This window comes from Nocardia flavorosea, assembly GCF_015477805.1.
Taxonomy (GTDB): Bacteria; Actinomycetota; Actinomycetes; order Mycobacteriales; family Mycobacteriaceae; genus Nocardia; species Nocardia flavorosea_A.
Genome location: NZ_JADLQL010000004.1, coordinates 1 through 113,861, shown reverse-complemented (window position 1 = coordinate 113,861; position 113,861 = coordinate 1). Strand labels below are relative to the sequence as shown.

Genomic DNA, 113,861 nt, shown 5'->3' with positions numbered 1-113,861 from the left:
ACCACCGATCTCGCGGCCGCTGTCGCAGACGCCGACCTGGTGATCGAGGCCGTCCCGGAGGTCCTGGAGATCAAACGGCAGACCTATCAGAAGCTCGCCGCCGTAGCGCCCGACCACACGATCTTCGCGACGAATTCCTCCACCCTGCTGCCCAGCGATATGCGCGACTTCACCGGCCGCCCCGGCCGGTTCCTGGCCCTGCACTTCGCCAACCAGGTGTGGAAATTCAACACCGCCGAGGTGATGGGCACCGACCGGACCGAGAAACAGGTCTTCCGGGCGGTCGTCGATTTCGCGTCCTCGATCGGCATGGTGCCGATCGAGGTGCACAAAGAGAAGTCCGGCTACGTCCTGAACTCGTTGCTGGTGCCGTTCCTGAATTCCGCGATCGAACTCGCCGCCGGCGACTACGCCGAACCGGAAGCCGTCGACAAGACCTGGCGAATCGCCACGGGCGCGCCGATGGGCCCGTTCCAGATCCTCGACGTGATCGGGTTGAACACCCCGTACAACATCCTCGTCGCGAGCGAGGACACCCGCGAACTCGCCGCCTGGCTGAAGGACAACTACATCGACAAGGGCAAGCTCGGCGTCGCGACGGGGGAGGGGTTCTACAAGTACTCGTGAACCCGCCGCCGGACGGGCCGGTCATCCCGTGCGCACCCGTGGGCCGTGCCGAGGATGATGGCGCCCACACCCGCGCCTGCCGTACCCGTGCGTCGGAACTCGTCGACGGCGGCGTCGAATACTCGCCGGCGTGTTTCAGCCGTTGGGGTTCCCTCCTCGGGGCCGCTTGTCAACACGTCGATTACGGCGCTATCCGTGCCGGGTCGCGAGGAACTCACGTGCTGACTGCTCGTGATCGACGATCCGGGCCGGATAGCCGGCGACTCCGTTCGGGTGCCCGCGCCACGGCCGGTGGATATCGGAGCCACGCAGGTGGGCGAGTTCCGGGACCCAGCGGCGCACGTATGCCCCGTCGGGGTCGTACCGCTCGGCCTGGCGGAGCGGGTTGAGCACACGGTTCGGCCTCGTATCGGCTCCGGTACCGGCCACCCATTGCCAGTTGAGCTGGTTGTTGGCCATATCGCCGTCGGCGAGCAACGCCAGGAAATGCCGCGCGCCGCGGCGCCAATCCAGATACAGGGTTTTGGTCAGGAAGCTTGCGGTGATCATCCGGGCCCGGTTGTGCATCCAGCCCTGGGCGGCGAGCTGCCGCATCCCGGCGTCCACGATCGGATAACCGGTCTGCCCGGCCCGCCATGCCGTCAGCAGCACCGGGTCGTCGTGCCAGCGGTCGTTGCGTGGCCGGTAGTCGCGGTGGGTGAGCTCTGGCCGTGCCCGGAGCATTTGATGGTGGAAGTCGCGCCAAGCCAGTTGTCGTACGAAGGCGGCGGTACCGGGCGCCGACGGATCGCTGCGATACACCAGTTCGGTTGCGGACAGGCAGCCGAAATGCAGATACGGCGAAAGCCGCGAGGTCGCGTCGGCGGCGAGATCGTCGTGGCGATCTGCGTAGGAGCCGATATCGGTGCGCAACCATTTCCGCGCGATACGCCGTCCGGTGGATTCGCCTCCCGGCGCCGCCTCCGGCGAGCGGGTGCCCGGTGTGAGGTCCGTCGCGGCGGGGACCGGCTCGGTTCCGGCGTTGTCCGGTAACCGGATGTGTTGCGGTACGGGCAGCGGAGCGCGCACCGGGAGCTGGGTCCAGCGACGGTGGTAGGGCGTGAAGACCGCGAAATGGTCGCGGCCCCCGCTGGGGGTGAGCCGGCCGGGCGCGGCGACGGTGATGCTGCCGGCGTGCACATGCAACCGGCAATCCGACCCTGCCAGCTCCGTGCGCAACCGGTCTTCGCGGCGGCGACTGTAGGCGCTGACATCCTCGGCGATATGTACTTCGCCGACCGAGTACTGCCGGACCAACCGGCATACTTCCCGCACCGTATCGCCGTGGCGAATCATCAGCTGCCCACCCAACCGACGCAGCTCCTGGTCCAGATCGGCCAGTGCAGCCACCAGGAAAGCCGCCTTGTTCGCACTCATATAGACTGTGCCGCAGATCGTTTCGTCTACAACGAACACCGGCAGCACTTGCGATACTCGTGCGGCGGCCGACAGCACCGGATTGTCGTGGACGCGCAGGTCCCGCGTGAACAATGCCATCGTCACTGTCATGAGCCACCGTCCCTGTCCTCCGCCACGCCGAGGCGGAAGGTCGACCGATGCGCGGCCGCGGCATCGTGGGCGATTGTGCACGACGTGCCGTTACTCAACGGGTATCCCCGGTAGTTTCCGCGGGTGCCCGGCGCTCGGCGGTGCCGATGATATTGCGGACCATCCCGCCGAAGACGATGTCGTGAAAGGGCGTGATTGCCTTCCAGTAGAGGTGCCCGGCCAGCCCACGCGGCTGGAAGACCGCCCGCTGGTGGTATCGAGAGCCGCCGCCGGGCTCCAGTTCGACGCCCAGTTCCAGCCAGGCAAGTCCGGGAACCTGCATTTCCGCACGCAGACGTAGCAGGCGTGGACGGTCGATCAGTTCGACACGCCACCAGTCGAGGGCTTCGCCGGTGTGCAGGCGATGGGGATTCTTCCGGCCACGGCGCAGGCCCACGCCACCGCTGAGCCGATCGATCCAGCCCCGCAGCGACCAGGCCAGCGGGAACGAATACCAGCCGTTCTCCCCGCCGATCGATTCGATAACCGCCCACAGCGTGTCCGGGTCTGTGTCGGTGCGCTGTTCCCGGACATCCTCGTAGAGCGAGCCGCCGGACCACTCCGGATCGCTGGGCAGTGGGTCCGACGGGGCGCCCGCGATATCGGCATCCGACCATCGGGTCGGCACCTGTGCGTTGCGGATCCGCGCCAGCGCCAGCTCGACGGCTTGCTCGTAATCGGTCGGACCGCCTTCGGGCTCGGGAAGGTAGTCGGCGATAGCGCTGTCATGGCATACCGTTTCGTGCACGAGGGATTCGATCAGCGGAATCGCCAGGGCACGCGGTACCGGCGTGACCACGTTGACCCACTGGGCCGACAGCCATGGCGTGAGCATCGGAACCGGCAGGACGAGTCGGTGCGGCAATCCGGCCAATGTTGCGTATTTCCGCATCATCGACAGATAAGTGAGCACATCCGGCCCGCCGATATCGAAGGCACGATTGACGCCCGGGGGTAGTTCGGCAGATCGCACGAGGTAGTAGAGAACATCGCGGACGGCGATGGGCTGGGTTCGATTGTGCACCCAGCGCGGGGCGACCATCGCCGGCAGCCGTTCGGAGAGGTAGCGCAGCATCTCGAAACTGGCCGAACCGGAACCGATGATGACCGCCGCGCGCAGTTCCGCGGTGGGAACCCCCGACTCTCGGAAAATGCTCCCCACCTCGGCGCGTGAGGCGAGATGCCGCGACAGCGGGACCCGGTCCGGGACGATGCCGCCGAGATACACGATTCGCTGGACCTCGGCCGCGCGCGCCGCAGCCGCGACAATCCGCGCGGCGCGCTGGTCGATACCGGTGAAATCGCGTTGCGTCAGCGAGTGCACGAGGTAGTAGACGACCTGCTGACCGTCGACCGCCGCCGATACATCCTCGGCGGCGGTGACATCGCCGCGGACGACCTCGACCCGGTCCCGCCACGGCACCTCCGCCAGCTTCGCCGGTGTGCGCGCCACGACCCGGACCCGATGCCCGGCCCGCACAAGTTCGGGCACCAGTCGCCCGCCGATATAGCCGGTGGCTCCGAAGACCACACACCGCATATCCGACCACCCCATTCTCCTGTTGCGACGCGATTTCCGGAGGCGCAGACGTACGTGCCGCCACGTCGTTTACGCGACCGGGTACCCAGCGGACGCCGCTCGATACCTGAGCAGCCGCGGAATTCGTGAGCGCGGCCGGTCCGGCAGTGAGCCCGGTGACCGGTGTGGCCCATGCTGTTTTCGGGCGATGCGGTTGAAGAGCGGCAGGATGGGCACCCGGGCACCGTGACTACTCCGGCCACCGATATCAGCAGGCAGATTTTCGTGGCAGCGAGCGCCGTGGCGGCTGTGGTTGCCGCGGTCTTCGGCTCCGGGGCGCTGGGCGGTACGCCTATCTCGGAGGCCGCGGGTGGAGCGTTGGCCGCCGACGCCACTTTCGTCGCTCCCGGAGGGGCGGCGTTCTCGATCTGGTCGTTGCTGTACGCCGGCTTTCTCGCGCTTGCTGTCTGGCAGCTACTGCCGAAGCAACGTGATAGCCCGCGGCTGCGGGAGGTCGGCCGGCTGGTCGGTGCGTCGCTGCTGCTGAACGCAGCATGGATCGTGGCGATACAGCTCGGATGGCTCAATATCAGCGTCGCAGTGATCGCCGCGTTGCTGGCGACCCTGGCGGTCATCTTCTGGCGCTGTCTGCGGACGCGGCCCGCGAACCTGGTCGAAGCCATCCTGCTGGACGGTGTGCTCGGCCTGTATCTGGGCTGGATCGTGGTCGCCACGGTCGCCAACGTCGCCGCGGCTCTGCAGGCGGCCGCCGTCGGCGAACTCGGCCTCGGCGCCGAGCCGTGGGCTCTGGTGGTCCTGGTCGTTGCCGCTGTCATCGGTGTAGCGCTGGCGAGCCCGGGGCGGGCCGGTATCGCGGTGGCCGCCGGCATCGTCTGGGGCCTCGCCTGGATCGCGGTGGCCCGGGTCGAGGGGGGCCCGGAATCGTCCACGGTGGCGGTCACCGCCGGGGTAGCCGCACTAGTGGTGGCGCTGGCCGCCATCGGCGGGAAACCAACAGCGCCCACGTTTCGGCGATCAATTCGTCCACCTTCAACGGCTCGAATCGCTGCGCGAGCTGATAGGTGGAAAGCCTGCGGGCGGCGGATTCCGGGTCGCGCGCGTTGATGACCCCGAGTCTCAGTTCACCGAGGGTGATCACCGATACGCCCCACTCGTATTCATCGAATCGGGAGCGATCGAATCGCTGCTCTTCCATACCGATGAAGACGGATGTGTCCGCGATCGCTCGCGCAGCATCTACCACGGCAGGTCGTCCGTGGTGTCGGGCAGGGCTGCGCGTAGCTCTTCGGCAAGACCTGTCGTGTCCGGTCCCAGCCGGATCAGCTCCTGGACGACTTCCGTGGCCGGCACCCATTGGCGGCGTCGTGGGAGCGGGATGATCTTTGCTACCGGACGGTTGTCTTTCAGGATTTCGAACTCTTTCCCGGCTTCGACACGGCGCAGGACTTCTGCGGTGTGATTGCGCAGGTTGTCAAGGCATGGTCTGTGCGCGGCGGGCCAGGATGGAGGCGATACCTGCGGCGGCTGCCTGGACCGACGACGCATGAGCTTCGGGGCGGAAGCGGGTGACCGGGCCGGTGACCGAGATCGCGGCCGGGGGCTCGTCGCTGCCGTCGAGGATGGCGGCGGCGACGCAGGCGATGCCGATGGTCGATTCCTCGTGTTCGTAGGTGACTCCGGTTTCCACGGCCTGCGCCAGTTGGGCGCGCAGCAATCCCGGGGCCACGACGGTGCGGGGGGTGCGGCGGATCAGCGGACCGGTGAGGATGCGGTCGATGGTTTCGGAACCGGAATGGGCGAGTAGTGATTTGCCGATTGCGGTGCAGTACAGCGGCATTCGCCCGCCGATACGGGAGGGGGAGCGGGCCTGGCGGTGGCCGCCGATCTTGCTGATGTAGACAACTTCGTCGCCGTCGCGGACCCCGAGGTGCACGGTTTCGCTGGTCCGCGTGAACAGATCCTGCAGGAAAGGGATCGCCACCTCGAGCAGGGTGCGTTCGGTGGCCGCGCGCATACCGAGTTCGAACAGGCCGCGGCCGAGGCGGTAGCCGTCGGGGGAGGAGGTGAGCAGCCGGGCCGCGACCAGATCGCGGCTCATCCGGTGCACGGTGGCCTTCGGCAGGCCGGTGCGGCGGGTGAGTTCGGACAGGCCGACGGCCTGATCCTCGACGCCGAATGCCTCCAGGATCAGCAGTGCCCGGCCCAGCACGGATCGATCGTCGAGTTGTCGTTGCGGCATGGTTGCTCTTCCTCGCACGGGCGGTCCGGTCAGTGGACCATTTTACTGTTCAGCTGCGACGCGGCGGTGTGCACTGGTAGCACCCAACGATGAGGAGAACGGAGGTAGTGGTGGCAACCACTGTCGAGAGCGCCGGCGCCTCGGAAGTCGACGAGTCCATCGTCGCCCGCGCCGCGCAACGTCTGATCACTGCAGCCGAGACACGTGAGACCTGTGCGCCGCTGCGCGAGGGCCTGATCAGTCCCGACGATGTCGCCACGGCCTACCGGATCCAGGAGCGATTCAACGCTGCCCGGGTCACCGCGGGCGTCACGGTGGTCGGCCGCAAGATCGGCGCCACCTCGCAGGCCGTCCAGCAGCAGCTGGGCGTGGACCAGCCCGATTTCGGGGTGCTGTTCTCCGATATGGCCTACACCGACGGTGACGTGATCCCGATCGACCGGCTGCTGCAGCCCAAGGCCGAGGCCGAGGTCGCCTTCGTCCTGGGCGCGGATCTCGCCCAGGGGCCGCTCGATATCGCCCAGTGCCGGGCAGCGGTCGCCGAGGCGATGGCCGCGCTGGAGATCGTGGACAGCCGGATCACCGACTGGAACATCTCCTTCGCCGACACCGTCGCCGACAACGCCTCGAGCGGGCTGTACGTGCTCGGCACCGAGCGCCGCACCCTCGACGACTTCGATCCCATCGACGTCACCATGAGCATGAGCATCGACGGCGAAGAAGTGTCCACCGGCAACGGCGCCGCCTGCCTCGGGGACCCGCTCAACGCCCTGTCCTGGCTCGCGCAGCAGGCTCGCACCTTCGGTGAACCGCTGCGCGCCGGCCAGGTCATCCTCTCCGGCGCGCTCGGCCCGATGCGGCCGCTGCACCCCGGCGCCACCGTCACCGCCGCCATTTCCGGCCTCGGGACGGTTTCGGCTTCCTTCACCACCGCTTCGGAGGTCTCCCAGTGAGTGACAACAACAAACGCACGAAGGTCGCGATCATCGGGTCGGGCAATATCGGCACCGATCTGATGATCAAGGTCATGCGGCATTCCCGGTTCCTGGAAATGGGCGCGATGGTCGGTATCGATCCCGCATCCGACGGTCTGGCCCGCGCCGCCCGGATGAAGGTCCCGACCACCCACGAGGGTGTCGAAGGTCTGATCGCGCTGCCGAATTTCGACGAGATCGAGATCGTCTTCGACGCCACCTCGGCGAAGGCGCACGAGCAGAACCACGCCCGGCTCGCGCCGCTGGGTAAACGCCTGATCGACCTGACGCCCGCCGCGATCGGCCCGTTCGTGGTGCCGCCGGTGAACCTCGAGGAGCATCTCGGGGCGCAGAACGTGAACATGGTGACCTGCGGTGGCCAGGCGACCATCCCGATCGTGGCCGCGGTCTCGCGGGTCGTGCCGGTGCCCTACGCCGAGATCGTGGCGTCCATCGCGTCGAAGTCCGCCGGGCCGGGCACCCGCGCCAATATCGACGAATTCACCGAGACCACCTCGCACGCCATCGAAACCGTGGGCGGCGCGGAACGCGGTAAAGCGGTGATCATCCTGAATCCGGCCGAACCGCCGCTGATCATGCGCGATACGGTCTTCTGCCTGGTCAACGCCCCGGACGAGGAGTCCCACGAGCAGATCAAGGCGTCGGTGGTGAAGATGGTCGACGATGTGGCGGCCTACGTGCCGGGCTACCGGCTCAAGCAGGAAGTGCAGATCGACCCGATCCCGCAGGATCAGCCGGTGCACACCCTGCTCGCCAAGGACAACGCCCTGTTCCCGACCCACCGGGTGTCGGTGTTCCTCGAGGTCGAGGGCGCGGCCCACTACCTGCCCGCCTACGCCGGCAACCTCGACATCATGACCTCGGCCGGTCTGCAGGTCGCCGAGCGGATCGCGCAGAACAGCCAGCAGCAGAAAGAGAGTGCACGATGAGCTCGACGGACACGCCCACGGTTTTCGTTCAGGATGTGACCCTGCGCGACGGTATGCACGCCATCCGGCACCGCATCACCCCGGAGAACGTGGGCAAGATCGTGGCTGCGCTCGACGCCGCGGGTGTCGACGCGATCGAGGTCGCGCACGGTGACGGGCTCGCCGGCGGTTCGGTGAACTACGGGCCTGGTTCGCACAGCGACTGGACCTGGCTCGAGGCCGCCGCCGCGAATATCAAGAACGCCCGCCTGACCAGCCTGCTGCTGCCCGGTGTCGGCACCGCCGAGGATCTGCGGCGCGCCTGGGGCCTGGGGGTGCGGTCGGTGCGGGTCGCGACTCACTGCACCGAGGCCGACGTCGCCGCCCAGCACATCGCGACCGCTCGAGAAATCGGCATGGATGTCTCGGGCTTCCTCATGATGAGCCATATGGCCGAACCCGCCGAACTCGCCCAGCAGGCGAAACTCATGGAGAGCTACGGCGCGCACTGCGTCTACGTCACCGATTCCGGTGGCCGGCTCACCATGAACGGTGTGCGGGACCGGCTGCACGCCTACCGCGATGTGCTCGACCCGAAAACCGAGCTCGGTATCCACGCGCACGAGAATCTTTCGCTGTCGGTGGCGAATTCGGTGGTGGCGGTCGAGAACGGCGTCACCCGGGTCGACGCCTCGCTGGCCGGTCACGGCGCGGGCGCGGGTAACACCCCGATCGAGGCATTCGTGGCGGTCGCCGATGTACTCGGCTGGAAGCACGGCTGCGATGTCTTCGCCCTCCAGGACGCCGCCGACGATCTGGTCCGTCCGCTGCAGGACCGGCCGGTGCGGGTGGACCGCGAAACCCTCACCCTCGGCTATGCCGGTGTCTACTCCAGCTTCCTGCGGCATGCGGAAGCGGCGAGCGAGCGCTACGGAATCGATGTGCGCACCCTGCTCATGGAAGCCGGTCGCCGGCGGCTCGTCGGCGGTCAGGAGGACATGATCGTCGATATCGCGTTGACGATGGTGGCCGATCGCGACGGCGAGAAGCAGGCGGTCTGAGACGCCGGGCCGCCGGGGTATGCGGTGCGTGCCCCGGCGGCCGTTACCGGCGTTCCCAGGCATCGGCCGCGCGCGGAGGGAGGCCGGGTTCGACAGCTCCACGATGCAGCCGGTGCCCGGGAGCGACCGTCGGTGCCGCCCGCGGTGCTCGGGCCTGTGACAGACGCGTAGTCGATACCGGAGCCCGACCGCGGGACTCTCGGACCCCGGAAACACTTCGTCGAGGTAGTCGGCAACGGCCGTCAAGGCTGCGTCAGGAACCGGAAGCGCCGGCTCGAAAGCGAAAAAGCTTGCCGATGGGTTTTTTCCGACTTCGAGTTCTCCGGAGCAGACGCGGGAAGCCTTATCGGCGGCGCGCTGGCCGGCGGGTTTCTCGGACCGCCGGGCGCGTTCGTCGGGGCAATGGCCGGTTCCTTCATCGGCGGAGTCCTGGTCGACGACAAAGGGGTGGGTGAATACGCGTCGTCCTGCGGGGTGGGGTCAGCGGGGTCCGAGGAAGAGGGTTTGGGTGCTGCGGCCCAGCGGGCCCTTCTCGTCGAAGAGCGCCGATTCGGCCAGGCCGATTCCGTGTGGCTGCGGATGGGTGACCGCGTCGAGACACACCCATTCGCCGGCCGGTTGGCGGTGCAGGGTGACCGTCAGGTCGGTGTTGATGAACAGGTAGCTGTTCCAATCCAGTACGGAACTGACCCCGTTGCCGGAGTCGGCGGCGGCGAGCGTGCGTTCCAGCGGGCTGGGCGTGGTGCCGGCGACGATCGGATACTTCAGCCGGATCCAGCACACGGCCGGTCCGGGTTCGGCGAACGAGCCGGCGGCGAAACGGTATTCGATACCGGTGTGGAAACCCACCGGCTGAGTGGACGGGAACCGCTCCGGTTCCGGTGTCTGTTCGGGGCCGGGCCGCGAGCCGCTGGGCAGGTACCGGGCGGGCAGGTCCAGGTCCGGGGCGGCGAGTTTGAACCGCCAGGCGTTGGCCCGCATCACCGGCCCGCGATCGGTGGACAGGGTGGCCTCGATCAGTTCGACACTGCGCCCCGGCCGCACTACCCGGGCCTCCGCGGTGAGCGGGGACAGCGGGACCGGACCGAGGATTTCCACCGCGACCCGGCCCACCTGGAAACCGGCCCGCGGCTCGCAGCGTTCGATCACATGTCCGAGCAGGGCGGACGGCGGGCCGGCGTGCTGGGCATCGGGAGACCACGGGCCGCGGGTGAGCTCGGTGGAGACGAACCGCCGCGGGTCCGCCGAGTCGGGCAGGTAGAAGGCCTCGTGCATGTGGTCGTCCGTTCTTGCCGCTGGGTGGTACGGCCACGACATTACCGAGAGCCCGCACTGCCTGCCCCCACGTGCCGGTCGTCGAGAACTCGACCGGCCACGTGGGCTGGAACGGCCGAGGTGAATTGGGGTACATGCTTGCATGCAAGCTTGTATCTATCCGCTATGGTTGCAGGGTGCCGACGAATTCCGACCCAGCCCAGCCCGCGGCGAGCGCCGCCGATCGGGCCTACCGGCTCACCAAAGAACTGGTGCTCTCCGGCGAACTCCCGGGCGGGCATCTGTTCAGCGAAACCGAGATCGCCGGCCGGCTCGGCCTGAGCCGGACCCCGGTGCGTGAGGCATTCGTCCGGTTGCAGGCCGAGGAACTGCTGACCCTGGTACCGAAGCGCGGCGCCATCGTGGCGCCCGTCCCACCCGGCGAGGCCGAAGATGTGCTGGACGCCCGGGAAGCGGTGGAGAGCGCCGCGGTGCGCCGGTTGCTGCGCACACCGGAGCGGATACCGGTGGCCGTGGAACAGTTGCGAACCGCGCTCGAGGTACAGCGCGAACGGGCGCAGCACGCGGATCTGCATACCTTCGCGGAGGCCGACGAACGTTTTCACCGCACTTTGGTCGAAGCAGGCGGAAACGCGCTGCTGATCCGCTTCTATACCGGGCTGGCCGACCGGCAGCGGCGAATGAACGTAGCCGCACTGGGGCCGATGCCCGATCACATCCAGGTCGTCCTGCGCCAGCACGCCGAACTGATCGACATCATCGAATCCGGCGATGCCGCCGGATTCACCACCGCTCTGCGGGCTCACTTGGACGGGACCCACCGGCGATGACGCCCAGGTCCATACCAGCGGCGCTGGCCGCGATTTTCGTCTGTGCGTGGGGCGGTAACCAGTTCACTCCACTGCTGGTGATGTACCGGGACGCCGGGTACTCGGCGCTCACCGTCAACCTTCTGCTCGGCGCCTATGTCGTCGGCCTGGTTCCCGGCCTGCTGCTGACGGGCACGTTATCGGGACGTTTCGGCCGCCGCCCGGTGGCGCTCGCCGGGGTGCTGGCGTCCCTGGTCGCGAGTCTGCTGCTGGCGGCCGGGACGTTCGGGGTCGGCTGGATAGCCGCCGGCCGGTTGGTCTCCGGATTCGGGGTTGCGGTGGCGATGGCGGTCGGGACGACCTGGGTCACCGAGCTGTGCTTCCGCGCCGGCGCCGCCGCGGGTACCGGCGCCCGGTGGGCCGCGCTCTGTCTCACCGCGGGTTTCGCGCTGGGCGCCGCGGTCGCCGGCGCGCTCGCGCAGTGGGGCCCGCTACCCATGGTCACCCCCTATCTCGTGCATGCATTGCTCGCACTCCTGATACTGCCGTTCGTGTTCCGGGTGCCGGAGACGGGCACCGCGGGCGGTTATGCTGCCGGGCAGTTCGGTGGCCTGCGCCATCCGCGTTTCCGCCGGGTGATCATGCCGATGGCGCCGTGGATCTTCGGGTCGGCGGCGGTGGCGTACGCGATCATGCCGCAGCTCGTCGCCGATCGGGTCGGTCAGTGGAGCCTGCTGTATTCGACCGCCCTGACCGTCGGCGCGCTGGTCGCCGGAACCCTGGTGCAACCGCTGGCGAAACGGCTCGACGACGCCGGCAGCGCCCGCGCGGTGATCGCCTCGATGACGCTGATGCCGCTGGGTCTGCTGGTCAGCATGTTCGCCGCGATCGCCGGTTCACCGGCGCTGGCGTTCGCCGCCGCGATCGCGCTGGGGTGTGCGTACGGGGTCGCTCTGGTGTCGGGACTGCTGGAATTGCAGCGGCTGGCGGCTCCGCACGAACTCGCGGCTCTCACCGGGGTCTACTACGCCCTGGCCTACCTCGGCTTCCTGCTGCCGTCGCTGCTGAGCCTGCTGAACTCCGCCGCCGGCTATCCCGTGCTGCTCGGCGCCCTGGTTGTCGTGGCGTTGTCGGGTACCGCGATGGTCCTGCGCTGTTCCCGGGCGCATCTGCCTGCACATACGACGGCTGATGAGAACGAGAAGGAACTGGCCGCCGCCGGATGATCGCCGCGACCACGCCTGCCGCGGAGAACGTCACCGCCCGTCTGCCGTCGGCCGACATCCGGGTAGCCGTCCGTGGTGCTGTTCCCGGCCAGGATTCCGGCAGCCGAGTATGCCGCCGCGGATCGGGTGCCAGAAAGCGGAGTTCTGTGTCCCGGCCGGGCGGCGGGTTTGCGCTGTTGTGTCGGCGCCAGCAGTTCGATCGCCGTTTCGGCACCGGAGAGAAACACCGGTGCCGGCGGATCGAGGGGCCCGCCGCAGCAGGGGACGATCCCCGGCATCGGCACGTGCACATCGGACAGCGCGAAATCGGAACGGGTACGCGCCCGAGGCACCTCGCTCAGCTCGTGCGGGGTTCGGTGATCTGCCGGACCGAGAACCGGTAGTCGGCCTGTCGTAGGAGCTCGTCCGGATCGTCGGTCGGCGGGTAGATCCACAGTTCGTTCACCTTGCGCTTGCGGTCCTTGGCGACCGAACCGGTCGCCACGACGCGCCGATCCCATCCGTTGGTGAACACCGCGCCGTGCGAGCCCAGGTCGAGGCAGGTGACGTACGGGGTCGCGGTGAACGGCACCGGGGGTAGTCCCAGCAGGTCGGCGGCGGCATTGTGGCCCGCGAATTTACCGAGTTGCAGGGCATGCTGGCAGCACTGCATGACCTGGTGTCCCGGTTCGGCCGCCGCGGCCGCGGTATCGCCGGCCGCGTACACCGCCGGCACACCGGTAACCGCCAGGTCCGCGTCCACGGCCAGACGGCCGAGCCGATCCCGGGTGCCGGGGATTGCGGCGGTGAGTCCGCCGGCGCGCACACCCGCTGTCCAGATCGCAGTGCGGGTTCGCAGCCGGGTCCCGTCGGACAAGACGACCAGGTCTGGTTGCACGGCTGTGACGCTCGTGCCGAGCCGGTGTTCCACCCCGAGGGCGGTCAGGGCGTCGGCGATCTCTTGCTGCGGGCCGGGGCCGAGTTCCGGTCCGATGCTGTCTGCCCGCTCCACCAGAACCACCCGGGCCTCCTCGCCGTGAGCGGCGGCGATCGTGCCGAGCCGGTCCGCCAGTTCGGTGGCGATCTCCAGGCCGGTGAAACCCGCGCCGACGACGACGGCGGTGAACCGGCCCTCGGGCGGTAGATCCGGTAACCGGTTCAGATGCGTGTCCAGTTCGGTGGCCGCGGGCAACGTGTCCACATCGAACAGCAATTCGGCGCCGGGGAGTTCCGGCCGGACGAGTTCGCTTCCGGTGGCGAGGATCAAGCGGTCGTAGCGGATTTCGGCACTGTTGCCCTGCCTGTCGGCTGCGGTCACTGTCTGTCCGGTGGTGTCGATCCCGGTCACCGTGGCCGCGACCCGGCGCACTCCGACGGGGCCGAGGATACGGTCCAGTGAGACCCGCATCCGTTCGGGCTCGGACTGATACAGGCGGGGGCGGATCACCAGATCGTCACCGGGGGAGATCAGGGTGACGGTCAGTTCGCGGCCGGTCTCGCGGGCCAGACGCACCGCGCCCGCCGCGCTCCATACACCGGCGAAACCGCCACCCACCACAACAACTCCGGACACGGTCGACTCCTCTTCGGCTGGTTCGAAAGTGAAAAATCTGCGGGCCGGCCGCGGTATGCGCGGGCCCGGGTGCTCAGGTTGCCGCCGCAGCGATCTCGCGCCGCGTGCGTTCGGCGGAACCCACCGGTGCCGCGGCGGCGAGATCGGCAATGGTCTGCGCCGCCAGTTCCCGCCGCCAGGCCAGCTCCGCGCGGCGCATCGCGACGGCGATACCGCACCGATGGGTGAAATCGGTGGTGGCTGTGCGACCGCTGTGGCCGCGTTGCCGGATCTCGGTGCAGCGGAACGGGTCGGTTCCGCCTTCGATCGCGGTCACCACATCGAGCAGTGTGATCTGTTCCGGTGGCCGGGCCAGGCCGAACCCGCCCCGGATACCGGGGGTCGAGGTGAGGATTCCGGCGCGGACGAGGGCTTGCAGGCGTTTCTTCAGGTATTCGACGGGCAGGTCGAACCACGCGGCCAGCCGCGCGATCGGGATCGGCCAGTGCTCCTCGGCCCAGGCCAGGGTTACACAGCAGTGCAGGCTCCACTCGACGCCTTCGCCCATTTTCATAACCGGGATGTTAGATATCCCTATTAGGCTTGGCAAGCGCGCAAGCGCTCCGTCCCAGGCGGTGGCGGAGTGTGTGGACTCGTGAATTCCTCGATACGAGGAAGTAGAACGTGTTATAGTTTTCCCCGGTTTGCGAGCCTCGGTGCACGGTTCTGGGTCGCGGCGCCCCGCGAGGAGCCGGCGGTCCGGGATCGTGCCGGAGCGCCGGTCAACTTCGCGGGGCCGCTCGTGCGAGCAGGCCCGAAAGGCAGACGAATGAACACTGAACCGCACGTCGACGACACCGACCTGCTGCACCGCGAGCCGCTCGCGGTGGACCTGCTGGGCAAGGCTCTCGAACGCTATGCCGACCGCACCGCGGTCCATATCGACGACGCCACGCTCACCTACCGCGACGTGCGGGATCAGATCAGCCGGTTCGCGCAGGCGCTGGCCTCCGCCGGGCTCGGTGTGGGTTCACCGGTGGCGGTCCTCTCGGCCAACCGGCCGGAGGTGCTGTTCGCCCAGGGCGCGAACAACGTGAACGGGTCGCGGGCCATGGCCCTGCACCCGATGGGGTCGCTCGACGACCACGCCTACGTGCTCGAGGATGCGGGCGTGGAGACCCTCATCTTCGACCCCAGTGGTTTCGACGAACGTGCCGCACAGTTGCACGAGAAGGTTCCCGGTCTGCGGAACTTGTTCTCGTTCGGCCCCTCGGAGGCCGGTACCGACCTCATCGAACTGGCCGCGGGTTTCACTCCCGACCGGCTGAATCCGCCGAAGGTCGATCCCAACGCGACCATGAGCCTGGCCTACACCGGCGGCACCACGGGTAAGCCCAAGGGTGTCGAGATGAGTTTCCGTGGCAGCGCCACCATGCTGCGCATCCAGATGACCGAATGGGAATGGCCGGACGAGGTCCGCTTCCTGGTGTGCACCCCGCTCAGCCATGCCGGTGCCGCCTTCTGGAATCCCACGGCACAGCAGGGCGGCTCCATCGTGGTGCTGCCCTATTTCCATCCCACCAAGGTCCTCGAGGCGATCGAGAAGTACAAGATCACCGCGACCATGCTGGTGCCGACCATGCTCTATGCCCTGCTCGACAGCCCCGACCTGGACAAATACGATCTGTCCAGCCTCCAGACCGTGTTCTACGGCGCCTCTGCGATCTCGCCGACCCGGCTGGCCGAGGCCGTCGAGAAGTTCGGCCCCATCTTCTTCCAGTTCTACGGCCAGGCCGAGAGCCCGATGACCATTTCGGTGCTGCGCCGTGCCGACCACGACCTGACCAAACCGGAACGCCTCGCCAGCTGCGGCCGGCCGGTCCCGTGGCTCAATGTCGCGTTGCTCGACGAGAAGGGCAACGAGGTACCCCAGGGCGAACCCGGTGAGGTGTGCGTCCGCGGCCCGCTGGTGATGAACGGCTACCTCAACAAGCCTGAACAGACCGCCGAGGCAATCGAATTCGGCTGGCTGCACACCGGCGATATCGCCCGTCAGGACGAGGAGGGTTTCCTCTACATCGTCGACCGCAAGAAGGACATGATCGTCTCCGGCGGTTTCAATGTCTATCCCCGCGAGGTGGAGGATGTCCTGTCGGCGCATCCCGCGGTGAGCGCGGCCGCGGTGATCGGTGTGCCCGACGAGAAATGGGGCGAAGCGGTCAAGGCGGTGGTGGTGCTCCGCGACGGGCAGTCGGTCGAAGTGGAGGAACTGCAGGCGTTGGTGAAGGACCGCAAGGGTGCGGTTTATACGCCCAAGACGGTCGATTTCGCCGACAGTATCCCGCTCAGTCCGCTCGGCAAACCGGACAAGAAGGCGCTGCGCGCCCAATACTGGGGCGAAGGCCGGCAGGTCAACTGAAACCCGCGGCAACGACCACTCGTGACCACGGGGGCCTGGCCCGAGGGCCCGCGTGGGTGAGCGGTTGTTGCCGCCGGCTTCGGCCGGGAAGGTGGCGACGTCCCCGTATGGCGCGCCGACATCCGTTACAGCCCAACGAAAACGGGCGCCGAGTAGTTTCGACAAAGAGGAGCACCATGGGCAAGCTCACCGGCCGGGTCGCGTTCATCACCGGCGCGGCGCGGGGACAGGGCCGCGCGCATGCCGTGAAGTTGGCGTCCGAGGGCGCCGATATCATCGCCGTCGACCGCTGCGCGCCGGTCGCGACCGCGGCGTACGAGATGGCAACCGAGGCCGATCTCGCGGAGACCGCGAAACTGGTCGAAGCCGAGGGCCGCAGCATCGTCACGGCGGTCGCCGACACCCGCGACCTCGAGCCGCTGCAGCAGGCCGTGGACGCCGGTGTCGAGCGTTTCGGCCGGCTGGATATCGTCGTCGCCAACGCGGGTATCGCCGCATCGCCGAAAGCGTCCTGGGAGCTCACTGCGGACGAGTTCCGCGAGATGATGGACATCAATGCCACCGGAGTCTGGCAGACCACCAAAGTTGCCGTACCGCATATCATTTCCGGTGACCGCGGTGGATCGATCGTGTTGATCAGTTCGATGGCGGGACTGCGCGGGGTTCCGGGGATCGCGCACTACGTCGCCGCCAAACATGCCGTGCGCGGATTGGCCAAATCACTGGCCAATGAACTGGCGTGGGCGAATATTCGCGTGAACTCGGTGCATCCCGGCAACATCCGGACCACCATGATCGACAACGAGCCGATGGTGCGCGGTTTCCGCCCGGACCTCGAGAATCCGGTGCTCGAGGACACCGCGGAGATCATGCAGAAACTGAATCTGCTGCCACAGCCCTGGCTCGAGGCCGAGGCGATCGCCGACGCCGTCCTGTACCTGGTCGGCGATACCGGCCGGGGCATCACCGGAGCCGCCCTGCCGGTCGATCTCGGCACCGCCGAGAAATTCCCCGGTATGTAAGCCACGGGCGGCCCGGGGGCAGCGGCGAATTCCCCGGAACGTCCCGGCTGAACGCACCCCCACCCGATCGCGGTGGGGGTGCGTTCCGGCTTCGGCCGAAGGTATTCGAGGCGGTGAATCCGCCCGGTCACCAGTCGGGCGGCCCCGATCGCAGATCCGGGTCGTTATCACACCGATGCAGTCCAACCCTTGGACCCGGCCGGTGTATCGGGGGATAAACTGGGTACCGCCGTTGAGCGCCGTCGACAACGACCATCGCAAGCACTGCAACGCTGGACACAGTTCCACGAAAACAGCTCGCGAGCGGGCCATCCGGGCCCGCACGATGGAACCAGTTGGGATGTGATCAACGATGACTACGACCCACTCCGACAGCAGCTCCCGTACCAGCCATCGAACCGGCCGGTCCACGGCCGCCGTCACCGGACTCGGCGCCGTCGCCACTGCGCTCGTCCTTGCGGCCCCCGGAGCCGGTGCGGTACCGCAGAACGTCGGCGCCGACCCGGGCCGGAGCATGGGCATCACCACGCCCTTCGGCACCACCTGCACCTATCAGGTGCGGGCCGCGGTCAACAACACCACGCAGCCGGTGACCTTCCGCGACAACAACGTCATGGTCGGATTCAACCCGCCGGTCGTCACACCGAACGGCATCGTCGCGACCACGACATGGACCCCTCCCAACCCGGGCACGCATTTCATCAGCGCCGAGCAAGGCGGCGTCGTCGTGACCAGCGCGCCCATCGAGGTCCGCACCGGGATCAACGCGGGCACCGGCTGCGCAGTGCCCTGACCGAAGCACCTGCGAGAAATTCCGGAACTCGGCGGCTTTTCAGACGGCGGGGCGGGTGAAACGGCTCGTCCCGCCGCTTCTGCACGCGGTCCTTCGAATACCACTCGCTACAAGCGAATTCCGCCGCGGGTTTACCGATCGTAGATATCTCGGCGATGCCCGGCGGAGACAACCAGGATGATCACTTTGCCATCGTCGACTTCGTATACGAGCCGGTAGTTGCCCACGCGTAACCGACACGCGGGTGTGTACCACGCCTCGGTGGCCAGTTCAGCGGTCGGGTGGGCCGGTGAGGATGGCGGTGACCGTATCGACGAGTTCGGCGAGCAGTTCGCCGGGGGAGAGGCGGGTGCCGCTGAGGGCGAGCATGCCCTGCAGGCCCTCCGGATCGCCGAGCGTCTGGAAGGTCAGGTTCATGGCCTGGGTGAGGCGGAACCGGATCGTGCGCGGGGCGGTGTCCGGGTCGATCTGCTGGAGCAGGGCGTTGAAGCGGCGGGCCTGGGGGGCGAAACCTTCGGTCAGCCTGGTCAGCGCGGGGTGGTTACCGCTCATGATCCCGGCGACCAGGCGGATCCACGGTGTGCCGCCGGCGGCCGCCAGTTCGCCGACCGGGCGGACGAAGGCGTCGGCGAGGGCGCGGGCGTCCGGTGCCCCGGATTTCTCGACCGTATCGAGCAATTCGGCACGGCGGGCGTGCAATTGCTCGCTGCGCCGGCTGATCAGCGCCTCCACCAGGGCGTCCTTGGAACCGAAATGGTAGTGGACCGAGGCGACGTTCGCGCCGGCCTCCGCCATCACCGAACGGAGCGAGACCGCGTCGATCCCGCGTTCGGCGAACAGGCGTTCCGCGGCGAGGATGAGGCGTTGATCGGTCGGAAGGTCCGGATCCGGGGCGGTGCGCTCCGCCCCGCCGGGATCCGGGTGCGCACGCGAGGGTGCCACGGCCGGGTGTGCCTCCCGGCCGGTCCGCACCCGGCTTCGCGTCATGATCGAAACTCTAGGAGACCGCGCCGGGCGCGCCGTAGAGGGTCACCACGCAGGCGCCGCCGAGCCCGAGGTTGTGCGCCAAACCCAGCCGCGCGCCGTCCACCTGGCGCTCGCCCGCGCCGCCCCGCACCTGCGTGACCAGTTCGGTGCACTGCGCCAACCCGGTGGCGCCGAGCGGATGCCCCTTGGAGATGAGCCCGCCCGACGGGTTGACCACCCAGCGCCCGCCGTAGGTGGTGGCGCCCGATGCGACCAGCTCACCCGATTCGCCTTCGCCGCACAGACCGAGCGCCTCGTAGGTGAGCAGTTCGTTGATCGAGAAGCAGTCGTGCAACTCCAGAACATCGATATCGTCGATCCCCACCCCGGCGGTCTCGAGCACCCGCTGCCCGGCGATCCGGGCCATGGGCGAACCCACCACGTCGATCATCGAATTCGAGTCGAAGCAGGCGCCGGTATCGGTCACCAGTTCCTGGGCGAGAATCGGTACCGCCCGGTCGAGGCCGTGTTCGCGGACGTAGCGTTCGCTGACCAGCACTGCCGCGCCCGCGCCGTCGGACATGGGGGAGCACTGCGAGCGCGTGAGCGGATCGGAGACCATTTTGTCGCCGAGCACCTGATCGAGGGTGTAGGCGTCCTGGAATTGGGCTTTCGGGTTGCGGGTGGAGTGTTCGTGGTTTTTCACCGCGACCTGCGCGAGCTGCTCGCGCGTCGTCCCGTACCGCAACATATGCTCGCCTGCGGCGGCGCTGAAGAATTGGGCGGTCATCGGCGCGGCGCTGAAACCCGCGGCTGCTTTCAGCGCGCCCATATGCCGGTCGACGGTGGTGACCTCGGGCATCGAACCGTCCCCGGCCATCGCCTGTTTGGTCATCTGCTCGAACCCGACCGCGAGGACAATATCGGCCAGTCCGGCCTGCACCCATTCCCGGGCGAGAACCAGCGCCGTGGACCCGGTGGCGCAGTTGTTGTTGACGTTCACCATCGGGATACCGGTGAGCCCGATATCGTAGAGCGCCCGCTGACCCGCCGTGGACGGCTGGAAGACGTAGCCGACGGCGGCGCGCTGCACCTGGTCGTAGGTCACCCCCGCATCGGTGAGCGCCTGGCCCACGGCCTCGGCGACCATTTCCGGGTAGGTCCAGTCGCGGGTCTGGATCTTCTCGAATTTCGTCATCCCGACCCCGGCGACATATACCCGCTCGGTCATGCTCTCTCTCCTTGTTCGTGCGGTGCCGCGCACCGCGGAAGCGTTGCTGTCCCGTTCCGGAACGTTTCGTCTGCTGTGCCGGTCCTCACTGGTCAGGCGGCCGGTCCAGTGTTGCTATCGGCCCCATGCGTGCGTGTGACCGGACGGGAACGTTCGAGCTCGCCGGGGTCCCGCGGGCGCGGGACCCCGGCCGGTGGCGTTCGGCCGGGGCTTGCGGAGCTGTCCGGTCGGGGGCGTAAGTGGCGACACCCATATGCCCAGGTGGTCAGGATTGCGGTGGTTCGGACCCGACCACCCACAGTGCATGGAACTGCGCCGCCCCACCCATCGCATGCCCGACGGCGCGCCGCGCGTCCGGTACCTGGTGTTCACCCGCGGTCCCGCGCACCTGCATGGCCGCCTCGGCGAACCGCAGCAGACCTGTTGCGCCGGTGGGGTTTCCGGAGAGCACCCCGCCGGACGGGTTGATCGGCAGCGATCCGTCGAACGCGGTGTGCCCGGCGTCGACCATCTTCCAGCCCTCGCCGACCTCGGCGAGGCCCACGTTCTCCAGCCAGATCGGTTCGAACCAGCTGTAGGGGATATAGAGCTCGGCGGTATCGATATCGTGTGCCGGGTCGGTGATGCCGGCCTGCCGGTAGGCGTCGGCGGCGCACTGCCGTCCGGCTTCGGGATTCACTTCGTCGCGTCCGGCGAAATGCCCGGTTTCGGTGCGCCACGACATTCCGTGGATCCAGGCCGGCGGGCGGCCTGTGTGGTGGGCGTCGTCCTCGCCGGTGATCACCACCGCGCACGACCCGTCCGAGGACGGGCACGATTCGAGGAACCGGATCGGATCCCACAGCATCCGTGATTCCCGCACCTGGTCGACGGTGATATCCGGTAACTGGATGTGGGCGTAGGGATTGCGGGTCGCGTTCAACCGATGGTTCACCGCGATCTGCCAGCCGATATGCTCGGGCGCTTCCGAGCGGCGTATGTACTCCCGGATCACGGGCGCGAAATGCGCGCCCGCCCCCGCACCCAGTTGCGCGCTGAACGGCAGTCCACGCGAGAGCGCCCAGGTGAAATCACCCTCGGACTCTTTCGAATACGCGACCACCAGCACCCGCCGCGCCAGCCCCGCCTGCACCAGGTGCGCGCCGTAGATGGCGGCGTGCCCGCCGACGCTGCCGCCGGTGAACACCCGGGTCACCGGCAGGCCGCGCGCACCCATGGCATCGGCCAGATACAGTTCCGGGTTCATCACCCCGTCGAACAGGTCGGGTGTTTTCGACAGCACGACGGCATCGATATCGCCGAATTCCAGTTCGGCGTCGGCCATTGCCTCGTCGACGGCTTCGCGCACCATCGCGCCGATGGTGACCTTGCGTTTCTTGGCCTGTTTGCTCTGTCCGATTCCGACGACCGCGAGTTTCACCGGTCTCCCTCCAATAGGCAGATCATGTTCTGCTGGAGCGCGGGCCCGTTGGTGGCGTGCGCCAGGGTGCGGTCCGCGCCGCCGGTCAGGATGTGCCGGGCGGCGTCGCCGATCCGGATCAGTCCGGTCGCCGTGGCCGGGCGGGCGACCAGCGGTCCGCCGCGGGGATTGACGACGCCGGACAGTTCGAGAGCTCCGGCGAGCAGTGGTTCCTGATAGCTGTATTCGGTGTGCAGTTCGGCGATATCGACATCGCGGGCGGCGAAGCCGGCCTGCCGTGCCGCCTTGTCCGCGGCGATCCGGACGGTATCGGTGCGGGTGAGATCGCGGGTGCCCGGATAGTGCGAATCCATCCGATGGTCGGCGCCGCGCACCCAGGCCGGGCGCTGCGCCAGCCGGCGTGCGGTGTCACCGGCGGCCAGCACCAGCACGGCCGCGGCATCCCCGATGGGACCGCGATCGTGTTCCCGCAGCGGCGACGCGAGGTACGGGGCAGCCAGCAGTTCGTCCACCGTGACCTCGCCCGACACCTGCGCGGCCGGATTACCCACCGCGCCCACGCGGGCCCGGGCGACCACTTCGGCCATCTGCTTCTCGTCCAGCGCGCCGGCCGCGATCAGCGCCTGCGCCTGGATGGCGGCGAGCGCGTCCTGATGCGGCCGCAGCGGGGCCAGGAAGTAGGGGTCGAGCTGGGTGCTGGTGACCCGGTCCAGGTCCTGCGCCAGCGAACCGCGCCCGACCCCGTAGACCACGGCGATCTCACCCTCGCCTAGTTGCAGCCACGACCACGCCTCGTACGCCGCCCAGGCCGCGTCCATCTCGACATGCGATTCCGAGATCGGCGGCCAAGCGCCCACCGCGTCGAGGGATTCGATATAGGCGAAGGTCCGGCCCTCGTGGAAATCGTGGCTGCCCGAAGCCCAGAAATCGACCTCGGTGCGGTCGATCCCCGCCGACGCGAGAGCCTCCCGCATCACCGGCAGCAGGATCTCGGCCATATCGTCCTGGCGATCGGCTGCCATACCCGGTGACTGGGCGAATGCCACCACCGCGACATCACGCATCGGAACCTCCCGTGATCGGCCGGTAGTAGCGAATGCTGTTCATGGATGTGTCCAGGTCCTCCTCGGCGCACCACACCGGCTCCACCCGCATACCGATATGGACCTCGCTCAGTTCGACCTCACGGATCAGGTGCATGAGGGTGGTGTCCGCACCGTCCACCTGGATGTAGGCGACCAGATACGGCGGGTCGATCGTCTGGCCGGGGAACGGGAAGTTCACCACGCAGAAAGTTTTGACGACACCGCTGCCGCCCAGTTCGAACGGTTCGGACAGTTCGACGAGGCAGCGGGAGCAGAATTCCGGCGCGGGCAGGTACACGCGCTCGCAGGTGCCGCAGCGGCGGGCCAGCAGGGTGCGGTGCTTCAGGCCGCGCAGGAAGGTCGAGCGGCCGGTGCCGGCGACGAAGGTGTAGTCCACCTTGTGCGGGCTGGTGAACGATTCCACCGGGTTGGGCAGAGTACTCATCACGCCTCCACCGGCTCGAAGCAGACGATATCGCGGATACTGCCCACTCGTTCCGCGCGCCAGCGGGGTTTCACTCGCAGGCCGGCGGTGAGGCGGGCGGGGTCGCCGCCGGTGTCCACGGCGTGGAAGAGGGCACCCTCGGTGCCGTCGATGGCGATCAGGGCCCAGGCGAAATGGCCGGCCGCGATCTCGTCGCCGGGCCGGGTGGGCACCCAGGTCCAGTGCCGCACCGTGCCGACGGGATCGAGCCGCACCAGTTCACCGGTGGGCGCGGCGGTGGCCGGATCGAATTCGAGGGCCGGGCAGATGACTGCCCCGGATTCGGTGCGTACCCCGTACAGTTCACCGTCGCGGAGACCGCCGAGGAACGTGCCGATCTTCTCGCCGACCGTGCGGTTGTACGGGAATTCGATCGTGTAGGGCGCGGTGAGACTCGCGCCCGCGGGTTCGGCTGTCATCGTTCTCCTGCCGCTCGGGTGCGCGGCCGGGCACAGTGCGACCGCGCCTCGATCGTGACCCGGCCGACGACCATTGTCAATCACTTGATTCAATCGCTTGATAGGTCGCCCTGCCCGGGTGGCCCTAACGTGTGCAGCAACCTTGCTGCGCGGCTCGCGGCCATGCCGTAAGCTCCGAATCAAAGTAGAACCTGTTCCAATTCCTCGGGTGAGGAGAGATCACCATGGCCATCGTTGAACAGCTGGAGCCGACCGCCGACGGACGCCGTCGGCTCGAGCTGCGCAGCCCCGCTACCCGCGAACGCGTCGGCGAGATCGAGGTGAGCACGGCCGACGATGTAGCCGCGGCGCTGGCCACGGCCCGCGCCGCCCAACCCGGCTGGGCCGCCCGGCCGATCAAGGAACGCGCCGCGATCATCCGCAACGCGGTTTCGGTACTGCTGAAGCGCCGCGACGAGATCGTCGAAACGGTGATGCAGGAAACCGGTAAACCGCGGGTCGAGGCGCTGGCCGTGGAAATGGTGCCGGCCTGTGATTTCCTGAACTACTGGAGCGGGCGCGCCGTCAAGGACCTGTCCGACGAGAACCGCCGCCTGCACGGCTACATGCTGCCGCTGAAGAAGCTGGTCATCAATTACCAGCCGCTCGGCGTCGTCGGCGTGATCACTCCGTGGAACGGCCCCTTCATCCTGTCGCTGAACCCGATCGCCCAGGCGCTGATCGCCGGGAACTCGGTAATCCTGAAACCGTCCGAGGTCACCCCGCACTCCGGGGAATGGGCGGTCAAGGTCCTGCACGAAGCCGGCGTCCCCAAGGATGTCCTGCAGGTCGTGCACGGCGACGGCGAAACCGGCGCCGCCCTGGTCAACGGCGATATCGACAAGATCTCCTTCACCGGCAGCGTCGGCACCGGTAAGAAGATCGCCGCGGCCTGCGCGCAGCGGCTCATCCCGTGCACCCTCGAACTGGGCGGAAAGGACGCGATGATCGTCTGCGCCGACGCCGACCTGGATCGCGCGTCGCTGGGCGCGGTGTACCTGTCGATGTTCAACACCGGGCAGGTATGCGTCGGTGTCGAACGCATCTACGTGGTGGAAAGCATCGCCGACGAGTTCATCGAACAGGTCCGCAAACGCGCCGCCGAGGTCACCTACGGCCCCTCCGGCAAGGACGTCGGCCCGCTGTTCTGGGACCGCCAGCTCGAGATCGTCGAGAAGCATGTCGAGGACGCCAAGTCCAAGGGCGCCACCGTCCTGCTCGGCGGCGAATCCGATACCGCCGAGGGGGTGTTCTTCAAGCCCACCGTGGTCGTGGACGTCACCCACGATATGGACCTCATGCAGCAGGAAACCTTCGGCCCCATCGTCGCCATCATGCGCGTCCGGGACGAAGAAGAGGCCGTGCGGATGGCCAACGACTGCCAGTACGGGCTCAGCGGCAGCGTGTTCACCAAGGACAAGAACAAGGTCGTCCGGCTGGCCAAACAGCTCAAGACCGGGTCGGTGGTGCAGAACGACGCCTCGGTGATCTACGGCGTCGCCGAAGCACCGTTCGGTGGCCGCAAGGACAGCGGGATGGGCCAGGTGAACGGGCGTGACGCGCTGCGCAGTTTCGTCCACCCGCAGCCCGTTCTGCTGGACCGCTGGGGCCTGAAGAAGGAGAACATCTGGTACCCCTACAGCGAGGCCACCGCCGCCACGCTGGAGAAGACCATCGGCACCCTGTTCGGCAACAAGTTCATCCGCCGCCTGGTGCGCTGATCATCCGGTCCGGCCGCGGAGATTCCGGCAGCCGGGTCCTTGCCGGATGCTGTCACAAATGACACGGCCGACCGGCTGACCGGTCGGCCGTGGTCTTTGTGGCCGAGCCGTGGACCGCTGCCGAGAACGAAGCCGGACGCTTACCCGAATAAGGTTTGATCGCGGCCAACGGCCGGCGGGAGGGCGGCGGAACGGCGCGGGATTCCGGATCGGATGTACGCGGCCGCAGCCGGCGACGTGGGAGAAGGTGCGGGCCGGGCGTCGCGGGGGAGGGGCTGTTGCCGGGTGGTACGGGGGAGGGGGTTGCCGGGGGCGCGGGAGGGTGTGTAGCCGGGTCGGGCGGGAGAAGGTGCACAGTCGGGTGGCGGGTATGTGCCCGGAGCGTCGAGGTCTCCTGCCAGGGGGTAGGGACGGGAACCAGGGATGCAGTGGTTGTGTGCCGGGACTGCGGTGGTTGTGTGCCGCATACGACAACGGGCCGCCTGCGAGGCGCTGTGCACAACCTCGGAGACGGCCCGGATGACGTACGGCACACCCCGGCCGCAGTTCGCCCGGCCGGGAACCCGGTGTCAGACGGCGGGGTGGTCGACCGGTTCGTCGTTGTTCTTCGGCGCTTTACCGTTCGCTCGCCCCGACCGGTACCGCTTGAACACCTCCCACACGATGGGCAGCACCGAAACGGCCACGATCAGCAGGAAGATGAGGTCGATATTGTCGCGTACGAACTCGATCTGCCCCAGCAGGTAACCCAGCATCGTCACCCCGGCGCCCCACAGCACACCGCCGAGCACGTTGTAGGTGAGGAATATCGAGTACTTCATCTTCGCCGCGCCCGCGACCAGCGGCGCGTAGGTGCGCACGATGGGCACGAAGCGGGCCAGCACGATGGTGATCGGCCCGTGTTTCTCGAAGAACGCGTGCGATTCGTCGATATAGGACTTCTTGAAAATTTTCGCGTCATTGCTCTTGAACAACGCCGTACCGCCCCGGGAGCCGATCAGATACCCGACCTGATCGCCGGCGATCGCCGCGATCGGGATCAATATGAGCAGCACTCCGATCGGGGCGAAGGGTTCGATTTCGGTCGATTTGGACGCGGCGATGAGCCCCGCGGTGAACAGCAGCGAATCACCGGGCAGCAGCGGGAACAGCAAACCCGATTCGACGAACACCACGACGAGTAGGCCCAGCAACACCCAGGTGCCGAACGAATTGAGCAGATTCACCGGGTCGAGGAAACCCGGCATCAGGGCAAGTTCGGTGGTGACCGCTGCGGCGGCTGAGTAACTCACCCCGCCGAAGATACCGCAGAAGAATACGCCGCCCCTTTCCGGATTGCCCGTTTCGGGCGGTTATCGCGGAAGGGTAGCCGGATTCGGTCCTCACCTGCGCGCTCACGCAATGCCGCGGTTACCGCGGCGACTCGCTGTTCGGGGATTCCCCAGGGATCCGCCAGCCCCAGCCGGGAGTCCAGATCCCACAGTACGCACTCCTCGCCGGGCCGGGCGACCAGCGCCCATGCCACCACCGTCCGGCCCAACCGACCGGCCGTATCGACCGCCGCAGATTCTGCCGGTTCCGCGCCCGCCGGGTGGTGGTGCAGGAACTGCCCATAGGCGCGTTCACAGAATTCGGCATACCGCCGCGTACACAGAATCAAACCGTGCCAGGCTTCGTCGACCGCGCGCGACGGCATTCCGATGGTCTGGTCGTCGGCCAGCGCCGGGCCGCAGCAACGCAGCCATTGCCGTAGCCCGGTGGCGACGAGTTCTCGCGGTTCCCACGGACAGGTTTTGTAGACGGCCTCCGGAAGTTCGAGTTCGCGGACCGCGCGCTCCACGGCGGCCGGCTCGATACCGTGGCGGTGCTGCCGAGGGCGGGCGAAAGTGAACACACCGCCATTATCCGCGTTGCCCCGGGCGGTGGGATCCTTCGCGTCCGTTCGCGGCTGTCGGCTTCGTGGCGGCGTCGCCTGCCGGCCCGGCGGCCGGATTCGCCGATGCGGCAGTGGTATTCGTCGGTACCGTGGACTGATGGACCTGGTGCTGGGATTCTTCTTCCTGCTGATGGTGGGCTTGCTCTGCGTGGGGGCAGTCGTGGGTATCGTCCTCGCGATCGGCAAGGCCGGTTCCGGCCGGCGTGGGAGTCGAGCGCGGCGGGGCGGGTATTACGCGGGCGGAAGCTACTTCGCGGGCGACAGCGGTTCGGGCGGTTGGAGTTCGGGCGACGGCGGGTCGAGCGATGGGGGCGGCGGCGGCTGTGGGGGTGGCGGAGGTGGTTGCGGGGGCGGTGGCGGCGGGGGCTGATCGAACGGTTCCGCGGGCATCCAATGGATGTAACCAAAAGTTGCGTGTAATATTCGAAGGTGGCTTTGTGGCATGTGATCGGGCGTTCTGTAACGCCTGCGTGAATCCCGTTGTGGGCCTTGGGGGTTCGATTCGGATGCGGCGCGCCACGCCAGGAATTATATCAATTTGATATAGGATGGAAACCTGCATTTTCACAGATTGTCCGCCTTGTGCCGGTTGTGTCTCAAATTATCCGGTAATCATCGGATGTTTCTGAAGAATTTTGGGTTACTTTCGAAACCGCTTCCGAATCAAAAGGATTCACGAACGGGCATAGACCGCTCTCGGGTGCAGCGTTCACCGGCCACCGTTACTGTGCGTGCCGTGGTTACCGCATTGGTAGTACTCGCAATCCTGATTCTCGTTGCCTCCGTAGTTCATCTCGCCAGCCGGCCACCGGAGGAACTCGTTTCGCGCAGAACGCGGGTGCGGGCCGGATCGGACACCTACTCCGACTGATTCGCCACCGCGGGCGAAAGCACCACCACCGCAATCGGACGCCGGGTCTTCTGCTGATATTCGCTGTACCGGCCCTTGTTCACCGCGTCCACCAGCCCCCAGCGGCGCGCGTACCCCGGATCGCCGGGCAGAGTAGCCCGAGCCACCACCGGAAACGCGCGCCGCCCCACTCGCACCTCACATTCCGGCCGCGCCTTCACATTCGCCAGCCACCCCGGCGGCCGCGGCGATCCGCCGTTCGACGCGGTCACCAGAAAATCCTCCCCATCCTTTGCGTAGGTCAGCGCCGACGTCCGCGGTAAGCCGGTCTTACGCCCCACGGTCCGCAGCAGCAGCGTCGGATTCCCGAACAGCAATCGATGCCCCACCAGCCCGCCGCTCTTCTCGTAGATCCACTGGTGCGCCCGCAACACCCGTACGAACAACCCGGCCACACGCCCTCCTCCGCTCGGCAACACCCCACCCTAACCACCCCGCGCAGCTCCCCACCGAGACCACGCCCCGCTCGATTGGCCCCCGTCCGCCCAACCGGGTACCATCCCACACCTGCGGCCACTGGCCGCGACGAGGGGCGGTAGCTCAGTCGGTTAGAGCCGTGGACTCATAATCCATTGGTCGCGGGTTCGAGCCCCGCCCGCCCCACAAGTGGTTCTCTCCGAGGCAAACGTGATTTCGGCAGCCGAGTCGATCCAGAAAGCGGAATACTCCGCCACGGAACTCCGTCGCAATAGCCGGAGCAGCAAAACGACCGATGGCTACCTCTCCCATCGTCGGTGAACGTGTGGAGGGTCGCGGTCATCTCGCCGAATACAGACGGTCGAACCCTACGTCCGTTCGGATACGTTCGATCCATCCGAACAGGCACAGTCGCGTCGATTCTGCCCAGGACTGTTCTGGCGTGGTGAAATGGCAGTTCATCAGCGGCGGGAGGCAGGTATGAGTTCGGCAAAGGGAGCCATATCCGTACGCCCGATGATTCGAGCGGATCTGGACGGCGCCGACGAAATCTGCCGGCTCGCCTTCGGCACCGCCCTCGGTGTACCCGATCCGAGCACGACTTTCGGATCGGCCGAACTCGTCCGCACCCGCTGGGCGGCAAACCCGGATCCGGATGAGGAAGAAGTCAACGTAGAAACCCTTGAACAGGGCTCCGGGAAGGTGCCGGCCACCGCACACGGAGATGCGCCGAAGTGCGGAACTGCCGGATCGGTCCAGGAGCCGGGATTGAAGTGATCCTTGCGAGCAGGCCGAGCGGTTTCGGAAACCAGGGCAGGACTGCGGACGGCTTCAGCCTTGTCGACGCTGTATGCCGTTACAGGCAGACGGATGCCACGGGAACCGCAGACGTCGGTACGTGTCGTCTCGTAGAAGCCGTGAGGTCACGGCGAGGGGGACGACTACGCGATGCAGTCGGGCGCGCTCGGCGCGGGCCGGGTCACAAAACACCTCTTCCCAAGGGATAGACAGTCCGATCTGGACATTGCCCACCCGGAAATAAAACACAAGTGCGGAGCCGAGTCCAATTGTTTATCGCAGTCGGCCTCCGCGCCGGACGGCGGGACCTCCCGGCGTCGGGACACGCGTGCGGCGCAAGTACAACGCAATGGCGGTGCAAGAGGCCGGTATGAACATCGATGGCATGAGTTGGCAGAGCCCGGGCAGGGCCGCGGGGAAGACCTTTCTGATCACCGGTGCCAGTGCGGGCATCGGGTATTTCGCTGCCGAGCAGCTCGCGGCCAGTGGCGCCACCATCGTGATGGGCTGCCGCGACAGCGCAAAGGCCGGCGTCGCGATGCAGGCGATCCGGTCGCGTGTCCCGAACGCCCGGCTACGATCGGTGCCGCTGAATCTGGCCGATCTGTCGTCGCTGCCCGCCTCCGTAGGTGCACTCGATGCCGACAGATTGGATGCGGTGGTCCTCAATGCCGGAATCCTGCTGCCCGGCCCCGATCGGCGCGTGAGCCCGCAGGGGTACGAGCTGATGCTCGCCACGAATTATCTCGGGCATTTCGCGCTGATCGCTCATCTGGCGCCGGTGCTGGCGGCCACCGCCGACAGCCGGGTGATCACGGTGGGCAGCTACGCGGCACGGACGGAGCGGCTGGATCTCACCGATCTGCAATCCGAACGCGACTATCGGTCCAAGCGCACTTACGGCCGTTCGAAGCTGGCTCAGATGTCGTTCGGATTCGAACTCGATCGCCGCCTGCGTGCCCGCGGCGTCGATACCGCCAGCGTGGTAGTTCATCCCGGCGGTGCCCTGGACTCGCTGACTCCAGCACGCCCGCCCTTGTTCGTACGCACCACCGCCCAACGGCTGCGCGGCATGCCGGCGGGTGTGGCACTGCACGGCAAAGACTCGGGCGCGAAGCCGATAACCCGAGCCGTCCTGGACACTGCGATCACCGGCGGGCAACTGTGGGGACCGAGGGTGTTCGGTCTACGTGGAAAACCGCATCGGGAGACACCACATCCGCACATGACCGACTTCGCCGTCGCGACCGCTCTGTGGGCCGCGACTACGGCTCTCACCGGCCTCGACCCGTTCGGCAGCTGATGGGTGCGGTCGCCGGCGAAGATTGTCCGGCCGAGGTATCAGTACGCGCAGGGGATCGGTGCGGACAGTCGATGAACTCGCCGGTGGCTACCGCTGCTGCCGAATGGAGTGGGTGAGGAGCGCGACGGCGCTGAAGGGCCAGTGGCCGGGTGCCCGGGGATCTGGTTGCGGCCCCGTGGCCGCGGCCGACATTTCCGGTGCGGACAGCCGATCGAGCCGCGCGGCCGCGGTCAGCAGCGACTCCACGTATTCGGTGATCCAGCCGAGGTTTTCGAAGAAGGCGAGACCGGTTTCGGGTAGGAAGGTCCACGGTGCGTGGCGCAGCAGTCCCCGGTTGCGGTCGGCCATCAACGCCGCGACGCCCGCGGTGCTGAAATCCAGGCACCAATGTGTGACGGCGGGATGTTGCAGGGCGCGAGTCAGCTCGACGGCATCGGTTTCCGTCAGGTACATGACCAGACCTTCGGTCACCACCAGGGCTCGGGAGGCGTTGTCGAGTGCCGCGTCGAGGAAGGTGGTGAGGGCGTCGGTGTCGGTGACATCCAAGCCGATGCGCTGCAACCGGCACCTGGGCTCGGCGTCGGCGAGCAGTGCGTTCTTCTCGGCAATCATGCCCGGCAGGTCGGCTTCGATCCATCGCAGATCAGCCGGTAGCGACATTCGGTAGGGGCGGGTGTCGAGTCCGGCACCGAGGTTGAGCACCACATCGGATCCTGTGGCGACGGCCGCGGTCACCTGATCGTCGACGAGTTTGGTGCGGGTGACCAGAAACCAGTCATCGGCTATGGATTCCGCGGCATGGGCCGCGATCTCTCGTCCTCGCGGGCCGGCCAGGCGCGCCGCGTACGGGTCGGCGAACAGGGCGTCCGGGCGCTCGGTTTCGGTGGCGCGGTGGACGGCGACCCATCGTGCGGTGTCGGAGACGTGGTCCACCAGATGCTGTTCGGTCATTTTCGCTCTGCCTTCCTTCCGTATCCCCATCCGGGGAAGCGTCCTCTATATTGTTAGAGGAATGCGGCGGTGAGGTGATACAGAAGTGGCCGAGCCCACTATCCGAGCGTCGCGTCGGTGACGACCTATCGAGGAGGACAGCGGTGAGCGAACTCGGCGACGCCGGGCCGCCCGCAGCTCCGGTCCGGCGCGGGGTGGCCAGGCGGACCGCGATCTGCGAGACGGTCCTGGACCTCGCAGCGGCCGGCGGAAGCCGGGCGGTGAGCCACCCCGCGATCGACCGCCACCTCGGGCTCGCCCGAGGGTCGACGTCGTATTACTACCGCACCCGCCGCGAACTCCTCGACGCCGCGATCACCCACCTGACCAGCGTTTCGCGCGACACCTTCCAGACAGCAATGGAGCCGGAGCAATCGTTCACCACCGAAGCCGCTGCCGATTTCATCGCCACCCAACTCGACCTGCTGCTGGGACTCCGTCGCCGCGACGTGCTCGCCCGCTACGCCCTCACCGTCGACAGTGCCCTCAGCGACGAACTCCGGGCCGCGCTGGCCGGATGCCTGTTCTCCGTCCCCGCGGCGGAATCACTGATGACCGCGCTCGGTGCCCCACACCCGCAGCGGGCGGCATACGACCTGATCAGCCTGCTCGAAGGATTGCTCTTCGACCGCCTCCACGGTGCCCGGTCCCGGAGAGGGCTCGAACCGGGCACCCCAGCCGGCCGGGAGGACCTACGAACCACCATCCGGCAATGGCTGACGGCACTCGCCGAAAACATCTGAAAGGTGATGTTCCGCCGACTCTTTCGTCGACGCCACCGGCCAGGAGCGGCGCATGACGGGTTGTGTCTGCGTGACGAGCGCGACCAGCTCGTTTCCGTTGCCACGCACTTCGTTTGCACAGCGATGTCCGGCCGCAACGTCGGCTTCGACGCCGAAACGCCCCGTATGCGAGGATGTTCGCGACAGAACTGGACGGCACCCGATAGCGGCGCAGTTCGCCAGGGGGCAAGGGGAGAACGAGTGTGAACAGCAGCGACCGCGCAGCGGAGATCGCCCGGATCAACGCGGAGCTGGCCGAGATCCGCGGCGCCATTCGATCCAGGGACGGCAGCGTCCGTATCGAAACCGATGTGACGGGCCGGATCACCAATATCTGGCTGGCCGACTACGCCATGGACGACGGGCCGGACCACTTGGCAACGGTCATAGCGGATACCCATCGGCTGGCCTTGGCGGAAGCCACGGCAGCCGCCGAGCGGGCGTTCGGCGACGCCGACCGGCACGCCGCCGACAGAAGCCGGCTGCGCTGATGACGAATATCGATCCCGCCAAGATGCGTGCACTGGCTGTCGAACTACGCGCCCATGCCGCAACCCTCAACGGTGTCGCGCCGATCGCGAAGCCGAGCCGCGATGCCGCGCGAAGCCAGATGACGAACTCCGACCTCGCAGTCAAGATCGAGGAATCGCTCAAGGCCATGGACAGGGTGGTGCAGTACCACGCGAGCCGGCAGACATGGTTCGCCGACGAACTCGATCGGCAGGCGGTCGCCTTCGAAGGCGCCGACCAAGGTTTCGCCGCGGACGTAGGCGACGCCGGCAAGGATATAGAGCAGACGGGACCCCGATGACCAGGGAACCATTGACCATCGATCAAGTCCTCGGATGGCAGGTCCATCACATCGCCGACACCGCCTTCAAGCTGGGTGGAAGTTCGCAAACGGTGGATCGCGAGGCCGATTCGGCGGCGAAGAAGATCGACACGTCACAAGAATTCTTCGACAGTGAGGCCGGAACGGCGGCTCGCGACCGGGCGCTCATCGACCGCAACGAGGCATTCGATACCGCCGACGTACTCGACGCGATGGGTAAGCTCGCCCGCAGTCTGGCCGATACGATCGCCACCGAGATCCAGACCATCCGGGATACCAAGGAGGAGGTCGAATCCTCCCGCTGGGATTTGTTCGTCAACGGCGACGGTACGGTCGACTCGTACCGGTCGAACTGGGAGATCGCGACAGAGTTCTTTCCCTTCGGACCCGCCGCCGTGACCGCCAAGGAATCGGCCGAACTATCCTTCCAGATAACGTTGCAAAGCGCGCTCACCAATATCCTCGAAGCAGATCTGGAAGGCGGCGCAAAGTTCGCAACTCTCCTCGAGAACCTGACCGACTCCGTGAAAACTGCGCTAGCCGCGAAACCGAGTGACCCTGAACTCGCGAAGATACTCGAGGACTATCAGACCGACTCGTCGGTCGGTGATCTGCAACTATGGCCGACCGGGTGGCAGCTGGAGGCGCTCCAGCGAGTAAAGCCCGGACTGCAGCCCCAGATGCTCAGTACCGAGGAGATCGCCGTGATGTCGATGCTGCTCGCAGAGAAGGACTACGCGGGCATCGTCGACCAGTTCGAGATGACGGAGCAAGCCAAGGCGGCTGCCTTGGCTGCCTATCCGGACTCTGCCGACGACGGACAGGGCGATGCATTTCGGCACGCATACTGGAACGCGCTCATGGCGCAACGGTTCGGTCCCGAGTGGACCGAAATGTATGGTACCGCCCATGAAAAACTTGGTGGCAACCCGCCGAATAGGGAAGCTATGGACCTGTTCAACAACCAGCTCGGACGTGAGATAGGCGCTGCCTACCCCGATGCGTCGCCCGAGGAATTGCAGCAGCTCATCAAGAATGAAATAGACAGTGGAAATGCCCTCGTCCTCGCGATACCTCCTGAAAACCCGGCTGGAGCGCCTGTTATAGCCTGGAGTAACCAGTTCACCGAGGAGGACATAGACCAGGCGCCGGGTATCGATATCCCGCTACCCACAAGCAATTAGGGCGAATATATGAAAGCAAAATGCTCACTCATCGTGGTGTTGGCTGGTATTTTGTTGTTGATCACCGGGTGTTCGCTGATTCGTAGCGGCTCCGGGCCGAGTCAGACGGAAGAACCGAAATGTGTCGGACCCACCTTCGACCTGTGGGGTACTCGGAATGTTCTCGGCCCTGCGGAGCCTTTCAATGCCGAGGCGCGTCGAGCGGCCTTGGGGACGGAATCCACAACACTCGACGCCATAGCACAAGTAGCGGGTTGGCAGGGAGGCTGGGACCGGATAATCGACGTTCCTGACAATACCACTGCCGAAGAACTCAATAGGTGGGCGGGGGCGGCCGGAGTCTGCTGGGAGGGTCTCATCGTTCGCGATGTATGGGCAGATGAATCGTCGGAGGGAGTGCTTCTCTTCATGGAGGGCAGAAAACCTGTGCAGGTTCTGTGGTATGCGGGTTCCGAAAAAGACTTCCGCATCAAGAGGAGCTCGCCAGTTGTGAACCGATATGACATTCTAATTCCTGATCGCGGAAAACTCGAACCGGCGGAATAGGTGCAATCGAGCTCGGGTGGTATTACTTCCTTCGGAAGAAACAGGACCGGGGTATGAAGGAAAAGTGCGCGTTGGTTGCGTGCATAATCTACCTTTCGATTTTGTCGAGTGGTTGTTCGATGGTCCGCGAGGGGCCGGGAATAAATCCGAAGGGCGAACCACCGTGCGTCGGGGCTACCTTCGACCTCTGGAGAACTCGTGAAGTGGTGGGCCCCGCGGAACCCTTCGATAGAGAGGCGCGGCGGGCAGCGCTGGGGGCGGAGCCCACGACATTGGATGCGATCGCAGCAGTTGCGGGCTGGCGAGGGAACTGGGACCGGATGATCGATGTCCCCGAGAACACCACCGCAGAAGAACTCAACTCCTGGGCCGGAACCACTGCTATTTGCTGGGAAGGTTTCATCACTCGCGACATATGGGCAGATGGGACATCGGAAGGAGTTTATCTTTTCATGGATGGCGGAATCCCTGTGCAAGTTCTGTGGTACACCGGTCCGGAAAAAGACTTCTTCATCACTGAGGAAAACCCAGTTGTGCACCGACACACGGTGCTTATCCCAGAATACAACGAACTGACACCGGTGCCGACGGAGTAGGTCGTCTGCTGTGCTCGTGAGAACAGGTGCGATAACGAGATGAATTTCAAGGCGGGAATCGTTCTGGTTTGCTGCATTTCCATGTTCACGAGCGGTTGCTCCTTGGTGCGCGAAGCGCTTGGAACGGAGCCGAAAAAGGAACCGCTGTGCGTCGGTCGTACCTTCGATTTGTGGGGGACCAGGGAGGTGCTCGGACCTGCGGAACCGTTCAATACGGAGGTGTACCGAGCTGCTATGGGGGCCGAGCCCGTCACACTGGATGCGATGGCAGTTGTGGCGGGATGGCAGGGGGCCTGGGACCGTATAATCGATGTTCCCGACAACACCGACTCCGAGTACCTCAATAAGTGGGCGGGGACGACTTCCGTGTGCTGGGAGGGGTTCATGAGTCGGGATGTGTGGACGGACGAATCCTCCGAAGGGGTTTTTCTGTTCATGGACGGGAAAGATCCCGTGCAGGTTCTCTGGTACAAAGGCTCCGAGAAATATATCAACACCAATGTCACGGCACCTATCGTGTACCGCCATGATGTTCTCGTTCCGAGGCAGGGGCGACTGGAGCGGGCGAAATAGGTGCCTGGTGCGGCGGCCTATCCGGCCGCCGCACAGGACTGCTGGGCAGTGCCTCCCGACTACCCTGCTGGTCGACGGGTCAACGCTGGAATCGGTTGGCGGCAAGAGCGACGACGAATCCGTCCCACTGGGCAGGTCCGAAGGTGAGTGCCGGGCCGGTCGGATTCTTCGAGTCGCGCACTCCGACTGTTCCGCTGCCGAGGAATGCGACCTCCACGCAGTCCTGCTGTCCGGAACTGCGGCGGCTCTTGAACCAGCGAGCGGCGGCTAGGTCAGTCATCGTTCCCACTCCTTCAACGCGGCGAGCACCAATTGCCGGGACTCGGCCTCCGAGTGTGCCAGTCGCCGCGGTCTTTCCATGGCTCGTAAATACACTGCCACCTCGGATCCTCGTTCGAGATACACCCTCCCGAATACCGGGTCGGTCGACGGGTTACCGCTGGAATCGGTTGGCGGCAAGGGCGACTACGAATCCGTCCCACTCGGCAGGTCCGAAGGTGAGCGCTGGGCCGGTCGGATTCTTCGAATCGCGGACGCCTACTCGGCCGCCGCCGAGAAACGCCACCTCCACGCAGTTGTGCTGTCCAGAACTGCGGCTGCTTTTGAACCAGCAAGCGGTGGATAGGTCGGTCATCGGTCCAACTCCTTCAGTGCACCGAGTACCAGATCTCTGGACTCGTCCTCCGAATGCGCCACTCGCCGCAGTCGTTCCACGACCGCGGAATGCGCGGCGATCTCGGCCTCGCGCTCGAGATAGACCTTGCCGAAGTAGCCCTCTGCATAGACTACCGGCGATTGGCGCATCCGAGAGGTCGGCAAGTGTGGCAGGTCGAATTTGACGAATGATCCGGCGATCAGGCCGAGTGGGTCCCGCGCCTGCCTGCCCACGACTCGTAATGTGACGTTTGCCTGTCTCGAGACTGTCAGGAGGTGCGATAATTGGTCGGCAACGGTGGCCGGGCCGCCCACCACTGTGTGCAGCACGCATTCGGCGATCATCGCCTCGAAGTGAAAGTTGTTCTTGGTCAAAGCCTTCTGGCGTTGCTGTACGACATCGAGAGTCAGCTCGACCTCGCGTGTCGGCATTGTCGGAAATTCTGCCCACAGAAGTGCACGGCGATACTCCCGGGTTTGTAGCAGACCGGGTACGAGCGCTATCTCCCATGAGAAAATCCGCGTAGCGGTTTCTTCCAAGTCTATAAAATAGTCAAAAGTGCTCGGCACTGCTTCCTGGTGGGTCTGCCACCATCCGCCGTCCGAGCCCATCGTTTGCCGGATCTCCCGTGCCAGATCGAGAATCATCGTTCGTTCCTCGTCCGTGCCGGAGAACGCGTTGCAGAGCGCATTCATGGCCATATCGGTGACCTTGGTTTTCAGGCCGTCCTCCAAGCGGCCGTACGTCTGCGGCGATGACTCCGCGGCCCGCGCCGCGGCTGCCTGCGTCATTCCCTGGCGCAATCGCATTTTGCGGAGCTGGCGCCCCAGCGCCCGGCGGGGAAGCATGGACCCACTACCCACGATAGTTACCCTCGCTAACTGGATTGTTTCGATATGGAAGGCGCCGTGGTGGAAAGTCCGCTGTGCCACGGCGTTTCCCCGGTGACGGAGCGGCGAGATCCGGCGCCGGTCCGGTCTACTGGAGAGGCGCCCGCGCAGGCGGTTCCTCGGCTCACCTTCGAGGAATATCGCCGCCGCAGCATCGAAAACTGTTGCGGCAGAGACCGGCACCGTCCATATGCCCCCGCCGGTCCCTGCGCTGGGCGTAGCACAAGACTAACCCGAGGAGCGGAAGATGGTGCACGATTACGGTTCTGCGGCCCAGGGCTCGTATGGGAACGGTCACCGAGACGTGTGCCGTCCCCGGGGCCCGCTCCACAGCAGACCGGTACGATGCCGGTGCCGCTCAGGCAGGCGCGGTCAACCGCGCGAGCAGCCCTTTGATCTCGGTGTTCGACATCGGGTCGATCCGGAAATCGCGGTACTCCTGCCGGTACACGTAACGGCCGTCGTCGCGTACATCGAACCAGCTGAGGTAGCCGGGCGGGAACGGGCGACGGGCGCGTACCCCGCGGCGGACCTCGATATGGCCGGACCCCGCGCGTGGTGCGCGCAACAGCCGGCGCATGCGGTCGGCGGTTTGCGGCGCAGAGCCGGTCCACTTGCCGTCGGTTTCCCGCATCCGGTCGATATCGTCGATCAACGACGGGCGGGAACCTTTCGGGACCTCGCCGAGTACGGCATCCACCATCATCGGGACGACCTTGGGCGTCCCGGCTCGCAGCACGATCGTGCCGCCGGTTTCCGCATCCGGGCCGGGGCGCTGCAGCATAGCGACACCGACCGTGCCGTCGATGGCCGCGTAGGCGCGGGTGGGGTCGATGGACGAACCATACAGCGCCACAGTCGTTTCCGGATCTGCAGCAACGCGCAGGGCGGCGTCCAGGTCGGGGTCGGAATCAGCCGGGAAGCGCCGGTTCAGTTCGACGGCGAGCCGGTCGTAGTCGGATTCCCGGCGGACAGCCGACACCATACTCAGCGGGAACGGGTATCGGTCCCGGCCGGTGACCTTCCAGATATGCATGAATTCATCGGGGGTGAATTCCCATCTCACCAGCGACCGCCCTCGTCCGCCGGTTGAGCCGCTTGCGCGTCGTCGCCGATCGCGGGCGGCACTGTCGGTTGCTCCGCGCCGAGCAATTCCTCGCGGCGGTCGATGATCAGGTAGTCCGGCGTCCGGCGCTCCTGCTCGTCCTCGCCCTTGCGCGCGCCACCGGGCGACATCATGCCCGGCATACCCATGGGCCGGCCGGCACGGTTCGCGGCGGCTGCCGTCGTAGCCGCGCCCGGGGCCGCCGGGGATCCGGGCGTGCCGGGGACGTTGCGCCCCGGGAGCGGGGATTGCGGTGTGCCCGGCCGCCCCGGGGTGCCCGGTGCGCTGGGCCGGCCGGGTGTTCCCGGATACGAGGGAGCTCCGGGGGCGGTGGTGCCGACAGGGGTGCCGCGCTGCGGGTCGCCCGGGGTGCCCGGAGTTGTTCCCGCCGGGGTGGTGGGCTGCTGCTGGGTGCTCGCCGCGGTAGTGGACTGCGGATCTTCGGTGGCGGGAGCAGCCGGTTGTTCGCCGGAGGGGTTCTCGCCCCCTGGGTTCTCACCGGGCTGTCCCGCGGTGGTGGAGCCCGGAGCGGGAGCGCCGGGGCCGGAAGTGGTTCCGCCGACAGGGCCTGGGCCGGTGGGCTCGTCGCCCGGGGCGGAGACCGGGACGAAGGTCGGCACGCCGTCACCCGCAGGCTGATAGGTCGGTTTGTAGACCGTATTCATCACCCCGATGGCGACTTGGCGCTGCTCTTCTTGCTGCCGCGCGAAATCGGCATCCGCCGCCGGGGCGGCCGCTCCGAGGATCGAGGTCAGCACTTGCTGAGTCTCGTCCGTCGTTCCGTCCGTGGAAACGGCACGCACCGGCGGCGGTGGCACCGAAAGGCGGACCGCTTCGGCGCCGCCGGCCACCGAGCCGATCCGATACCCGACCGCGGAAACCGCGCGTTGCAGGTTGTCGGCACCGTCGAAGAATGTATCCGCGGCGGTCGCTGCGGCGGTGGCGAATTCACCCTCGAGTCCCTCCGACAGCGCTCGGTTCAAAGCGAGGCGAGAACCCACCACCTTGGCCGACAAACCGTTGGAGATATCGCGCCAGGCTTTGCCGAGTGCGGTGATGGCCCCGATATTCATGGCCTGAACATCTTCGTAGATCTCCGTGTGCGAGAGCCCCTCGAAATGTTCCATCGCGGTGATATAGGGGGGATCCTGCGAGGCGTAGGTGATGAGGCGCTGGCTACTGGCAGCGCTGTCCCGGCCCTGTTGGGCCAAGATCTTCGCCTCTTGCGTATCGATCTGCGTCTGCACGCCATCGGGCTGGACGCCGAGACCGGGCGCGAGTATGGGCAATCCGCCCGGGGAAGTATCGCTCACTACTCAGTTCCCCTCCCCGATTTCCTTTTCTATCAGGGCAGCGGTTCTCTCGATGTCGACACATGGATCGATGCCTTGGATTCGCCCCTGGAGGTTCAGCAACTGGTCGACGAACACCACGCCGACGGCTGTGCGGATGTTCACCTCGCAGGAATCAGGGAGTTGGGGATCAGTCCCCATCGTGGCATCGCGGCCGTTCACCTTGATCTGTCGCTGCCACGGGCCGCTTTTCAGACTCTTCTGGATCTCCTCTTCCAGCGTCACATTTCCGGACATCACCGAGAGCGAGATGACCTCCGATTCGAATTCACAGACGAGGAAAGTCCATTCCGCGAGGAAGTCCTGCCCGCGCTCGCGGGTTGCGGGATCGAATCCGGCCTCTCGAATGGTTTCATCACTGACCCAGGTACATGGATCGAACACCACATCCGGCCGGTTTTTGTTGACGTGCTGACCCTCCTGGGCAGGCGGCTGCAATTTCGGCGCGGTCAGGGTCGGCCGTGGGGGCGCCGTCTCCGCTATCGAGGAGGAAGCACCTGGCGACGCAGTCCCAGCGATATCGGAACTGGTCGAGCAGGCGGACACCGCTACTGCGGTCAGCATTGCGACAAGTCCTCCGGCATACCGATTCATTCCGGAACCCCTTCCCCGGCCACGACCAACGCCTGGCGATTCATATCATCGGCTTCCTCGAACAGTTGACCGGCACGGAGATAAGCGGCTGCCATCCGCAGCGCCGCTTCCTGGAGTCCGACCAGAGCTTCCTTCAGCTTCGAGCCCTTATCTGTGAAGCCGGTCTGCAACTGGGTTGCTGACTCGAACCCGCCGAACCCCTCGGCCTGGAAACTTTGTTGAGCCGTCTTCAGTTCGTCCTGGAGACTTTCCGCGAACTGCACGAACACATCCGCGCACCGCTTCGCCGCGCCCGAATCCATCCGGAATGTCCCGGCCCCCGCCTGTTCCCACAGTGCGGCAGCCTGCCCCTGCCCGATATCCACCCGTATGCCCGCCCTTCCGTACGCCGCCTTACTGTATCGGACGCACCGGTAGCGCTTCCGGTTCCAACGTGTCGCCCCGGGACGGAGCGACACGGCGTCGCAGGGAGTCGAGGCGCAGCTGTGCGGTACTGCCTGCACTCGGCGGCATCCTCATCGGCGACGCCGGCCGCCCAGCCGGAATGGCGGCCACTCACCCGGGTGCAGGCGGCCGTGGAGCCGTGGCGGCGGGCCGGTCGATCGGCGGGCGGTGACGGCATCGTCCCGGATTGCGCGGACGGCGTCGGGTCCGGGATCCGCAGACGACGTGCCGGTGGGGCAGAGGTCCGGGCGAGCAATGATCTTTTTTATTTGTCTCGCCGCAGGGTAAGCGCACCCTCTGGACAGCGAAGACAGTAGTCGGGGCCGTGGTCGGCGACACTGCGTACAGAGCCGTTCGGTCCGGACGACCGAAGCCATCCCGTTCGTCCGCGTTTCCGGATGGGCGGGCGGCTTCCGAGTTCCTGCCCTTCATCGAAAGGGGATCGCAGTGCACGGAGATAGGGCAGTCGCGGCCGGGTACCGGCCGGATACGGGCGGCGGGATCGTCACTATCGGTGTCGTCATAGCGCGCTCGGGCCGGCTGGCGAGTTTGGGTGATCCGCTGGATTTCGTCCTGTCGGATCTCGCCCCGCGGCTCGAGCGCATGGCCCCGGGCGGGAACCGGGTGCGGCTGGTGAGCCGCGACAGCAGGTCCACCGCCGAAGGGGCACGGCAGGCGGTTGCTGAGCTCGTCCGGGACGAGCGCGCCGTCATCGTCCTCACCCTGGCCGGGACTCAGGTGCTGCCGGTGGTCGCCGATACCTGTGAAGAGCTGGGCGCCGTCTGTGTTTCCAGTACCTTCCCCTGGCAGGTGTACTACTACGGCCGCGGCGCGGACGACGAACGTCCGTTCGGCCGGACCTTCCACTTCTGCTGGGGGTTGGACGATATCGCCGGTGTATTCGCCGAGCTGTGGGAATGCGCCGGCGGCAGCCGTGCGGTGGGTTGCCTGTGGAACGACGGTCCGCAGGGCAACTGGTCGCGCCACGATCGCCACGGTTTCGCCCCGGCCGCCCGCGCCCGCGGTCACCGGCTCGTCGACCCGCCGGGCTATCGCGAGCCCGCCGCCGACCTCGACGCACATCTGCGTGCTTTCCGCGACGCCGACGTCGATCTGGTGACCAGCGCCGCCACCGCCCGCGACCTCGCACTCTTCCGGGCCACGGCCGCACGCTCCGGCTGGCGCCCCCGGCTGATCACCTGTTCGCGCTGGCTCGCCTACCCACCCGGTCGCGGCGGCCCAGCCGGCCCGCCGGCTCAGGCGAACGTGGGCACACTCGTCTACTGGTCGCCCGCCCACCCTTACCGGTCTTCACTCGATGACCGCACCGCAGCCGATCTCGCCGGATCCTACGAGCAGCGCACCGGCCGGCAATGGCTACAACCACTCGGACTCGCGTATGCCCTGTTCGAGGTCGCCGCGCACGCCGTGAGCACCGCGGACGACGCCACGGATCCCGCTTCGGTTGCCTCGGCCCTGCGCTGTGCCGAGCTGGAAACCATTGCCGGGCGGCTGGATTGGGCGTCGGGTCCGGTACCGAATGTCGCCGTTGTGCCGCTGGCCGGTGGGCAGTGGCAGCCGTCCGCCCGACACGGATACGAACTCGCTGTGATCACCCCCGGCCGGGTCGGCGGACTGCGCCCCACCGGCGACTTGGTCGTCACCTGACCACTGGGCTCGGTCGATGGCGCGCCCGAGCACGTGCGGCGGGCAGTAGCGGTTACCGGCGGAATCAGATTTCGATGACGGTGGTGTGGCTGTCACAGAGTGTGTCAGGTCGCCGGGGCGGAAGTGAGTACGGTGACCGGGCCGGTGGCGGTGACCGCGGTAGCGGCGGGCGAGGGACGGGCGAGACTTCACGAGTGCAGGCTCGTTACGGTTCTGCGGCCGGTGACGAGGAGCAGGAGGTCGGCGATCGGGGCCCGGATCGGTGTGCCCGAACCTGCCGACCAGTCCGTATCGGTGGCGGTCAACCGGTGGCCGGCGAGAGTGCGACTGGCGTGGAAAGGCCAGCCCATCCGCCAGACCCGGTCAGCGGACCAGCGTGCGGCATCGACGGGCATTTCGCGGGAGATGGCCAGGGGGGGCCGCGATATCGTGGCCGTGGACCAGCAGATCCATCAAGCGGTCGACAGCGTCGGTGGTGACCGGTTGGTGGCGCAGGCCGGTGATAGCGCGGAGTTCGGCGAGCAGTTCTTGCGGGGGCGTGCGGTCGGCGTAGCGGATGGCGGTACGGAAGTTCATCCGGGCGATGCTCCCGCGGGCGAGCGCCGTCTGCCACAGCAGCCAGGGGAGCTTCGCCTGCGAGGTGAGCAGGATATGGGCGACCACATCACGGACCCGCCAGCCTTCGCACAAGGACGGGTGGTCCCACTGTGCCGCGCTGAGTTCTTGCAGTAGATCTGCGAGGCCGGCGCGTTCGGCGGCCACGGCTGTCCAGGCGAGTTCTTCGGTGGTGTCGGTGCGGTTCATCGGCAGAGCTCCTGTGCTGGATGGCTTCCGGGGTAGCGTAGGAATTCCAGTCGGGTGGAGGTTCCAGTGGTTGTGGCCTACATCACTTCCAATATGGTGACTATCGGGCGGTCGATGGGCTTGGGGTTGGCCGCGATCGCCGACGTGCTCGGGGGAACGCGTACCGTGCCGGAGGCGGTCGCTTCGGAGCGCGTCGCGGTGGAGGCCGAGCTCGCTGCGCTGTCCTGGCGGCATGCGGTGCTCACCGCGGTCGCGCAGGCCGATGCCCCGAGGACGCTCCCGGAACTTGCGGCGGTCGCGGAGCGCGGCGCGGCCCGCAGCAGCCTCATCGATTTCTGGCGCCGGATCCTGGCCGCCATGCCGGCATCGGCGTTCGACGGCTTCGTCGATATGGACATTCCGCAGCTGCCCGCGGCGCCGTCGCCGCATCACATACTGCTGTTCGCCGAACTGGGGCGGCTGACGCGATCGCCCGAGCTGGCGCGGGAGGTCTCCCGGCAGATGATCGCCGCCGACCCACCGGGCGCGGGGCCGGAACTGGACTTGTACGTCGCCGCGCATGCGGCGGCTCGCGGGCGCCGTGACACCGAAGGATTCCGGCGCGAGCTGGCCGGAGGCGTCACGTTCGCCGATCGGACGGCGGCACGCTACTGGGCGCTCACCGCCGAAGCGCTCAGCACTACCCGGACCACGGGCGATGTCCAGCGGTGGCTGGACACCGCACTCCTGCGTGCGCTCGAGCCGAGCGGCGGCTGACCGAGATGGACGGAACGAGACAGACCGTGGCCACTGTCGGCGATCTGGCCCGGCGGGCGCGAACGGCTGCCGATAACCTGGACCGACGGTATTTCGTGGGGTTGACCGGGCCGCCGGGCGCGGGAAAATCCACACTCGCGGTCGCGCTCTGCGCGGTATTGAATTCGCCGGGCGATGAGTTCGCCGGCATTGCACCGATGGACGGCTTTCATCGGACCAGCCGGGAGCTCGCGGACGCGGGCGAGCTCGAAAGCAAAGGCCGGCCGGGCTCTTTCGATATCGATGGTTTCACGGCGAAGCTGGGTGAGCTGCGTTCGTCAGCGGTGGGCGCCGAGATCCGCTGGCCGGTCTACGATCGCGAGATCCACGACCCGGTACCGGACGGTGTGGTTTTCCGGCGGCAGCGGATCGTCGTGGTCGAGGGCAACTATCTGCTCCTGGACGAACCGGGCTGGCGGGATGTGCGGGCGTTCCTCGACGAGTGCTGGTATCTGGATGCCGGGACGGAATCGATCGAGCAGCGGCTCTACGCGCGGCACGTCGCCGGCGGGAAGGCGCCGGAGGTCGCGCGCGCCCGGATCACGCACAACGATCTGCCCAATGCCGCGCTCGTGGCCGCGACGCGCAGGCGGGCCGATCTCGTGCTCACGCCTCGGGGCCAGGAGTACCTCCTGCGGGCAACTCGCTGAGGCGAGCGCACCATTCCCGGGTGCCGAAGAACCGGCAGGAGAAACTCGCCACCTTCGACGCCAGTGTCAGTGCGCGGACGAAATCGTGGCCCGCGGCGGTGTAGTAGCAGAAGGCGCCGTGCAGGATATCGCCCGCGCCGAGGGTGTCCACGGCTTGAGTTTCCGGGATATCGATACGGAATTCGCGATCGCCGGTGAGTCCGATGATCGGTGTGCCGCCGTTGGTGATCGCGATGTTCTCGACGCCGGCGGTGCGCAGGTAGGCGAGTACGGCGGCGGTATCTCCCGGCCGGATACCGGGTGGCGCGAATGCCGCCGAACAGATCGCCGACCGGATATGCGGCAGCAGGGCGGTGTGCGGATCTTTGAACCTGCCCGCGTCCAGAACCGTCGGTATACCGAGCGAACGGGCTCGTTCGCAGAGACCGGCGGCCAGAGCCGGATAGTGCCCGTCGACCAGTACGACGTTCACATCGGCGAGCAGGCCGGCGAGCCGGTGGTCGTACTCGACGGCGATACGGGCACCGTCGAGAGAGACGATCGTGCGGGTGGCGGCCGATTCCGCGACCACGATGGACGATACCGGCGGCTGGTGGTCGCTATCGGCGCGGACATCGACGACCCGCACGCCGTGTGCGGACAGGTCGTTGCGGATCAGGCCGCCGAGCCGGTGCGCGCCCACCGCGGTGACGAGTACGGGCGCGCCGCCGAGCGCGGCGTAGGCGACCGCGGCGTTGGTGGCGGGCCCGCCCGCGCCGATGAACTGGTCTCGAGCCTGGGTTTTCGTGTCCTCCGCCGGGTAGCCGTCGACGAGGTAGGCGATATCCACCGTCGAAATGCCGGCGAACAGGCCGGTTTTCGGGCTCTCGCGGGTGCCGTCCTGGTTCATGCCACCGTCCTGTCGCTCGTACCACCGATAGCGGGCCGAGTCGCATGTTTCCACGTCGGTCTGTGGGCGGCTGCGCGTCGACCGCCCGGCGCCGAGCAGCGAATCGTAGGCTGCGGTGGCCGAACCGGTGCCCGCGGCGAGCTGGTGCAACTGGATGCGTTCCACGAATTCCGGGCGCGGGTTCACCACGGTGATATCGATACCGGCGCGGCGTCGTAGCCGGTTGGCTGCCGCGATACCGGCGTATCCGCCGCCGATGACGACCACATGCGCACGTCGACCGGACATTGTGGCTCCTTCTGTCAGGGGTTCCTATTCGGCAGACGAACCAGGGCGGCGCGGCGTGACGGTATGTGACGGCAGTCATGGTGGTCGCGGTGGCCTGCCGGAGCCCGGCGGCGCAGCGGGGATATCGCCGTCGGTCAGCGTGGGGCGTAGACGGCCCGGGCGAGTACCGATTTCGCCCGGCGGGCTGCCGCGATCACGGAATCGTCGAAGCCGGTTCCGGCCGGTCGCCGCGGTACTCGATCGAGGTCGTCGAGCATCGTCCAGCCCGACCCGAGCTCGACCAGCGATCGATGTTTGGTGGCGTAGAAGTCCTTGCTGACCGGGATCGCCACTCCGGTCGCGCCGGCGCTCGCCGCGACAAGGTGCATATGGAACCGGGTGGTCAGCCAGATCTGCCCGGCCGCGACGGGCAACCCGTGCTCCCAGATATCGACGAACGGATAGAACCGGGCGCCGGGCAACTGGTGGTCGATGAGATCGAAGACTTTCCGGTCCTCGCCCGGGATGGCTTCCACCACGCCGACCCGTTCGGGCGCGATCTGCCAAGCCCGCAGCATGCGCAGCACGGCCGATGCCAGCGCGTCGGCACCGATATCGAGCTGATCGCTTTGCAGGCACAGCATCACGTCGGGCATGGCGTCCTGGCTCGTCCGGAGCTTCGGGTGTCCCAGGAAGGCGTCGTCGATACCGGGGGTGGTTCCGAGCAGGTCGGCGGAGGCCCGGTCGCGTACGTCGGCGATATCGAATTCGGCGGCGGTGGCCCGCACCAGCTCGGCGGCTCCTTCCGGTTCCGGGAACAACCCGACGCCGGTGGCCGCGCACCGGGCACCGGAGGCGCGGGCGGCCGCGGCGGCTCCGGCGAGCAACCCGATATGCCGCGGCCAGATCCGATTCATATAACCGCCGCCGAGCAGATGGATCACCTCGGCGCGCCGCAGTAGTGCGATACCGCGATCCCACCGCGGGGCGAGGCCGGGGTCGGTTACGGCCCGGCGCACCCAGGCCGCCACCTGCCACGGGTCGTCCGACGGCGCCGCCCAGCACAGCCGCCACAGCGTATCGGTGAATCGCACCCGCGGATGCAGATCGCCGAGCAGTACCTGCGCCGGGCCGGGGGAATGCGTATCGACCCAAACGGTGGCCTCCGGCGCGGTTTCGGCGAGATATTTCAGCCAACCGGCGGTGATGAGTTCGTCCCCGTAGTTCGGGTGGCCCGCCGGACCGGCCAGATAGTAGAGCGGTGGTGCGTCCATGCGGCTCCGATCGAGCGAGAAGCGTCCGGTCATGGTATCGCTCGGGCGGGTTACTCCTGCTCCGGCGCCTGCAGGGCCGGGTACCAGATACCGGTGAGTACCTCGGCGGCCTGCTCCGCGGAGACCTCGATGGTGCCCTGCATGGCCCAGCGTGTGAAGAAACGTTCCAGCTGGGCCACCAGGAGTTCGACCCGAAGCCGTGCCTCGTCCCGGCGTCCGGCGGGCCAGCGGGCGAGGAAATCCGGCATGCTGTCGGCGAGGGTCATGATGCCTTCGCGGGCGGTGCGGCGGAATTCCGGTTCGAGTGCGGTGGCCTCGTCCCAGGCGGGCAGCATGTCCTTGTTCTCGAAGAACCAATCGATGGCCCGGGTCATCCAGGCCGCGAATTCCGCCCGCGATCCGGTGGTGAGCACCCGATCCAGATCGGCGTAGACGAACCGCACACCGGTCGGCGTACCGCTGTTGGCGATCGCTCGCAGTACTTCCGGCTTACCGGTGAAATGCAGGTAGAAGGTCGCCCTGCTGCATCCGGCGGCGGCGGCGATGTCGTCGACGCGGACAGCGGAGTAGCCCTGGGTTTCGAAGAGGTCGCGGGCTGCGTCGAGGATTCGCGCCGTGGTCGAGCGCTTCTGCTCCTCGCGCAGCGTGCCGCGGCGGACTGTGGGCGGTTCGGTCGGCATGAACGCCATGTTAGACCGTGTGGACACTCACTGGACGCTGTGTCCAGTGAGTGTTAGGTTGTGGTGCGGGTCACTGTGGCGGGGTGTTCGCCGCGGCCGGACAGGAGTTGTGCATGGATTCACCGGAACTGCCCAGGGTGTGCGTGATCGGCGCCGGACCCTCGGGCATCACCACCGCCAAACGTCTCGCCGAATACGCGATACCGTTCGATTGCTACGAAGCATCCGACGAGGTCGGCGGTAACTGGTATTTCAAGAACCCCAATGGGATGTCGGCCTGTTACCAGAGCCTGCATATCGATACGTCGAAGTACCGGCTGCAATTCGAGGATTTCCCGGCGCCCGCGGATTGGCCGGACTTTCCGCACCATTCCCAGCTGCTCCAGTACTTCAAGGATTACGTCGACCACTTCGGCATCCGGGACCGTATTCGTTTCAACACACTGGTCACGGGCGCCGCGCGCACTGCCGACGGCCTGTGGACAGTGTCGACGAGCGCCGGTGACACCGAGATATACGACGCGCTGATCGTCTGCAACGGCCACCATTGGGATCCCCGATTCCCTGACTACCCGGGCGAATTCGGCGGGGTGCTGATGCACAGTCACGCCTACAACGACCCTTTCGACCCGATCGATATGCGCGGTAAGCGGATCGTCGTGGTCGGTATGGGTAACTCCGGCCTGGATATCGCCTCGGAACTCTCGCAGCGATTCCTCGCCGAGAAACTGTTCGTCTCGGCGCGTCGCGGTGTCTGGGTGCTGCCGAAGTACGTGAACGGCCAGGCGAGCGACCGTCGTTCGATGCCGCCCTGGATGCCGGCGAAGATCGGATTGAAACTGCGGCAGCGGTTCGTGCGCAAGTATCGCGGGGAGATGCAGAACTACGGGCTGCCGGCACCGGACCACGAACCGCTGGAGGCGCACCCATCGGCGAGTGAGGAGTTTCTGCACCGCGCCGGCTGTGGCGACGTGGAATTCAAACCGGCGATCACCGAATTGGACGGTGACCGTGTCCATTTCGCCGACGGCAGTAGCGAGCGGATCGACGTGGTGCTGTGCGCCACCGGCTACAACATCAGTTTCCCGTTCTTCACCGATCCCGAGCTGCGCCCCGACGCGGACAACCGGTTCCCGTTGTTCGAGCTGATGATGAAACCGGGAATCGGCAACCTCTTCTTCCTCGGCCTGGCGCAGCCGCTGCCGACCCTGGTGAACTTCGCCGAGCAGCAGAGCAAATTCGTCGCCGCCTACCTGACCGGCCGCTACCATCTGCCGCCGCGCGCGGAGATGGATCGGCAGCTACGCGAGCAGGAGACCCGGCGCCGCGGGCGGTACTACGATTCGCCGCGGCACACCATTCAGGTGGAATTCCAGCCGTACGTCGGCCGGTTGACGAAGGAGCTCGAGGCCGGTGCCGCCCGGGCGGCCGCCGCGGGCAACACGCTACCGGTACCCGCCGCGGCCGTGCAGGAGGCGCGGTGACGATCGGATCCGCTGGGTTCTGCCGCGACGAATTCGCGCAGGTGCGGGCGGTGTTCGACGAGCAGTTGGCGTCGCAAGCCGAGCTCGGAGCGGCATTGTGTGTGACCGTCGACGGAGAACCGGTGCTCGACCTCTGGGGCGGTTACGCCGATCCGGCGCGGACCAGGCCGTGGGAAGCCGACACCGTGGTGAACGTTTTCTCGGTCACCAAGACCATGACGGCCTTGTGCGCGCTGCTGCTGGCCGACCGCGGTGAACTCGACGTCGACGAACGCGTCGCCCACTATTGGCCGGAGTTCGCCGCCCACGGCAAAGCCGATATCGAGGTCAGGCACCTGCTGTCGCATACCTCCGGCGTATCGGGCTGGGAGCGCCCGATCGAGCTGGCCGATATCTACGACGCCGAGGCCGCGGCCGCCCGGCTGGCGGCGCAGGCGCCGTGGTGGGAACCGGGCACGGCGTCGGGTTATCACGCGCTGAACTACGGTCACCTGATCGGCGAACTGGTTCGCCGCATCACCGGAAGATCGCTCGGCGAGTTCTTCGCGGCGGAACTGGCCGGCCCGTTGCACGCCGATTTCTCCATCGGTACCGGGCCCGAGAAAGCCGGCCGGATCGCGACTCTCGTTCCGCCGGCCGCAACCCGATTCGACATGGCGGCACTCGACCCCGACAGCGTGCTCGTCAAAACGCTCACCAGCCCGCCGCTCGATATCGCCGCAACCGCGACCCCGGCCTGGCGTGCGGCCGAGATCGGCGGGGTCAACGGCCACGGTAACGCGCGGTCGGTGGCCCGGGTGCAATCGCTGATCTCGTGCGGGGGAGAGCTGGACGGCCGGCGCTACCTGTCGCCGGACACCATCGAGCTGATCTTCCGGGAGCAGGCCGACGGCGTCGATATGGCCCTGCTGACCCCGCTGCGATTCGGTATCGGCTACGGCCTGCCGCAGCCGCAGACCGCGCCGTACGTGCCGGCCGGGCGGGTGTGCTGGTGGTCCGGTTACGGCGGTTCGATGGTGGTCAACGACCTCGATCGGCGCATCACCTTCGCTTACACGATGAATCGCATGGCGACCGGGTTGATCGGATCCGATCGGTGCGACCTCTACCTGAAGGCCGTCTTCGACGCGGTAGGCGGCCGGCGCTGACCGAGGCCGGTCCGCGGGGGTTCACGGTGCCGTCCGGTGTTCAAAAATAGCGGAGCACGATATAAGCCCAGGCGAGCACGCTGCTCAGGGCTGTCACCACGATCCCGTACCGGGTGAACTGCCAGAACGTGATCGCGTGGCCGGCCCGCTGGGCGATCCCCAGGGCGACCACGTTCGCGCTCGCGGCGACTGCGGTGCCGTTCCCGCTGAAATCCGCGCCGAAGGCGAACGACCACCACAGCGCCTGCCCTTGTTTCGGGTCGGGTGTTTGTTCGACCAGTCCTTCGACCACCGGAGCCATGGTGGTGGTGTACGGGATGTTGTCGATGAACGCGGCCACCACGGCAGACCCGAAAACGAGGACGCCCGAGGCCAGCAGCGGATTGTCGCCGAAGGCCGCCACGGCGGTATCGCCGAGCAGGCCGATGACCCCGGTGTGCACGAGTCCGGCGACCATGACGAACAGCCCCATGAAGAAAACCAGCGTCGCCCATTCGACTTCGCGCAGGATATCGCGGATATCGAGGCCGGAGATCAGCACCATGGCGCCGGCGCCGAGCAGGGCGATGATCGACGGCGCCACGTGTAGCAGCGAATGCAGGCCGAACCCGATCACCACCCCGGCGAGGACCAGCATCGAACGGGTGAGCAGCCGCGGGTCGGTGATGGCGCGACGCTCCTGCAGCGCCATCACCGTGGCGATGTGCTCGGAAGGCTGCCGTAGATGTGCTCGGAACAGCCAGCGGGTGAAGAGCACGAACAGTATGAAGATGACCGTCACCGCCGGCGCCATATGGATCAGGAAATCGTTGAAGCTCAGACCCGCCCGGCTGCCGATGATGATGTTGGGCGGGTCGCCGACCAGCGTGGCGGCGCCGCCGATATTCGCGGCCAGGACCTCGGCGATGAGGAACGGCTGCGCGGCGAAACCCAGCCGCCCGCACACGACGATGGTCACCGGCGCGACCAGCATGATGATGGTGACATTGTCGAGCAGCGGGGAGGCGACCGCGGTGATGAGCATCAGCATCACCATCAGGCGGAACGGGCTGCCGCGGGAGCGTTTCGCGGCCCAGATGGCCAGGAAATCGAACAGGCCGGTGTGTTTGATCACGCCGACGATCACCATCATGCCCAGCAGCAGGAAGATGACATTCCAGTCGATCCCGGCGTGCGCGTTGTAGAAGACCTCCTCGCCGGGCACCAGGCCGAGCACTGTCATGGCCGCCGCGGCGACCAACACGACCTTGACCTTGTCCGCGCGTTCGGTGGCGATGAACCAGAACGCCCCGACGAAAATCGCCACCGCCAGGATCTGGTTCATGGGCTACCTCGCCTCGGCCCGGCGGGATTCAGTCCTCGGGCCCGGCGACGGCCAGGCTGATCAGCAGTCGTTCCAGGGTGATGCCGCCGATGAGGGCGTGCCCGCGGTCCACCACCGCCACCAGGGGGCTGTGCCGCTGCGCCATCAGCGCCGCGATCTCCAGCAGGGTCGCGTCCCGCCGGACCACGGCCGGGCGCGGCGCGTGCTGCGGAAGACAGTCACCGACCGTGAGATGTCCCGGTTCGCGCCAGAACAGTTCGGCGTTCAGCTCATCGATGGTGCGCACGAGTGCCGGATCGTTCTGATAGGAACTGGGAATCGCCAGGCGCAGCACCTGGGTGCCCGGTAATACGGCCACCGGCCGGTCCGCCTCGTCCACCACGATCAGGCCGGGCAGCCGGTTCACCACCATCAGGCGCATGGCCTTCGCGACCGGGTCGCCGGGCCGGACGGTCGGCAGGTGGACGGCGATATCGTGAGCTTGCATCGGAGGGTCCCGTCGCGCGTGCGGGGAGAGCGTGGTCATGGCCGCGACCCGTCGCCGGCGAGCCGGTCCACCAACCGTTCCAGCCGCGCGACCCGGTCGGGTAGCGGTGCGCTGTGCAGCAGATCGGCGAGTTGGTCGGCTTCGTCGGCGCCCAGGGCGACCGACTGGACGGGTTCGTCGGCGGCGCCGTGGTAGACGAGGATGTGTTTCCCGCCGTCGGCGCGGGTGACCAGTGCGAACCGGTCGCCGCCGCGAGTTCGCAAATGGTGGACGGTGCCCTGGCCCGGTACGGTGCTGCGATCGATATGCACCCGAACGCTCCTCCCGCCACCGATTCGTCTTCGCTCCCAGTTTTCGCGAGCGAGGGTGGCGTCGGCCATCGGTGCCGGCACCCATCTGTGGTGGCCGACGCTGTGTAGTGCGCCGCCCGAAATGGGTGCCCGGCCTCATGGACACCTCGGCGGTCAGCGGCCAGACTGAGGTCATGGACCGTCCGGGAAGTGGTATCGGCCTGTTCCGGCGGCACACCCGGACCCCGGCGGATGCGCTGTTCCGGCGGATCTTCCTCATCAACGGACTGGTGTTCACGCTGGGCACACTCGTGCTGGCGTTATCGCCGGCGACGGTGTCGTCGCGGGTGCGGTTGACCGAGATACCGGTGCTGGCGGTGGGCCTGGGTGTCATCCTGGCCGCCAACGCCTTCCTGCTGCGGACCAGCCTCGCGCCGCTGGACGAACTCATCGCGTCCATGCGGCGGGTGGACCCGTTACGGCGCAGCGGCCGGGTCGACGACCGGGGCAACGGCGATCTGGCCCATCTGATCGACTCGTTCAATGCCATGGTGGACCGGCTCGAGGCCGAGCGGGCCGCGGCCAGTGCCTCCGCGCTGGCGGCTCAGGAAGGTGAACGGCAGCGGATCGCCCGCGAACTGCACGACGAGATCGGGCAGAGCCTCACGGTCGCGTTGCTGTCGATGAAACGGGCCGCCGACCGCGCGCCCACCGATGTGGTCGATGTCCTGCACGGCGCGCAGGAGACGGTGCGCGGATGCCTGGACGAGGTCCGCGGGATCGCCCGGCGGCTGCGCCCCGACGTGCTCGACGATCTCGGCCTGTCCAGTGCGCTCACCGCGCTGTGCAGTGAGTTCTCCTCCACCACGGGGGTCGGGGTACGGCGTGAGGTGGACCGGAACCTGCCGCGCCTGTCCCCGGATATCGAACTGGTCTGTTACCGGGTGGCACAGGAGAGCCTGACGAATATCGCCCGCCACGCCGACGCCGGGCGGGTGGGGTTGAGCCTGCGCGTGCGCGGTGCCGCGCTGGTCCTGCGGGTCGGCGACGACGGACGGGGCGGGGTGGCCGAGGACGGCGCCGGAATCCGCGGGATGCGTGAACGCGCGCTGCTCGTGAACGCCACCCTGACCATCGATTCACCGCCGGGGCGCGGCACCGTGGTCTGCCTGACCATCCCGCGCCGCGGGGAAGGGAGTGCGCCATGACAGCACCGGCTCGCATCCTGCTCGCCGACGATCACGCACTGGTCCGGTCTGGACTGCGGATGATCCTCGACGCCGAACCGGATCTCACCGTGGTCGCCGAGGCCGCCAACGGGCACGAGGCCGTACAGCAAGCCGGCGCCGTACCCATCGACCTCGCGATCCTCGATATCGCCATGCCCCGGCTGACCGGTATCCAGGCCGCCCGCGAGATCCATCGCAAAACACCGGGCGTGCGGATCCTGATGCTGTCGATGTACGACAACGAACAGTATTTCTTCGAATCACTGCGGGCCGGCGCCTCCGGTTATGTCCTGAAATCGGTCGCCGACCGGGACCTGATCGAGGCGTGCCGCGCGACCTTGCGCGGGGAGTCCTATCTGTATCCCGGTGCGGTGAATTCCCTGATCCGCGAATGGCTGCAACGCGCGGATCGCGACGAACCCGTTCCGCAGACACTGCTCACCCCGCGCGAGGAGGAGATCGTCAAACTCGTCGCCGAGGGGTACTCGTCGCGCGAGATCGCCGGGGACCTGGTGATCAGTGTGAAAACCGTGGACCGTCACCGCGCCAACATCCTGCAGAAACTGGGACTGCGCGACCGGCTCGCCCTGACTCGCTATGCCATCCGTGCGGGTCTGATCGAACCTTGATCGCCGCTGCGTACCGGTCCCGCATGCGGCCGCGGACCCGGCGGTTTCCGGGGCATTGTGGAAAGCGCGCCGGCGCTACGGGCCGGTTCCGGGAGCCGGTGCGAAATCATCGAGGCCGTTGGTCCGCGTATTGTGCGCGGCCCGGATCATCCATCTGTCCTGGTGTTTCACCATGACCAAGGTGATCAGACCGGTACGGTCCTCGGCCGCGTCCGCGCCGGGTAACCGATGCTCCGGCCAGCTCCAGCGGGTGTGCACCAAGGCCACCTCGGGAGTGAGCGCGGCAATGCTCAGTACCTGCTGGGTGTAGTTCTTTTTCTGCCGGAGTACCGGCTCGGGGACGTCCTTGTGGCCGTCGATATTGTCTTGGCGCGTGCGCCACCAGATTCCGCGATGGGTGATGAAATCCGAGTCTTCGGTGAAATAGGTTCCCCATTCGTCCATATCGTGGCCGACCCACAATGCGGTGTGGGCCGCCAGTGTGGTCCTGATGTCGTGCTCGTCCTCCGGGCTCATACGACCACTCTGAAACCTGAAGTGGACTTGATGTCAATCGGCCGGTGGGGTGGGCGGGTGCTCGGGAATCACGCCCACGTGGACCGGTGACGATCGCGGTGATTCAGCCGAGGCCGTGTTCGCCGATCTCGGTGGTGAGGTCGGTGCCGTTCAGTTCGAGGTAGAGCCGGCGTTCCAGCACCGAGACAGTGGCCGTGTTACGGCGTACCAAGGCGGCGGCCGCAGCGTCGACGAAGGGGCGGTCGAGGCTGTAGAGCGGTATGGTCTCGACCCGGTGGATGCGTTTCCCGGTCAGCGCCGCGCGGACTTTCGCGGGGTCGCGGTGGGTGTAGACGGCCACCCGGCCCGCGAGTTTGCTGGCCCGATGGACCCGGTCGGCATCGGGGGCGCCGACCTCGATCCAGGCGGTGATCTGCCCGGTGAGATCGCGGACCAGCACGGCCGGTTCGTCGGTCGCCGACACCCCGCCGTCGCTGAACGCGATCCCGTCCTCGTATTCGAGGCAGTAGGCCACCAGCCGGGTCACCAGGAACTCCGCGGTTTCCGACGGATGCCGCGCCAGGCGCAACTCCAGCTCCTGGTAGACGCCGCGATCGACGTCGGAGAGGTGGACTGCGAAGGTGTGCAGGGTCGCGCCGATAGCCATAGTCGGGTCAGCCTAGTACCCCGGCCGAACCCCGTTACCGCGTGTACTAGCCGGACGCCCGCCGCGCCGGGGAAATTCTCGCTACGATCGCGTCGTGGGAGAGTTCTCCGCATTGAGCGGGCGTGAAATCGAACAGATCTGGGTGTGGAAATCCTTTATCCGCTTGGTTTTCGAACTCGGAACCGCCGGCGCGCCCGGCGTCCATATCGACCTGACGGATTGCCGGCTCCACGACGCGGCGGGCGGAACACAGGATATCCGGGTCGAGGACGACCCACTCACGGCAGGCCCGGTTCTGGGCCTGCTGAACCACCGCGTGACCGCCGCGCGGGTGCGGGACTGGGAACTCGTCCTCGGCTTCGACACCGGCGCGTCGATCGTCTGCCCGCCCCAGGGCCCCTACGAGGCGTGGACGGCCTGTCTGCACGACAACCTCTGGATCTGCCCGCCCGGCGGGCCCGAGTCCGGCTGGCCCCATCCGTGAACCCGGCCCGGCCCGACCGGGTGTTCTGCCGCCACCACCGCAGTCGCCGTATCCGGTGCGAGCCGGCCACAGCAGTCGGCGGGTACCGGCCCTGAGCCGGCACCTCACCGCATCGATACAGGAATGCGCCCGCGCGCGCTGTGCCGGGGAGCGCCGCCACGATTCCGCTCATCCCGCGATATTCGCCGGCGACCGGTGTACCCGGTACAGCGGGTGACAACTCGACGGAGGCGGTCGATCGCGAACCGCCGTACCGGGGCCGTTGCGGCGGATCAGGAGGCGGCGGGACCGGCTACGTTGCGGTGCAGGACCACCTGAACCACCGAATCGTCCGCGGCGGTGAGCCGGTGCATCAGCCCGGCGTCGATATGGAGCACCGACCCCGCCGCGAGCCGGTGGGTTTCCCGGCCGGCCGGGGTGTCGACGTCCAATTCGATATCGCCGCTGAGGCATTGGACGAGGATCGGGCCGGGCGCGCGGTGTTCGTCGAGGATCTGACCGCGGCGGAAACTGATCCGGACCATGGTCAGGCCGCTACCGCTCAGCAGGCGCTGGGCGTGGGGGGCGGCGCCGTCGCGGGGTGTCCACTCGGTGGTGCCGGTGGCTACGGGGCTGCTGGTCGTCTCGCTCATGCTGCCGGCTTCCTTGCGATGATTTCGATGGCGGTGAGATGGTGGCGATGGCGCTCGAAGGTGGCGCGCATATCGAGTACCCGGGTGCGAGCGGATTTGTCGCGCAGGACGTTGCGGACGATCCGCGCGGTGCCGAGCAGGCCCTCGTCGGCCAGTACCCGGCGCGGGCGCAGCAGCGCCATCGCGGCGAAACCGACGGTTTCGATCTCGAACCCGCCCGCCACCAGGAGCGCGACCCATTCCTCCCGGGTCAGCGGCCGGGCGTTGACCTTGATGGAGCGGGCGAGTGCTTTGCGGATATCGGTTTTGACGCTGTCGGGCAGGTCGTCCGGCGCCAAGGCCATTTCGTGGATGGCGTAGCGGCCGCCGGGGCGCAGCACCCGGAACGCCTCGGCGATGATCGCGGATTTGTGCGGATCGGTCTGCATGGTGAGCATGGCTTCGCCGACCACCGCGTCCGCGGATTCGGCGTCCAGGCCGGTATCGGCGGCATCGCCCCGGCACACCGTGCCGGCATCGCCGATCGCGGCGGAGGTGAGCACGGCCGCCGCGTCATCGGCCTCCACGCCCCGGTAGCTCGCCGGTCGCCGGCGCAGGATCTCGGTGGCGGTCTTACCGAGCCCGGGGGCGAGTTCGACGACGTCGGCGCCGCTGAGCCGGGCGTCGTCGAGCATCCGCTCGGTGAGTTCGCGCCCGCCGGGTCGCAGAATGCGTTTACCGAGCCGGGCCAGTAACCAGTGGCCCGGTAGATGCGCGGAATCGCGCTGTTCGAAGGGGAGTGGTGCGTTCATGCGGGCTCCTGCCGGTGGGGTTCACGGTTCTACAATCCAATTGCGGGGGAGTGGCCGGGTGGTGTGAGAGGAGTGCGATGGCCGGGACGCGTAAGCAGCGCGACAGGGTTCTGGCGCTCGTACGGGATTCGCTGGAACCACTGGACGCGCCGGTGATCGCGCGCACGCTGGGGATCCACATCACCACCGCGCGTTTCCATTTGAACGCCCTGATCGACGAGGGCGTGGTCGAGGGCACCTGGCTGCCGTCGGTGACGGTGGGCCGGCCCCGTAAGGGCTATATCGCCGTGGGCGCGGACCCGATGGCGACGGTGCTGGACGCGTTGCTGGCCCAGCTCGGCGACACTCCGGAGTTGCGGCGGGCCGCCGGGGTCGCGGCCGGCCGGGCCTGGGCCGACGGTTTGACGGGGATCGCGGCCCCGCAGGACGGAGTGCCGGATCCGGTCACCGTGGTGGCGACGACGCTGAACCGGCTGGGGTTCCGGATCGCGTCCACGGTGTCGAGTTTCGGAGTGCACGAGATCCGGATGTGCAACTGCCCGCTGCGCCGTATCGCCCGGGGCGCGCCGGAGATCGTGATCGGTATCCAGCAGGGCTTGATCGAACGGGTGCTGGAACGGCATTCGGCGGCGCTGGCAGCCCAGTACGACGTCGCCACCACCCCGGATGCCGCCGGCGATTGTGGTATCACACTGCGGTTGAGCAGTCGCGTACCGAGCGCGAACTGAGCCGGACATTGTCTCGCCTCCTTTCCGGCAGTTGCAGCAGTTCCTCGTATCGATCATTTAAATGAGTATTGACCCGATGGATTAGGCTACGCTAACTTTCTGATGTCAACAGGTACTTTAGCCGACTTCGCCGCTTGCCGGTAAATCATCTCGAGAGGTAAATAAATGAAGAACTACCACCTCGTTGCCCGCGCCACGGCCGCCGTGGCAGCGGTGGTGGCGATCCTGGCCGGTACGGCGCTGCTGTCCGCTCCCGCCGCTTCCGCCCAGTCCGGCGAATTCCGGATCACCAGCGAGGTGCCGTCTCTCGCGGAATTGAACGCGCAGGTCCGTTTCCTGGTCGCCACCGCCGCGTCCGACGAGGCCAAAGCGGCCAATCTGGAGGGCGGGATGGACGCGGTGGTCGTTCCGCGCACCGTGTACCGGCTGGGACTGTTCCGTGCCCCGCTCGGCTCGGGCGAGGTGACCGGGCCCGAAACCCATACCGCCACCGAACACACCGCCATGCTGCGCACCAGCTCGTCGGGTCGGCCGGCGCTGGCGATGGAGGTCACCTGGAAGCGCATCGACGGTACGTGGAAACTGGCCAACAGCTCGCTGTGCGCGGGCGTGCAGGCGGTGGGTCTGTCGATCCCGTGCACGTTCTGACCGGGCGATGATCGAACTGCGTGAGCTCGCCGTGGGTTTCCCGGGCAGGACCGTCCTGGAGGTCGAGGCGATGACCGTCCCCGACGGCGCGCTCACCTGCCTGCTCGGACTCAACGGCACCGGGAAAACGACTTTGTTGCGCGGTATCTGCGGGATCATCGCACCGGCCGCGGGATCGGTACGCGTCGACGGACAGCCGGTGCGTGCGCATCGTGAGACCCCGGCGACCCTAGGTATGCATCTCGACTACCGGGCTTTCGATCCACGCCATACCGTCCGGCGGCATCTGCGCTGGATCGCCCGGGCCCGCGGGATCCCCACCGCCCGAGTAGGTGAGGTACTGGATATCGTGCGGCTCACCGACGTGGCCGACCGGCGGCTCGGCCACTATTCGCTCGGCATGCTGCAACGGGCCGGAATCGCCGCGGCGCTGCTGTCCGCGCCGCGGACATTACTGCTCGACGAACCGTTCAACGGACTGGATATCGCGGGCATCCGCTGGCTGCGCACACTGCTGCGCGATCTCGCCGAAGCCGGGACCTGTGTTCTGGTCACCACGCATACCCTCGACGAGGTCGAGCGCACCGCCGACCGGGTGGTGGTCCTCGGCGGCGGCCGGGTACTGGCCGACGACACACTCACCGGGCTGCTGGAATCGCGCCGCCCTGCGGAGAAGACTCTCGAGGACGTCTATCTCCGGATCGCCGGTATGCCGGGCGATCCCACACCGGCAGGCGGGCGGTCGTGAGCCCGGCGGCGGTTCGGATCTGCCGCGGTATCGCCGCGGAATGGACGCGGACGGCCGGACGCGGTTTCCTCTGGACGGTCGCGGTACCGCTGGCAATACTGCTGCCGCTGCTGGTCACGTTCGGGATCGCGGCGGTCGCCGAACGGTTCGCGACGATCCCCGGGCAGTTGGAGGTGATGTCGGTGGCCACCGCGAACTCGGTGTACTGGGTGATCACTTCGGCCGTTTCGGTACTGACCGTGACCGCGGCCTACGCCCATGCCGCCGCACAGCGGGGCCGGACGAGTGACCTCGCGGCCTTCCTGTTCCCCCGCGCGTGGACGATGGCGCTGGCCCGCTGGATCTTCTACGGCGTCGTCGCTGCACTGGTCACCCTGGTGCTGCTCGTGCTGATCATGACGGTGCTGCCGTTGCGCTTCCCGCATGTCTACGGCGCGGTGGATATCGGCAGCCCGGCCGGCATCCGGTTCCTGTGGACGGTGCCGCTCTACGCGTTCATCGCCTGTGGGATCGGTATCGCCGTCGGCTCGGTGGTGCGCGCCCCCGCGGCAGCTGTGGCGGTGGTGCTGTTCTGGGTGCATCTCGTGGAGAATTCGATCAGCCTGCTGCCCAACGGGTATGCCCTGCAGGCGTATGCGCCGTTCCTCAACGGGGTGGCGGCGACCGGGCAGGAAATGGCGTTCCTCCCGCGGTTCGGGCCGACGGGCTCGCTGATCTACTTCCTGGCCGTCGCGGTGACGCTCTTCCTGTTCTCCGTGGCCGTACGAGCGGCCGCGCCGCTGCGGCGCCGGCGGATCCGGTGAAGCGTCCGGCGGTCGGCACGTAACCGCAGCCCCGGGAAACGACGGTAGCCCCGGCCGAAAAGACCGGGGCTACCGTCGTTTCCGTAGAACGTGCCGATCAGCCGAGGCTGAAGGGCTGGCCCCATACGCGGAATTCGGAGATGCCCTGGTCGGTGCTCACCTCGACCCGCACGAACGAGCGGGCCTGGGCGTAGCCGCCGCAACCGTTGAGGGCGATGGTGCTGTCGCTCCAAGTCACCGAGCCGTTGGCGCCCTTGAACTTGATCGCGAAGGTGTGACCCTCGTTACCGTAGACATCCGGCTTCTCGAGGTCGAGGAGCAGGAACGAGGTGGCCTGGCCGGGGCCGAGGGTCAGGTTGCCACCGCTGCTGAGCTTGCCGGTGACGTTGTCGCCGTTACCGGTCACGTCGGCGCCGCCGTTGGCGCCGCCACCGCTGATATCGACCTGGCAGCCCACGACATAACCCGGGGTGATCTTGGTGCCGTTGTGCTCACCGTGCACCTCGACCTGCGCGCTGCCCGAGACCCACGCGTTGCGGTGCAGCGGAGTCGAACCCATGGAGGGGTTGATCAGCGCGGATTCGTTGGCGATCCGGGCGGTGACCCCGAGCCCGTTGGGCAGGGTGTGATGCAGTTCGCCGCCGGGCAGCGGGACGAACGTATCGGCGTTGGCGGCGCCGGTCGAGAGCAGACCGACGGCGGCGGCTGCCGCGGCGGCGACGCTCGCGATGCGCACGGCGCTCTTCTTCACTACAGACATGAGATTTTCCCTCTCGGAAGAGATATTCCGTTCAGCGACGGATTGATCGACCAGTGGTGACGTGCGTCAGCCGATGCTGAACGGAGCTCCGTACAGGGTGGTCTTGGAATAGTGGTCGCCGATGATCTCGAGGACCGAGTACGAGCGGGCCTGGGCGTAACCGCCGCAGCCCTCGATGTTCATTTCGACATCCTTGTAATCGACCCAGTACTGGCCGGGCTTCTTGATATCGACGCCTTCGATGTGGACGAACTTCACTTCGCCGGGGCCGAGTTTCACGCTCAGGGATCCGCTGCCACCCAGGGTCGAGGTGCTCAGGCTGCCGGCGATACCGGCCTGGAAGGCGTTCTCGGCGATGCTGACCTGGCAGCCGACGATATAGCCGGTGCTCAGGCGGGAGGAGCCGTGGGTGGAGGAGTTGTTGGTACCCGGCGCGTTGGTCGGGCCCTTCCACGGCCCCGGGTCGCCCTCGGGGGTCTGGGTGACGTCCGCGTGCACCTGTGCGGTCAGCCAGGCGACGCGGCCCGCGCCGTTGGCCGACAGCGACGGCGAGATCAGCGCGCTCTCGTTGACGCGAACGATCTTCCCGTTCGGGCCGGCCTTCTCGCCTGCCGGTAGCGGCACGAACGTATCCGCGGTCGCCGTTCCACCGGCAACGCCGAGTACAGCCGCCGCCGTCATCGCCGCGGTGGCAGCAATCCCTTTGAAATTCATCGTGTGTCCCTCATGGTCTAGCGAATGCCGCCGGATGCGGCCGTGGCCGCGGCAGCCGGCGACAGCGGCAGCACGAGATCCCGGATCGTGACGCGCGAAACGCGGGTCCTATCCGGTTGCTGCGCATTCGCAGGTGAAATCCGGTGGATGCAGAAGGCCCACCGGTGGTGTCGAATCGTCGCTACCTGGGCGATCAGGTGACGAAATGCTGCGCCATCAAATCCCTCATCCCTGTGTATCTCTTACAGCCCGGCCGGGTGTGGCCGGTGGCTCCGCGCCGTGCCGGAGCGGATGGGGAGGCGGTACAGCCGGCAGCGGAGTGCATCCCGTCATCCTTTCGCTCCTGCGCCCGTGGTCTCGCGACAGCCGGACCCGAAACAGTCGGCGGCTGCTGCGAAACCGCCGGTGCGGTTTCGGCACAGTCTGTTGCTAGCCTGGTCAGGTTAGGTTAGCCTGCGCTCACTATAAAGGTTACTTAACAAAAATTGTGAGCTATGACCGTGACGTATCTCATATACGCCGGGAAGGGACGGGTTCGATGCACAGTTCATGTAGCACCGCGTCATGACGGCCGGTTCGTCCTATGAATACCACACCCGAACCTCTGCCCGCAGGTGGATGGGGTGGTTACTTGCCGCCGGCTTCCTGATTCTCGCCTGCGTACTCAGCCTTGTAGTCGGTGTCAAGCAGATTCCGATCACGGAGATCTTTACTGCGTTGTGGCAGCACAGCGGATCACCGGATGATCTGATCATCAGCGAATACCGGCTGCCGCGCACCCTGCTCGGGCTACTCGCTGGCAGTGCGCTCGGGATCGCCGGATGTCTCATGCAGGGCCTCACCCGCAACCCGCTGGCCGATCCCGGATTGCTCGGAATCAACGCGGGCGCGGCCTTCGCCATCGCGGTCGCGGTCGCCTATCTGGGCGCCAGTGGGATCGCCTCCTATGTCTGGTTCGGTTTCGCCGGGGCGGCGGTAGTGTCGGTGGTGGTGTATCGGCTGGGGACCGTCGGTCGCGGTGGCACCGACCCGATCCGCCTGACCCTGGCCGGCGTCGCGGTGACCGCCGTGCTCACCGGTGTCACCAAGGGGCTGATCCTGCTGAACTCGAGCGCCTTCGAGGAAATGCGGCAGTGGGACGCGGGCGCGTTGACCGGCCGCGGCTACGACGTACTCGCCGGCGCGACCCCTTTCATCCTGATCGGAATCGTTTTCGCCGCCGTCGCCGCCCGCTCGCTCAACGCCGTGGCGCTGGGCGACGATATGGCCCGCGCGCTCGGCGTACAGGTGACCCGCACCCGCGCGTTCACCGCCCTGGCCCTGATCCTGCTGTGCGGTACGGCGACCGCGGCGGTCGGGCCGATAACCTTCGTCGGCCTCGCGGTACCGCATATCGCCCGCTGGATCGTGGGACCGGACTATCGCTGGATCGTGGCCTATTCGCTGGTGCTGGCCCCGACCCTGGTACTGCTGGCCGATGTGCTCGGCCGGATCGCCATCCCGCCGGACGAAATCGCGGCGGGTGTGGTCACGGCGTTCCTGGGCGCTCCGGTGCTCATCTGGCTCGCCCGCCGGGCGGAGATGAGGCAATCATGACCACCCTGGGTAAACCATCGCGGATCGGCGCCGTGGCGACGATCGATTTCGGCCGCACGGTCCGGGTGCTGCGGTTGCGCCGGCTCACCGCCCGGTTCGGAGTGCGCAGCGTCGTGGTCTGCGCCGTGCTGCTCTTCGCCGCCTGCGTCGTATCGCTGCTGGCCCTGGGTACCGGGGATTTCGCGATACCGCCGGACCGGGTGCTGCGGGCGCTGGTCGGCAGCGGCGCGGGCAGCGATGAACTCGTCATTCTGGAATGGCGTTTCCCGCGGGTGCTGATGGCGCTGGTGCTCGGCGCGGCACTCGGAATCAGCGGCGCGATCCTGCAGTCGGTGACTCGGAACCCGCTGGGCAGCCCGGATATCGTCGGCTTCAACTCCGGTGCCTATACCGGCGCATTGCTGGTGATCCTGGCCGGTGGCGGGTATTACGCCACCGCGGCGGGCGCGGTCGGTGGCGGGCTGGTCACCGCGCTGGCGATCTTCCTGCTCGCATTCCGGCAGAACATCAAGGGATTCCGGCTGGTGATCGTCGGTATCGGTATCGGCTCGATGCTGGCCGCGGCCAACACCTGGCTGATCCTGCGCGCCGATCTCGATACCGCCATGTCGGCCGCGGCCTGGGGGGTGGGCACGCTCGACGGGCTGACCTGGGCCGAGATCACGCCGGCGCTGGTGGTGCTGGCCGTGCTCGCGATCGCGGTGGTACCCGCGGCGCATCAGTTGCAGATTCTGGAACTGGGCGACGATACCGCGCAGGCGCTGGGGGTCCGGGTCGGCCGGGCGCGGGTGATCCTCACGATCCTGAGTGTCGCGTTCACCGCTGTCGGCACGGCCGTCGCGGGACCGATCGCCTTCGTCGCGCTGGCGGCCCCGCAACTGGGCCGCCGACTGGCCCGGACGCCGACCACCGCGTTGCTTCCGGCGGCGGCGATGGGAGCGCTGCTGCTGGCGGTGTGTGATTGGATCTCGCGCCGCGCCTTCGCGCCGACCACCGTGCCGGTCGGCGTGGTGACGGCGTCGGTCGGCGGCGCTTATCTGGCCTATCTGCTGGTGGCCGAGGCTCGACGGAACTGAGGAATCATCGTGGACGAAAAACCGGAGCGCGGCGAATCCGCGCAGCACGCCGTCGCGCCACAGGCCGCCGCGGATGCCCGGTTACGGGCCGACCGCCTGCGGTTGGGCTACCGCAACCGGGTGATCAGCGACGAACTGACCGTCGATATCCCCGACGGCACCTTCACCGCCATCATCGGCCCGAATGCCTGCGGTAAATCGACGCTGCTGCGGGCGTTGTCGCGACTGCTGGCGCCCGAATCCGGCGCGGTACTGCTGGACGGCAAGGCGATCGGTTCCTATCCGGCGAAGGAGGTGGCCCGCCGGATCGGGCTGCTCCCGCAGAGCTCGACTGCACCGGAGGGGATCCGGGTCGCCGATCTGGTGGCGCGCGGCCGGTATCCGCACCAGTCGCTGGTCCGGCAGTGGTCGCGCGGCGACGAGGAGGCGGTGGCCGCGGCGATGGCCGCCACCGGGGTGGCGGAGCTGTCCGGGCGGCTGGTCGACGAGTTGTCCGGCGGGCAGCGGCAACGGGTGTGGATCGCGATGGTGCTGGCCCAGCAGACGCCGATCGTGCTGCTCGACGAGCCCACCACCTTCCTCGATATCGCGCACCAGATCCAGTTGCTGGACCTGTGCCGCGAACTCAACCGGGATACCGGCCGGACGGTGGTGGCGGTGCTGCACGATCTCAATCACGCATTCCGCTATGCCGATCACCTGATCGCCATGCGCGACGGTGCGGTGGTGGCCGCCGGGCCGCCGCGGGAGATCGTCACCGCGGAACTGGTGCACAAGGTCTTCGACCTGGGTTGTCGCGTGATCGACGATCCCGAAACGGGCACACCGCTGGTGGTTCCGCTGGGTGAGAAGGCCGTCCGGGTGGGCTGATCGGCGGGAGGTGAGCGCAGAGTTCGACCGCAGTCAAGTTGTTTTACTTTAGTAAAGGTTAGGCTAACCTCAACTGTGGTCGTGTGTTGTGCCAGGGGTTCCCACCGGTGGCGCGACAGGCGAAAGTGGTTCACAGCGAAGGGAGTTGCCGTGCCGGCGGCAGTGCAGAACGCGTCGACGATCAGCGGGGCAGGACTACCGCTCACCGGCCCGCAGCTGGGAATCTGGAATGCGCAGCAGTTCGACCCCGAATCCGGCCGCTACCTGGTCGGTGAGGTCCTCGAAATATCGGGCGCCGAACCGATCGACGTCGCTGCGCTCGCCGAGGCCATCACGCGGACCGTCGCCGAGGCCGAGAACATGCGGTTGCGGTTCCGCGAGACCGCTTCCGGCCCCCGGCAATTCGTCGCCGACGAACCCGCCGTTCTGCGCCCGACCATCGACCTGCGGGGCGCCGCCGACCCGGTGTCGCTGGCCCACGAGGCCGTCGCCCTCGAACGGCACGAGGCTGCCGGGCGGTGCCGCGGGATGGTCGACCGGCGGCTGTACAGCTACACGCTGATCCGGCTCACCGAATCCGAAGTCTGGTGCGTGCAGCTGTACCACCACCTCATCGTCGACGGCTACAGCGCGGCACTGCTGTCGCGCCGGGTGGCCGCGCACTACACCGCGCTGCGCCGGGGCGCCGAACCCCCGAAGGCGACCTTCGGCACCATCGCCGACCTGGTAGCCGACGAGCAGGCATACCGGGAGAGCGAGCAGTTCACCGCCGACCAGGAGTACTGGCGCGAACAGCTCAGCCCCGCCCCCGCGCTGGACGGCCGCGGTACCGCGCTCGGCGGCGCGGTGGAACGCACGATCCGCGCCGAGGCGATACTGCCGGTCGCCACCCTCGACCGGCTGCGCAACTGCACCGAGCGCTACCGGATCACCTGGGCCGACGGGCTGATCGCCTGCTACGCCGCGTATATCCAACGGCAGCTCGGAACCTCCGATGTCGTCCTCTCGATGCTGATGATGGGACGCGTCGGGCGGATCGCGCTCAGCACACCGGCGATGGCGGTGAACGTGCTACCGCTGCGGCTGGCCGTACCCGCCCACGAAACGGTGGGCGAACTCGGCGTGCGGGTCGCGGAAACACTGCGCGAAATGCGCAGACACCAGCGCTACAGCGGTGCCGACCTGGCGCGGGACCTGAGCGGTTTCGGTGCGGGCGAGCTGTTGCACGGGGTCGGGATCAATCTGAAGGTCTTCGATTTCGCGCTCGACTTCGACGGCGCCAAGGGCGTACTGCGCAATGTGGCGGGCGGACCACCGGAGGATCTCGGCCTGGTCGTGACCCCGCTGCCCGACAAATCCATCCTGCTGAACTTCGAATGCGATGCCCGCACGAACGATCCGGATACCGCCTACCGCCGGATGGCGGGACTGGTGCGGGTCGTCGAGGCATTCACCGAACTGGACAAGGTGCAGGTCGGTGCGCTGGAACTGATCGACCGCGACGATCGGGCCCGGCTCCAGGCGCAGCGGTGCGGGCCGGCGGCCGCGGCCGGGACCGAACTGGTGGCGGCGGCGCTGGACCGGATGGTCGCCGAATATGCCGGCGATACCGTGCTGGTCGCCGGTGCGCGGCGATACACCGGTGCCGAACTGGGCGCACAGGTCTATCGGCTGGTCCGGTACCTGCGCGAGCAGGGCGTACGCCCGGGCGACCGGGTGGGTGTCGCGCTACCGCGCACCGCCGATCTGGTGGTGGCGCTGCTGGCGGTCTGGCGGGCAGGCGCGACCTACCTCCCGCTCGACCCGGAACATCCGGCGGCGCGGTTGCAGACGATGATCGCCGACGCCGCCCCGGTACTCGTGCTCACCGGCGACCCGCTGGTGAACGAACTCGATTGCCGTACGGTCGCATTGGACGACGACGAGGTTCGCGCCGCGATACAGGAGTATCCGGACGGGCCGCCCGCCGCGGCTGCCGTCCGTGGCGATCACGCCGCCTATGTGCTCTACACCTCCGGTTCCACCGGCACTCCCAAGGGCGTGGTGATCGACCACACCGCCCTCGCGCAGTTGCTCGCCGGGCATCGGTCCGGGATCTACGCCGAAACCGTCGAACGGGCCGGCGGCCGCCGGCTCGCCATCGCGCACACCACCTCATTCGCCTTCGACGCCGCACTCGACCCGCTGCTGTGGCTGCTCGACGGCCATCGAATCCACCTGTACGACAGCGCGGTCCGCCGCGACCCCGCCGCGCTGGTGGCCGCCTTCGGCGCCGACGGAATCGAGGTCGTCGACGGTACTCCCACCCTGGCCGCCGCGCTGTTCGCGCACGGTTTGACCGCGGCGCCGCCGCGCCTGCTGGTTCTCGGCGGCGAGGCCTGCCCGCCGGACCTGTGGCAGCAGGTGCAGCGCGCCGGGATCGCGGCGGTCAACCTCTACGGGCCCACCGAGGCCACCGTCGACGCCATCGGCGCACCCGTACGCGGCACCGATCCGCATATCGGTGTGCCGCTGCCCGGTGTGCGGGCCTATCTGCTGGACAACGGTTTACAGGTGGTCGCGGACGGGCAGCCCGGTGAGCTGTACCTGGCGGGCGCCGGGATCGCGCAGGGCTACCTGGGCCGGCCCGGGGCCAGCGCCGAACATTTCGTGGCCGACCCGTTCGGCCCGCCGGGCGCACGGATGTACCGCACCGGCGATCTGGCGCGCTGGGTGCCGGGGCAAGGCTACTTCTATGCGGGCCGGGCGGACGCGCAGATCAAGATCCGCGGGCACCGCATCGAAATCGGCGAAGTGGAGGCCGCGTTGAGCGGGCTGCCCGAGGTCGTCGCCGCGGCCGCCGATATCCGCGAGCTCGGCGGGCGCCCGAGCCTGATCGGTTATGTGGTCGCCACCGCCGAAGCCGCGGCGCAGGTGCGGGCCGGCGCCGCCGATCTGGGTGCCCGGCTGCGCAACCGGCTGGCCGATACGCTGCCCGACCCGATGGTTCCCACCCGTATCGTGGTGCTCGACGAACTCCCGTGGACGGTCAACGGCAAGGTGGATCGGCCCGCCCTGCCCGACCCGGTGGAGTCCACCGGTGGGCGGACGCCGGTGACACCGGCCGAACAGGCGATCGCCGAGACGGTCGCCGAACTGCTCGGCCGCGATACCGAGACCGTCGATATCGACGACGATTTCTTCGGCGCCGGCGGCGACAGCATCACCGCGATCGGTGTCTGCGCGAAACTACGCGAGCGCGGTTTCGTCCTGGCACCGCAGGACCTGCTGACCCGCCGTGGCCTCGCCGATCTGGCGGGTGCGGCAGAGCCCGTCGCGGTTTCGGGGGCGACCGGCCCGGAGCCGGTGCCGCGCCCGGAATCGGTGACGATTGCGCTACCGCCGCGAGGTATCGCGGAACTGGCCGCCGTCCACGGGCCGATCGCCGATGTGCTGCCGCTGTCACCGCTGCAGGAAGGGCTGCTGTTCCACGCATTGCGCGACGGTGCCGCCGATGTCTACACCCTCACGGCCCGTTTCGAACTGTCCGGCCCGGTGGACCCGCCCCGGCTGGCAGCGGCGTTCACCGAGGTACTGCGCCGGCATCCGAACCTGGGTGCCGCCTTCCACTACGACCGGGTCGATCAGCCGATCCAGGTGATCCCCCGCGACCCCCGGATCGCGTGGCGGTTCGAAGATCTGAGCGACCGGCCGGACGCTGTGCAGCGCGCATCGGCGCTGGAGCAGACCGCCGGCGCGGAACTGTTCGATATCGGTGCGCCGCCGCTGCTGCGCGCGCTGCTGATCCGGCTCACCGATACCGTGCACCGGCTGGTGCTCACCGCCCACCACCTACTCGCCGACGGCTGGTCGATCCCGATCGTGCTGCGCGAGATGCTCGCCCGCTACCACGGCGAGGAACTGCCCGAACCCGGCTACTACGGCACCTATCTGGCCTGGCTCGCCGCCCGCGATACGGTCGCGGAAACCCGGCGCTGGGGCGAATACCTGGCGGGTCTGGAGGCGCCGAGCCTGATCGGCGCGCCCGGATCGCGGTCGGCCGCGATCGGGTTGCCGGTGCCGCTGACCGAGGACACCGCGATCGCGCTCGAAACATTCGGCCGGGCACACGGACTCACGATGAACACACTGTTGCAGGGTGCGTGGTCGATGGTGCTGGCCGAACAGTTGGGCCGTACCGATGTGGTGTTCGGTGCGGTGGTATCGGGCCGGCCCGCGGATCTGCCCGGTGTGAGCGGCATGGTCGGGTTGTTCAGCAATACCGTTCCGGTGCGAATGGTCCTCGATCCCGGGCAGCCGGTGGCCGAGCAGTTCGCCGCCTTCCAGCGGACCACACTGGAAATGCAGAACCAGGGCTATCTGGGCCTGGCCACCGTGGAACGCGCCGCGGGGGTCGGGCGGCTGTTCGATACGCTCGTCGTCTACGAGAACTTCCCCAAAACGGGTGTGGCACCGAAGGAAACGCACGATATCGGCGTTGCCGACGTCGCCGTGCACAGCCTCACCCACTACCCGGTGACCGTGACCGCACTACCCGGCGACCGGTTCCGGCTCATGCTGCACTACGCGCCGGGCGCGATCGAGGAAGCGGTCGGGCAGCGGCTGGCGGCCCGGCTGGGCGCCGTGCTCAGCGCGCTGACCGACGACCCGGCGGCCACCGTGGGAGCGCTACTCGACGGCACCCGGCATCCGGACAGTCACGGTGCGACACTGGCCGATTGGCGATCGGCGGCGGAGATCGATCCCGCGTCCCCGGCGCTCACCGCGGACGGGATCACGATTTCCTATCGCGAATTCGGCGAACGCGCCGATCGGCTGGCCCGCTGGCTGGTTTCCCGGCAGGTCGGGCCGGAGACGGTGGTGGTGGTCGCGATGCGGCGCTGCGGGGAAGCCGTAATCGCCGCGCACGCGATCAGTCGCGCCGGCGGGGTCTATCTTCCGGTGGACCCGGGGCAACCCGCCGAACGGCTGGACACGATTCTCGCGACCGCGGCCCCGGCACTGGCCCTCACCACGAGCGCCGACGGTTTCACGACCGGACGGGCACCCGTCGTCGCCACCGACACCCTGGACCTCACCGGTTTCGCGGCCGGTGCGCTCACCGACGCGGACCGGCGCGCGCCGCTGCGCCCGGACAATGCCGCCTACCTGCTGTTCACCTCCGGGTCCACCGGGGTGCCGAAGGGGGTCGCGGTGAGCCATGCGGCCATCATCAACACTTTCGCCTGGTTACAGGAACAGCATCGGTTCGGGGCAGGCGACACCATGTTGTACCGCACCCCGGCCACCTTCGACGCCTCGCTGCTGGAGATCTACCTGCCGCTGCTGGTGGGCGCCCGGATCGTACTGGCCCGCCCCAACGGTCACCGCGACCCCTACTATCAGGCGGAACTCATGGCCGGCGAGGGAGTCACCGCCGTGCAGATGACGTCCTCCATGCTCACCACGATGGCCGAGGAAAGCGACCTCACCGGGTGCACCGCGCTGCGCTGTGTGTTCACCGGCGGCGAACCGCTCCCACCGGCCACCGCGCAGCGGTTCCGGGAAGTCACCGGAACCGAGGTGAACAACCTCTACGGACCCACCGAGGCCGCGGTCTGCATCACCTACCACGTCACCGACGACACGGATCTGGATACGGTGCCCATCGGCCGCCCGCCGGGCGGTGCGGGCGTACGCGTACTGGACGAGCGGCTGCGGCCGGTGCCGTTCGGCACGGTCGGCGAGCTCTACCTCACCGGTGTGCAGTTGGCCCGCGGCTACCTGCATCAGCCGGCGCGCACGGCGCATACGTTCGTCGCCGACCCCGCCGGCCACGGTGAACTCATGTATCGCACAGGTGATCTGGTGCGGTGGGGCGCCGGTGGCGAACTCGACTACATCGGCCGCACCGACAGTCAGGTGAAGTTGCGCGGCCAGCGGATCGAACTCGGCGATATCGAATCGGCGGTCCTGCGCCGGCCCGAGATCGCCCAGGCCGCCGTGATCCTGCGCGAAGATATTCCGGGCGACCAGCGCCTGGTCGCCTACCTGCGCGCCCGCTCCGGCGCCACCCTGGACACCGAGGTGTTACGGGCTGCCCTTCGTGACGTCCTGCCCGCCTACATGATCCCCGCGGCATTCGTGGAACTCGACGAGATCCCGATGACCGTCAGCGACAAACTCGACCGCAAAGCGCTGCCCGTCCCGGAATACCCGGTGGACGTGGCCACCGCACCGGCCCCCACCCAGGCCACCGGTCCGGGCATACCGGTTGCTGGTTCGGGTGTAGTGAGCGCGCCCCAGACCGCCGATTCGGGTGTGCCAGGGGTGTCCCAGGTTGCCGATTCGGGTGTGCCGGTCGTACCGCAGACTGCCGGTTCGGCTACGCCGGCGGCGGCTCCTGGAGTACCGGTCGTGGCGCCGGGTGCGCCGGCAGCGGTTCCCGGTGGGCCGGCCGGCGAAGCGGGAACGGCGGGTGCGGTCACCGCTGCCATGGCGGCCGTACTGGGAATCGCGGCGATCGGGCCGGACGACGATTTCTTCGCCGCCGGCGGTCATTCGCTGACCGCCGTACGGCTGGTCGGGCGATTGCGCCGCGCCGGATACGCGGTTGTGGTCGACGACGTTTTCGACGCGCCGACCGTCCGCGCCCTCACGGCGCGCATCGAAGGCGTGTTACCGGCCGGCGGAAACGGCTCCACCGCTGCGGGGTCCGGTATCTCGGCTGCCGGCGGGTCGAACGCAGTCGTGTCGGGTGCTGTTGCGCCGGGTGCGGTCGTGTCGGGTGCTGTTGCGCCGGGTGCGGTCGTGTCGGGTGCTGTTGCGCCGGGTGCGGTCGTGTCGGGTGCCGCAGTGCCGGATGCTGCTGGGACGACTGTTGTCGCGCCGGGGATCTCGGTATCGGAGGCGGCAACGCGGGAGATCGGGTTCCCGGGGCCGGTGTCCGAGGAGATCGCCATGCTGGGCCGGCGTCTCGATCATGTGCTGCGGCTACGCGACCGCGGCGCGGGCGAACCGCTGTTCTGCGTGCACCCCGTCGGCGGCACCGCCTGGCAGTTCGCTCCGCTGGCCCGGCGGCTGCGCGCCGACCGGCCACTGATCGGCCTTCAATTGCCTGCCCTGCGCGGTGCGGATTCCGGGGCTGGGACCCTCGACGAATTGGCCGCTCGCTATCTGGAAACCGTGCGTGAGATCCAGCCGGTGGGCCCCTATCATCTGCTGGGCTATTCGCTCGGCGGCAATATCGTGCACGCCATGGCGGCGGCGCTCACCGCGGGCGGCGCGGAGGTCGCGTTCGTGGGCCTGGTCGATTCGCATCCGCTGGCCGGCCTCGCCGAACAGGCCGGCGCGGCGCTGGCGGATCCGGCGCGACTGGACCGCTTGCTGCCGGAACTCCCCGAGGACGCCCCCGATCTGGCCGCGCTCATCCGCGGTGCGGCGGGCGAGCTGCTGCGGATGGTCACGAAATCGGTGGCGCCGCAGTATTCCGGACCGATGGCGCTCTACGCCGCCGACCCGGGCGAGGAACAGGACGCACCGCGCGTCGCCGCGCAACTGGCCGGCTGGCGGGCGGCCGGCGCGCGCATCGTTGCGCGCCGCCTGCCCTACACCCATTTCGGGATCGTGGCCGACGCCGGCTGGGCCGAGGTCGCCGCGCTGCTCGATACCGACCCGGCATTGCGGACCTGACCGTGTGGGCCGGCCCCGGAGACTCTGCCGCGGCACCGTCCGGTGCCCCGGTAGTTCGAGAAAGAAAGTGAAACATCTATGTCGCTGTTATCCCACAGCCGCTTCGCGGCCTGGCTACGTGCCGTAGTCGGTCTGTTCGTCGCGGTGGTCGCGGTCGCGGGCTGTAGCTCCGATCCCGAGCCTGCCGCCGAATCCGGCACCCGGCCGATCCAGACCGCGAAAGGCACCGTCGAGGTGCCGGCCGACCCGCAACGGGTCGTGGTGCTCAACGGCGCTCTCGCCGGCTACCTCTACGACCTGGATGTGCCGGTGGCCGCGGCCGACACCCGGGTTCTGGGCGTTACCGACCGCAGCGGGAAATTTCCGCCGACGTGGGCGGAGGACGCGACGGAACAGGGCACCCAGGTCGTGCCGATCGGGCAGAGCGTGAACGTGGAGTTCGTCGCCTCGGTGCAGCCCGATCTGATCATCGGCGGCGGCCAGGGTTTCCCGGCCAAACAGTCGGTGGACGCCTACGATCAGCTCAGCGCCATCGCGCCGACCGTGCTGGTGCCCGGTGATGTCACCGGCTGGCAGGATCAGCTGAAACTGCTCGCCGATGTGGTGAACCAGGGCGAGAAGGTGAACGAGCTGATCACCGCCTATGACGACAAACTCGCGCAGGTCGCCGAGACGGTCGAAGCGCCCGAGCAGCAGATCGGCTACTTCCAGTCCGCCGCCGACGGCAAGCCGAAGATGATCCTGCCGAATGCCGCGCTGCCGACGCTGCTGGCCGAGCTGGGCTTCAAGGCCGACGAGCAGGTCGTCGCCAAGGCCGGTAACCCGGAGATCAACCCCTCCGCCGACTGGTTCAACTTCAGCCCCGAACTGCTGACCAAGGTCGTCGATCAGCCCGTGGTCATCGTGGTCCCGCTCAGCGGCGCCAAGAGCGCGGCCGATCTCGCGAAGGATCCGATGTTCGCGCAGTTGCCGGCGTTCAAGGACAAAAAGGTGTACGAACTGCCGGCCACCAGCTACCGGCCGGACTACCGCGGCGTGATGAACACCCTCGACCTGATCCAGGAGCAGTTCAAGTGACAGCCACCGCCGGCCTCCTCATCGATATCTCCCCGTTGCGGGAGAGCCGGCGGTTCCGGTGTGCCTTCGGCGCGCGGCTGATCTCCGTTCTCGGGATCGGGCTGCTCATGGTGGCCCTGCCGGTGCAGGTCTACGACCTCACCGGGTCGAGCCTGCACGTGGCCGGGGTGTCGACGAGCATGGCGGTCGCCCTGTTCGCCGGAAGCCTGGCCGGCGGGGTGATCGCCGACCGGTTCGACCGGCGCACGGTGATGCAATGGTCGCGGACCGCCGCGGGCCTCGCGTTCTTGGCTTTGGGCCTCAATGCCATCCTGTCCAGTCCTACTCTGGCGGTGATCTACGCTGCGGCCGTCGTAGACGGATTGGCGGGCGGGGTCAGCGGTTCGGCGATGATGGCGCTGGTGCCGATGCTGGTCGAGCGGGTGAAGATGCCGGCGGCGGGTGCGCTGATCACCCTGACCTCGGATCTGGGCACCATGATCACCCCGGCCGTCGCCGGTGTGCTGATCGCCCAGATCGGGGTCCCTTTCGCGTTTTTCGCCGCCGCTGCGGCCACGGCGGCCACGGTGGGCCTGATCCGGGCCATCGGCGCCGCCCCGCCCCCTGCCCGTGAGCTACGTAATCCGCTGGTGGAAATGGGGCAGGGTATCGGTTTCGCGGTACGCCACCGCGTGATCCGCGCGGTGTTGGTGAGCGGGCTGCTCGCCATGCTGGTGAGCGGACCGCTGGTGCTGTTGCCGGCATTCGCCGATCGAGCACTGGAGGCCGGTCCGGCCACTCTGGGCCTGCTCTATGCCGCCCCCGGCGCGGGCGCCGTTCTCGGCTCCCTGACCAGCGGCTGGATCGGCCGCTCCCGGCGTAACGGCCTGGCGTTGCTGGCGTCGCTGGCGCTCATGCCGGTGGGCCTGATCATGGCCGGTGTGTGGCCGCAGGTGGCGTGGAGCTTCCTGGGCCTGGCCGCTTTCGGTATCGCCCGGGCGGTGAACAACATCTTGCGCTATGCGGTACTGCAGCAGCATTCGCCGGAGGATATGCGCGGCCGGTTGTCGAGCCTGCAACTGGTGCAGTCGGTGACCGGAACGGCGCTCGGGTCGATGGCGGCCGGTGTGATCGGCGGTCTGGTGGAACCGGGGGCCGCCCTGGTGGTCTACGGCGGCGCGGTGCTCGTGCTGTTCGTTCCCGCCATGGTTTTCCTGGCACCGCTCGCCCGGCTCACCGCGCCCGGCAAACCCGCCGGGCCGGCGGTGAAACCGCCGGTGGAGCCTACTGGAGTCGCGGACAAAGGAAAGGACGGTGTGTGATGGATCGCGGTGCCTATCGTGAGCGGATCGCGGAGGTCATGGCCGGATCCCATGGGGCCAAGGTCGGCTATCCGATCGAATTGCGGGAACTGGAGGTGCTCGGCACCGAACAGGTGGGTTCGGGCCTGCTGCGGGTCACGTTCGGCGGTCCGGGACTGGCCGGGTTCCACAGCTATGTGCCCGATGAACACGTGCGGGTGGTCTTCCCGGATGTCGACGGCACCCTGCGCCTGCCGGTGAAGGACGGTCTCTCGCTGGAATGGCCTGCGCCGCGGCCGATTTCGCGGGAATACACGGTGCGCCGCTACGACGCCGACGCCGGCGAACTCGATATCGAATTCGCGCTGCATCCCGGCGGGCTCGCCTCGGACTGGGCGCTGGCGGCCGAACCGGGAGACCGTATCCATATTGCCGGACCGCCCGGCGGCGTGGTGGTACCGCACAGCTACGACAACTACCTGTTCGCCGGGGATATCACCGCGCTGCCCGCGATCGCCCGCTGGCTGCAGCGGCTGCCGCGCGAAACCCGGGGCTGGGTGTTCGTGGAGGTCACCGACGCGAGCCAGGAGATCGAGATCGACGCACCGGCCGGATTCGACATCCAGTGGCTGCACCGCGGCGACGCCGCGCCGGGGACCGGGGATCTGCTGGAGAAGGCGATCCGCACGGTCACGGTGCCCGAGGGGCAGAACGTGTACGCGTGGGTGGCCGGGGAGGCCGGGCAGTTGCGCCCGATCCGCAAATGGATCCGGAACGAGCTCGGTGTCGGATCCAAGGACTGCTTGATCGCGGGCTATTGGAAGCACGGCGTCGCGAATTTCGACGGCGAGGAATAGGACGGGACCCGACATGATCGGGTCGAGCGAGCAGGAGGCGGCGCAGCGTGATCACGCAGCGCTCCCGATTATGTCGAGAGGATAGAGCATGACGAACGACGCAGCGGCCGTGGCCGATCGCGACCGCTTCATCCGGGATGTCGCCGAAGTGATGGGCGTACCGGTCGAGGAACTGTCCACCGATACCAATCTGCTCGATGCCGGGCTGGATTCGGTGCGCATCATGCAACTGGTGGAGAAATGGCGGTCGGAGGGTCATGAGACCGTCGATCCGATGATGCTGGCCGGGGACCCCGTACTGGAGTCCTGGCTGGAGGTGCTGTGCCCGTGACCGGGCGCCGCGAACCGCGCCGGACGCGTGGTTCGCGGCACCGGTGGTCACTGTGCGCGGTGCCCCTCGGCGAGCAGCCGGCGCAGATCGCGGCGGCTGGTCTTACCGACCCCGGTTTCCGGGAACTCTTCGATGGTCACCACGGCGTCGGGCATCTTCCAGGCGGCGATACCGCGTTCGCGGACGAAGCCGCGGACCGTGGTCAGCGTCGGCGGGGCCGCCGGATCGGCGGGTTGTACGAACGCGCAGATGCGCTGCCCGAGAACCGGGTCCGGTGTTCCGACGATCACCGCGTCGCGGATGTCGGGATGTTCGAGCAGATGGGCCTCGAGTTCCTCGGCCGATACCTTCTCCCCGCCGCGGTTGACCCAGTCGCCCGCCCGGCCCTTCACGACGAGATTGCCGTCCGGGCGCAGCGCGACGATATCGCCGGTGCTGTACCAGCCGTCGGCGTCGAAACTGCGGGCGTTGGCCTCTGGATTGTCGTAGTAACCGCGAATCGTGTACGGCCCTTGGGTTTTCAGGTTGCCGTCGGCGCCCGGCGCCACTTCGGCGCCGTCGTCGTCGACGATTTTCAGCCGGTCCAGTTCCGACATCGGCCGCCCCTGGGTGGAGACCACGACATCGATCGGATCGTCGAGCCGGGTGTAGCACACCAGGCCCTCGGCCATCCCGAACACCTGCTGCAGGGTCACTCCCAGCGCGGGGCCGACGCGGCGGGCCAGCTCGTCGGGGCAGCGGGCGCCGCCCACCTGAACTACCTGCAGGCTGGACAGATCCGGGAGTTCGCCACCTTTTTCGGCGCGCTCGACCCACAGCCGCGCCAGCGGCGGAACCAGCCCGGTGATGGTGACCCCGAAGCGTTCGATCGCCGCGAACGCGGTCGAGGGCGTCGGATCCGGTGTCATGGCGATCGTGCCGCCCGCATACAGGGCGCCCAGGATTCCCGGGGAGCTCATCGGGAAGTTGTGCGCCACCGGCAGTGTCGCGAGATAGACCGAATCCGGGCCGAGTTCGGTGATCTCGGCGCTGCGCCGCACGCTGTAGAGGTAGTCGTCGTGGGTGCGGGGGATGAGTTTGGGGATTCCGGTGCTGCCGCCGGAGAGTTGCAGGAATGCGACATCGCCGGCGTCGAGTTCGGGCATCTCGGCAGGTTCGTCGCGATAATCGGCGAGATCGGTGGCGCCCTCGGCGAATTCGGTCGCTGGATCGTCGGTGACCAGCAGGACGTGACGCAGCGAGTCGACCCCGCGCCGGACGGTATCGGCCAGCGCTGCATGGTCGAAACGTTGGTGAGTGGCGCAGGTGATCATGGCGACCGCCTTGCTCGCGTTGCCGATCGGCACCAGCTCCGATTCGCGGTGTGCGGGCAAGCAGAACACCGGCAGCGCACCGATTTCGAACAGCGCGAAGATGACTTCCACGAATTCGGCCCGGTTGGGCAGTTGAACGAGGATCCGGTCGTGGTGGCCGATACCGAGCCGCATCAGGCCGGTGGCCAGCGATCGGGCGCGGCGGTCCAGTTCGCCGTAGCTCCAGCGGTGGGTCGCGTCGACGACGGCGATCGCCTCGGGGGTCTGCGTGGCGCGGGTGCTCAGCAGTTGCGCGAATGTCTCACCGGTCCAGCACTTTTCGTCGCGATACCGGGTGGCCTGTTCCGCTGGCCACGGCGTGAAACCGGGCAGGACGGGCGATGGCATGGCGCACCTCTTTCCGATCGGCGATCTTGTTCGATGTCACACCGGAATGCTAGCCTTACGGTGTAACTTCAGGTTAGGCTAACCTAATGGTCACGAAGCAATGGGGCGAAGGGGTCATCGTCACCGGAGCCGCCGGGGGGATCGGGGCGGCCGTCGCCACCGCACTCGCCGGCGATGCTCCGCTCATCGAACTGTGGGACACCGATCCCCGGGTGCACGAGGTGGCCGAACGGCTCGGACGGCAGCACGAGGGAATTGCCGCCCGCGGCACCGAAATCGATCTCACCGACCCGGCCGCCGTCTGTGCCGTATTCGACCGGGTGGTCGCCGAATCCGGCGCACCGCGCATCGTCGTGCACACCGCCGGCGCGATGATCGGCGGCTCCGCCCTGGACACCGGCCCCGGCGATTGGCAGCGGTGCCTCGCGGTCAACACCAGCTCCGCCGTCTACGTGGCGCAGCGTGCCGCTCGCGAAATGGTCGCGGCGCAGCGCGGTTGCATCGTGGTCGTCTCCTCCAACTCTGCGACGACACCCCGGGTGGGCCTGGCCGCCTACGGCGCTGCGAAGGCCGCCACCACGGCGTTCACCCGGTCGCTGGCGCTGCAGGTGGCACCGCACGGGGTGCGGGTGAACCTGGTGTCGCCGGGTTCCACCGACACCGCCCTGCTGCGCGGAATGTACGCCGATTCCGGCGAACACGGACTCGGCGACGCCGCGCGCACCAGCCTGCTCGACGGTGACCCGGCGAACTACCGCCTGGGAATCCCGTTGCGGCGGATTGCCGAACCGGCCGATATCGCCGCCGCCGTCCACTTCCTGGTTTCCGACGCCGCGCGCCACATCACCATGCACGACCTGCGGGTCGACGGCGGCGCAACGCTGGATATGTGACACGAGAGGATGATCACCATCAACGCCGAGAATCCCGCGTCTTCCGCGGATCCTGCCTTTGTCCTGTCCCGGCCGCAACGTACCGTCACCGCATCGGCCGGGGATCGTGTCTTCCACAGCGCCGCCGAGGCCGCCGCCGAATTGCGGGCCCGGCGGGTGAGTCATATCGTCGGCGCGCTGCCGTTCGCGCCGGGCGCCCCGGCCGCCCTGTGGGCGCCGGAAACGGTCACGGTGACCGATGGCCCCCGGTCCCCGCGGGCGGTGACTGCGCCCGATATCGCGATCACCGCCAACCTGCCCGAACCCGAGGAACACATCCGCCGGGTGGATGCCGCCCTCCGCCTGCTGGCCGACCCCGCGAACCCGCTGCGGAAAGTGGTGCTGGCCAGGAAACTCCGGGCCCGCGCCGACCGTGCGGTGCGGGCTGTCGATCTGCTCGATCTGCTGGTTGCCACCGACCCGGCCGGTAACGGCTACCTGGTCGACCTGTCCGCCGCCGGTGGCGGCTACACCGGGCGGCACCTGGTGGGTTCGAGTCCGGAGATCCTGGTGCGCCGGATCGGACCGGAGGTCACCAGTCACCCGCTGGCAGGCTCCGCGCGGCGGATCCCCGAGGACCCGGTGGCCGACCGGATCGCCGCCGAGCACCTGCTCGGTTCCGCCAAGGACCGGCACGAACACGGATATGTGGTCGATCATGTCGCCGGCGTCCTGCGGGACCGATGCACCGATGTGTACACCCCGGCTGCCCCGGAGCTCGCCGAGACACCGGCCATGTGGCATCTGGGCACCACGATCGGCGCCACGGTCCCGGCCGCCGGGCCGACCGCGCTGGAACTGGCCGAGGCCCTGCATCCCACCCCCGCCATCTGCGGCACCCCCACCGCCGCGGCGGCCCGGTTGATCGCCGAACTCGAGGGCGAGCGCGGCTTCTACGCCGGTGCGGTGGGCTGGTGCGATGCCGAGGGCAACGGGGAGTGGATGGTGAGTATCCGCTGCGCGGAACTGGCCGCGGACCGCCGGACGCTGCTGGCGTACGCGGGTGGCGGGATCGTCGCCGAATCCGATCCCGAGGACGAACTGGCCGAAACCACCGGAAAACTCCAGCGCGTGCTCGCACCGCTCGGAGTCGGCGGGAAGGCGGCGGCCGTGTCCTGACCCGATACCCCTTCCGCTACTGCGCCCGGCCCCGCGGCCTTCCGGAAAGCCGCGGGCCACAAGAGATGATGAGGAGTTCTGGCCATGCCCATGCAGCCGATCGCACCGTATGCGATGCCGCCGTTGGACGACGAGATCGCCAACCAGGTGTCCTGGCGAATCGACCCCGGCAGATGCGCCCTGCTGATCCACGATATGCAGAACTACTTCCTCACCGCGTATCAGCTCGATCGCGATCCGGCCCGGACGATGATCGGCAATATCTCCCGGTTACGCGATAGATGCCGGGAACTGGGCATCCCGGTCGTCTACAGCATGCAGCCCGGCGACCAGCATCCCGACCGGCGCGGACTGCTCGCGGATTTCTGGGGAACCGGCATGTCGGACGGTCCTGATACCGAGGTCATCGCGGAGCTGAAACCCGACGAGAACGATATCCAGGTCACCAAATGGCGCTATTCGGCGTTCCAGCGTACCGATCTGCGCCAGCTGCTGGGGTACCGCAACCGCGATCAGCTCATCGTCACCGGCGTATATGCGCATATGGGCTGCATGCTCAGCGCGGCGGAGGCGTTCATGAACGATATCCGCGCGTTCATGGTGCACGACGCGGTCGCGGATTTCAGCCAGGACGAGCATACGATCGCACTGCAGTACACGGCCCGGCGCTGCGGCATGGTGCTGAGCACAGACGGTGTGCTGACGCAGCTCGGGGCCCCGGTGCCCGCCGGAGCGTGAACCACCGGCCCCGGTTCGGATGCGGGTCCTGCCGGGGCCGCTTCGAACGAAGCGTCGCCCGGGCCGAGGTGTGCGGAGAGTGTCGATGTATTCGGCTCGAGCGGTTGGCCACGACTTCAGGTGGCATGCCGCGTGCGGCTCGGCGCAGTGGGTGACGCGGGCGACCCGATGCCACCGAATTCGACGCCGGGAACCTCCTCTCGCCACAAAACTAGAACGTGTTGTAATTCTGGTGTGGGTTCCCCACGAGAGGAGTCGATACCGTGTTGGCGTTCTACACCAGAGAGGGTGAGCATTTTCTGCCCACCCGGATGGCCATATCCAGCTGGAGCCCGACCCAGGTCAGCGGCCCGGCCATCTGCGGGCTGCTGGCCCGGGAACTGGAGACGCGCGCGCCGGGCGCGGAGTTCGTCCCGGCCCGGCTCACCGTGGACCTGTTCAGCCCGGTGGGGGACGAGCCCACGACCGTGCGCAGCACGCTGGTCCGGGAGGGTAAGCGAATCTGTGTGGCCGACGCCGAACTGATCCAGCGTGACGAGGTGCGTTCCCGCGCCACCGTGGTGTACCTGCGGACCGGTGAGATTCCGGCCGGAGAACTGTGGCAGCCCGGCCGCGACCTCCCGGTCCCCGATGTCCCGGACGAATCCGAGGCGGGCGCGCATCCACTGTTCAAGAGCGGCGACCGGGAGTGGACACGGGATTTCGGCGCCACCCAGAATGCCGACCGCAAGGCGATCTGGCAGAACATGCTGCCGGTGGTCGCGGGCGAATCGCCGACTCCGTTCCAGCGGGTGGCGATGGCCGGGGACGCGGCGAGTTTCATGAGCAACTGGGGCAGCGCCGGGATCGGCTACATCAATTCCGATGTGACCCTCACGCTGGCCCGGCTGCCCATCGGGCCGGGGATCGGGGTACTGGCGCAGGACCATGTGGCCGCCGCGGGGATATCGGTGGGCACCGTGAGCCTCTACGACCGGAGCGGGCCGCTGGGCACGGCGGTGGTGACCGCGGTATCCAATGTGCGGCGGCAGGTCGATATGCGGCGGTTCTGAGCCGCCGCTACCCGTGCGGCTCGGTATACGACGGACGAGGCCAGGGGCGCGCTTCGTGCGCTTCGAGATCGGCGTTGAATCGCGCGAGGTAGGCGGCGAAGGTCTGCAGGTCTTCCTCGCTCCAGCCGCGTAGCACCCGGTCCAGGCCCCGGACGTTGTACTCGCGGTCGGCCCGTAGCCGGCGTTCGCCCTCGGCGGTGATCCGGAACTTGCGGGCCACGCCGCCGGCCGGGTCGGGAATGCGTTCGGCCAGGCCGGCCTTCATGATGGCCGTCGTCTGGCGGTGCACGGTGGAGGTGTCCAGGCCGAATGCCTCGCTCAGTTCCCCGATGGACATCGGGCCTTCGATCCACAATCGGCTCAATACCAGGTAGGCGCTGCGCTCGAGGTGGTCGGGGCGGCGCAGATGCGCGTTGAGACTGTGCCGCCCGAGCAGCATGGTTTCGAATTCGATCAGGCGGGTCGGCTTGTCCATGGCGGGTGTCCTGCTCGTATGCTCATGCCGTAGTGGCCCGGCGGGCGTCTCGACGATCGTCATACCACGCCGCCGGGACGTTTTGTATCCTACACACTTCTTGCATCATGCAAATGCACTCCTCCATGGTGTCGCGTTCGCCGGCGCCCTCGGCGGTTCGCCCGATAAGTCCGGGCGCATGTATGGAAATACCTTTGGACAACTGTCCGTCGGACTGTCGATAGAGCTGTTCGGACGGGGTCCGGCCACCTCCGGCGGCGGGCGCGAATGGAGCCGGGGACGTGTTCGATGCGTCGCCGGTGCGGCGGGGCGGTACGGTTTTTCCCGGTACATCCGTTCGGCGACGCGGTCGCGTACGCCGGCGGGGACCGAAAAACGGCTGGTCCCCGTCGTGCATGCGGCCGCAACGCGGAGCGCACAGTGCGATCTGAAAGGACTGGTCCATGGTGATCGACACCGGCACGGACCCCGCTACGCCCGAGGGCGGCTTGCCGGGCTCCCCGAAAGGCAGACCCGCGTTGCGGCGGCGGCGCGGAGTGGACTGGCTCGTCTTCGGCATCACGTCCATCGGCGCGATGGCCTTCGTACTGTGGGGGATCGTCGACCAGGACAGCCTCGCGCGGGTGGCCTCCAACGCGCAGTCCTGGGTGATCACCAATACCGGGTGGCTGTTCGTTCTCGTCGCCACCTCCTTCGTCGTCTACGTGATCTGGCTCGCCCTCAGCCGCTACGGCAAGATCCCGCTGGGCGCCGACGACGAAACACCCGAGTTCAAGACGGTGTCCTGGATCGCCATGATGTTCAGCGCCGGGATGGGAATCGGGCTGATGTTCTGGGGCGTCGCCGAGCCGCTGACCCATTTCACCTCCGCGCCGCCGAATACCGCCGAATCGGGCAGCCCGCAAGCGGCCGAGGTGGCGCTGGCGACCACTCTGTTCCATTGGACGCTGCATCCGTGGGCCATCTACGCGGTCGCCGGGCTCGCCATCGCCTACACCACCTTCCGCCGGGGGCGCTCGCAGCTGTTCTCGGCGGTGTTCCGGCCGCTGCTGGGCCGGCACGCGGAAGGTATGGGCGGTAAAGCCATCGATATGATGGCGATCTTCGCGACACTGTTCGGTTCGGCGGCCTCGCTCGGGCTCGGCGCCCTGCAGATCGGCGCCGGACTCGAATTCAACGGCTATGTCGACGCCGTCTCCAAGCTGGGCCTCGTGCTGGTGATCACCGTGCTCACCGTCGCCTTCATCCTGTCCGCGGTGTCCGGGATCGCCCGCGGTATCCAGTGGCTGTCCAATATCAACATGGTGCTGGCGGTGGTACTGGCGGCTTTCGTCTTCATCGCCGGGCCGACTCTGTTCATGCTGAACTTCCTGCCCACGGCCGTCGGCGACTACATAGCCGAACTGCCGACCATGGCCTCGCGGACCGGTATCGCCGGGGGTGAGGAGATGGAGAAATGGCTGTCGAGCTGGACCATTTTCTACTGGGCATGGTGGGTTTCGTGGACCCCCTTCGTCGGCATGTTCATCGCGCGGATCAGCCGCGGCCGTACCATCCGCCAGTTCGTGGCCGGGGTACTGCTGGTGCCCAGCCTGGTGAGCCTGGTGTGGTTCGCCGTCTTCGGCGGCGCCGCGATCCGGCAGCAGACCGATACCGGCGGTCTGACCGAGCCGGACGGCAGTGTGAACCCCGATTTCGCCCTGTTCCATCTGCTCGACGAATATCCGATCACCTCGATCACCACCGTGCTGGTGATGATTCTGGTGGGAATCTTCTTCGTCTCCGGCGCGGACGCGGCGTCGATCGTGATGGGTACGCTCTCCGAACGCGGCAGTATCGAACCCTCGCGGCTGACGGTGATCTTCTGGGGTACCGCCACCGGTGCGGTTGCCGCGATCATGCTGGTGATCGCCGATTCCGACGATTTGGGCGGCGCGTTGACCGGATTGCAGGCACTCACCACGGTGGTCGCCCTGCCGTTCATGATCGTGATGGTGATGATGTGTATCTCGCTGTATCGCGATGTGCGCACCGATCCGATCATCGTGCGGGCGAACCTGGGGGTGGAGCTCGTGGAGGGCGCGGTCGTGCAGGGTGTTGCCAAGCATGAGGGCGAATTCGAACTCGTCACCACGCCGATCGAAACGGCCGACGACGAACAGGCCACCCGCGACTGATATCTATCCGGCTGCTCGCCCCGAGCCCCGGCCCCGCGCCCGCTGCGGGCGGGGGTTCAGTGTCGCGGCCCCCGGAAGTCCAGGCAGGCACGTCCAGCGGGGGCCGGCCGGGGTAGCCGTGGCGAGTTGTTCTGGGTGGCCTCGATATAGATGCTGAGACCGGCGCTGAGCTTGCCGGCGAGGGCCTCGAGCTGGTCGGGCGAAAGGGACTCGCCGAAGGCGGCCGCGGCGAGGAGTCGTTCCCGTACCTGTTCGAGGTTGAGCCGGGCGAACGGGATGGGGGCGAGTTCGGGCATGCGGGCTACCGTACCCGAAATCGAACATACTTTCGATAGCTGATCTGTGATGTTGCGCCGCTTACCGGCGGCAGTTCGACGGTGGCGGGTCGCCGTGCTACGCGGTGGCGCGGCCGAGTGTCGCCGCGGAGCTGATCGGGAGCATCGGCGCTCAGCCGATGACGGCGTTCATGATGGTGCCCGCACTGGTGGCGACCACGCCGCCGATCATGGCGCCGGCCACCATCTTCGGTGATTCCAGGCCGCCTCCGGACCACTTCTCCCAGGCGAATTTGCCGCCGGCGTAGATGATCGCGGTGATACCGGCGAGCAGAACGAACCAGGTCAGGTACTGGACCATGTTCATGATCTTGTCGGCCAGCGGGGGAGCTTCGGGTGTGGGGTTGCCGATTTGCGCCAGCAGCGTATCGGTGACGGCGGCCAGTATCATCTCGCAGCTCACTCTGTGTTCGGGGTGGGCGGGAACGCACACGCATCGTAACCGCTCGCCGGGGGTGATCGCAGTAAACCCGGTTCCCGGCAGGGATTCGGGGGCACCAGCGGTTATAGCGCGAAATACGCTGAGCGGCAAGAAGTTGCGCCGGGGCCCGCATCGTCTGGATGATGGGGGTGGGGCCGCAGTGCCCGAACGTAAGAGGCGAGGGAGCAGACGGTGAGCATCATCGCGGCGTCGGTTGTCGATGCGGTATCGGTATACGCACAGGTCAGCGATCCCACTCCGGAGGCGCCACCGCTGGCCGACAAGATCATGGAGTTCGTCCGGTACGCCACCTGGCTGGCCATTCTGTCCGGCACGGTGAGCATCGTGTACGCCGGCGGGAGGTTCGCCTGGGAGAAATGGTCCGGCAGTGGGATGCAATCGCCGAAGATGGTGGCCGGGGCCATGATCGGCGGTGTGGTCGCCACCAGTGCGGGCACTATCATGAATACCGTGCTCGCCATTTGAGAACCGGCCGCGCCGACCGTGGCGGCAACCGTTCGGCTATTTCTGGGCGTATCCTGCGTAGCAGTCCATCCGACAGCGATGAGCAGGGAGAATGCCCATGGGCGACGCCCCGGCAGCGGTACCCGGTAACTCGCGGCCGCCGGTGCCCGGCAGGTTCCGGTTGTCCCGGCGTTCGCTGCTGGGCCTGATCGCGGTCACCGGACTGGCCGCGTGCGGCGGCGAGGACGACGATACCGCGATCCAGCCGTCGGGTACGCCCGCCGAGCGGCGCGAAGTGGTCACCGACGCGTATGTTTTCGGCTATCCGCTGATGCTGATCGATACGATTCGGCGCCGGGCCCTGGAGTACACCTCGGTCAACCGGTTCCAGCACACGAGCGCACTTCCCGCGGCGAGCCAGCGCACCGTCGTCCGGATCGATCTGGACAACCTGTACTCGGTGGCATGGCTGGACCTGCGCGAGGAACCGGTGCTGTTCGAAGTACCGCAGATAGACGACCGCTACTGGGTGATGCAGATCCTCGACGCCTGGTCCAACACCGCCTTCACCCCGACCAGCCTGCAACCGCATGCCGATCCCGGCGCCACGGCCCCGTTCGTCTACGCCGTCACCGGGCCCGGTTGGCGGGGAACGCTGCCGCAGGGCGCGGTCCAGCTACCGGTGCCCACTGCGGACGCCTGGCTGTACGGGCGGATCGAGGTGCGCGGCCCGGACGATGTTGCGGCGGTGCGCGATATCCAGTCCCGTCTGCGTCTCGCGCCGCTGAGTGCCTGGACCACACCCGCGGCAGCCGAAGCCGATTCGATCCCGGAGAACCAGGACTGGTCGGAATCGGCGGGACTGCAGGCGCTCGACGAGATGCCGGCGCGCGATTTCTTCGAGCGCATGTGCGAACTCATGCAGGACAATCCGCCCGCCGCCGAGGACGAGCCCGCAATACGGCGCTTCGCCACCATCGGGATCCGCCCCGGCGGTGCGCCCGAAGGCGTGAGTACGGGCGAGCTCTCCGCCGGGGTCGAGGCCGCCAAACGCAAGATCGACGCGTATGTGGACCCGGGCAGCATCCTACGCAACGGCTGGGTACTGGATCTGAACGTCGGGCGTTACGGTACGAACTATCTGCTGCGGGCCGCCACTGCGGACCGGGGAGTGGGTGCGAATCTGGCTGCTGTGGTGGTGTATCCGGCATTGTTCGACGAGGCGGACGACGACGGCACCCCGATCGAGTTCACCCTGCGGTTCGAACCGGGGCAGGCGCCGCCGGTGGCCGCGTTCTGGTCGCTCACCGCCTACGGCAGCGACGGCTATCTGGTGCCGAACGAGGCGGATCTGCATACGGTGGGGCATCCGGTACCGCCGGTGTTCGCGCCCGACGGTTCGCTGGAGTTCGCCGTCCAGGCCGCCGACCCCGGCCCGGGAGTGCCGCGCTCGAACTGGCTGCCGATCCCGGAGGACGGCCAGTTCTCGCTGGTCATGCGACTGTACGAACCGGAGCGGCGGGTACTGGACGGTGAATGGCTTCCGCCGCCGCTGGAGCCCTGACTGCGTCCGATCCCGGGTCCGGCCGCGCAGGACCTGGACTCGACCGGGACGGGTACGAGGCCGTTTCGTCACTCATCTGCGGTATTTGCCGCGCCCGATCGGCGGTCGACCGCCCGGCAGGCGTTGGGGGCGATCTCGTGGTCGTTTCAGGGTATTTCCCGATACCGGACAAGGGGGTTCGCGGCGCAGCATCGGAGTATCTGATCCGACGAAGGGGATGTGGACGATGACCGGACAAGATATGCGTATCCGCACCGAGGCCGAACAGCAGATCCGGGAGGTGCTGAACCGGGCCACTGTGGCGTGGGCCGATAACGATGCGGCGGCCTATGCCGCGGAATTCGCGGACGACAGCGACTATGTGGCGTTCGACGGCACCCATCTGCGTGGGCGGGCGGCCAATCGAGCACTACACGCCGGACTGTTCGACGGACCGCTGTACGGAACCCGCATCGAGGGCGAGATCGAATCGATCCGCTTCCTGGGCGAGGACGTGGCCGTGGCGCATATGACCGGGTCGGTGGTATTCGCCTGGCAGGCCGGGATCCCGCGGGGCCGGCTGTCCCGTAACACCTGGGTGCTGCACCGCGCCGGCGGCGAATGGAAAATCGCGGCCTTCCACAACAGTCGGGTCCGGCCGGCACCCGGTAACGACAGCCCGTTGGGCCGGGTGTTCGCCCGCTACGTACGCCGGCGTACCGACCGGGTCCGGGCGTCCACCGGCGGAAACTGAGCAGTCGGCGCGCCGGTACCCGAGACACCGGTCAGATATTCGCCCCCTTCTCGCGATTGCAGCCGCGGCACAGGATCTGGAGATTCGAGGCGCTGGTGGCGCCGCCGCGGCTGAGCGGGATGATGTGGTCGAATTCGAGGTAGTGGCTTTCCCCGCATTCCACACATTTTCCGCCGTCGCGCTGCCACACTTCGGCCTTGACCTCCTGGGGGATACTGCGCGAATCCCGCTGTCCGGGCGCGAGCACGAGCCGTTTGGCGATCCGCAGCGCGCCTTCGAGCGCGGCGGCCAGGTATTCCGGGTCGGCCACGGCGAAACTGGCCCCGCCCCGGGCCGAGGTGGCCGCGACGACGACCGTATCGTATTCGGCCGCCACCGAAACGATTCGAGACCACGGGATCTCCACCCCGGTGCCGGGCCCGACGAACCGTAATTTCTTGGTGCTCACGATCAGCCGGCCGTCGGTATGCTTCGGCCCGCGGGCCAGTTCCCGGATATGAGTCGCGTCGATATCGAGGTAGACCAGTTCCTCGGCGTCCAGATGCAGGTCCGGAGTGCGCACGGTGGACAGATCGCCTTCCCGCAGCCGGGACAGCGCCCGCCCGCGACCCATCCGGGCCCGCAGATCGTCGATGAGCCGGCCGGCCAGGGACAGTTCGGTGATGGCGTGCTCGACATCGTCGTATTCGTCGGCCGTGATCTGGCCGTCGGCGAAGGCGAACGCGACCCGCCGTTCCACATACTGCAGTGCCGCCGGCTCCAGTGCGGCCCGGGCAGCGGATTCGTCGATCCGCTGGTAGCGCAGCGATGCCCACAGCGCATCCCATTCCGACCCCCGCGGTCCCGAGGCGGCGAGCACCCGCGTGGCCCGGGTATGCCAGTGGATCAAAAACTCCTCGGTCTGTGCCGCACAGGTGGCGCACGGGTGGTGCCCGCCGAAAACCCGGCGGCGGCGCCGGGAGCCGCACCGGGCACAGTCGTGCGGATGGGGCCGGGCCGCCGGCCGGGTGTCGGCGGTCCACTGCTCGCCGTCCCACCAGCGCAGCACGGCCGGCTCCGCTGGATCGCGGTACCAGTCGGCGCGACCCGAACCGGGGGGCGGCTCGACGGGTGTCGGTTCCGGCACGGTGAGCCGGCGCAGGGTGACCGTGCCCGATGCGCGGCGGACGGAATGTGCGGTATCGAAGCGGTCCCACGGTGCGGGGGCGGTGCCGGATCCGGTTCGTTCGTCGAGCCGGTAATGCGCGTTGCCCGGATGGGTCGCGGCGACCGGGCGTGCATCGGCCCGGGTATTCGTAGGCCCGGAGTCTTCGTGTTGCTGCGGGGGCGCTCCATCGGCCCGGGACGCGGGGTAGGGCCGACCCTGCCGGACGTGCCCGGTAGCCGGAGTGCCGTGGTGCCGGGATTCGTACCCGGACTCCGTGGGGCGGGGCACCGGATGGGCCGGCAGCGCATCCGGTGCGTCGCTCGCGCCGGGCCGCGGCGGCCGGTCGCCGGGATGGGATGGGGCGTCGTCGCGGGCGGAGCGGGTTCCGGTGGGCATCCGGTCCGGGCCGGGCCGGCTCGTCTGTTCGGCGGCGCCGGGCACAGTTCGCCGGCTGCCCGGCGCTTCGGGCACGGACCCGGCGGTCGTGCCGTGCCGGCCGGACATCACGCGGTCGCCGTGGCGGCGCGGTGTGTCCGCGCGGGAACCGGGCGTCGCGGGCAGTACGGCTGTGGCACCGGCCGGGTCGTTCGCGGGCTCGGTGCCGGACGGGCAGCCGGTGGCCCGGCCCGCCGGGGCGGTCGCCGCCGGTTCCCGGCGCCGGGAAGCGGCCGGCGCACCGCTGGGTTCCGGGCCGGGTGGATCGTCGACCTGGATGCCGAATTCGGTCACCAGACCCGCCATTCCCGTGGCCCAGCCCTGGCCGACCGCGCGGAAGCGCCAGCCGCCGTCGCGGCGGTAGAACTCTCCGAACATCATCGCCGTCACCGCCTCCGAATCGGTGACGGCGAATTCCGCGACCGGACCGTCCACCGCGTACACCGTGACGCGCAGATCCTCGACACGGGTGAATTCGGTGTCCTCCAGCGAGCCCGACACCACGATGCGGTCCACCTCGGATTCGGTCCGCGGCAGCGACACACTGAGCCGGGCGGTTCCGGGGGCCGGGTCCTGATCGAGCGTGACGGCCTGGGAGATGTGCCGGGGCGCGTTGTAGAAGACCAGGTCCTTGTCGTCGCGGACCGTTCCGTCGCTGTCCAGCAGCAGGGCGTGCGCGTCCACCACATGCTCGGACCGCCAGGAAATCACCACGGCCAGAAGAGATGTCGGTATCGGCGTATTGGCGCCCTTGCTCAGTTCCATCGTCGTCGCACTATGCCATGCGGGGCCGACACGCCCGCAGGCGCGCAGGTCATGGCCTCGGCGCAACTGGCCGCGCAGCTACCCGACCTGCTGGACAACCTGTCCGGCACCATCGACCGCCTCGATGCCACGGTCGACCGGCTGGACCGTACGCCGGCCCTCGCCGACCCGGCGTTCGCCGCCTACGATCGGCTGCTGCCCCGGCTGGAAGCGCTGATCGCGGTGGGTGAGGATCTGTTCGGCGCACTGTCACGGTTACCCGGAGTCGGCCGGATGGCCGGCCTCGGCGCGCCGCCGGGACCCGGACCCGAACCGCCGCGAAAGCGACCCCGGCGGAAATCCTGATCGGTGACGGAGGCGTCAGCGGGCGTCGAGGGACCGGCCGTTGTACGGGGTGTCGGTCGTGGTGCGGTCGTGCACCGGCCGGACCAGGACATCGTCGTCCTCGAAGGTGATCTGGGCGTTGCGTTCGGCGCTGAGCAGGGTCAGGACCAGCCGGTCCGCGACTCGCTGCGCGGTCTCCTCGTCCGGGTAGCATCCCAGCACCCGCGCGCTCGGCCCGACCGTGCCGTTGCCGCGGTCGTAATCCCAGTTCCCGCTGCCGGTGGCGACCGCCAGCCGGGCGACGACCTCCGCCGCGCCCGGATCGCCCGGCGGTGTGCGCACCGCTTCGGTACCGATTTCGATGATCTGGTCGGCTCGAAGCCAGTCGCCGCCATGTGTTTTCACCCAGAGCTGTGCCATCGCTCCATTGTTGCGCCGTTCGGGTGATCGAGCCGGGTGTTCGCCCGGTCCGGGACGTACGGGACTTATCGGATGCCCGCCGGGATATCACCGGCCGGCCGGGACCGCCCGGCCTCGACCGCGGCTACGGCCCGGTACACCGCGTGGCCCTTGAGCAGCATTTCGTCGTATTCGTCGGCGGCCACCGAATCCAGCACGATCGCCCCGCCGGCACCGATCTGCCAGCGGCCGCCGTGCCGCACCGCGGTCCGGATCACAATATTCAGGTCGGCGGTACCACTGAGGCCCAGAAACCCGATGGTGCCCGAATAGACCCCGCGCGCGCGGGTTTCCAGATCGTCGATGATCTCCATGGTGCGGATCTTCGGGGCGCCGGTCATCGAACCCCCCGGGAAACACGCGCGCAAACAGGCGATGACGTCGGTATCCGCGCGCAGCGTGCCGCGTACGGTCGAAACGAGCTGGTGCAGGGTCGAATAGGTTTCGGTGGCGAGCAGATCGTGCACCCGGACACTGCCGATTTCACAGACCCGGCCCAGATCGTTGCGCAGCAGGTCGACGATCATCACATTCTCCGCGCGGGTTTTCGGGTCCTCGGTCAGGGCGCGGCGCAGCCGCTCGTCCACGGCCGGGTCGGGGTCGCGGCGGGCGGTGCCTTTGATCGGTTTCGTCTCCACCGTGCGAGTGCGGTCGATCTTCAGGAAACGTTCGGGGGAGGAGCAGGCGATTTCGAGGTCGTCGAAGCGCAGGTAGGCGGAATACGGGGCCGGGTTGGCGCGGCGCAGTACGCGGTAGGCGCCGAGTCCGTCGGCCGTGGCCGGCAGGGTCAGCTGGTCGGTCAGGGTGATCTCGTACGATTCCCCCGCTCGCAGCGCAGCCTGGCACGCCGCGATATCGCGCAGATACTGCCCGCGGCCCCGAACGAGATGGTCCTCGACCGTGAACCGGACGGGATCGTCGAAGTCCGTGGAGTGGGCGGGGCCGGCGCCGGCTGCGCTGTGGTCACGATGAGCGTCGGCTGCGTAGCCGTCACGATGCGCACCGGGTCCGGTGCGCTCACAGTGAGTTCTCGGCGCGGCGGGGTCGTGGCCGGAGCCGTTCGGCTCCGGATTCGTCCAGGTCGGCAGCTGTTCCAGCGTCGCGGCCGTTTCTGCCAGCCAGTGGGCGCCGGCCCGCCGCGCCGCCGTTCCCGGGCCGGTGAGTGCCACCAGATGGGTCCGGCCGGCGAGATGGTCGACGACCACCAGCCGATCGGCGAATATCCACTGGGCATCGGGGGTGGTCGCGCGGTGTGCGGCCGTGCCACCGCAATCGGCCTTGACCTCGTAGCCCAGGTAGCCGACGTAGCCACCGGCGAAATCGAACGGCAGCTGCGCGGGTAGCGGCAGAGACCGGGTGCGCAGGGCGGCGGCCAGGTAGTCGAGAACGGTGCCCGGTTCGCGCCGGGCCCGGCCGTCCGGTCCGGTGACCGTGACGAATCCGCTGCCGACCCGGTACCGCACCACCTCGGCCAGCGGTCCGGTGGCGTCGCCGAGGAACGAGAACCGGTCCAGGCCCGGTTCCACATATTCGCTGTCCAGCCAGAACGCGGTGGCGGAAGTGCGGTAGAGCCGGAGGAACGCCGCCTCGGTGTCGACGGCGTGTTCGAGCACCCGGTGCTGGACGGTGACGGAATCGGACATGGTGGTCCGAATCTACGCCGGGCCGGTGTCTGGAACTGTTGTCGGTTGCCTGCAGTTGTGCGCGCGAAGTGGGGCACAATGTCAGGCATGTCTGTTGCGCAGCCGGTAGGCGTGGATCGTGAGCACGTCGACTTCACCGTGGTCGGGAACTGGATGGATGAGCGCGGGCTCACCGGTGGAGAGTTCCGGGAAGTGCAGGCCCTGGGCGGCGGCACCCAGAACATCATGCTGCGGTTCACCCGTGGTGGTCGCGACTACGTGCTGCGGCGCGGGCCGGCCCATCTGCGCCCCAAGAGCAACGAGGTCATCCGGCGGGAAGCGCGGCTGCTGGGTGCGCTGGCCGGAACCGATGTGCGGGCGCCCCGGGTGATCGCGGCCGAGCTGGACGAAACGGTTCTGGGGGCGGTGTTCTACCTGATGGAACCGATCGAGGGATACAACCCGCAGACCGAACTTCCGGCGGAATTCGCCGGCGACCCCGCCGCCCGGCACGCCATGGGATTGTCCGCGGTGGAGGCGATCGCCCGCCTGGGCGCGCTGGACTACCGGGCCCTCGGGTTGGCCGACTACGGCAAACCGGAGGGTTTCCTGGAACGGCAGGTCGGCCGGTGGATGCACGAGCTCGATTCGTATTCGGCCAACGAGGGCTACCCGGGCCCGGAGATTCCGGGCCTGAACGAGGTGGCCGATTGGCTGGAGCGCAACCGTCCCGCCACCTGGACCCCCGGCATCCTGCACGGCGACTGCCATCTGGCCAACATCATGTTCTCCTACGACCGTCCCGAGGTGGCGGCGCTGGTGGACTGGGAGATGTCGACCATCGGCGATCCGCTGCTGGATCTCGGCTGGCAGATCGCCACCAGGCCGGAACCGGGCACCTCCGGCGCCGCGCTCATCGGCAAACTGGGCCAGGCCGGTGGGCTGCCGTCGAGTGCGGAGATGATCGCGCACTACGCGAAATTCTCCGATCGCGATCTGAGCGCTGTCTCCTGGTACACCGTGCTGGCCTGTTTCAAGCTCGGTATCGTGCTGGAAGGGACCTACGCGCGTGCCTTCGCCGGCAAGGCGCCGAAGAAGGTCGGCGATTTCCTGCACGCGAACACCTTGGAGCTGTTCGCGCAGGCGCGCAGCCTCATGGAGTAGGAACAAGTTTCACTCTTCGGAATGCGATGGCGGCCCTCGGTTGTGCCCGGGGGTGCCATCGTGTTTCTGTTCGCGATGGCGTGCGGGCGTCGGCTGTTGCGGTATCGACAGTGGAAGCGGACGATTCGGCTGTTTTCGCCCGGGTCCGGGGGTGTGGGCCCGCCGGATATGGTCGGCCGACCAGTTGTCCCCGGAAAATCTTTGCCAACCCACTAGAACGTGTTCCAGTTCGTATCGTAGTGTGGAGGCTGTCACATGAAAGCCCGCGCATGCGAGAGGTCGGACACGAATGAAGACGAAGGGCGCGATCCTGTGGGGGATCGACGAGCCGTGGTCCGTCGAGGAAATCGAACTCGGCGACCCCCGCGGCGGTGAGGTGCAGATCCGGATGGAAACCGCCGGTATGTGCCATTCGGACCACCATATGGTCACCGGCGCCACCCCGATGCCGTCCTTCCCGGCGATGGGCGGCCACGAGGGCGCGGGCGTCATCACCAAGCTGGGGCCCAACACGCCACCCGACCTCGCCGTCGGTGATCACGTGGTGCTGTCGTTCATCCCGGCCTGTGGCCGCTGTCCGGCCTGCGTCTCCGGGAACATGGCCCTGTGCGACCTGGGTATGGGACTGCTCTCCGGCCAGTCGGTCAGCGACGGTAGCTACCGCATCCAGGCCCGCGGCAAGGACGTCATCCCGATGTGCCTGCTCGGAACGTTCTCCCCGTACATGACGGTGCATCACACCTCGGTGGTCAAGATCGACCCCGAGATCCCGTTCGAGGTGGCCTGCCTCGTCGGCTGCGGTGTGCCCACCGGTTTCGGGTCCTCCACCCACGTCGCCAATGTCATGCCGGGGGATACCGCGGCCATCGTCGGTGTCGGCGGTGTCGGGATGAGCGCGCTGCAAGGCGCGGTGCTCTCCGGGGCGCGGCAGGTCGTAGCCATCGACCCGAACCCGTGGAAACGGGAGCAGGCGATGAAATTCGGCGCCACCCACGCCTACCCCAGCATGGCCGAGGCCATCGCCCCGCTGATGGAGGTCACCGAGGGCCGGATGGCCGATAAGGTCATTCTCACCATGGGCGAGATGGAGGGCTCCTACATCGAAGAGGGCCTGATCCTCACCGCGAAGGCCGGCACCCTGGTGGTCACCTCGATGGGCCGGATGGACGCCTTCGATGTGAAGATGAACAACTTCCTGCTCTGCATGCTGCAGAAGACGGTCAAGGGCTGCATCTTCGGCGGCGGCAACGCCCGCCAGGATGTTCCGAAGCTGCTCTCGCTGTACAAGTCGGGCCAGCTGAACCTGGACGATATGGTCACCCGCAGTTACGCGCTGGAAGACATCAACCAGGGCTACAAGGACATGCTGGACGGCAAGAACATTCGCGGCATCATCAAGTACACCGACGCCGATCGCTGATCCCGCGGTGCCGGAGTAACCGGCAGGATCCTTCGCGGATATCGCGTTTCCGGGGCTGCCGGACCGGTCGAACACCGGCCCGGCAGCCCCGGTTCCGGTCGGCGGCTCGGGCGAATTCCGCGCGAACGGCACGGTCTCGTAACCTCGATGGTGTGCGCGCACTCGAGCAGATCAAGCAATGGCCGGTCCGGCATGCGGCGGCGGGCGTGGTCACCCGGGACGGACAGTGGTCGGCAGGTGACGCCGACCGGGGCTTCCGCCTCGCCTCGGTGACCAAACCGCTGGTGGCATATGCGGCGCTGATAGCCCTGGAAGAGGGCGCGATCGAGCTCGACCAGCCCGCGGGCCCGCCCGGTTCGACCGTTCGCCACCTGCTGGCGCACACCTCCGGGGTCGCGTTCGACACCACCGATATCCTGGCCCGGCCCGGCGCCAAGCGGATCTACTCGAGCGCCGGATTCGAACTGCTGGCCGATTTCGTCGGCGAGCACACCGGTATCCCGTTCCCGCAGTATCTGAGCGAGGCCGTTTTCGAACCATTGGGGATGGGGGCTTCCGAGCTGACGGGTTCGGCCGGGCACGGCGCGCATTCCACACTCGCCGATCTGCTACGGTTCGCGGCCGAACTCATCGAGCCGCGGCTGATTTCGCCCCAGACCCACGCCGACGCGATCACCGTCCAGTTTCCCGGCAGCAACGGCGTGCTGCCCGGGTTCGGTTCGCAGCGACCCAACGACTGGGGGCTGGGTTTCGAAATCCGCGACGGTAAATCGCCGCATTGGACCGGGAGCGCGAACTCGCCCCGGACATACGGTCATTTCGGGCAGTCGGGCACGTTCATCTGGGTCGATCCGCAACTCGACCTGGCCTGTGTGGCGTTGAGCGACGAGAATTTCGGGGATTGGTCGCGTGAAGTATGGCCCCCGTTCAGCGATTCGGTGATCGCGGAAGCCACACTCGCCGGCAACACAGCTGCGCAGTAACAGGTGTAACACCGGGCACTCGAGTACACTCGGGCAACGCCTTTTCGACGGACCGTTGGGGAAGACGAGCATCGTCGAAACCGGAGGTGTACGTGGTGCGCGGATCGGCTCGATACGCGGAGACGACGGCGGGTGTGGTCTACATCCACTCGTCGCCCACCGCGCTGTGCCCGCATATCGAATGGGCGCTCGCGGCCGCGCTCGGTAGTCCCGCGGGGCTGCGCTGGACCGCGCAACCCGCGGCGCCGGGCCGCCTCCGCGCCACCACCGAGTGGGTGGGGCCGGCCGGGACTGCTTCCCGGATCGCGCAATCCCTGCGTTCGTGGCCGGTGCTGCGTTTCGAGGTCACCGAGGATCCCAGCGAAGGGGTCGACGGCGAACGCTACAGTTTCGTCCCGAATCTCGGCCTGTGGCACGGTGCCACCAGCGCCAACGGGGACGTGATGGTGAGCGAGATGCGGTTGCGGGTCATGCTGCAGGCCGCTCGCGAACTCGGCCGGCACGCGGCCTACGATCTCTCCGCCGAAATAGACCGCGCACTCGGCACCGCCTGGGACGAGGATCTCGAGGTCTATCGCACCGGCAGTGAGGGCGCCGAAATCACCTGGTTGCGCCGCGACGTGGGCTGATCACCGCGCCCGGCCGGCGGCTGCGAGTACGCGCGTCAGTTCGCGCCAACGGCGCTGTCCGTGGCGGAACATCGACAGGCGTCCCGCGCGGGGATGGGCAGTTCGGTCGAAAGCCGGACCATGCTCATCTGCTCATCATCGCGAAGGCCGGCGGTCTGGGCAACGGACGGATTCCCGGTCGCCGCCGGCCAGTTATGGACAGGGCGTTACAAAACCAGTTATAGTGCGGCATGGCCAGACCGCGCAGCTTCGACCGCGAGCAGGTGATCGAGGCTGCCACGCGTCAGTTCCGGCAATCCGGGCTGCATGCCACCAGTGCGGAAGACCTTTGTCGCGCAACGGGTCTGGGGCGCAGTAGTCTCTATAATGCCTTCGGCAGCAAAGATGAACTCTTCGCGCAGTGTCTCGACGCCTATCTGGACCGGACGCTGGCGCGGGCCGAAGAGATCATCGGCGACACCGCGCAGGCAACGGTCGACCGGATCGAGACCCTCCTGCGGGGAGTTGCGGCCGAGGAATCCGAACGTGCCGGTTCGGGTGCGCCGCGGGGTTGCCTGGCGGTGAACACGGTGACCGAGCTCGCCGACGATCCCGCGTACGAGGCATGTGTGGACCGTATCGGCCGCGATACCGTGGCCCGGCTGGAACTTCTGACGGCCGTGCTACGGGCGGGTCAGGCGGCGGGGGAGGTGACGACCGTTATTTCCGCCGAGGGCCTGGCTGCCTTCGTGAACTCGGCGGTCGCCGGGTTGCGGGTGTCCTCGCAAGGCGGGGTTGCGGCTGCGTGGTCCGAAGAGATGATCGCGGCGACACTACGGGCGCTGCGGCCGTCGCGACTGGACGACTGAGTCGATATGGGTGAACGGGTCCGGCGACGTATGTCCATTTTGGACAGTTCGTTACGGAATGGGTGCTCGTGCCGGCGTCATCCCGGTGGTGCTCCCGCGGGGGAGGCGGCGATTACGCCGCGCGCCCCGCCGGCATTGCCCGAGTGTCGTTGTGTATCGGAAGGATTCCCTGCGGTCGAGTCTCGTGACTGTTCCGGCTGACGCTGCGATCCGCGGCTACCGGTTCACGCGCGCTCGGTGATCGGCGGCGTTACCGGGCGAATCGTGGTCTGGGTGACCAGTTCGCCCGCCGTAGACCGCTGTCATTTTAGAACGTTCATTTCAAAACGGGTCAGGAGAGTTCCATTGTCATCGTCTGAGTTCAGCGGCCGCGCACCCGCGGTCCCCACCGCGGTATATGTGCTCGCCGCAGGCGTATTCGCCATGGTCACCAGCGAATTCGCCGTCGCCGGCCTCATGCCGCAGCTGGCCGACAGCCTGGACACCGATATCGCGCAGATCGGCTATCTGGTGACGATTTTCGCCGTCGCCATGGCCTTCGGCGGACCGTTGCTCATCCTGGCCCTTCTGCGCGTACCGCCGAAGGCCGCGATCATGGTGGTCTTCGCGATCTTCTTCGCCGGCAATCTGCTCGCCGCGCTGGCATCCTCCTACGCCGTGATGGTGGTGGCCCGGATCGTGACCGGTATTGCCGCGCAAGCGTTCTTCGGCCTGGCCGTCTCGTTGTGTATGCAACTCGTCGACCCGAGCGTCCGCGGCCGCGCGGTGAGTGTCGCGATGAGCGGCCTGATGCTGGGCACGCTACTGGGACTACCGCTGGCCACCTTCATCGGCGGCCGGCTCGGCTGGCAGGCTGCCTTCTGGTCGGTCGCCGTCCTCACGGCGGTGGCGGCCGCGCTCACCCTGGGTCTTGTCCGCAACCCGCGCCATCCGGACGAGTCCGAACCGGCCGCCGCTCGGGCAGTACCCGCAGCGTCCGATCCCGCCACCGAAACGTTCACGGAGCAACTACGGGCATTTCGCCGCCCCCGGCTACTGCTGGCACTGGTCTCCAGCACCCTGATAATCGGCGCGACCTTCTCCGTTTTCAGTTTCCTCGCCCCCATCCTCACCCGGGTCAGCGGTTTCCCCGAAGGCTCGGTTCCGCTGCTCCTGCTCGCCTACGGTGCCGCAACTCTCGTGGGCAATTTCGTCGTAGGCCGCCTCGCCGACCGGCACACCGTGCCCACGCTCCTGGCGGGTACGGTGCTCAACACCGTCTTCCTGCTCGGTTTCGCGCTCGGCACCGGCTCGCAGCCCCTCGCGATCCTGTTCATGCTCGGAATCGGACTCGTCGGTGTGACCATGAACCCGGCCATGGCCGTCCGTGTCCAACGCGCCGGCGGCACCGGGGTCCTGGTGAACACCGTGCACACCTCGTTCATCACCTTCGGCGTCGTCCTCGGTTCCGCATTCGGGTCCCGCCTCCTCGCGGAATACGGCTTGCGCGCCCCGATCATCCTCGGCGCCGTCCTGGCGGTCCTGGCGGTCGCCGCCGTCCTCCCGGCCGCACGAGACCCGCGGCTACGGCCACCTGTACTCACGACGGTCGTCCCTGCCGAAAAGCAGACCGTCGGTGCCTGAGCAACCCGTCTCCCGGTCGTATCCGCCGGAGCCCCGGTGGATACGACCGGGACCGTACGGCCGGTCGAGACCGGCGGTCGCGGGCCGGGCGGCCGGCGGCTTCGGCCTGTTGTCACGGTGGCGGTATGCCGACTCGGTGGCGCCTGGCCGTGGGGTGCGACACATACTCGCCCGTGGAGTATGTATGCGTTCGGTCTAGACTGCTCCGCATGAGCCGGTGAGATTTCCCGGAACTCTCACATTCGGTACGAGCGGTGGTGGGCGACGCGGCCGAGACCAAAGGTGAGCCGATGAACAACGTCAAGACGTTGCGGGCCTGGTGGAACGACCCGGTCGACTACCGCTGGCTGGTGCGCACCCTGGAGGCCCGCTCGGCGCTGCGGCCGCTGAAGATCTTGATCGGTGTCGCGGGCGCGATGATCGCCGTCATGGGTGCGGTGATCACCGGCACGCCGGTGGGTCCGCCCGGCAGCCCCGGTATCTATTCCACGGTCGGGGTGCTGTCCGGGACCCTGTGGGCGCTGCGCTGGTGGCTGCTGCCCTGGCCGGGCAAGAACGAATCCGTGCTGCTGATGGCCGGTGCGGACGTGTTGTTCACGCTTGAGTTTCTCCAGGTTCCGGATCGGCTGTTCGGGGCGATGGGCACGGTGATGCTCGTGGTCACCGGCAGCTACCTGGGCTGCTTCCACAGCGCGCGCATCCTGGCGGCCCACTCGGTGTGGTCGTTGTTCGCGGTGACGGTGTTCTCGGTGCGGATCGTCACCGGCGGTGGCGATATCCGGTTGGCCGTCGCGATCGCGCTGCTGCTGTTCGTATCGGTGGTCAGCTCGGTGCCCGCGTTACAGATCCTGTACTGGCTGCTGCGCAACGAATCACTGTCGGATCCGCTCACCGGACTGCTGAACCGGCGGGGTCTGGAGATCCGGCTACCTCGGCTGGTGGACCGCGATCCCGCGATCTGTCTCATGACCTTCGACCTCGACCGATTCAAGACCGTCAACGACACGTGGGGTCACCGCGTCGGCGATACCGTGCTGGTGCGCACCGCCCAGCGGCTGCGCGACGCCGCGGGGGAGCAGGCGGTGGTGGCTCGCACAGGCGGGGAGGAATTCGTGGTCGCGACCCCGGTACCCGCCGCGAGCGCCCGCGCCGAGGCCGAACGCCTGCGTGTCGCCGTCGCCGAATCACCGGCGACCGCGGTGGAGATCACCGCGAGCGTGGGCGTCGCGGTCTTCGACGCCACGGTCTGTCCCCAGTGTCCACGCCCGACCCCGGACCGGTTGCTGCACTCCGCCGACTCCGCCATGTACCGGGCCAAACAATCCGGTGGGAACCTGGTGGTGGTCGACGTGCTCACACCGCCGCGCGATCACACCCACCCGGTCCCGGGCTGACGCCGGTCGCGGTGTCACCCGAGGTCGGGCAGGTCCCGTAACTGCCTGCGCGAGGTGATACCGAGTTTGCGGAAGATACTTCGCAGGTGGGCGTCCACCGTACGTTTGCTGAGGTACAGGCGCGTGGCCACCTCCTTCGACGTCGCACCTGCCGCCACCTGGCGCGCGATATGCATCTCCTGCATGGTCAGCTCGTCGTAGGTGTGTTCGGAGCGGCGGCGGACCACCTCGCCGGTCGCGCGCAGCTCGCCCGCCGCTCGCTCGGCGAACGCTTCCAGGCCGATCTCCGAAAGCTCTTTGTACGCGATACGCAGGTGTTCACGCGCGTCGCGCCGCCGGTTGGCCCGGCGCAGCCACTCCCCGTACCGCAGCCGCGCCCGCGCGAGGTGCGCTACCAGTGGGCTACCCGTGAAATGCTCGAGTGCCGCCAGATGATCGTCCTCCGCATCGCTCACCAGTGCCCGGGCCCCTGCCGCGACACCGAGAGCGAAATCGGTCCCCGCGGCCTGCGTGCGTTCGAGCAGGGATTCCAGCGCCGACCGCGCGACGGCATCCGCACCACACCGGACCGCGGCCTCCACCAGTTCCGGCAACGCGATGCCGGTGAGGAACAGGTCGCCACCCGCTACCGCACGCGTGGCCGCATCCAGTGCGTTCGGGTAGTCGGCCGAGCCGTTGTACAGCACGGCCTTGGCGAAGTGGGCGTTCGCGGTCAGCTGGCCGGTGCCACGGCTCATCACCTCGGTGAACAGGTCGTGCACTTCGCGGTGGCGGCCGCGCATCGCCGCCAGGTGCACCCTCGGGTACAGCTGCGGCAGGTCGCCGAGAGCATCGGCGATCGCATCCTCCTCGGCGATCGCGGCCATCGCCTGCCCGAAGTCGCCGGCGAGCACGGCAGACACCGCTGTTTGCGACAGGCCGAGCCGGATCGTCATCGGCGACCCGGTGTCCTGCCCGGACCGGCTCAGCCATTCGGTGACCGTCGCGTGCAACTCGAGATCCCACAGCTCGCCCGCGAGCACCGTGGCCAACGCGGGCACCCGAGTCCAGCCGGCATCGGTGCCGGTGAGCACCTGTCGAAGCGCCGGCACGCCGGCCCGGTGCCCCTCGGTGTCCAACAGCACCAGCGCGTCCAGGAGGTCCGGCGGCCGTGCGGACGGCGGCGCCGAGCGCGCCGCGTCGAGTACTCGGTCCATCACACCCGCGGCCCGCCCCACGACCAGACCCATCTCCAGCGCCGCGACGAAACATTCACGTGACCGTTCCGCATCGATGGCTGCGAGCCGCTGCCCGGCCCGCAGGATGAGTTCCGGGCCCTCGACGACCCCGTCCGCGCCGCGGACGAACGCGATCCGCCCGCGCAGCAGTTCGACGGACGCGTGCTGCGGATCGTCCAGCCGTTCGGTATCGACGCCGGCCAGCAGGTCGGCCGCCGCGTTCGCGGCGCCCGCTTCGAGCATCGCCCGCGCGGCCGCGATAGTGCGTTCGGTCTGCTTGCCGGGATCCAGCGACAGCGCCGCCGCCCGTTCCAGGAACGCGGCGGCAGCCGCCACGCCGCCGCGTGCCTGCGCACGCGATGCCGACGACTCCAGCTCCGCCGCGATTCGCTCGTCCGGCGCGGTGGTGGCCTGGGCACTGTGCCAGGCTCGCCGATCCGGTGCGGTGCCCGGATCGGTGACCTCGGCGAGCGCCCGATGCGCCGCCCGGCGCCGGTCCGGCTCGGCCGCCCGGTATGCGGCCGACCGCGCCAACGGGTGGCAGAAGCGTGTCCGCGTATCGAACACCATCAGCCCCGACGCCTCGACGGCGGCACTCGCGGCGGCCACATCGATGTCCAACCGCCGTGCGGCCGGCCACAGCAGTGCCGGGGTGCCGGTGGGATCGGCACTCGCGAGGGTCAGCAGCAGCCGTGCCTGCCGGGGTAGTTCCGCCATCCTGGCCTGGAAGCTCCGCTCGATCCGGCCCGCGACCGGCGACGGCGCCGGCAGCGCGAAACCCCCTGCTTTCGGCAGCTCGATCAGGGCCAGCGGGTTTCCGCGCGCCTCGGCGAGAAGGCGTTGCCGTACCCGTTCGTCGAGCGTCACGGTTTTCTCCGCGTCCAGTAGCTCCCGCGCCTGCGCGTCGCTCAGACCACCGACCGTGAGCCCCGGTAGCTCGGCCAATCCGCCGGTGACCTCCTCGTCGCGGGCCGCGAACACGATCGCGATCGGCTCCGCCGCGATACGCCGCGCCAGGAACGTGAGAGCATTCGCCGAGGCGGCGTCCATCCAGTGCGCGTCGTCGATAACGCACAGCATCGGACGCTCCGCCGCGGCGGCGGCCAGTAATTCGAGCGTCGCAAGGCCGACGCGGAACGCGTCCGCAGCTCCGTCGGCCAGCCCGAACGCGACCAGCAGCGAGTTCCGGTACGGTGCCGACAATGTGTCGAGATACGCCAGCACCGGAACGCATAGCTGGTGCAGTGCCGCGAAGGGCATTTCGTCCTCGAACTCCGATCCGCATGCGCGAATGATCCGGAACCGGTCCGGCGTCAGGTGTTCGACGTGGTCGAGCAACGCGCTCTTGCCGATTCCCGGCTCGCCGCGCAGGACGAGCACACCGCCCTCGCCCTGTTCCGCGCCGCGGACGAGGGAAAGCAGGATTTCGCTCTGATCGTCCCGGCCGACGAGCGGTCGGGGTGTCGCGGTGTTCCGAACCATGATGCCGATGCTGTCACCTACGGCATATCGTTTGCCCGAAGGGGCAGTTAGGCATTTCTTGCCGACGCGAGCGGAGCAGCGCCGCCACGATCATCGAGGCGTGACGACACGATCGCGGCACGGTTCCGCCCACCAGCACGACCCGAACCCGTCCTCGTCGGACGCGTTACCGGCGCCTTCGGTGAACATCGACCCACCCACACCGCCCCTTTCACGGTTACCGCGCGGGGTGGCGATGGCCGGCCTGGCCACTGCCGCGTTCCTGGTCATTCTCGACGCCGCGATGGTGAACCTCGCCGGGTCCACGATCCGCGCGGGACTCGAACTCACGGCCGCTGAACTCACCGTCGTCGTGGACAGCTATCTGGTGGCCTTCGCCGGGCTGCTGCTGCTCGGTGGGCGCCTGGCCGATGTACTCGGGGCCCGGGCCATGTTCTCGACCGGGATGACCATCTACCTCGTGGCATCGGCATGCTGCGGGCTCGCCGCCAACGGCGCGATGCTGATCGCCGGGCGGATCGGGCAGGGGATCGGGGCCGCGGTCGTGATGCCGGCCGCGCTTTCGCTCGTGCTCGCCCTCTACCCGTCTCCGGCGGAACGCACCCGCGCGATGGGGATCTGGGGTGCGGTCGCGGGAGCCGGCAGTCTCGTCGGTGTCTTTCTCGGTGGCACGCTGACACAGTTGCTGGGCTGGCAGGCGGTGTTCGTGACCCCGGTTCCCTTCGGCATCATCGGGGCGATCGTCGTATGGCGCTCGGTGCCGCGGATCCCGGGCAGCCCCGGGCAGTTCGATCTGCTCGGCGCTGTAACGGTCACCGCCGGGATCTCCGGCCTCGCACTCGGTATGGTCTCCGCTTCCGACGCCGGGTGGACCGCGCCCGCCACGGTTTTCGGCCTCGCAATCGGTCTCGTCTGCCTGGCGGTGTTCGTGCTCGTCGAGCAGCGTTCCGCCCGGCCGCTGATCCCGCTCGGTGTGTTCCGCAGGCGGCCGGTGGTCACGGCGAATTTGGTGATGCTGCTGATCGGCGGCACACTGACGAGCCTGTTCTTCTTCCTGCCCCAGTATCAGCAGGATGTGCTCGGCATGAGCCCGTTCGAAGCCGGGATCGCGCAGATCCCCGTCGCCGTCATGATCATCGCCGGCAGTGTGGCCGCACCGCTGCTGGCCAAGCGCGTAGGGCTGGCCCGGGCGCTGCCGGTCGCCCTTGTCGTGCTGCTGGCCGGCTTGCTCTGGCTGGCGACGGCGCCGACCACCGGCGGCTTCTCGATCGGCCTGCTGGGCGCGTTCCTGCTGATCGGCACCGGTCTCGGGCTCGGCACCGTCAACGCTGTCGCGATGGCGGTACGCAACAGTGCCGACAGCGAAACCGGGCTGCTCAGCGGCCTCGTCAACGCCGCGCAGCAGTTGGGTGGCGCGGTCGGAGTCGCCGCGCTCGCCGGAATCGCCATCGGCGTGGCCGGAACAGCCGGAGATATCTCGTTCACGACCGCGTTCTTCGGCCAGGCCGGTCTCATCCTCATCGCGCTCGCGGTGTCGTTCATCTCCATTGCCAGGGCCCGGCAGGCCGGCCCTGCGGCCGCCGGCACTCACTGATTTCCCGAGAAAGGAATTATCCCGATGAACACCCCCACCGTCCTCGTGACCGGAGCGACCGGAACTATCGGCTCCGCACTGGTCCCTGCCCTGCAAGCCCGCGGCGCCACCGTTCGCGCCATGACCCGCAACCCGGGGATCGCATTCCCCGGCGCCGAGACCGTCGTCGCCGACCTGAGCGACCCGGCGTCGGTCACCACGGCATTGACAGGTGTAGACGCGGTTTTCCTCAACAGCCCTTCGGCCGCCGACGCCGCCGCACTCCAGATCCAGTTCACCGACCTCGCCCGCGACGCGGGAGTGAACCGGCTCGTGCTGCTCTCCCAATACGCGGCACGCACCGACTCCCCGGTGCGATTCCTGCGCTGGCACGCCGAAGTCGAAGCCCATGTGCAGCAGCTCGGGCTCGACCACACCGTGCTCCGCCCCAACCTCTACCTGCAAGCCTTGCTCGCTTTCGCGACCACCATCGCGCAGGGCTGGTTCGCCGCACCTATCGGCGACGCCGCGGTGAGCGCCATCGATATCCGGGATATCGCCGAAAGTGCCGCGGCCGTACTGACAACCACCGGGCATACGGGTCGCACCTATACGCTGACCGGCCCCCGTGCCGTAACTCACGCCGAGATCGCCGTCGCGATCAGCGCAGCCACCGGCCGCAGCGTCGTCTTCCGCGACGCGCCCGCCGACCGATTCTCGGCCGCACTGGCCGGTTTCCCGCCGTGGCAGCGCGACGGCCTCGTCGAGGACTACGCCCACTACGCCCGCGGCGAAGCCGCCGAGGTACACACCGCCGTCGCCGACCTCACCGGACACCCCGCCCGCGATATCACCGACTTCGCCCGCGACTACGCCGCCGCGTTGATCCTGGCAGGAACCGGAAAGGACCCCCGATGATCTACCACTGCATTCGTTTCACCCTGAAACCCGGCGTCTCGGAAGAGGACAAAGCGTCCGGTCTCGCGCGCATGCGCGAACACATCAACGCCATCCCGGTCATCAAGTCCCGTATCGTCGGCCCCGACTTCGGCGGGGAATTCGACTACGGCGCCGTTTCCGTGCTCGAAAACCTCGCCGACTACGCGGAGTACATGAACCATCCGGCGCACCTCGAAATGGATCGCATCGGATTACCGCTGGTCGACAAGTTCGTATCGTTCGATATCACCGACGATCCGGACCCGGCGGTCGGGGACGAGATCGCCGAGATCCACCGCCGCCGGTTCGACGATATGCCCGATATCGCCCAGCTGGTCTCCGGCCTTCGGCACTACACCGGCAGCGGTGCTCCCGGTAAGCACGGAATCCGTTGACGCCGTGTGGCTTCGGTGATGAATCGCGAATGTGCCCAGTTCTCCGACGTCCGACGCGTACGGAAATTCGGCCGACCTCGTAACGACGGCGGTTGCCGGTGCGCCGGTCGGTCGTCCAGTCCGCGCTGATGTCCCTGCCGGCCGGTCGGGGAAGGGGCCTGCTGACAGGTTGCCAACGCTGGGAGCGCCCTGTTGTGACCTCAATTACGCTGCGGTGAGCGAATTTTCGTTGCGTGAAGGGTGATCTGGATGTCGATCGGCGAAAAAAGCAGGGCCGCGGTTCTCACCGCGCGCATCGGAGGCCATTACCTCCGGGAGGTGATACACAGAAAGGCTCCCACTCGCCTCGACGAGGTACCGGCAGCCCCGGAATTCCTCACCGAGCAGTGGCTCACCGCGGCGCTGTGCGGGGAGCATCCGGCGGCCCGGGTGGATTCGTTCACGCTGACCGAGGGCAGCGACGGCACCTCCTCACGGCGTGGGCTGACCGTCCGGTACAACGAGGCCGGGGCGGCCGCTGGGCTCCCCACCCGGTTGTTCACCAAATCCACCCGCGCCCTCAAAATGCGCGTGGTGTGCGGTCTGTGCGCACTGTTGGAAAACGAATCCGGGTTCTATCGCCGCATCAGACCGGAGTTGGATATGGAAGCACCCCGGGCATACCACGCGACCTTCGATCCGCGGTCGTACCGGTCGCTGTTCGTCCTGGAAGACGTGGCGGCCACCAAAGGAGCAACCTTCGGCAATCCGCTCACTCGCGTGCTGGACAAGGCGATGGCCGAAGACATGGTCGGTCAGTTGGCCGTCGTCCACGGTGCGTACTGGGACAGCCCACGGCTGCGCAGTGAGTTCGGGTGGCTCCTGACCGGTGAGCGATGGCACACCACGATGAACAACATGATCAATACCGGGCGTATGTTCCGGACCGGTCTCGCACGCGGTGCCGACCTCATCCCGCCGGAACTGCGTGCTCGACAGGAGGAACTGTGGCCCGGCCTCTTCCGGGCCATGGCGCTACATGCGAAGACTCCGCAAACCCTGTTGCACGCCGACGTCCACGCGGGCAACTGGTACGTCACCGGGGATGGTCGCATGGGGCTCTATGACTGGCAGTGCACGCTCCGCGGTAACTGGGCGGTCGATTTCTCCTACTCGATCATGTCGGCGCTGACGATCGAGCAGCGACGGGCCTGGGAACGCGACCTACTGGAGTTCTACCTCGATCGACTGCAGGCCGCGGGCGGTACGGCGCCCGATTTCGAGGCGGCATGGCTGCAATACCGGCAGCAGACATTCCAGGGTGTATTCGCCTGGGTCGGCACGCTCGGGCAGGGCCGGATGCAGCCCGATATGCAGCCCCGCGATATCAGTCTCGCGAACTTCGAGCGGATCCTGCAGGCCGTGGCGGACCTGGAATCACTGGACAGCCTTCCGGAGTGACGGCCGCGGCCGGGCACCGCCGCGCGGGGCGAGTCATGGGCCGGTGTGGGCCGTAGCCGACCGTCCTCCGACGAGGACCGGTCCGGTGTTCCTACGGCCTATCCGTGGTGGGCGCAGACGGGTTCGAACCGCCGACCGCTGGTGTGTAAAACCGCGAACCTCTGTCTATCGAGTGCTCGGCAATCTTTAGAGTCCAGGTCAGGGCCGTATTCGCGTCCGCCTACTGCTGCCGTTTCCGTGCAGTTATTGCACGTCTTGACACACTCTCGACACCACGGGGGTTCTCGAAAATGCTGGTTTGACCAGGCGTTAGGCGTCACAGGAGAACCGTGCGCGCCCTGCCTCGCGCTGCGCCGGGGTGGTTGGACCATCGGCGCAGTAGGTAGCCGAATTGGCCGGCGGAACTGCATTCGGTCCGGCGGGCCGGGGAGTCGTTACATACTGTCCTCGCGCATTTCCAGCACGGCCCTGATCAGTTCACGGGCGCCGTCACCGTGAACGGCCTGGTCAGATAGGCGGTTGAACACCTTCTCGTAAATGGCTATCTCTCGCGGCTGCGTGATGGCGGACTCTGCGGTGATGGTCTCCACCAGCACTTTCCGCCGGTCATAGAGCACGAAGTCGGTAGTCCGGCGGAAGAACGCCGCTCCGGCCGGGACGATGCCGAAGACCAGCCGGGGCAGGTCCATCAAGGACAGCACATGCCGGAGCTGACCGGCCATCACGGAATCGGTGCCGACCGTGGTTCGTAAAGCCTGCTCACCGACCAGGAGGTAGAAGCGGTGCCGGCCGTGGTGGAGCACCCGTTGCCGTTCCATCCGGGCGTCTACAGCGGCGTCCAGGTCGCGGCTGGTGTTCAGGAATTCCATGCCTGCCGCCATGAGCGCACGCGCGTAGTCCGGGGTCTGGAGTAGGCCGTGGAAGACCTGGGGGTCGTAGCCGCGGAGGAGTTCGGTCCGTTCCTCTACGCCGCTGATTTGGCGTTGATGGTTCGCGTAGCCGTGGCCGACGATGCGCCGCCATTCCATCCATGCGGCGGAGATGTTGCGCAGCGTCGCCAGCAGGTCGGGGTGTTCATCCTCGGCCCCGGTGATTCGGCACCAGGCGGATAGATCGTCCTCGGACAGCGATTGCGTGCCGTGCTCGATGCGGGACACCTTGGCCGGGTGCCAGCCCGCGTGTTCGGCCAGTTCGTATCCGCGCAGGCGCGCCGCCACCCGGAGGCCACGTAATCGGGCTCCCAGGTCGCGGCGCGCTTCCTCGACGTTGGTCACTTGGCGTAGTCGGCGTGCGGAATTGCCTTTGTCCACAGTTCATCGCGGAGCCGTGCATAGTGCGCGGTGATCGCCGGATCGGTGAGCGCCGCCCAGCCCGGTTCGGCGGTGCCGTCGCGGTTGAACACGGTGTACGCGGCCAGCTCGTCGTCGAACAGCCACCAGTCGTCGTCGGGCAGGCTGGCCGGCGCATCCTGCCGCGGCAACCACCGGATATCTTCGCCAACCTCGATGTTGGCGGCAGTGGTCCCGACGGAGAACCGGGCGTAGTCCCCGTGCGGCTCGGTGATCACCCGCACCCGCTGCACCGCACAGCCCGCCCCCGTGACCTCCCGCATGAGCGCGTGCCATCGCGCACTTGCGGCCGGGTCCTGGGGCTCACCGTCAAGGAACCGCTGGACCCGGTCCGCTTCCCCGGCTACGCCGCTGTAGTCGTCCCGAACCTCCAGGTGGAAGGCGCGGTGGTGGGTACGGAAGGCGTGCGCCAGGTCATCGAACGCTAGGTGCAGCATCCCGCCTCCGTTCGGTGCCGATGGGCACCTCGATTGCCGACTCGTGGCCGGGTAGTCGTATCTGTTCCAGTGCTTCGGCATCGGTGACCGGTTCGCCCCTACCAGGGGGCCTCTTCGTCTCGCAGCCGCTCTCGTGGGCGCCCGCTGTCGACCAGGAGGTCATTGACCTGGCGGCTTACTGCGAGGTCACCAGGTTCGGGCCACAATGCGGTGGGTTCGACGGAGAAGCGGCCGTCGGGCTGGATCCATAGGTACACATCCATGTACGGGTCGAGGTCGACCAGCCCTCACAGAGGCATCGGTGGCACCGCGATTACTCGCCCATTGTCCCTTGATCGGTCTGCCGCCACTCGCCTGTCCCATCCGGATTACGGTGGTATTCCCAAGCCGAGTAGTCGCCGTCGTTTTCCACCACGCTCACCTGGTCGGCGTAGCCGTCGAGGTCGGTATCGGTCCAGACGCTCATCGAGTCGGGGCCGTTGGTGACGAAGGTATCGAGTACGCCATCAACGATGAGATCCTGGGTGGGCGGTTCCATCTCCACCGGACCCAGGCCGTCCATAGACGAGGTCGCTCCGAGACTCGGCGTGTCGGAGAACTCTTCTGATGCAGACATGGATTCTCTTGAGCTCCACTGGTCGACCGCGGGGATAATCCGGTCCATCCTTCCATCCCCGGCGGTACAGTGCAGCCCCGGCGCCGGGTAGGAACGGGGCGCGCAGTGGCTATGGACACAAAGAGGTTTCACCGAGGTGACGCACCGTCGGTATCACTCGGCGCCATGCAAGCGGTACTTATGCCTTGGCTCCCGGGTGAATCTTTGTCCGGTCTGGGGTGATGATCGCTACCTTCTCCTTCGGCGCGGCCGGTACGGCGGCGGCTGATTACACCGTGGCCACTACTCCACCCATGGAGCCTGTGTCGCGAACGGCGCGGGTAAATTTGGCAATGACCAGCTGGGCAAGACCTGGTTCTGTCGTCAGTCCGGTGGGGGGTACGACCTGATTCATCGCTGAGGGGCTACAGGAGCCGGGATGGTTTCGCATCCGCGATGAGATCCCAGGGCATCGCGCCGGGCCCGTGGCCACCCTTGGCGCGACCATGATCCCTCAGCGCCGCATCGTCGCGAACACTGTGGCGAATCTGCTTGTCGGCCGCTCTATCGACAGCGACCCCGCCGGTAGCCGGCGGGGTCGCTGTCTGCTTGATATCGGCATGCCCCAGGCCTTCGTGGTTGTCGTCGACGATGAACTCGGTCAGCGAGGCAAACACGCGAAATACCAGAGAAACGCCTAATAGACGCTGTTCGTGGGCTGATCTGAAGGGGTCGGTATCCCCCTTTGTCTACGGTCTCGGCCCGTGTTGAGACCGACCTGCTACACGTCCCGGGAATCGCCTACTCGGGTCAGGCGGGGTCACCGTAGCTTTTGATCTTCTCCAGTGGGTATCCGCCCATGACTGCGACGGCCAAGCCGTAGACCGCCAGCAAAATGAGTGCCGGCGTGGATAATTGCCGGTCGGGGTCGGCCAGGATGTAGGCGAGGTAGCCGATAGGGGGCAGGCAGAGGACGGCCGCTGCGCCGGCCCACAGGAAGACCATCCTGTTGACCTTCTTGCGGCGAGCCGGGTCGGTCAGCATGTGGTCAGGGATGTCTTCTCCGTAACCTTCGATTCTGCTCGTTGCAATTCCGCGGTAGCCTTTGGCCGCCACATAGCAGCACGCCAGGAAAATCACCGAAAAAATCAGCGGGGTTCTGGACGCGAGGTTGACGAATAATTTCGTTGGATCCGCGCGTTTTGTGTTTCGGTTAAAGGGTTTTCACGGCTGGTTTCCGTGGCTCGATGTCGCACTCAGAACCTGCTGGGGGTGGTGGTCGCCTTTCACGGGCCGGGTATCCCGGGTCGTGAGGATCCCGTTCAGGCTTCCGAACGATGTGGTGACCGTTTCGGTGGAGGTGCCCGCCGGCGCGGGATGTGTCGGCGTCGAGACCGGTGTGCCGGTATACGGTGCCGCCGCGGCGGTTTGCGTGTCCTCTGGCTCCTGGCCGCTGCCCTCGGAGCCTGCGGAGCTGCTGGCTTCCGAGTTCAGGTACTCCTCCAGAGTCATGTCGTCGTCTCCCTGATCGGTGCCCGTGCTGTCCCCACGGCCGAATCACCGAGGTCCGACCGCGGCGACACAGCTCGGCTGGTCGCCTGTGAACCGGGCCACCTCGGCGTCGATCTCGGCGACGAAAACCTGATCCAGCCAGGTGCGGCACACGGTTTCAGGGTCTGCACCGTCGCTGTAGTGCTCGGGCAGTTCGGTACGCAGCCGATTCTGCACCGATTGACTCGTGTTGCCTCGTCCGCGCGCGAGGTCGATGAGCCAGTCGATCTGCTGCGGGGTCTTGCCTGCCGCGGCGTCGGCGACGAACTCGTTCTTCGTGGTGTCGGCCTTGTGGCGGACCGCGTCGTCGATCTGCGTGATCGCGGTGGTGGTGACAGTGTGCACCGCCCGCAGCGTGTCCAGGCTTGTGGTGATCCTGGTACCGGCATCGGCGAGAAACTGGCGGGCGTTGTCGGCAGCGGGTGAGCCGTTCCAATGGCTGGGGAGTTCGCCGAAACGGGTGGTCTGGGCGGCAGCCTGGTCACCGAGCCGGCCTTCCAGCTCTTCACCCAGCGCGGTAGAGAAACTACGAAGAGATTCCAGGTCGATGCCGGGCTGCTGGTCGTATTGGGCGGCCAGCGCGAAATAGTCTCCGCCTGCGGGTTCGTGACCGGTCCATTCGCGATACCGCGGCAGGAAGACCTCGAAGTACTGCAGGCCCACAGCTCCGGCATCCAAGAAGGAATCGACGCTCTCGGCATCGGTGGATCTCATTCGAACGCTCCCGCCACCGCACCAAGGTTGACCGCGGTCGACTGATCGACACCAGTACAGCTGTCCGCGCTGACCTACAGGGCCGAACCGCAATCGTGCACGCAGTTCGCCCAGGAGAACAGCGAGCGCCGCAGATCCTCCAGCCCGCCGGTCAGACGTTCACCAGCCGACTGGTAGCCGCGGCCGGCGGCGGCGGTCTCGAACCCAGTGCTCGAAGGTCGAGCGTCGCTCGAACCTTGTTTTGTTACAGGCTTTGACGGCACCCCAGCGTGATCGGCTCCCTTTTCCCGGAATTTTTTCGCACCGGCTGGTAGCACCAGCCGGTTTGCGGTGATACGCCCTGGTCAAGACCGCTGATGTCGGTCGGATGAGGTTCCCCCGCATTGCTGGAGGGCGGAGTAATCAGGTTCCGGACGGAACCGGGTGATGGTAGCTCGCTTCGAACTCGTCCGGTGATCGCCAACCCAGCTTCTTCTGGATGCGCTGGCTGTTGTA

The 113,861-nt window shown here is 67.6% G+C and carries 111 protein-coding genes, 1 tRNA gene and 2 pseudogenes (1 of these 114 running past the window's edge); 60 read left to right on the top strand and 54 right to left on the bottom strand.

Annotation, left to right across the window (positions count from 1 at the left end):
• Positions 1–627: the 3' portion of a 3-hydroxyacyl-CoA dehydrogenase gene (locus tag IU448_RS19220; RefSeq protein WP_195057054.1), read on the top strand. Its footprint begins 228 nt before the window's first position; the window shows 627 of its 855 coding nt (coding positions 229–855); the start codon falls outside the window, past its left edge; its stop codon occupies positions 625–627.
• A 189-nt stretch (positions 628–816) separates the two neighbouring features.
• Here IU448_RS19220 and IU448_RS19215 read toward each other — a convergent pair whose 3' ends face one another.
• The 5 genes and pseudogenes from IU448_RS19215 to IU448_RS19190 all read right to left on the bottom strand — a co-directional run bounded on the left by IU448_RS19215 (position 817) and on the right by IU448_RS19190 (position 5,993).
• Positions 817–2,175: a cryptochrome/photolyase family protein gene (locus IU448_RS19215; RefSeq protein WP_195057053.1), complete on the bottom strand. Its 1,359-nt coding sequence runs from the start codon at positions 2,173–2,175 to the stop codon at positions 817–819.
• A gap of 94 nt (positions 2,176–2,269) precedes the next feature.
• Positions 2,270–3,754, bottom strand: a complete 1,485-nt coding sequence (locus IU448_RS19210) for an SDR family oxidoreductase (protein ID WP_195057052.1) — start codon at positions 3,752–3,754, stop codon at positions 2,270–2,272.
• A gap of 982 nt (positions 3,755–4,736) precedes the next feature.
• Positions 4,737–4,997, bottom strand: a pseudogene (locus tag IU448_RS29040) (PIN domain-containing protein); the annotation flags it as partial.
• A 137-nt stretch (positions 4,998–5,134) separates the two neighbouring features.
• Positions 5,135–5,299: pseudogene (locus tag IU448_RS29585) on the bottom strand (type II toxin-antitoxin system Phd/YefM family antitoxin); the annotation flags it as partial.
• Positions 5,226–5,993 carry an IclR family transcriptional regulator gene (locus tag IU448_RS19190; RefSeq protein ID WP_195057049.1) on the bottom strand — a complete coding sequence of 256 codons (768 nt, stop codon included), beginning with the start codon at positions 5,991–5,993 and terminating at the stop codon, positions 5,226–5,228. The pseudogene IU448_RS29585 and the gene IU448_RS19190, both read right to left, overlap by 74 nt.
• A gap of 89 nt (positions 5,994–6,082) precedes the next feature.
• On the opposite strand from IU448_RS19190, the gene IU448_RS19185 reads away from it, so the two are divergent.
• From IU448_RS19185 to dmpG, 3 genes are read left to right on the top strand one after another with little or no spacing between them, the layout of a single operon-like run.
• On the top strand, positions 6,083–6,946 hold the full coding sequence (locus IU448_RS19185) for a 2-keto-4-pentenoate hydratase (protein ID WP_195057048.1): 864 nt from the start codon (positions 6,083–6,085) through the stop codon (positions 6,944–6,946).
• Positions 6,943–7,917, top strand: coding sequence for an acetaldehyde dehydrogenase (acetylating) (locus tag IU448_RS19180; RefSeq protein WP_195057047.1), 975 nt, complete (start codon positions 6,943–6,945; stop codon positions 7,915–7,917). Before IU448_RS19185 ends, IU448_RS19180 begins: the two co-directional genes overlap by 4 nt.
• Complete coding sequence (dmpG, locus tag IU448_RS19175) at positions 7,914–8,957, top strand: 4-hydroxy-2-oxovalerate aldolase (RefSeq protein WP_195057046.1); 1,044 nt, start codon at positions 7,914–7,916, stop codon at positions 8,955–8,957. Before IU448_RS19180 ends, dmpG begins: the two co-directional genes overlap by 4 nt.
• 480 nt (positions 8,958–9,437) lie before the next feature.
• Here dmpG and IU448_RS19170 read toward each other — a convergent pair whose 3' ends face one another.
• The gene (locus tag IU448_RS19170) at positions 9,438–10,232 is read right to left on the bottom strand and encodes a thioesterase family protein (RefSeq protein WP_195057045.1); all 795 of its coding nucleotides are present in this window, start codon (positions 10,230–10,232) and stop codon (positions 9,438–9,440) included.
• 176 nt (positions 10,233–10,408) lie between these two features.
• On the opposite strand from IU448_RS19170, the gene IU448_RS19165 reads away from it, so the two are divergent.
• Together IU448_RS19165 and IU448_RS19160 are read left to right on the top strand one after the other, a co-directional pair.
• The gene (locus IU448_RS19165; RefSeq protein WP_280456783.1) at positions 10,409–11,062 is read left to right on the top strand and encodes a GntR family transcriptional regulator; all 654 of its coding nucleotides are present in this window, start codon (positions 10,409–10,411) and stop codon (positions 11,060–11,062) included.
• Entirely contained in the window at positions 11,059–12,267 is a 1,209-nt protein-coding gene (locus tag IU448_RS19160; protein WP_195057043.1) for an MFS transporter, read from the top strand. Before IU448_RS19165 ends, IU448_RS19160 begins: the two co-directional genes overlap by 4 nt.
• Positions 12,268–12,604: 337 nt before the next feature.
• On the opposite strand, the gene IU448_RS19155 is transcribed toward IU448_RS19160, so the two are convergent.
• Positions 12,605–13,819 carry an NAD(P)/FAD-dependent oxidoreductase gene (locus IU448_RS19155; RefSeq protein ID WP_195057042.1) on the bottom strand — a complete coding sequence of 405 codons (1,215 nt, stop codon included), beginning with the start codon at positions 13,817–13,819 and terminating at the stop codon, positions 12,605–12,607.
• A gap of 73 nt (positions 13,820–13,892) precedes the next feature.
• Entirely contained in the window at positions 13,893–14,372 is a 480-nt protein-coding gene (locus IU448_RS19150; RefSeq protein ID WP_195057041.1) for an RrF2 family transcriptional regulator, read from the bottom strand.
• 255 nt (positions 14,373–14,627) lie between these two features.
• Here IU448_RS19150 and IU448_RS19145 point away from each other — a divergent pair, with 255 nt between their 5' ends.
• The 3 genes from IU448_RS19145 (at position 14,628) to IU448_RS19135 (ending at position 18,032) form a co-directional block, all read left to right on the top strand.
• Positions 14,628–16,217, top strand: coding sequence for an AMP-binding protein (locus tag IU448_RS19145; protein ID WP_195057040.1), 1,590 nt, complete (start codon positions 14,628–14,630; stop codon positions 16,215–16,217).
• A 176-nt stretch (positions 16,218–16,393) separates the two neighbouring features.
• The gene (locus tag IU448_RS19140) at positions 16,394–17,239 is read left to right on the top strand and encodes a mycofactocin-coupled SDR family oxidoreductase (protein WP_195057039.1); all 846 of its coding nucleotides are present in this window, start codon (positions 16,394–16,396) and stop codon (positions 17,237–17,239) included.
• A 352-nt stretch (positions 17,240–17,591) separates the two neighbouring features.
• Positions 17,592–18,032 (top strand): hypothetical protein, encoded by a 441-nt coding sequence (locus tag IU448_RS19135; RefSeq protein ID WP_195057038.1) that lies wholly within the window; start codon positions 17,592–17,594, stop codon positions 18,030–18,032.
• 131 nt (positions 18,033–18,163) lie between these two features.
• Here the strand turns inward: IU448_RS19135 and IU448_RS29765 are convergent, their stop codons facing one another.
• From IU448_RS29765 to IU448_RS19100, 7 genes are all read right to left on the bottom strand, one after another.
• Positions 18,164–18,301, bottom strand: coding sequence for a type II toxin-antitoxin system RelE family toxin (locus IU448_RS29765; protein WP_416383033.1), 138 nt, complete (start codon positions 18,299–18,301; stop codon positions 18,164–18,166).
• A gap of 1 nt (position 18,302) precedes the next feature.
• Positions 18,303–19,019, bottom strand: a complete 717-nt coding sequence (locus IU448_RS19125; protein WP_195057037.1) for a TetR/AcrR family transcriptional regulator — start codon at positions 19,017–19,019, stop codon at positions 18,303–18,305.
• Positions 19,020–19,029: 10 nt separating this feature from the next.
• On the bottom strand, positions 19,030–20,229 hold the full coding sequence (locus tag IU448_RS19120) for a thiolase C-terminal domain-containing protein (protein WP_195057036.1): 1,200 nt from the start codon (positions 20,227–20,229) through the stop codon (positions 19,030–19,032).
• Between the two features lie 265 nt (positions 20,230–20,494).
• Positions 20,495–21,649: a thiolase domain-containing protein gene (locus IU448_RS19115; protein WP_195057035.1), complete on the bottom strand. Its 1,155-nt coding sequence runs from the start codon at positions 21,647–21,649 to the stop codon at positions 20,495–20,497.
• Positions 21,646–22,713: a lipid-transfer protein gene (locus tag IU448_RS19110; protein WP_195057034.1), complete on the bottom strand. Its 1,068-nt coding sequence runs from the start codon at positions 22,711–22,713 to the stop codon at positions 21,646–21,648. The genes IU448_RS19115 and IU448_RS19110 overlap by 4 nt, the downstream gene beginning before the upstream one ends.
• On the bottom strand, positions 22,706–23,179 hold the full coding sequence (locus IU448_RS19105) for a Zn-ribbon domain-containing OB-fold protein (protein WP_195057033.1): 474 nt from the start codon (positions 23,177–23,179) through the stop codon (positions 22,706–22,708). Before IU448_RS19105 ends, IU448_RS19110 begins: the two co-directional genes overlap by 8 nt.
• Entirely contained in the window at positions 23,179–23,637 is a 459-nt protein-coding gene (locus IU448_RS19100; RefSeq protein ID WP_195057032.1) for a DNA-binding protein, read from the bottom strand. The genes IU448_RS19105 and IU448_RS19100 overlap by 1 nt, the downstream gene beginning before the upstream one ends.
• Before the next feature lie 224 nt (positions 23,638–23,861).
• Here IU448_RS19100 and IU448_RS19095 point away from each other — a divergent pair, with 224 nt between their 5' ends.
• Complete coding sequence (locus tag IU448_RS19095; protein WP_195057031.1) at positions 23,862–25,397, top strand: aldehyde dehydrogenase family protein; 1,536 nt, start codon at positions 23,862–23,864, stop codon at positions 25,395–25,397.
• Between the two features lie 569 nt (positions 25,398–25,966).
• Here the strand turns inward: IU448_RS19095 and IU448_RS19090 are convergent.
• Together IU448_RS19090 and IU448_RS19085 are read right to left on the bottom strand one after the other, a co-directional pair.
• Entirely contained in the window at positions 25,967–26,644 is a 678-nt protein-coding gene (locus IU448_RS19090; protein WP_195057446.1) for a VTT domain-containing protein, read from the bottom strand.
• A 41-nt stretch (positions 26,645–26,685) separates the two neighbouring features.
• Positions 26,686–27,252, bottom strand: a complete 567-nt coding sequence (locus IU448_RS19085; protein WP_324188661.1) for a hypothetical protein — start codon at positions 27,250–27,252, stop codon at positions 26,686–26,688.
• A 178-nt stretch (positions 27,253–27,430) separates the two neighbouring features.
• Between IU448_RS19085 and IU448_RS19080 the strand changes: the two genes are divergently transcribed.
• The gene (locus tag IU448_RS19080) at positions 27,431–27,703 is read left to right on the top strand and encodes a hypothetical protein (protein ID WP_195057030.1); all 273 of its coding nucleotides are present in this window, start codon (positions 27,431–27,433) and stop codon (positions 27,701–27,703) included.
• Positions 27,704–28,191: 488 nt separating this feature from the next.
• Here the strand turns inward: IU448_RS19080 and IU448_RS19075 are convergent, their stop codons facing one another.
• Positions 28,192–28,638, bottom strand: coding sequence for a nitroreductase family deazaflavin-dependent oxidoreductase (locus IU448_RS19075; protein WP_195057029.1), 447 nt, complete (start codon positions 28,636–28,638; stop codon positions 28,192–28,194).
• Positions 28,639–28,772: 134 nt separating this feature from the next.
• Here IU448_RS19075 and IU448_RS19070 point away from each other — a divergent pair.
• From IU448_RS19070 to IU448_RS19060, 3 genes are all read left to right on the top strand, one after another.
• Positions 28,773–28,846: transfer RNA gene (locus IU448_RS19070), tRNA-Ile, on the top strand.
• A gap of 294 nt (positions 28,847–29,140) precedes the next feature.
• On the top strand, positions 29,141–29,437 hold the full coding sequence (locus tag IU448_RS29035) for a hypothetical protein (RefSeq protein WP_228813621.1): 297 nt from the start codon (positions 29,141–29,143) through the stop codon (positions 29,435–29,437).
• Positions 29,438–29,843: 406 nt separating this feature from the next.
• A complete protein-coding gene (locus IU448_RS19060; protein ID WP_228813619.1) occupies positions 29,844–30,761 on the top strand; it encodes an SDR family NAD(P)-dependent oxidoreductase in 918 nt (305 codons plus the stop codon).
• Between the two features lie 87 nt (positions 30,762–30,848).
• Here the strand turns inward: IU448_RS19060 and IU448_RS19055 are convergent, their stop codons facing one another.
• On the bottom strand, positions 30,849–31,712 hold the full coding sequence (locus tag IU448_RS19055) for a class I SAM-dependent methyltransferase (protein ID WP_195057028.1): 864 nt from the start codon (positions 31,710–31,712) through the stop codon (positions 30,849–30,851).
• A 143-nt stretch (positions 31,713–31,855) separates the two neighbouring features.
• Here IU448_RS19055 and IU448_RS19050 point away from each other — a divergent pair, with 143 nt between their 5' ends.
• From IU448_RS19050 to IU448_RS19025, 6 genes are all read left to right on the top strand, one after another.
• Entirely contained in the window at positions 31,856–32,494 is a 639-nt protein-coding gene (locus tag IU448_RS19050; RefSeq protein ID WP_324188640.1) for a TetR family transcriptional regulator, read from the top strand.
• A 242-nt stretch (positions 32,495–32,736) separates the two neighbouring features.
• Positions 32,737–33,024 (top strand): YbaB/EbfC family nucleoid-associated protein, encoded by a 288-nt coding sequence (locus tag IU448_RS19045; protein ID WP_195057027.1) that lies wholly within the window; start codon positions 32,737–32,739, stop codon positions 33,022–33,024.
• Positions 33,024–33,344, top strand: coding sequence for a hypothetical protein (locus IU448_RS19040; protein WP_195057026.1), 321 nt, complete (start codon positions 33,024–33,026; stop codon positions 33,342–33,344). The genes IU448_RS19045 and IU448_RS19040 overlap by 1 nt, the downstream gene beginning before the upstream one ends.
• On the top strand, positions 33,341–34,549 hold the full coding sequence (locus IU448_RS19035) for a DUF6973 domain-containing protein (RefSeq protein WP_228813617.1): 1,209 nt from the start codon (positions 33,341–33,343) through the stop codon (positions 34,547–34,549). The genes IU448_RS19040 and IU448_RS19035 overlap by 4 nt, the downstream gene beginning before the upstream one ends.
• 599 nt (positions 34,550–35,148) lie before the next feature.
• Positions 35,149–35,691, top strand: a complete 543-nt coding sequence (locus IU448_RS19030; RefSeq protein WP_195057024.1) for a hypothetical protein — start codon at positions 35,149–35,151, stop codon at positions 35,689–35,691.
• Positions 35,692–35,730: 39 nt separating this feature from the next.
• On the top strand, positions 35,731–36,264 hold the full coding sequence (locus IU448_RS19025; protein WP_195057023.1) for a hypothetical protein: 534 nt from the start codon (positions 35,731–35,733) through the stop codon (positions 36,262–36,264).
• Positions 36,265–36,343: 79 nt separating this feature from the next.
• Here the strand turns inward: IU448_RS19025 and IU448_RS19020 are convergent, their stop codons facing one another.
• The 7 genes from IU448_RS19020 to IU448_RS18990 all read right to left on the bottom strand — a co-directional run bounded on the left by IU448_RS19020 (position 36,344) and on the right by IU448_RS18990 (position 41,225).
• Complete coding sequence (locus IU448_RS19020; RefSeq protein ID WP_195057022.1) at positions 36,344–36,544, bottom strand: DUF397 domain-containing protein; 201 nt, start codon at positions 36,542–36,544, stop codon at positions 36,344–36,346.
• 153 nt (positions 36,545–36,697) lie between these two features.
• A complete protein-coding gene (locus IU448_RS19015) occupies positions 36,698–36,898 on the bottom strand; it encodes a DUF397 domain-containing protein (protein ID WP_195057021.1) in 201 nt (66 codons plus the stop codon).
• Positions 36,895–37,767, bottom strand: a complete 873-nt coding sequence (locus IU448_RS19010; RefSeq protein WP_267467201.1) for a helix-turn-helix domain-containing protein — start codon at positions 37,765–37,767, stop codon at positions 36,895–36,897. Before IU448_RS19010 ends, IU448_RS19015 begins: the two co-directional genes overlap by 4 nt.
• 400 nt (positions 37,768–38,167) lie before the next feature.
• Complete coding sequence (locus IU448_RS19005; protein WP_195057019.1) at positions 38,168–38,875, bottom strand: ESX secretion-associated protein EspG; 708 nt, start codon at positions 38,873–38,875, stop codon at positions 38,168–38,170.
• Positions 38,872–40,227 (bottom strand): hypothetical protein, encoded by a 1,356-nt coding sequence (locus tag IU448_RS19000; RefSeq protein WP_195057018.1) that lies wholly within the window; start codon positions 40,225–40,227, stop codon positions 38,872–38,874. Before IU448_RS19000 ends, IU448_RS19005 begins: the two co-directional genes overlap by 4 nt.
• A 3-nt stretch (positions 40,228–40,230) precedes the next feature.
• Entirely contained in the window at positions 40,231–40,830 is a 600-nt protein-coding gene (locus IU448_RS18995; RefSeq protein WP_195057017.1) for a DUF3558 domain-containing protein, read from the bottom strand.
• Positions 40,831–40,856: 26 nt separating this feature from the next.
• Positions 40,857–41,225 (bottom strand): hypothetical protein, encoded by a 369-nt coding sequence (locus IU448_RS18990; RefSeq protein ID WP_195057016.1) that lies wholly within the window; start codon positions 41,223–41,225, stop codon positions 40,857–40,859.
• Between the two features lie 526 nt (positions 41,226–41,751).
• On the opposite strand from IU448_RS18990, the gene IU448_RS18985 reads away from it, so the two are divergent.
• Entirely contained in the window at positions 41,752–42,972 is a 1,221-nt protein-coding gene (locus IU448_RS18985; RefSeq protein WP_195057015.1) for an ABC transporter substrate-binding protein, read from the top strand.
• 363 nt (positions 42,973–43,335) lie between these two features.
• Here IU448_RS18985 and IU448_RS18980 read toward each other — a convergent pair whose 3' ends face one another.
• The gene (locus IU448_RS18980) at positions 43,336–43,776 is read right to left on the bottom strand and encodes a maleylpyruvate isomerase family mycothiol-dependent enzyme (RefSeq protein WP_228813615.1); all 441 of its coding nucleotides are present in this window, start codon (positions 43,774–43,776) and stop codon (positions 43,336–43,338) included.
• 54 nt (positions 43,777–43,830) lie between these two features.
• On the opposite strand from IU448_RS18980, the gene IU448_RS18975 reads away from it, so the two are divergent.
• On the top strand, positions 43,831–44,532 hold the full coding sequence (locus tag IU448_RS18975) for a hypothetical protein (protein ID WP_195057014.1): 702 nt from the start codon (positions 43,831–43,833) through the stop codon (positions 44,530–44,532).
• 5 nt (positions 44,533–44,537) lie between these two features.
• Entirely contained in the window at positions 44,538–45,221 is a 684-nt protein-coding gene (locus tag IU448_RS18970) for a nucleoside/nucleotide kinase family protein (RefSeq protein WP_195057013.1), read from the top strand.
• Here the strand turns inward: IU448_RS18970 and IU448_RS18965 are convergent.
• The 3 genes from IU448_RS18965 to IU448_RS18955 all read right to left on the bottom strand — a co-directional run bounded on the left by IU448_RS18965 (position 45,178) and on the right by IU448_RS18955 (position 48,331).
• Entirely contained in the window at positions 45,178–46,398 is a 1,221-nt protein-coding gene (locus IU448_RS18965; protein ID WP_195057012.1) for a PfkB family carbohydrate kinase, read from the bottom strand. The two genes, IU448_RS18970 and IU448_RS18965, sit on opposite strands and share 44 nt — an antisense overlap.
• Before the next feature lie 134 nt (positions 46,399–46,532).
• Positions 46,533–47,651 carry a polysaccharide pyruvyl transferase family protein gene (locus tag IU448_RS18960; RefSeq protein WP_195057011.1) on the bottom strand — a complete coding sequence of 373 codons (1,119 nt, stop codon included), beginning with the start codon at positions 47,649–47,651 and terminating at the stop codon, positions 46,533–46,535.
• Between the two features lie 50 nt (positions 47,652–47,701).
• The gene (locus IU448_RS18955; RefSeq protein ID WP_195057010.1) at positions 47,702–48,331 is read right to left on the bottom strand and encodes a TetR/AcrR family transcriptional regulator; all 630 of its coding nucleotides are present in this window, start codon (positions 48,329–48,331) and stop codon (positions 47,702–47,704) included.
• A gap of 113 nt (positions 48,332–48,444) precedes the next feature.
• Between IU448_RS18955 and IU448_RS18950 the strand changes: the two genes are divergently transcribed.
• Entirely contained in the window at positions 48,445–49,815 is a 1,371-nt protein-coding gene (locus IU448_RS18950) for a flavin-containing monooxygenase (RefSeq protein WP_195057009.1), read from the top strand.
• 2 nt (positions 49,816–49,817) lie between these two features.
• The gene (locus IU448_RS18945; RefSeq protein ID WP_416383032.1) at positions 49,818–50,963 is read left to right on the top strand and encodes a serine hydrolase domain-containing protein; all 1,146 of its coding nucleotides are present in this window, start codon (positions 49,818–49,820) and stop codon (positions 50,961–50,963) included.
• A gap of 40 nt (positions 50,964–51,003) precedes the next feature.
• On the opposite strand, the gene IU448_RS18940 is transcribed toward IU448_RS18945, so the two are convergent.
• The 3 genes from IU448_RS18940 to IU448_RS18930 are packed head-to-tail and all read right to left on the bottom strand — an operon-like array spanning position 51,004 to position 53,085.
• Positions 51,004–52,287, bottom strand: a complete 1,284-nt coding sequence (locus IU448_RS18940) for an ArsB/NhaD family transporter (protein ID WP_195057007.1) — start codon at positions 52,285–52,287, stop codon at positions 51,004–51,006.
• A gap of 28 nt (positions 52,288–52,315) precedes the next feature.
• Complete coding sequence (locus tag IU448_RS18935; protein WP_195057006.1) at positions 52,316–52,774, bottom strand: CBS domain-containing protein; 459 nt, start codon at positions 52,772–52,774, stop codon at positions 52,316–52,318.
• 35 nt (positions 52,775–52,809) lie between these two features.
• Positions 52,810–53,085 carry a hypothetical protein gene (locus IU448_RS18930; protein ID WP_195057005.1) on the bottom strand — a complete coding sequence of 92 codons (276 nt, stop codon included), beginning with the start codon at positions 53,083–53,085 and terminating at the stop codon, positions 52,810–52,812.
• 173 nt (positions 53,086–53,258) lie between these two features.
• Here IU448_RS18930 and IU448_RS18925 point away from each other — a divergent pair, with 173 nt between their 5' ends.
• Both IU448_RS18925 and IU448_RS18920 read left to right on the top strand, forming a co-directional pair.
• Positions 53,259–54,272 carry a HAMP domain-containing sensor histidine kinase gene (locus IU448_RS18925; protein WP_195057004.1) on the top strand — a complete coding sequence of 338 codons (1,014 nt, stop codon included), beginning with the start codon at positions 53,259–53,261 and terminating at the stop codon, positions 54,270–54,272.
• Positions 54,269–54,922 carry a response regulator gene (locus tag IU448_RS18920; RefSeq protein WP_195057003.1) on the top strand — a complete coding sequence of 218 codons (654 nt, stop codon included), beginning with the start codon at positions 54,269–54,271 and terminating at the stop codon, positions 54,920–54,922. Before IU448_RS18925 ends, IU448_RS18920 begins: the two co-directional genes overlap by 4 nt.
• Before the next feature lie 75 nt (positions 54,923–54,997).
• Here the strand turns inward: IU448_RS18920 and IU448_RS18915 are convergent, their stop codons facing one another.
• Together IU448_RS18915 and IU448_RS18910 are read right to left on the bottom strand one after the other, a co-directional pair.
• Complete coding sequence (locus tag IU448_RS18915; protein ID WP_195057002.1) at positions 54,998–55,438, bottom strand: YybH family protein; 441 nt, start codon at positions 55,436–55,438, stop codon at positions 54,998–55,000.
• Between the two features lie 103 nt (positions 55,439–55,541).
• On the bottom strand, positions 55,542–56,084 hold the full coding sequence (locus IU448_RS18910) for a YaeQ family protein (protein ID WP_195057001.1): 543 nt from the start codon (positions 56,082–56,084) through the stop codon (positions 55,542–55,544).
• A 94-nt stretch (positions 56,085–56,178) separates the two neighbouring features.
• On the opposite strand from IU448_RS18910, the gene IU448_RS18905 reads away from it, so the two are divergent.
• Positions 56,179–56,568 carry a DUF6188 family protein gene (locus IU448_RS18905; RefSeq protein WP_195057000.1) on the top strand — a complete coding sequence of 130 codons (390 nt, stop codon included), beginning with the start codon at positions 56,179–56,181 and terminating at the stop codon, positions 56,566–56,568.
• 272 nt (positions 56,569–56,840) lie between these two features.
• Here the strand turns inward: IU448_RS18905 and IU448_RS18900 are convergent, their stop codons facing one another.
• The gene (locus IU448_RS18900) at positions 56,841–57,200 is read right to left on the bottom strand and encodes a cupin domain-containing protein (protein WP_195056999.1); all 360 of its coding nucleotides are present in this window, start codon (positions 57,198–57,200) and stop codon (positions 56,841–56,843) included.
• Entirely contained in the window at positions 57,197–57,991 is a 795-nt protein-coding gene (locus IU448_RS18895) for a class I SAM-dependent methyltransferase (RefSeq protein WP_195056998.1), read from the bottom strand. The genes IU448_RS18900 and IU448_RS18895 overlap by 4 nt, the downstream gene beginning before the upstream one ends.
• A gap of 77 nt (positions 57,992–58,068) precedes the next feature.
• Between IU448_RS18895 and IU448_RS18890 the strand changes: the two genes are divergently transcribed.
• The 4 genes from IU448_RS18890 to IU448_RS18875 all read left to right on the top strand — a co-directional run bounded on the left by IU448_RS18890 (position 58,069) and on the right by IU448_RS18875 (position 60,918).
• Positions 58,069–58,719 carry a transcriptional regulator gene (locus tag IU448_RS18890; RefSeq protein WP_195056997.1) on the top strand — a complete coding sequence of 217 codons (651 nt, stop codon included), beginning with the start codon at positions 58,069–58,071 and terminating at the stop codon, positions 58,717–58,719.
• A 165-nt stretch (positions 58,720–58,884) separates the two neighbouring features.
• Positions 58,885–59,367 (top strand): hypothetical protein, encoded by a 483-nt coding sequence (locus IU448_RS18885; RefSeq protein ID WP_195056996.1) that lies wholly within the window; start codon positions 58,885–58,887, stop codon positions 59,365–59,367.
• 7 nt (positions 59,368–59,374) lie between these two features.
• Complete coding sequence (locus tag IU448_RS18880; protein ID WP_195056995.1) at positions 59,375–60,115, top strand: ABC transporter ATP-binding protein; 741 nt, start codon at positions 59,375–59,377, stop codon at positions 60,113–60,115.
• Positions 60,112–60,918 carry an ABC transporter permease gene (locus tag IU448_RS18875; protein WP_195056994.1) on the top strand — a complete coding sequence of 269 codons (807 nt, stop codon included), beginning with the start codon at positions 60,112–60,114 and terminating at the stop codon, positions 60,916–60,918. The genes IU448_RS18880 and IU448_RS18875 overlap by 4 nt, the downstream gene beginning before the upstream one ends.
• A 97-nt stretch (positions 60,919–61,015) precedes the next feature.
• Here the strand turns inward: IU448_RS18875 and IU448_RS18870 are convergent, their stop codons facing one another.
• Together IU448_RS18870 and IU448_RS18865 are read right to left on the bottom strand one after the other, a co-directional pair.
• Complete coding sequence (locus IU448_RS18870; protein ID WP_195056993.1) at positions 61,016–61,678, bottom strand: MspA family porin; 663 nt, start codon at positions 61,676–61,678, stop codon at positions 61,016–61,018.
• Between the two features lie 66 nt (positions 61,679–61,744).
• A complete protein-coding gene (locus tag IU448_RS18865) occupies positions 61,745–62,392 on the bottom strand; it encodes an MspA family porin (RefSeq protein WP_195056992.1) in 648 nt (215 codons plus the stop codon).
• 618 nt (positions 62,393–63,010) lie between these two features.
• On the opposite strand from IU448_RS18865, the gene IU448_RS18860 reads away from it, so the two are divergent.
• The 8 genes from IU448_RS18860 (at position 63,011) to IU448_RS29415 (ending at position 77,150) form a co-directional block, all read left to right on the top strand.
• Positions 63,011–63,988, top strand: coding sequence for an iron chelate uptake ABC transporter family permease subunit (locus IU448_RS18860; protein WP_228813613.1), 978 nt, complete (start codon positions 63,011–63,013; stop codon positions 63,986–63,988).
• On the top strand, positions 63,985–65,064 hold the full coding sequence (locus IU448_RS18855) for a FecCD family ABC transporter permease (protein ID WP_195056990.1): 1,080 nt from the start codon (positions 63,985–63,987) through the stop codon (positions 65,062–65,064). Before IU448_RS18860 ends, IU448_RS18855 begins: the two co-directional genes overlap by 4 nt.
• 96 nt (positions 65,065–65,160) lie before the next feature.
• A complete protein-coding gene (locus tag IU448_RS18850; RefSeq protein WP_228813708.1) occupies positions 65,161–65,934 on the top strand; it encodes an ABC transporter ATP-binding protein in 774 nt (257 codons plus the stop codon).
• Between the two features lie 150 nt (positions 65,935–66,084).
• The gene (locus tag IU448_RS18845) at positions 66,085–73,605 is read left to right on the top strand and encodes a non-ribosomal peptide synthetase (RefSeq protein WP_195056988.1); all 7,521 of its coding nucleotides are present in this window, start codon (positions 66,085–66,087) and stop codon (positions 73,603–73,605) included.
• A 78-nt stretch (positions 73,606–73,683) separates the two neighbouring features.
• Positions 73,684–74,682, top strand: a complete 999-nt coding sequence (locus IU448_RS18840) for an ABC transporter substrate-binding protein (RefSeq protein WP_195056987.1) — start codon at positions 73,684–73,686, stop codon at positions 74,680–74,682.
• Positions 74,679–75,983: an enterobactin transporter EntS gene (entS, locus tag IU448_RS18835; RefSeq protein WP_195056986.1), complete on the top strand. Its 1,305-nt coding sequence runs from the start codon at positions 74,679–74,681 to the stop codon at positions 75,981–75,983. The genes IU448_RS18840 and entS overlap by 4 nt, the downstream gene beginning before the upstream one ends.
• On the top strand, positions 75,983–76,819 hold the full coding sequence (locus tag IU448_RS18830; protein WP_195057443.1) for a siderophore-interacting protein: 837 nt from the start codon (positions 75,983–75,985) through the stop codon (positions 76,817–76,819). The genes entS and IU448_RS18830 overlap by 1 nt, the downstream gene beginning before the upstream one ends.
• A gap of 88 nt (positions 76,820–76,907) precedes the next feature.
• A complete protein-coding gene (locus IU448_RS29415; RefSeq protein ID WP_195056985.1) occupies positions 76,908–77,150 on the top strand; it encodes a phosphopantetheine-binding protein in 243 nt (80 codons plus the stop codon).
• Between the two features lie 47 nt (positions 77,151–77,197).
• Here IU448_RS29415 and IU448_RS18820 read toward each other — a convergent pair whose 3' ends face one another.
• Positions 77,198–78,850, bottom strand: a complete 1,653-nt coding sequence (locus IU448_RS18820) for a (2,3-dihydroxybenzoyl)adenylate synthase (protein WP_195056984.1) — start codon at positions 78,848–78,850, stop codon at positions 77,198–77,200.
• Positions 78,851–78,936: 86 nt separating this feature from the next.
• On the opposite strand from IU448_RS18820, the gene IU448_RS18815 reads away from it, so the two are divergent.
• From IU448_RS18815 to IU448_RS18800, 4 genes are all read left to right on the top strand, one after another.
• Positions 78,937–79,743 carry an SDR family oxidoreductase gene (locus tag IU448_RS18815; RefSeq protein WP_195056983.1) on the top strand — a complete coding sequence of 269 codons (807 nt, stop codon included), beginning with the start codon at positions 78,937–78,939 and terminating at the stop codon, positions 79,741–79,743.
• A gap of 9 nt (positions 79,744–79,752) precedes the next feature.
• Positions 79,753–80,901, top strand: a complete 1,149-nt coding sequence (locus IU448_RS18810; RefSeq protein ID WP_195056982.1) for an isochorismate synthase — start codon at positions 79,753–79,755, stop codon at positions 80,899–80,901.
• Between the two features lie 84 nt (positions 80,902–80,985).
• Positions 80,986–81,639: an isochorismatase family protein gene (locus IU448_RS18805; protein ID WP_195056981.1), complete on the top strand. Its 654-nt coding sequence runs from the start codon at positions 80,986–80,988 to the stop codon at positions 81,637–81,639.
• A gap of 263 nt (positions 81,640–81,902) precedes the next feature.
• Positions 81,903–82,691: an acyl-CoA thioesterase domain-containing protein gene (locus IU448_RS18800; RefSeq protein ID WP_324188639.1), complete on the top strand. Its 789-nt coding sequence runs from the start codon at positions 81,903–81,905 to the stop codon at positions 82,689–82,691.
• Between the two features lie 7 nt (positions 82,692–82,698).
• Here IU448_RS18800 and IU448_RS18795 read toward each other — a convergent pair whose 3' ends face one another.
• Positions 82,699–83,166: a MarR family winged helix-turn-helix transcriptional regulator gene (locus IU448_RS18795; RefSeq protein WP_195056980.1), complete on the bottom strand. Its 468-nt coding sequence runs from the start codon at positions 83,164–83,166 to the stop codon at positions 82,699–82,701.
• A gap of 443 nt (positions 83,167–83,609) precedes the next feature.
• Here IU448_RS18795 and IU448_RS18790 point away from each other — a divergent pair, with 443 nt between their 5' ends.
• The gene (locus IU448_RS18790; protein ID WP_195056979.1) at positions 83,610–85,343 is read left to right on the top strand and encodes a BCCT family transporter; all 1,734 of its coding nucleotides are present in this window, start codon (positions 83,610–83,612) and stop codon (positions 85,341–85,343) included.
• Positions 85,344–85,399: 56 nt separating this feature from the next.
• On the opposite strand, the gene IU448_RS18785 is transcribed toward IU448_RS18790, so the two are convergent.
• Both IU448_RS18785 and IU448_RS18780 read right to left on the bottom strand, forming a co-directional pair.
• On the bottom strand, positions 85,400–85,639 hold the full coding sequence (locus IU448_RS18785; RefSeq protein ID WP_195056978.1) for a DUF6374 family protein: 240 nt from the start codon (positions 85,637–85,639) through the stop codon (positions 85,400–85,402).
• A 151-nt stretch (positions 85,640–85,790) separates the two neighbouring features.
• Positions 85,791–86,069, bottom strand: coding sequence for a hypothetical protein (locus tag IU448_RS18780; RefSeq protein ID WP_195056977.1), 279 nt, complete (start codon positions 86,067–86,069; stop codon positions 85,791–85,793).
• Between the two features lie 222 nt (positions 86,070–86,291).
• Here IU448_RS18780 and IU448_RS18775 point away from each other — a divergent pair, with 222 nt between their 5' ends.
• The 3 genes from IU448_RS18775 (at position 86,292) to IU448_RS18765 (ending at position 88,861) form a co-directional block, all read left to right on the top strand.
• The gene (locus IU448_RS18775) at positions 86,292–86,585 is read left to right on the top strand and encodes a hypothetical protein (RefSeq protein ID WP_195056976.1); all 294 of its coding nucleotides are present in this window, start codon (positions 86,292–86,294) and stop codon (positions 86,583–86,585) included.
• Positions 86,586–86,682: 97 nt separating this feature from the next.
• Positions 86,683–88,128: a DUF1254 domain-containing protein gene (locus IU448_RS18770; RefSeq protein WP_228813611.1), complete on the top strand. Its 1,446-nt coding sequence runs from the start codon at positions 86,683–86,685 to the stop codon at positions 88,126–88,128.
• A gap of 226 nt (positions 88,129–88,354) precedes the next feature.
• On the top strand, positions 88,355–88,861 hold the full coding sequence (locus IU448_RS18765) for an SgcJ/EcaC family oxidoreductase (protein WP_195056975.1): 507 nt from the start codon (positions 88,355–88,357) through the stop codon (positions 88,859–88,861).
• Between the two features lie 31 nt (positions 88,862–88,892).
• On the opposite strand, the gene IU448_RS18760 is transcribed toward IU448_RS18765, so the two are convergent.
• Positions 88,893–91,208, bottom strand: coding sequence for a TerD family protein (locus IU448_RS18760; protein ID WP_228813609.1), 2,316 nt, complete (start codon positions 91,206–91,208; stop codon positions 88,893–88,895).
• 51 nt (positions 91,209–91,259) lie between these two features.
• Between IU448_RS18760 and IU448_RS18750 the strand changes: the two genes are divergently transcribed.
• The gene (locus IU448_RS18750; RefSeq protein WP_228813608.1) at positions 91,260–91,553 is read left to right on the top strand and encodes a hypothetical protein; all 294 of its coding nucleotides are present in this window, start codon (positions 91,260–91,262) and stop codon (positions 91,551–91,553) included.
• Positions 91,554–91,568: 15 nt separating this feature from the next.
• On the opposite strand, the gene IU448_RS18745 is transcribed toward IU448_RS18750, so the two are convergent.
• On the bottom strand, positions 91,569–91,952 hold the full coding sequence (locus IU448_RS18745) for a hypothetical protein (RefSeq protein ID WP_195056974.1): 384 nt from the start codon (positions 91,950–91,952) through the stop codon (positions 91,569–91,571).
• Between the two features lie 65 nt (positions 91,953–92,017).
• Positions 92,018–93,634, bottom strand: a complete 1,617-nt coding sequence (gene pabB, locus IU448_RS18740; protein WP_195056973.1) for an aminodeoxychorismate synthase component I — start codon at positions 93,632–93,634, stop codon at positions 92,018–92,020.
• A gap of 78 nt (positions 93,635–93,712) precedes the next feature.
• Here pabB and IU448_RS18735 point away from each other — a divergent pair, with 78 nt between their 5' ends.
• The 7 genes from IU448_RS18735 to IU448_RS18705 all read left to right on the top strand — a co-directional run bounded on the left by IU448_RS18735 (position 93,713) and on the right by IU448_RS18705 (position 101,674).
• Positions 93,713–94,777: a phosphotransferase family protein gene (locus IU448_RS18735; protein ID WP_195056972.1), complete on the top strand. Its 1,065-nt coding sequence runs from the start codon at positions 93,713–93,715 to the stop codon at positions 94,775–94,777.
• A gap of 289 nt (positions 94,778–95,066) precedes the next feature.
• Complete coding sequence (locus IU448_RS18730; RefSeq protein WP_195056971.1) at positions 95,067–96,197, top strand: NDMA-dependent alcohol dehydrogenase; 1,131 nt, start codon at positions 95,067–95,069, stop codon at positions 96,195–96,197.
• 152 nt (positions 96,198–96,349) lie between these two features.
• The gene (locus IU448_RS18725) at positions 96,350–97,180 is read left to right on the top strand and encodes a serine hydrolase domain-containing protein (protein WP_195056970.1); all 831 of its coding nucleotides are present in this window, start codon (positions 96,350–96,352) and stop codon (positions 97,178–97,180) included.
• Between the two features lie 95 nt (positions 97,181–97,275).
• The gene (locus IU448_RS18720; protein WP_195056969.1) at positions 97,276–97,809 is read left to right on the top strand and encodes a DUF3145 domain-containing protein; all 534 of its coding nucleotides are present in this window, start codon (positions 97,276–97,278) and stop codon (positions 97,807–97,809) included.
• A gap of 230 nt (positions 97,810–98,039) precedes the next feature.
• On the top strand, positions 98,040–98,657 hold the full coding sequence (locus IU448_RS18715) for a TetR/AcrR family transcriptional regulator (RefSeq protein ID WP_195056968.1): 618 nt from the start codon (positions 98,040–98,042) through the stop codon (positions 98,655–98,657).
• Positions 98,658–99,002: 345 nt separating this feature from the next.
• On the top strand, positions 99,003–100,280 hold the full coding sequence (locus tag IU448_RS18710; RefSeq protein WP_228813606.1) for an MFS transporter: 1,278 nt from the start codon (positions 99,003–99,005) through the stop codon (positions 100,278–100,280).
• Positions 100,281–100,570: 290 nt separating this feature from the next.
• Positions 100,571–101,674 carry a GGDEF domain-containing protein gene (locus tag IU448_RS18705; RefSeq protein ID WP_195056967.1) on the top strand — a complete coding sequence of 368 codons (1,104 nt, stop codon included), beginning with the start codon at positions 100,571–100,573 and terminating at the stop codon, positions 101,672–101,674.
• A 14-nt stretch (positions 101,675–101,688) separates the two neighbouring features.
• Here IU448_RS18705 and IU448_RS18700 read toward each other — a convergent pair whose 3' ends face one another.
• Positions 101,689–104,373: an AAA family ATPase gene (locus tag IU448_RS18700; RefSeq protein ID WP_195056966.1), complete on the bottom strand. Its 2,685-nt coding sequence runs from the start codon at positions 104,371–104,373 to the stop codon at positions 101,689–101,691.
• Positions 104,374–104,473: 100 nt separating this feature from the next.
• Between IU448_RS18700 and IU448_RS18695 the strand changes: the two genes are divergently transcribed.
• The 4 genes from IU448_RS18695 to IU448_RS18680 all read left to right on the top strand — a co-directional run bounded on the left by IU448_RS18695 (position 104,474) and on the right by IU448_RS18680 (position 108,720).
• Complete coding sequence (locus IU448_RS18695; RefSeq protein WP_324188638.1) at positions 104,474–105,967, top strand: MFS transporter; 1,494 nt, start codon at positions 104,474–104,476, stop codon at positions 105,965–105,967.
• 24 nt (positions 105,968–105,991) lie between these two features.
• The gene (locus tag IU448_RS18690; protein ID WP_195056965.1) at positions 105,992–106,864 is read left to right on the top strand and encodes an SDR family oxidoreductase; all 873 of its coding nucleotides are present in this window, start codon (positions 105,992–105,994) and stop codon (positions 106,862–106,864) included.
• A complete protein-coding gene (locus IU448_RS18685; RefSeq protein WP_195056964.1) occupies positions 106,861–107,280 on the top strand; it encodes a Dabb family protein in 420 nt (139 codons plus the stop codon). Before IU448_RS18690 ends, IU448_RS18685 begins: the two co-directional genes overlap by 4 nt.
• Positions 107,281–107,598: 318 nt before the next feature.
• Complete coding sequence (locus tag IU448_RS18680; protein ID WP_195056963.1) at positions 107,599–108,720, top strand: aminoglycoside phosphotransferase family protein; 1,122 nt, start codon at positions 107,599–107,601, stop codon at positions 108,718–108,720.
• A 434-nt stretch (positions 108,721–109,154) separates the two neighbouring features.
• Here the strand turns inward: IU448_RS18680 and IU448_RS18675 are convergent, their stop codons facing one another.
• From IU448_RS18675 to IU448_RS18645, 7 genes are all read right to left on the bottom strand, one after another.
• Positions 109,155–109,994, bottom strand: a complete 840-nt coding sequence (locus tag IU448_RS18675) for a helix-turn-helix domain-containing protein (protein ID WP_195056962.1) — start codon at positions 109,992–109,994, stop codon at positions 109,155–109,157.
• Positions 109,991–110,506: a DUF6879 family protein gene (locus tag IU448_RS18670; RefSeq protein ID WP_195056961.1), complete on the bottom strand. Its 516-nt coding sequence runs from the start codon at positions 110,504–110,506 to the stop codon at positions 109,991–109,993. Before IU448_RS18670 ends, IU448_RS18675 begins: the two co-directional genes overlap by 4 nt.
• A 313-nt stretch (positions 110,507–110,819) precedes the next feature.
• Entirely contained in the window at positions 110,820–111,122 is a 303-nt protein-coding gene (locus IU448_RS18665) for a DUF6802 family protein (RefSeq protein WP_195056960.1), read from the bottom strand.
• A 404-nt stretch (positions 111,123–111,526) separates the two neighbouring features.
• Positions 111,527–111,778: a hypothetical protein gene (locus tag IU448_RS18660; protein WP_195056959.1), complete on the bottom strand. Its 252-nt coding sequence runs from the start codon at positions 111,776–111,778 to the stop codon at positions 111,527–111,529.
• A 133-nt stretch (positions 111,779–111,911) separates the two neighbouring features.
• Positions 111,912–112,145, bottom strand: coding sequence for a hypothetical protein (locus IU448_RS18655; protein ID WP_195056958.1), 234 nt, complete (start codon positions 112,143–112,145; stop codon positions 111,912–111,914).
• 180 nt (positions 112,146–112,325) lie between these two features.
• Positions 112,326–112,613: a hypothetical protein gene (locus tag IU448_RS18650; RefSeq protein WP_195056957.1), complete on the bottom strand. Its 288-nt coding sequence runs from the start codon at positions 112,611–112,613 to the stop codon at positions 112,326–112,328.
• Positions 112,614–112,658: 45 nt separating this feature from the next.
• The gene (locus IU448_RS18645) at positions 112,659–113,366 is read right to left on the bottom strand and encodes a hypothetical protein (protein WP_195056956.1); all 708 of its coding nucleotides are present in this window, start codon (positions 113,364–113,366) and stop codon (positions 112,659–112,661) included.
• Positions 113,367–113,861: the final 495 nt, after the last annotated feature.

Coding starts and splice junctions, on each gene's coding strand:
- IU448_RS18940 (WP_195057007.1), bottom strand. CDS start 52,287: ATGAACCAGATCCTGGCGGTGGCGATTTTCGTCGGGGCGTTCTGGTTC.
- IU448_RS18670 (WP_195056961.1), bottom strand. CDS start 110,506: ATGCTGCACCTAGCGTTCGATGACCTGGCGCACGCCTTCCGTACCCAC.
- IU448_RS19210 (WP_195057052.1), bottom strand. CDS start 3,754: ATGCGGTGTGTGGTCTTCGGAGCCACCGGCTATATCGGCGGGCGACTG.
- IU448_RS18645 (WP_195056956.1), bottom strand. CDS start 113,366: ATGAGATCCACCGATGCCGAGAGCGTCGATTCCTTCTTGGATGCCGGA.
- IU448_RS18820 (WP_195056984.1), bottom strand. CDS start 78,850: ATGCCATCGCCCGTCCTGCCCGGTTTCACGCCGTGGCCAGCGGAACAG.
- IU448_RS19125 (WP_195057037.1), bottom strand. CDS start 19,019: ATGACGCGAAGCCGGGTGCGGACCGGCCGGGAGGCACACCCGGCCGTG.
- IU448_RS18840 (WP_195056987.1), top strand. CDS start 73,684: ATGTCGCTGTTATCCCACAGCCGCTTCGCGGCCTGGCTACGTGCCGTA.
- IU448_RS18780 (WP_195056977.1), bottom strand. CDS start 86,069: ATGATACTGGCCGCCGTCACCGATACGCTGCTGGCGCAAATCGGCAAC.
- IU448_RS19010 (WP_267467201.1), bottom strand. CDS start 37,767: ATGCTTCCCCGCCGGGCGCTGGGGCGCCAGCTCCGCAAAATGCGATTG.
- IU448_RS18995 (WP_195057017.1), bottom strand. CDS start 40,830: ATGCTGACCGCAGTAGCGGTGTCCGCCTGCTCGACCAGTTCCGATATC.
- IU448_RS18830 (WP_195057443.1), top strand. CDS start 75,983: ATGGATCGCGGTGCCTATCGTGAGCGGATCGCGGAGGTCATGGCCGGA.
- IU448_RS18795 (WP_195056980.1), bottom strand. CDS start 83,166: ATGGACAAGCCGACCCGCCTGATCGAATTCGAAACCATGCTGCTCGGG.
- IU448_RS19105 (WP_195057033.1), bottom strand. CDS start 23,179: ATGAGTACTCTGCCCAACCCGGTGGAATCGTTCACCAGCCCGCACAAG.
- IU448_RS19145 (WP_195057040.1), top strand. CDS start 14,628: ATGAACACTGAACCGCACGTCGACGACACCGACCTGCTGCACCGCGAG.
- IU448_RS19100 (WP_195057032.1), bottom strand. CDS start 23,637: ATGACAGCCGAACCCGCGGGCGCGAGTCTCACCGCGCCCTACACGATC.
- IU448_RS19120 (WP_195057036.1), bottom strand. CDS start 20,229: ATGACCGAGCGGGTATATGTCGCCGGGGTCGGGATGACGAAATTCGAG.
- IU448_RS19025 (WP_195057023.1), top strand. CDS start 35,731: ATGAATTTCAAGGCGGGAATCGTTCTGGTTTGCTGCATTTCCATGTTC.
- IU448_RS19080 (WP_195057030.1), top strand. CDS start 27,431: ATGGACCTGGTGCTGGGATTCTTCTTCCTGCTGATGGTGGGCTTGCTC.
- IU448_RS19020 (WP_195057022.1), bottom strand. CDS start 36,544: ATGACTGACCTAGCCGCCGCTCGCTGGTTCAAGAGCCGCCGCAGTTCC.
- IU448_RS29035 (WP_228813621.1), top strand. CDS start 29,141: ATGAGTTCGGCAAAGGGAGCCATATCCGTACGCCCGATGATTCGAGCG.
- IU448_RS18865 (WP_195056992.1), bottom strand. CDS start 62,392: ATGAATTTCAAAGGGATTGCTGCCACCGCGGCGATGACGGCGGCGGCT.
- IU448_RS18685 (WP_195056964.1), top strand. CDS start 106,861: ATGATCTACCACTGCATTCGTTTCACCCTGAAACCCGGCGTCTCGGAA.
- IU448_RS19015 (WP_195057021.1), bottom strand. CDS start 36,898: ATGACCGACCTATCCACCGCTTGCTGGTTCAAAAGCAGCCGCAGTTCT.
- IU448_RS18960 (WP_195057011.1), bottom strand. CDS start 47,651: ATGGACGCACCACCGCTCTACTATCTGGCCGGTCCGGCGGGCCACCCG.
- IU448_RS18895 (WP_195056998.1), bottom strand. CDS start 57,991: ATGAACGCACCACTCCCCTTCGAACAGCGCGATTCCGCGCATCTACCG.
- IU448_RS18980 (WP_228813615.1), bottom strand. CDS start 43,776: ATGAACCGCACCGACACCACCGAAGAACTCGCCTGGACAGCCGTGGCC.
- IU448_RS19060 (WP_228813619.1), top strand. CDS start 29,844: ATGAGTTGGCAGAGCCCGGGCAGGGCCGCGGGGAAGACCTTTCTGATC.
- IU448_RS18745 (WP_195056974.1), bottom strand. CDS start 91,952: ATGGCACAGCTCTGGGTGAAAACACATGGCGGCGACTGGCTTCGAGCC.
- IU448_RS18655 (WP_195056958.1), bottom strand. CDS start 112,145: ATGCTGACCGACCCGGCTCGCCGCAAGAAGGTCAACAGGATGGTCTTC.
- IU448_RS18730 (WP_195056971.1), top strand. CDS start 95,067: ATGAAGACGAAGGGCGCGATCCTGTGGGGGATCGACGAGCCGTGGTCC.
- IU448_RS18760 (WP_228813609.1), bottom strand. CDS start 91,208: ATGGAACTGAGCAAGGGCGCCAATACGCCGATACCGACATCTCTTCTG.
- IU448_RS18705 (WP_195056967.1), top strand. CDS start 100,571: ATGAACAACGTCAAGACGTTGCGGGCCTGGTGGAACGACCCGGTCGAC.
- IU448_RS19040 (WP_195057026.1), top strand. CDS start 33,024: ATGACGAATATCGATCCCGCCAAGATGCGTGCACTGGCTGTCGAACTA.
- IU448_RS18885 (WP_195056996.1), top strand. CDS start 58,885: ATGAAGAACTACCACCTCGTTGCCCGCGCCACGGCCGCCGTGGCAGCG.
- IU448_RS18955 (WP_195057010.1), bottom strand. CDS start 48,331: ATGCCGACCGAACCGCCCACAGTCCGCCGCGGCACGCTGCGCGAGGAG.
- IU448_RS18815 (WP_195056983.1), top strand. CDS start 78,937: ATGGTCACGAAGCAATGGGGCGAAGGGGTCATCGTCACCGGAGCCGCC.
- IU448_RS18765 (WP_195056975.1), top strand. CDS start 88,355: ATGACCGGACAAGATATGCGTATCCGCACCGAGGCCGAACAGCAGATC.
- IU448_RS18935 (WP_195057006.1), bottom strand. CDS start 52,774: ATGCAAGCTCACGATATCGCCGTCCACCTGCCGACCGTCCGGCCCGGC.
- IU448_RS19090 (WP_195057446.1), bottom strand. CDS start 26,644: ATGCCGGGTTTCCTCGACCCGGTGAATCTGCTCAATTCGTTCGGCACC.
- IU448_RS18900 (WP_195056999.1), bottom strand. CDS start 57,200: ATGAGCGAGACGACCAGCAGCCCCGTAGCCACCGGCACCACCGAGTGG.
- pabB (WP_195056973.1), bottom strand. CDS start 93,634: ATGTCCGATTCCGTCACCGTCCAGCACCGGGTGCTCGAACACGCCGTC.
- IU448_RS18805 (WP_195056981.1), top strand. CDS start 80,986: ATGCCCATGCAGCCGATCGCACCGTATGCGATGCCGCCGTTGGACGAC.
- IU448_RS18770 (WP_228813611.1), top strand. CDS start 86,683: ATGGGCGACGCCCCGGCAGCGGTACCCGGTAACTCGCGGCCGCCGGTG.
- IU448_RS19030 (WP_195057024.1), top strand. CDS start 35,149: ATGAAGGAAAAGTGCGCGTTGGTTGCGTGCATAATCTACCTTTCGATT.
- IU448_RS19170 (WP_195057045.1), bottom strand. CDS start 10,232: ATGCACGAGGCCTTCTACCTGCCCGACTCGGCGGACCCGCGGCGGTTC.
- IU448_RS18965 (WP_195057012.1), bottom strand. CDS start 46,398: ATGTCCGGTCGACGTGCGCATGTGGTCGTCATCGGCGGCGGATACGCC.
- IU448_RS18650 (WP_195056957.1), bottom strand. CDS start 112,613: ATGACTCTGGAGGAGTACCTGAACTCGGAAGCCAGCAGCTCCGCAGGC.
- IU448_RS19150 (WP_195057041.1), bottom strand. CDS start 14,372: ATGAAAATGGGCGAAGGCGTCGAGTGGAGCCTGCACTGCTGTGTAACC.
- IU448_RS18790 (WP_195056979.1), top strand. CDS start 83,610: ATGGTGATCGACACCGGCACGGACCCCGCTACGCCCGAGGGCGGCTTG.
- IU448_RS18700 (WP_195056966.1), bottom strand. CDS start 104,373: ATGGTTCGGAACACCGCGACACCCCGACCGCTCGTCGGCCGGGACGAT.
- IU448_RS18785 (WP_195056978.1), bottom strand. CDS start 85,639: ATGCCCGAACTCGCCCCCATCCCGTTCGCCCGGCTCAACCTCGAACAG.
- IU448_RS19110 (WP_195057034.1), bottom strand. CDS start 22,713: ATGCGTGATGTCGCGGTGGTGGCATTCGCCCAGTCACCGGGTATGGCA.
- IU448_RS19185 (WP_195057048.1), top strand. CDS start 6,083: ATGAGGAGAACGGAGGTAGTGGTGGCAACCACTGTCGAGAGCGCCGGC.
- IU448_RS18810 (WP_195056982.1), top strand. CDS start 79,753: ATGATCACCATCAACGCCGAGAATCCCGCGTCTTCCGCGGATCCTGCC.
- IU448_RS18920 (WP_195057003.1), top strand. CDS start 54,269: ATGACAGCACCGGCTCGCATCCTGCTCGCCGACGATCACGCACTGGTC.
- IU448_RS18890 (WP_195056997.1), top strand. CDS start 58,069: ATGGCCGGGACGCGTAAGCAGCGCGACAGGGTTCTGGCGCTCGTACGG.
- IU448_RS18950 (WP_195057009.1), top strand. CDS start 48,445: ATGGATTCACCGGAACTGCCCAGGGTGTGCGTGATCGGCGCCGGACCC.
- IU448_RS18715 (WP_195056968.1), top strand. CDS start 98,040: ATGGCCAGACCGCGCAGCTTCGACCGCGAGCAGGTGATCGAGGCTGCC.
- IU448_RS18880 (WP_195056995.1), top strand. CDS start 59,375: ATGATCGAACTGCGTGAGCTCGCCGTGGGTTTCCCGGGCAGGACCGTC.
- IU448_RS18915 (WP_195057002.1), bottom strand. CDS start 55,438: ATGAGCCCGGAGGACGAGCACGACATCAGGACCACACTGGCGGCCCAC.
- IU448_RS19140 (WP_195057039.1), top strand. CDS start 16,394: ATGGGCAAGCTCACCGGCCGGGTCGCGTTCATCACCGGCGCGGCGCGG.
- IU448_RS29415 (WP_195056985.1), top strand. CDS start 76,908: ATGACGAACGACGCAGCGGCCGTGGCCGATCGCGACCGCTTCATCCGG.
- IU448_RS19160 (WP_195057043.1), top strand. CDS start 11,059: ATGACGCCCAGGTCCATACCAGCGGCGCTGGCCGCGATTTTCGTCTGT.
- IU448_RS18750 (WP_228813608.1), top strand. CDS start 91,260: ATGGCCTCGGCGCAACTGGCCGCGCAGCTACCCGACCTGCTGGACAAC.
- IU448_RS19215 (WP_195057053.1), bottom strand. CDS start 2,175: ATGACAGTGACGATGGCATTGTTCACGCGGGACCTGCGCGTCCACGAC.
- IU448_RS18855 (WP_195056990.1), top strand. CDS start 63,985: ATGACCACCCTGGGTAAACCATCGCGGATCGGCGCCGTGGCGACGATC.
- IU448_RS19055 (WP_195057028.1), bottom strand. CDS start 31,712: ATGACCGAACAGCATCTGGTGGACCACGTCTCCGACACCGCACGATGG.
- IU448_RS18860 (WP_228813613.1), top strand. CDS start 63,011: ATGGGGTGGTTACTTGCCGCCGGCTTCCTGATTCTCGCCTGCGTACTC.
- IU448_RS19095 (WP_195057031.1), top strand. CDS start 23,862: ATGGCCATCGTTGAACAGCTGGAGCCGACCGCCGACGGACGCCGTCGG.
- IU448_RS18910 (WP_195057001.1), bottom strand. CDS start 56,084: ATGGCTATCGGCGCGACCCTGCACACCTTCGCAGTCCACCTCTCCGAC.
- IU448_RS19135 (WP_195057038.1), top strand. CDS start 17,592: ATGACTACGACCCACTCCGACAGCAGCTCCCGTACCAGCCATCGAACC.
- IU448_RS19035 (WP_228813617.1), top strand. CDS start 33,341: ATGACCAGGGAACCATTGACCATCGATCAAGTCCTCGGATGGCAGGTC.
- IU448_RS18665 (WP_195056960.1), bottom strand. CDS start 111,122: ATGTCTGCATCAGAAGAGTTCTCCGACACGCCGAGTCTCGGAGCGACC.
- IU448_RS18735 (WP_195056972.1), top strand. CDS start 93,713: ATGTCAGGCATGTCTGTTGCGCAGCCGGTAGGCGTGGATCGTGAGCAC.
- dmpG (WP_195057046.1), top strand. CDS start 7,914: ATGAGCTCGACGGACACGCCCACGGTTTTCGTTCAGGATGTGACCCTG.
- IU448_RS19190 (WP_195057049.1), bottom strand. CDS start 5,993: ATGCCGCAACGACAACTCGACGATCGATCCGTGCTGGGCCGGGCACTG.
- IU448_RS18870 (WP_195056993.1), bottom strand. CDS start 61,678: ATGTCTGTAGTGAAGAAGAGCGCCGTGCGCATCGCGAGCGTCGCCGCC.
- IU448_RS18925 (WP_195057004.1), top strand. CDS start 53,259: ATGGACCGTCCGGGAAGTGGTATCGGCCTGTTCCGGCGGCACACCCGG.
- IU448_RS18690 (WP_195056965.1), top strand. CDS start 105,992: ATGAACACCCCCACCGTCCTCGTGACCGGAGCGACCGGAACTATCGGC.
- IU448_RS18970 (WP_195057013.1), top strand. CDS start 44,538: ATGGACGGAACGAGACAGACCGTGGCCACTGTCGGCGATCTGGCCCGG.